Source organism: Pseudomonas sp. FW215-R2, assembly GCF_058789255.1.
On the sequence record NZ_JBYTBO010000019.1, the window covers coordinates 1 to 115,343 of the forward strand.

97 protein-coding genes and 1 pseudogene (1 of these 98 running past the window's edge) are annotated in these 115,343 nt (G+C 60.9%); 65 read left to right on the top strand and 33 right to left on the bottom strand.

Features of this window, described 5'->3' with window-relative positions; translation table 11 throughout:
- The first annotated feature begins 431 nt into the window (after positions 1-431).
- From AC3WRD_RS22865 to AC3WRD_RS22880, 4 genes and pseudogenes are all read left to right on the top strand, one after another.
- On the top strand, positions 432-821 hold the full coding sequence (locus AC3WRD_RS22865; protein ID WP_102621326.1) for a hypothetical protein: 390 nt from the start codon (positions 432-434) through the stop codon (positions 819-821).
- Positions 822-900: 79 nt separating this feature from the next.
- Positions 901-1,365 (top strand): annotated as a pseudogene (locus tag AC3WRD_RS22870) (tyrosine-type recombinase/integrase); the annotation flags it as partial.
- A 12-nt stretch (positions 1,366-1,377) separates the two neighbouring features.
- The gene (locus AC3WRD_RS22875) at positions 1,378-2,964 is read left to right on the top strand and encodes an ABC-F family ATPase (RefSeq protein WP_096820333.1); all 1,587 of its coding nucleotides are present in this window, start codon (positions 1,378-1,380) and stop codon (positions 2,962-2,964) included.
- Between the two features lie 144 nt (positions 2,965-3,108).
- Complete coding sequence (locus AC3WRD_RS22880) at positions 3,109-4,296, top strand: MFS transporter (protein ID WP_102621328.1); 1,188 nt, start codon at positions 3,109-3,111, stop codon at positions 4,294-4,296.
- Between the two features lie 4 nt (positions 4,297-4,300).
- Here the strand turns inward: AC3WRD_RS22880 and AC3WRD_RS22885 are convergent, their stop codons facing one another.
- Both AC3WRD_RS22885 and AC3WRD_RS22890 read right to left on the bottom strand, forming a co-directional pair.
- Positions 4,301-5,338 (bottom strand): alpha/beta hydrolase family protein, encoded by a 1,038-nt coding sequence (locus AC3WRD_RS22885; protein ID WP_102621329.1) that lies wholly within the window; start codon positions 5,336-5,338, stop codon positions 4,301-4,303.
- 236 nt (positions 5,339-5,574) lie between these two features.
- A complete protein-coding gene (locus AC3WRD_RS22890; protein ID WP_096820330.1) occupies positions 5,575-6,186 on the bottom strand; it encodes an FMN-dependent NADH-azoreductase in 612 nt (203 codons plus the stop codon).
- A 127-nt stretch (positions 6,187-6,313) separates the two neighbouring features.
- On the opposite strand from AC3WRD_RS22890, the gene AC3WRD_RS22895 reads away from it, so the two are divergent.
- Positions 6,314-7,222 carry a LysR substrate-binding domain-containing protein gene (locus tag AC3WRD_RS22895; RefSeq protein WP_096820329.1) on the top strand — a complete coding sequence of 303 codons (909 nt, stop codon included), beginning with the start codon at positions 6,314-6,316 and terminating at the stop codon, positions 7,220-7,222.
- Positions 7,219-7,578 (top strand): MmcQ/YjbR family DNA-binding protein, encoded by a 360-nt coding sequence (locus AC3WRD_RS22900; RefSeq protein ID WP_096820328.1) that lies wholly within the window; start codon positions 7,219-7,221, stop codon positions 7,576-7,578. The genes AC3WRD_RS22895 and AC3WRD_RS22900 overlap by 4 nt, the downstream gene beginning before the upstream one ends.
- 2 nt (positions 7,579-7,580) lie before the next feature.
- Here AC3WRD_RS22900 and AC3WRD_RS22905 read toward each other — a convergent pair whose 3' ends face one another.
- Together AC3WRD_RS22905 and AC3WRD_RS22910 are read right to left on the bottom strand one after the other, a co-directional pair.
- The gene (locus AC3WRD_RS22905) at positions 7,581-8,009 is read right to left on the bottom strand and encodes a DUF1294 domain-containing protein (RefSeq protein WP_102621330.1); all 429 of its coding nucleotides are present in this window, start codon (positions 8,007-8,009) and stop codon (positions 7,581-7,583) included.
- On the bottom strand, positions 8,006-8,836 hold the full coding sequence (locus AC3WRD_RS22910; RefSeq protein ID WP_102621331.1) for an undecaprenyl-diphosphate phosphatase: 831 nt from the start codon (positions 8,834-8,836) through the stop codon (positions 8,006-8,008). Before AC3WRD_RS22910 ends, AC3WRD_RS22905 begins: the two co-directional genes overlap by 4 nt.
- 304 nt (positions 8,837-9,140) lie before the next feature.
- On the opposite strand from AC3WRD_RS22910, the gene AC3WRD_RS22915 reads away from it, so the two are divergent.
- The 9 genes from AC3WRD_RS22915 (at position 9,141) to fapF (ending at position 17,294) form a co-directional block, all read left to right on the top strand.
- On the top strand, positions 9,141-10,775 hold the full coding sequence (locus tag AC3WRD_RS22915; RefSeq protein ID WP_096820325.1) for a methyl-accepting chemotaxis protein: 1,635 nt from the start codon (positions 9,141-9,143) through the stop codon (positions 10,773-10,775).
- 82 nt (positions 10,776-10,857) lie between these two features.
- Positions 10,858-11,421: a nicotinamide riboside transporter PnuC gene (gene pnuC / locus AC3WRD_RS22920; protein WP_102621332.1), complete on the top strand. Its 564-nt coding sequence runs from the start codon at positions 10,858-10,860 to the stop codon at positions 11,419-11,421.
- Positions 11,418-11,942 (top strand): AAA family ATPase, encoded by a 525-nt coding sequence (locus tag AC3WRD_RS22925; protein WP_102621333.1) that lies wholly within the window; start codon positions 11,418-11,420, stop codon positions 11,940-11,942. The genes pnuC and AC3WRD_RS22925 overlap by 4 nt, the downstream gene beginning before the upstream one ends.
- Before the next feature lie 346 nt (positions 11,943-12,288).
- The gene (fapA, locus tag AC3WRD_RS22930) at positions 12,289-12,738 is read left to right on the top strand and encodes a functional amyloid chaperone FapA (RefSeq protein WP_096820322.1); all 450 of its coding nucleotides are present in this window, start codon (positions 12,289-12,291) and stop codon (positions 12,736-12,738) included.
- A gap of 1 nt (position 12,739) precedes the next feature.
- Positions 12,740-13,312 carry a fibril amyloid subunit FapB gene (fapB, locus tag AC3WRD_RS22935; protein ID WP_096820321.1) on the top strand — a complete coding sequence of 191 codons (573 nt, stop codon included), beginning with the start codon at positions 12,740-12,742 and terminating at the stop codon, positions 13,310-13,312.
- Positions 13,313-13,383: 71 nt separating this feature from the next.
- A complete protein-coding gene (gene fapC, locus AC3WRD_RS22940) occupies positions 13,384-14,406 on the top strand; it encodes an amyloid-like fimbrin subunit FapC (RefSeq protein WP_102621334.1) in 1,023 nt (340 codons plus the stop codon).
- A 63-nt stretch (positions 14,407-14,469) separates the two neighbouring features.
- Positions 14,470-15,150: a fibril amyloid maturation endopeptidase FapD gene (gene fapD, locus AC3WRD_RS22945; RefSeq protein ID WP_096820319.1), complete on the top strand. Its 681-nt coding sequence runs from the start codon at positions 14,470-14,472 to the stop codon at positions 15,148-15,150.
- A gap of 44 nt (positions 15,151-15,194) precedes the next feature.
- Complete coding sequence (gene fapE, locus AC3WRD_RS22950) at positions 15,195-15,941, top strand: fibril amyloid subunit FapE (protein WP_096820318.1); 747 nt, start codon at positions 15,195-15,197, stop codon at positions 15,939-15,941.
- A 45-nt stretch (positions 15,942-15,986) separates the two neighbouring features.
- Positions 15,987-17,294 carry a fibril amyloid transporter FapF gene (gene fapF, locus AC3WRD_RS22955; RefSeq protein ID WP_096820317.1) on the top strand — a complete coding sequence of 436 codons (1,308 nt, stop codon included), beginning with the start codon at positions 15,987-15,989 and terminating at the stop codon, positions 17,292-17,294.
- Between the two features lie 81 nt (positions 17,295-17,375).
- Here fapF and AC3WRD_RS22960 read toward each other — a convergent pair whose 3' ends face one another.
- On the bottom strand, positions 17,376-18,701 hold the full coding sequence (locus AC3WRD_RS22960; RefSeq protein WP_096820316.1) for a sigma-54 dependent transcriptional regulator: 1,326 nt from the start codon (positions 18,699-18,701) through the stop codon (positions 17,376-17,378).
- Between the two features lie 344 nt (positions 18,702-19,045).
- Between AC3WRD_RS22960 and AC3WRD_RS22965 the strand changes: the two genes are divergently transcribed.
- The 3 genes from AC3WRD_RS22965 to nhaB all read left to right on the top strand — a co-directional run bounded on the left by AC3WRD_RS22965 (position 19,046) and on the right by nhaB (position 22,477).
- Complete coding sequence (locus AC3WRD_RS22965) at positions 19,046-19,312, top strand: hypothetical protein (protein WP_096820315.1); 267 nt, start codon at positions 19,046-19,048, stop codon at positions 19,310-19,312.
- A 282-nt stretch (positions 19,313-19,594) separates the two neighbouring features.
- The gene (locus tag AC3WRD_RS22970; RefSeq protein WP_102621335.1) at positions 19,595-20,884 is read left to right on the top strand and encodes a hypothetical protein; all 1,290 of its coding nucleotides are present in this window, start codon (positions 19,595-19,597) and stop codon (positions 20,882-20,884) included.
- A 90-nt stretch (positions 20,885-20,974) separates the two neighbouring features.
- Positions 20,975-22,477, top strand: a complete 1,503-nt coding sequence (gene nhaB, locus AC3WRD_RS22975) for a sodium/proton antiporter NhaB (protein WP_102621336.1) — start codon at positions 20,975-20,977, stop codon at positions 22,475-22,477.
- Positions 22,478-22,522: 45 nt separating this feature from the next.
- Here nhaB and AC3WRD_RS22980 read toward each other — a convergent pair whose 3' ends face one another.
- From AC3WRD_RS22980 to gnd, 3 genes are read right to left on the bottom strand one after another with little or no spacing between them, the layout of a single operon-like run.
- Positions 22,523-23,332 carry an HAD family hydrolase gene (locus tag AC3WRD_RS22980; protein ID WP_102621337.1) on the bottom strand — a complete coding sequence of 270 codons (810 nt, stop codon included), beginning with the start codon at positions 23,330-23,332 and terminating at the stop codon, positions 22,523-22,525.
- Positions 23,329-24,852, bottom strand: a complete 1,524-nt coding sequence (zwf, locus tag AC3WRD_RS22985; RefSeq protein WP_102621338.1) for a glucose-6-phosphate dehydrogenase — start codon at positions 24,850-24,852, stop codon at positions 23,329-23,331. The genes AC3WRD_RS22980 and zwf overlap by 4 nt, the downstream gene beginning before the upstream one ends.
- Entirely contained in the window at positions 24,849-25,829 is a 981-nt protein-coding gene (gene gnd / locus AC3WRD_RS22990; RefSeq protein WP_096820310.1) for a phosphogluconate dehydrogenase (NAD(+)-dependent, decarboxylating), read from the bottom strand. The genes zwf and gnd overlap by 4 nt, the downstream gene beginning before the upstream one ends.
- A 272-nt stretch (positions 25,830-26,101) precedes the next feature.
- On the opposite strand from gnd, the gene AC3WRD_RS22995 reads away from it, so the two are divergent.
- The 4 genes from AC3WRD_RS22995 (at position 26,102) to AC3WRD_RS23010 (ending at position 31,029) form a co-directional block, all read left to right on the top strand.
- Positions 26,102-26,284, top strand: coding sequence for a DUF6026 family protein (locus tag AC3WRD_RS22995; protein WP_096820309.1), 183 nt, complete (start codon positions 26,102-26,104; stop codon positions 26,282-26,284).
- A gap of 213 nt (positions 26,285-26,497) precedes the next feature.
- Entirely contained in the window at positions 26,498-28,246 is a 1,749-nt protein-coding gene (locus tag AC3WRD_RS23000; RefSeq protein ID WP_096820308.1) for a phosphoethanolamine transferase CptA, read from the top strand.
- Positions 28,247-28,392: 146 nt separating this feature from the next.
- Positions 28,393-30,639, top strand: a complete 2,247-nt coding sequence (locus tag AC3WRD_RS23005; RefSeq protein ID WP_102621339.1) for a TonB-dependent siderophore receptor — start codon at positions 28,393-28,395, stop codon at positions 30,637-30,639.
- A gap of 183 nt (positions 30,640-30,822) precedes the next feature.
- On the top strand, positions 30,823-31,029 hold the full coding sequence (locus tag AC3WRD_RS23010; protein ID WP_096820306.1) for a DUF2790 domain-containing protein: 207 nt from the start codon (positions 30,823-30,825) through the stop codon (positions 31,027-31,029).
- An 85-nt stretch (positions 31,030-31,114) separates the two neighbouring features.
- On the opposite strand, the gene AC3WRD_RS23015 is transcribed toward AC3WRD_RS23010, so the two are convergent.
- The 7 genes from AC3WRD_RS23015 to AC3WRD_RS23045 form a co-directional block, all read right to left on the bottom strand.
- Positions 31,115-31,612 carry a GNAT family N-acetyltransferase gene (locus tag AC3WRD_RS23015; RefSeq protein WP_096820305.1) on the bottom strand — a complete coding sequence of 166 codons (498 nt, stop codon included), beginning with the start codon at positions 31,610-31,612 and terminating at the stop codon, positions 31,115-31,117.
- A gap of 98 nt (positions 31,613-31,710) precedes the next feature.
- Entirely contained in the window at positions 31,711-32,292 is a 582-nt protein-coding gene (locus AC3WRD_RS23020) for a DinB family protein (protein WP_102621340.1), read from the bottom strand.
- A 17-nt stretch (positions 32,293-32,309) separates the two neighbouring features.
- The gene (gene zapE, locus AC3WRD_RS23025; protein ID WP_102621341.1) at positions 32,310-33,428 is read right to left on the bottom strand and encodes a cell division protein ZapE; all 1,119 of its coding nucleotides are present in this window, start codon (positions 33,426-33,428) and stop codon (positions 32,310-32,312) included.
- 22 nt (positions 33,429-33,450) lie between these two features.
- A complete protein-coding gene (locus tag AC3WRD_RS23030; protein ID WP_096820302.1) occupies positions 33,451-33,792 on the bottom strand; it encodes a nuclear transport factor 2 family protein in 342 nt (113 codons plus the stop codon).
- A 51-nt stretch (positions 33,793-33,843) separates the two neighbouring features.
- Positions 33,844-34,560 carry a helix-turn-helix transcriptional regulator gene (locus AC3WRD_RS23035; protein WP_096820301.1) on the bottom strand — a complete coding sequence of 239 codons (717 nt, stop codon included), beginning with the start codon at positions 34,558-34,560 and terminating at the stop codon, positions 33,844-33,846.
- 88 nt (positions 34,561-34,648) lie between these two features.
- Positions 34,649-35,608 carry an agmatinase gene (speB, locus tag AC3WRD_RS23040; protein WP_064381781.1) on the bottom strand — a complete coding sequence of 320 codons (960 nt, stop codon included), beginning with the start codon at positions 35,606-35,608 and terminating at the stop codon, positions 34,649-34,651.
- 29 nt (positions 35,609-35,637) lie between these two features.
- Entirely contained in the window at positions 35,638-36,729 is a 1,092-nt protein-coding gene (locus AC3WRD_RS23045; RefSeq protein ID WP_096820300.1) for a polyamine ABC transporter substrate-binding protein, read from the bottom strand.
- Positions 36,730-36,829: 100 nt separating this feature from the next.
- Between AC3WRD_RS23045 and AC3WRD_RS23050 the strand changes: the two genes are divergently transcribed.
- The 4 genes from AC3WRD_RS23050 (at position 36,830) to AC3WRD_RS23065 (ending at position 40,448) form a co-directional block, all read left to right on the top strand.
- Positions 36,830-37,729 carry a LysR family transcriptional regulator gene (locus tag AC3WRD_RS23050; protein ID WP_102621342.1) on the top strand — a complete coding sequence of 300 codons (900 nt, stop codon included), beginning with the start codon at positions 36,830-36,832 and terminating at the stop codon, positions 37,727-37,729.
- Positions 37,730-37,828: 99 nt separating this feature from the next.
- Positions 37,829-39,295: a nucleobase:cation symporter-2 family protein gene (locus tag AC3WRD_RS23055; RefSeq protein ID WP_096820298.1), complete on the top strand. Its 1,467-nt coding sequence runs from the start codon at positions 37,829-37,831 to the stop codon at positions 39,293-39,295.
- Positions 39,296-39,364: 69 nt separating this feature from the next.
- The gene (locus tag AC3WRD_RS23060; RefSeq protein WP_102621343.1) at positions 39,365-39,838 is read left to right on the top strand and encodes an LEA/WHy family protein; all 474 of its coding nucleotides are present in this window, start codon (positions 39,365-39,367) and stop codon (positions 39,836-39,838) included.
- A 52-nt stretch (positions 39,839-39,890) separates the two neighbouring features.
- On the top strand, positions 39,891-40,448 hold the full coding sequence (locus AC3WRD_RS23065) for a GNAT family N-acetyltransferase (RefSeq protein ID WP_102621344.1): 558 nt from the start codon (positions 39,891-39,893) through the stop codon (positions 40,446-40,448).
- Here the strand turns inward: AC3WRD_RS23065 and AC3WRD_RS23070 are convergent.
- The gene (locus tag AC3WRD_RS23070; RefSeq protein ID WP_096820295.1) at positions 40,438-41,361 is read right to left on the bottom strand and encodes a carbon-nitrogen hydrolase family protein; all 924 of its coding nucleotides are present in this window, start codon (positions 41,359-41,361) and stop codon (positions 40,438-40,440) included. The two genes, AC3WRD_RS23065 and AC3WRD_RS23070, sit on opposite strands and share 11 nt — an antisense overlap.
- A gap of 84 nt (positions 41,362-41,445) precedes the next feature.
- On the opposite strand from AC3WRD_RS23070, the gene AC3WRD_RS23075 reads away from it, so the two are divergent.
- Complete coding sequence (locus tag AC3WRD_RS23075) at positions 41,446-42,360, top strand: LysR family transcriptional regulator (RefSeq protein WP_102621345.1); 915 nt, start codon at positions 41,446-41,448, stop codon at positions 42,358-42,360.
- On the opposite strand, the gene AC3WRD_RS23080 is transcribed toward AC3WRD_RS23075, so the two are convergent.
- Positions 42,361-42,615, bottom strand: a complete 255-nt coding sequence (locus AC3WRD_RS23080) for a hypothetical protein (protein WP_007957535.1) — start codon at positions 42,613-42,615, stop codon at positions 42,361-42,363.
- A gap of 153 nt (positions 42,616-42,768) precedes the next feature.
- On the opposite strand from AC3WRD_RS23080, the gene AC3WRD_RS23085 reads away from it, so the two are divergent.
- Entirely contained in the window at positions 42,769-43,086 is a 318-nt protein-coding gene (locus tag AC3WRD_RS23085; RefSeq protein ID WP_096820293.1) for an ElaB/YgaM/YqjD family protein, read from the top strand.
- Between the two features lie 57 nt (positions 43,087-43,143).
- On the opposite strand, the gene AC3WRD_RS23090 is transcribed toward AC3WRD_RS23085, so the two are convergent.
- On the bottom strand, positions 43,144-44,175 hold the full coding sequence (locus tag AC3WRD_RS23090; protein ID WP_102621346.1) for an Ldh family oxidoreductase: 1,032 nt from the start codon (positions 44,173-44,175) through the stop codon (positions 43,144-43,146).
- Between the two features lie 188 nt (positions 44,176-44,363).
- Between AC3WRD_RS23090 and AC3WRD_RS23095 the strand changes: the two genes are divergently transcribed.
- A complete protein-coding gene (locus AC3WRD_RS23095) occupies positions 44,364-44,699 on the top strand; it encodes a hypothetical protein (protein ID WP_310650457.1) in 336 nt (111 codons plus the stop codon).
- 30 nt (positions 44,700-44,729) lie between these two features.
- Positions 44,730-49,178 carry a dermonecrotic toxin domain-containing protein gene (locus AC3WRD_RS23100; RefSeq protein WP_310650456.1) on the top strand — a complete coding sequence of 1,483 codons (4,449 nt, stop codon included), beginning with the start codon at positions 44,730-44,732 and terminating at the stop codon, positions 49,176-49,178.
- Positions 49,179-49,242: 64 nt separating this feature from the next.
- Here the strand turns inward: AC3WRD_RS23100 and AC3WRD_RS23105 are convergent, their stop codons facing one another.
- Entirely contained in the window at positions 49,243-49,512 is a 270-nt protein-coding gene (locus AC3WRD_RS23105) for a PepSY domain-containing protein (RefSeq protein WP_102621347.1), read from the bottom strand.
- 153 nt (positions 49,513-49,665) lie between these two features.
- On the opposite strand from AC3WRD_RS23105, the gene AC3WRD_RS23110 reads away from it, so the two are divergent.
- Positions 49,666-50,667: a FecR family protein gene (locus AC3WRD_RS23110; protein WP_102621348.1), complete on the top strand. Its 1,002-nt coding sequence runs from the start codon at positions 49,666-49,668 to the stop codon at positions 50,665-50,667.
- Between the two features lie 57 nt (positions 50,668-50,724).
- On the opposite strand, the gene pvdQ is transcribed toward AC3WRD_RS23110, so the two are convergent.
- Positions 50,725-53,067: a bifunctional acylase PvdQ gene (pvdQ, locus tag AC3WRD_RS23115; RefSeq protein ID WP_102621349.1), complete on the bottom strand. Its 2,343-nt coding sequence runs from the start codon at positions 53,065-53,067 to the stop codon at positions 50,725-50,727.
- Between the two features lie 298 nt (positions 53,068-53,365).
- Between pvdQ and AC3WRD_RS23120 the strand changes: the two genes are divergently transcribed.
- The gene (locus AC3WRD_RS23120; RefSeq protein WP_085731113.1) at positions 53,366-53,743 is read left to right on the top strand and encodes a fe2+ zn2+ uptake regulation protein; all 378 of its coding nucleotides are present in this window, start codon (positions 53,366-53,368) and stop codon (positions 53,741-53,743) included.
- Positions 53,744-53,761: 18 nt separating this feature from the next.
- Here AC3WRD_RS23120 and AC3WRD_RS23125 read toward each other — a convergent pair whose 3' ends face one another.
- Complete coding sequence (locus AC3WRD_RS23125; protein ID WP_096820288.1) at positions 53,762-53,950, bottom strand: hypothetical protein; 189 nt, start codon at positions 53,948-53,950, stop codon at positions 53,762-53,764.
- A 157-nt stretch (positions 53,951-54,107) separates the two neighbouring features.
- Here AC3WRD_RS23125 and AC3WRD_RS23130 point away from each other — a divergent pair, with 157 nt between their 5' ends.
- From AC3WRD_RS23130 to AC3WRD_RS23155, 6 genes are all read left to right on the top strand, one after another.
- Positions 54,108-54,248: a hypothetical protein gene (locus tag AC3WRD_RS23130; protein ID WP_170929569.1), complete on the top strand. Its 141-nt coding sequence runs from the start codon at positions 54,108-54,110 to the stop codon at positions 54,246-54,248.
- Between the two features lie 263 nt (positions 54,249-54,511).
- Positions 54,512-55,765 carry an MdfA family multidrug efflux MFS transporter gene (locus AC3WRD_RS23135; protein WP_102621350.1) on the top strand — a complete coding sequence of 418 codons (1,254 nt, stop codon included), beginning with the start codon at positions 54,512-54,514 and terminating at the stop codon, positions 55,763-55,765.
- A 9-nt stretch (positions 55,766-55,774) separates the two neighbouring features.
- Positions 55,775-56,905 carry a LuxE/PaaK family acyltransferase gene (locus AC3WRD_RS23140; RefSeq protein ID WP_102621351.1) on the top strand — a complete coding sequence of 377 codons (1,131 nt, stop codon included), beginning with the start codon at positions 55,775-55,777 and terminating at the stop codon, positions 56,903-56,905.
- A gap of 1 nt (position 56,906) precedes the next feature.
- Positions 56,907-59,357, top strand: a complete 2,451-nt coding sequence (locus AC3WRD_RS23145) for an aldehyde dehydrogenase family protein (RefSeq protein WP_102621352.1) — start codon at positions 56,907-56,909, stop codon at positions 59,355-59,357.
- Complete coding sequence (locus tag AC3WRD_RS23150; RefSeq protein ID WP_102621353.1) at positions 59,341-60,630, top strand: phenylacetate--CoA ligase family protein; 1,290 nt, start codon at positions 59,341-59,343, stop codon at positions 60,628-60,630. The genes AC3WRD_RS23145 and AC3WRD_RS23150 overlap by 17 nt, the downstream gene beginning before the upstream one ends.
- On the top strand, positions 60,630-61,556 hold the full coding sequence (locus AC3WRD_RS23155; protein ID WP_102621354.1) for a GNAT family N-acetyltransferase: 927 nt from the start codon (positions 60,630-60,632) through the stop codon (positions 61,554-61,556). The genes AC3WRD_RS23150 and AC3WRD_RS23155 overlap by 1 nt, the downstream gene beginning before the upstream one ends.
- A 48-nt stretch (positions 61,557-61,604) precedes the next feature.
- Here the strand turns inward: AC3WRD_RS23155 and AC3WRD_RS23160 are convergent, their stop codons facing one another.
- Complete coding sequence (locus tag AC3WRD_RS23160; protein ID WP_096820282.1) at positions 61,605-62,138, bottom strand: hypothetical protein; 534 nt, start codon at positions 62,136-62,138, stop codon at positions 61,605-61,607.
- A gap of 381 nt (positions 62,139-62,519) precedes the next feature.
- Between AC3WRD_RS23160 and AC3WRD_RS23165 the strand changes: the two genes are divergently transcribed.
- From AC3WRD_RS23165 to AC3WRD_RS23230, 14 genes are all read left to right on the top strand, one after another.
- Positions 62,520-64,511, top strand: coding sequence for a methyl-accepting chemotaxis protein (locus tag AC3WRD_RS23165; protein ID WP_096820281.1), 1,992 nt, complete (start codon positions 62,520-62,522; stop codon positions 64,509-64,511).
- Positions 64,512-64,668: 157 nt separating this feature from the next.
- Positions 64,669-65,115: a DUF411 domain-containing protein gene (locus tag AC3WRD_RS23170; RefSeq protein WP_096820280.1), complete on the top strand. Its 447-nt coding sequence runs from the start codon at positions 64,669-64,671 to the stop codon at positions 65,113-65,115.
- Entirely contained in the window at positions 65,115-65,549 is a 435-nt protein-coding gene (locus AC3WRD_RS23175; protein WP_102621355.1) for a YqaA family protein, read from the top strand. The genes AC3WRD_RS23170 and AC3WRD_RS23175 overlap by 1 nt, the downstream gene beginning before the upstream one ends.
- 85 nt (positions 65,550-65,634) lie before the next feature.
- Complete coding sequence (locus tag AC3WRD_RS23180; RefSeq protein ID WP_102621356.1) at positions 65,635-66,660, top strand: alpha/beta fold hydrolase; 1,026 nt, start codon at positions 65,635-65,637, stop codon at positions 66,658-66,660.
- A gap of 13 nt (positions 66,661-66,673) precedes the next feature.
- Complete coding sequence (locus AC3WRD_RS23185; protein WP_102621357.1) at positions 66,674-67,627, top strand: D-2-hydroxyacid dehydrogenase family protein; 954 nt, start codon at positions 66,674-66,676, stop codon at positions 67,625-67,627.
- 528 nt (positions 67,628-68,155) lie between these two features.
- Positions 68,156-69,742 carry a glycogen synthase GlgA gene (gene glgA / locus AC3WRD_RS23190; RefSeq protein ID WP_102621358.1) on the top strand — a complete coding sequence of 529 codons (1,587 nt, stop codon included), beginning with the start codon at positions 68,156-68,158 and terminating at the stop codon, positions 69,740-69,742.
- 18 nt (positions 69,743-69,760) lie between these two features.
- Entirely contained in the window at positions 69,761-71,563 is a 1,803-nt protein-coding gene (gene treZ / locus AC3WRD_RS23195) for a malto-oligosyltrehalose trehalohydrolase (protein ID WP_102621359.1), read from the top strand.
- Positions 71,560-73,638: a 4-alpha-glucanotransferase gene (gene malQ, locus AC3WRD_RS23200; RefSeq protein WP_102621360.1), complete on the top strand. Its 2,079-nt coding sequence runs from the start codon at positions 71,560-71,562 to the stop codon at positions 73,636-73,638. Before treZ ends, malQ begins: the two co-directional genes overlap by 4 nt.
- Positions 73,635-76,409: a malto-oligosyltrehalose synthase gene (locus tag AC3WRD_RS23205; protein ID WP_102621361.1), complete on the top strand. Its 2,775-nt coding sequence runs from the start codon at positions 73,635-73,637 to the stop codon at positions 76,407-76,409. Before malQ ends, AC3WRD_RS23205 begins: the two co-directional genes overlap by 4 nt.
- Positions 76,410-76,438: 29 nt before the next feature.
- Entirely contained in the window at positions 76,439-76,759 is a 321-nt protein-coding gene (locus tag AC3WRD_RS23210; protein WP_102621362.1) for a DUF2934 domain-containing protein, read from the top strand.
- 103 nt (positions 76,760-76,862) lie between these two features.
- Positions 76,863-79,022 carry a glycogen debranching protein GlgX gene (glgX, locus tag AC3WRD_RS23215; RefSeq protein ID WP_102621363.1) on the top strand — a complete coding sequence of 720 codons (2,160 nt, stop codon included), beginning with the start codon at positions 76,863-76,865 and terminating at the stop codon, positions 79,020-79,022.
- Between the two features lie 250 nt (positions 79,023-79,272).
- Positions 79,273-80,034 (top strand): PIG-L deacetylase family protein, encoded by a 762-nt coding sequence (locus AC3WRD_RS23220; protein ID WP_096820270.1) that lies wholly within the window; start codon positions 79,273-79,275, stop codon positions 80,032-80,034.
- Between the two features lie 87 nt (positions 80,035-80,121).
- Positions 80,122-80,919 carry an endonuclease/exonuclease/phosphatase family protein gene (locus AC3WRD_RS23225; protein WP_096820269.1) on the top strand — a complete coding sequence of 266 codons (798 nt, stop codon included), beginning with the start codon at positions 80,122-80,124 and terminating at the stop codon, positions 80,917-80,919.
- Between the two features lie 431 nt (positions 80,920-81,350).
- Complete coding sequence (locus AC3WRD_RS23230) at positions 81,351-82,421, top strand: autotransporter domain-containing protein (protein ID WP_102621364.1); 1,071 nt, start codon at positions 81,351-81,353, stop codon at positions 82,419-82,421.
- 54 nt (positions 82,422-82,475) lie between these two features.
- Here AC3WRD_RS23230 and glgB read toward each other — a convergent pair whose 3' ends face one another.
- The 3 genes from glgB to AC3WRD_RS23245 form a co-directional block, all read right to left on the bottom strand.
- Positions 82,476-84,707, bottom strand: a complete 2,232-nt coding sequence (gene glgB, locus AC3WRD_RS23235; RefSeq protein ID WP_102621365.1) for a 1,4-alpha-glucan branching protein GlgB — start codon at positions 84,705-84,707, stop codon at positions 82,476-82,478.
- A gap of 2 nt (positions 84,708-84,709) precedes the next feature.
- A complete protein-coding gene (gene treS / locus AC3WRD_RS23240; RefSeq protein ID WP_102621366.1) occupies positions 84,710-88,051 on the bottom strand; it encodes a maltose alpha-D-glucosyltransferase in 3,342 nt (1,113 codons plus the stop codon).
- A gap of 165 nt (positions 88,052-88,216) precedes the next feature.
- Positions 88,217-90,214, bottom strand: coding sequence for an alpha-1,4-glucan--maltose-1-phosphate maltosyltransferase (locus AC3WRD_RS23245; protein WP_102621367.1), 1,998 nt, complete (start codon positions 90,212-90,214; stop codon positions 88,217-88,219).
- Between the two features lie 218 nt (positions 90,215-90,432).
- Here AC3WRD_RS23245 and AC3WRD_RS23250 point away from each other — a divergent pair, with 218 nt between their 5' ends.
- The 4 genes from AC3WRD_RS23250 to mapR all read left to right on the top strand — a co-directional run bounded on the left by AC3WRD_RS23250 (position 90,433) and on the right by mapR (position 94,026).
- Positions 90,433-90,591 (top strand): hypothetical protein, encoded by a 159-nt coding sequence (locus AC3WRD_RS23250; RefSeq protein WP_173861372.1) that lies wholly within the window; start codon positions 90,433-90,435, stop codon positions 90,589-90,591.
- 80 nt (positions 90,592-90,671) lie between these two features.
- Positions 90,672-90,905: a DUF3203 family protein gene (locus AC3WRD_RS23255; protein WP_102621368.1), complete on the top strand. Its 234-nt coding sequence runs from the start codon at positions 90,672-90,674 to the stop codon at positions 90,903-90,905.
- Between the two features lie 195 nt (positions 90,906-91,100).
- The gene (gene ccoG / locus AC3WRD_RS23260; protein WP_102621369.1) at positions 91,101-92,531 is read left to right on the top strand and encodes a cytochrome c oxidase accessory protein CcoG; all 1,431 of its coding nucleotides are present in this window, start codon (positions 91,101-91,103) and stop codon (positions 92,529-92,531) included.
- A gap of 85 nt (positions 92,532-92,616) precedes the next feature.
- The gene (gene mapR / locus AC3WRD_RS23265; protein WP_096820262.1) at positions 92,617-94,026 is read left to right on the top strand and encodes a GntR family transcriptional regulator MpaR; all 1,410 of its coding nucleotides are present in this window, start codon (positions 92,617-92,619) and stop codon (positions 94,024-94,026) included.
- A gap of 39 nt (positions 94,027-94,065) precedes the next feature.
- Here mapR and AC3WRD_RS23270 read toward each other — a convergent pair whose 3' ends face one another.
- The 8 genes from AC3WRD_RS23270 to AC3WRD_RS23305 all read right to left on the bottom strand — a co-directional run bounded on the left by AC3WRD_RS23270 (position 94,066) and on the right by AC3WRD_RS23305 (position 107,427).
- A complete protein-coding gene (locus AC3WRD_RS23270; protein WP_096820260.1) occupies positions 94,066-94,812 on the bottom strand; it encodes an SDR family oxidoreductase in 747 nt (248 codons plus the stop codon).
- 84 nt (positions 94,813-94,896) lie between these two features.
- A complete protein-coding gene (locus tag AC3WRD_RS23275) occupies positions 94,897-96,978 on the bottom strand; it encodes a putative bifunctional diguanylate cyclase/phosphodiesterase (RefSeq protein WP_102621370.1) in 2,082 nt (693 codons plus the stop codon).
- A 205-nt stretch (positions 96,979-97,183) separates the two neighbouring features.
- Complete coding sequence (locus tag AC3WRD_RS23280) at positions 97,184-98,653, bottom strand: efflux transporter outer membrane subunit (RefSeq protein WP_096820258.1); 1,470 nt, start codon at positions 98,651-98,653, stop codon at positions 97,184-97,186.
- A complete protein-coding gene (locus tag AC3WRD_RS23285) occupies positions 98,650-101,757 on the bottom strand; it encodes an efflux RND transporter permease subunit (RefSeq protein ID WP_096820257.1) in 3,108 nt (1,035 codons plus the stop codon). Before AC3WRD_RS23285 ends, AC3WRD_RS23280 begins: the two co-directional genes overlap by 4 nt.
- Entirely contained in the window at positions 101,754-104,858 is a 3,105-nt protein-coding gene (locus AC3WRD_RS23290) for an MdtB/MuxB family multidrug efflux RND transporter permease subunit (protein ID WP_102621371.1), read from the bottom strand. The genes AC3WRD_RS23285 and AC3WRD_RS23290 overlap by 4 nt, the downstream gene beginning before the upstream one ends.
- Positions 104,855-106,162, bottom strand: coding sequence for an MdtA/MuxA family multidrug efflux RND transporter periplasmic adaptor subunit (locus tag AC3WRD_RS23295; RefSeq protein WP_096820255.1), 1,308 nt, complete (start codon positions 106,160-106,162; stop codon positions 104,855-104,857). Before AC3WRD_RS23295 ends, AC3WRD_RS23290 begins: the two co-directional genes overlap by 4 nt.
- 188 nt (positions 106,163-106,350) lie before the next feature.
- Positions 106,351-106,851, bottom strand: a complete 501-nt coding sequence (gene tpx / locus AC3WRD_RS23300) for a thiol peroxidase (RefSeq protein ID WP_102621372.1) — start codon at positions 106,849-106,851, stop codon at positions 106,351-106,353.
- A gap of 132 nt (positions 106,852-106,983) precedes the next feature.
- A complete protein-coding gene (locus AC3WRD_RS23305) occupies positions 106,984-107,427 on the bottom strand; it encodes an SRPBCC family protein (RefSeq protein WP_102621373.1) in 444 nt (147 codons plus the stop codon).
- Between the two features lie 132 nt (positions 107,428-107,559).
- Between AC3WRD_RS23305 and AC3WRD_RS23310 the strand changes: the two genes are divergently transcribed.
- The 9 genes from AC3WRD_RS23310 to AC3WRD_RS23350 form a co-directional block, all read left to right on the top strand.
- Positions 107,560-107,985: a YciI family protein gene (locus AC3WRD_RS23310; RefSeq protein ID WP_096820252.1), complete on the top strand. Its 426-nt coding sequence runs from the start codon at positions 107,560-107,562 to the stop codon at positions 107,983-107,985.
- Positions 107,986-108,291: 306 nt separating this feature from the next.
- On the top strand, positions 108,292-109,668 hold the full coding sequence (locus tag AC3WRD_RS23315; RefSeq protein WP_102621387.1) for a DUF1254 domain-containing protein: 1,377 nt from the start codon (positions 108,292-108,294) through the stop codon (positions 109,666-109,668).
- A 12-nt stretch (positions 109,669-109,680) separates the two neighbouring features.
- The gene (locus AC3WRD_RS23320; RefSeq protein WP_096820251.1) at positions 109,681-110,631 is read left to right on the top strand and encodes a SphA family protein; all 951 of its coding nucleotides are present in this window, start codon (positions 109,681-109,683) and stop codon (positions 110,629-110,631) included.
- Between the two features lie 13 nt (positions 110,632-110,644).
- Complete coding sequence (locus AC3WRD_RS23325; protein ID WP_102621374.1) at positions 110,645-111,688, top strand: hypothetical protein; 1,044 nt, start codon at positions 110,645-110,647, stop codon at positions 111,686-111,688.
- 15 nt (positions 111,689-111,703) lie between these two features.
- Entirely contained in the window at positions 111,704-112,684 is a 981-nt protein-coding gene (locus AC3WRD_RS23330; RefSeq protein WP_102621375.1) for an AAA family ATPase, read from the top strand.
- A gap of 8 nt (positions 112,685-112,692) precedes the next feature.
- Positions 112,693-113,631 (top strand): DUF58 domain-containing protein, encoded by a 939-nt coding sequence (locus AC3WRD_RS23335; RefSeq protein ID WP_102621376.1) that lies wholly within the window; start codon positions 112,693-112,695, stop codon positions 113,629-113,631.
- Positions 113,628-114,116, top strand: a complete 489-nt coding sequence (locus AC3WRD_RS23340) for a DUF4381 domain-containing protein (RefSeq protein ID WP_102621377.1) — start codon at positions 113,628-113,630, stop codon at positions 114,114-114,116. Before AC3WRD_RS23335 ends, AC3WRD_RS23340 begins: the two co-directional genes overlap by 4 nt.
- A complete protein-coding gene (locus tag AC3WRD_RS23345; RefSeq protein WP_102621378.1) occupies positions 114,103-115,095 on the top strand; it encodes a vWA domain-containing protein in 993 nt (330 codons plus the stop codon). Before AC3WRD_RS23340 ends, AC3WRD_RS23345 begins: the two co-directional genes overlap by 14 nt.
- Before the next feature lies 1 nt (position 115,096).
- Positions 115,097-115,343, top strand: partial view of a VWA domain-containing protein gene (locus AC3WRD_RS23350; protein ID WP_102621379.1) — the start only. Its footprint extends 1,319 nt past the window's final position; the window shows 247 of its 1,566 coding nt (coding positions 1-247); the start codon lies at positions 115,097-115,099; its stop codon lies off the right edge, out of view.

Genomic DNA, 115,343 nt, shown 5'->3' on the forward strand with positions numbered 1-115,343 from the left:
GCCACCACCTGCTCCGCCACCGCCGCCACCGCCATGACCACCACCATCCTTGGCAAAGGCAGAAGCCACGATGGACAGTTCAGCAGGCAATAACGGCGCCGCCGCAAACATCATTACGCACGACATGACGACAACGAGGTTTTTCTTTTTTAAACGCATGATGGCATCCACAAGGGTTGATTTTACTGCCCTCTAGGACTCGCGCAGTGACATCCAGTTCAACCACAAGCGACAAGCGGAGACAGCAACACCTCACATATAAAGTGGGTGAGAATGCATTGCTTTTACATCCCTTGAAAGGGTCAAGCAAGTTGTCGCGACGTATGCCTGACATCACGTTATGATGCCCACCGGAAAGCATCCTGACCGCATGAAAGCGGGGATACGAAATATTAATACGCTAGAAACATCGCTCAAGGAGTGGGCATTAAATGAATCAAGAAGTCGGGTCACTCACAGGCAAGATTAACTTAACCAATAACGCAGCAACTGCAGATATTTTACAACCCGAATCCGTTGTCGCTTTCGCCTCTTCGATCGCTCTGGATGAAAGCGCCCCGCTGTCCATTCGCCAAAGAGCAAAGGCGGCATTAATCCACGATGTTACTCCAGCCAAAAATCAGGCAGCCATTCTTGAGAAAATCCAGGAAAAGCTAAACCTGACATCTATCAAAACAAATGAAGCCACAGAAAAAGCAAATTCAATTCTCCTGCAAATGGTTACAAAAGATGATCTCAAAAAAGCTCAGCACTCCATCTTTTACTACTCACTAACAGCATACGCTGCCACCATCGCATCTATTGCGTATCTGCTGGCCTGACAACCGAAGCCGAAACACAACATCCCTGACTGCCCCTTTCTGTGGGCAGTTATTTTTGCTATTTGCCTTCAGGGTTTCCTTGGGCTACGGCATGCTCGAGGAACGAATCAAAACCGGCAAGGATCGGTTTGTGCTACTGAACGAACGCGCACCCCACGCGCTCGAGCTTGCCCGCCAGAACACCCACCGACGCGCCAAGGGGATTGGCAAGGTCGAGACTAAGCTCTGCGTGTTCCGGCCTTCCAGGAAGAGCGAAGACATCAAGCAGACGTCGGATCTGTACAAACGATGGGGCCCTGCGCTGGAAAGGCTGAAGGTTCGTTATCGGCCGCCGTACAACTGCCGTCATACTTATGCGACAATATGCGTAATGTCTGGCATGAATCCCGCCTTTATAGCCCAACAGCTTGGACACAGCGTCCAGATGCTGCTCTCGACCTATGCCCGCTGGCTCAATTCCAGTGGCGACCGGGGAGAGATGGAAAAGCTCCAAAATGCCCCAGGAATGGCCCAAGCGCCAGATGTGCGGCTCGCAACCCATTGATAGGTAAAGCAATTGATCTCCACAGCTAACATCACGATGCAGTTCGGCGCCAAGCCGCTATTCGAAAACGTTTCGGTCAAATTCGGCGCGGGTAACCGTTACGGCCTCATCGGCGCCAACGGTTGCGGCAAGTCGACCTTCATGAAAATCCTCGGCGGCGATCTCGATCCGTCCGGCGGTCAGGTCATGCTCGAGCCGAACGTGCGTCTGGGTAAGCTGCGCCAGGACCAGTTCGCCTACGAAGAATTCACCGTGATCGACACCGTGATCATGGGTCACGAAGAGCTGTGGAAGGTCAAGGCCGAGCGCGATCGCATCTACTCGCTGCCGGAAATGAGCGAAGAAGACGGCATGGCCGTGGCCGAACTGGAAACCGAATTCGCTGAAATGGACGGCTACACCGCCGAATCCCGTGCCGGCGAACTGTTGCTGGGCCTGGGGATCGGCATCGAGCAACACTTCGGCCCGATGAGCGAAGTGTCGCCGGGCTGGAAACTGCGCGTGTTGCTGGCGCAGGCACTGTTTTCCGATCCGGAAGTGCTGTTGCTCGACGAACCGACCAACCACCTGGACATCAACACCATTCGCTGGCTGGAAAACGTTCTGACCCAGCGTAACAGCCTGATGATCATCATCTCCCACGACCGTCACTTCCTGAACAGCGTGTGCACTCACATGGCTGACCTGGATTACGGTGAGCTGCGCCTGTTCCCGGGCAACTACGACGAATACATGACCGTGGCGACCCAGTCCCGCGAGCAGTTGCTGTCGGACAACGCCAAGAAGAAAGCGCAGATCTCGGAACTGCAATCGTTCGTCAGCCGCTTCTCGGCCAACGCCTCGAAAGCCAAGCAGGCCACTTCCCGCGCCAAGGCGATCGACAAGATCCAGCTGGCCGAAGTCAAGCCTTCGAGCCGGGTGAGCCCGTTCATCCGCTTCGACCAGAACAAGAAGCTGCACCGCCAGGCGGTCATCGTCGAGCACATGGCCAAAGGCTTCGACGGCAAGCCGCTGTTCAAGGACTTCAGCTTCCAGGTTGAAGCTGGCGAGCGCGTTGCGATCATCGGCCCGAACGGTATCGGCAAGACCACCCTGCTGCGCACCCTGGTCAACGAACTGACGCCGGATGCCGGTAGCATCAAGTGGACCGACGCCGCCGAACTGGGCTACTACGCTCAGGACCACGCTCACGACTTCGAAGACGACGTCACCCTGTTCGACTGGATGGGTCAGTGGACTCAGGGCGAGCAAATGATTCGCGGCACTTTGGGCCGGATGCTGTTCTCCAACGACGAGATCCTCAAGTCGGTGAAGGTGATCTCCGGTGGTGAGCAAGGTCGCATGCTGTTCGGCAAGCTGATCCTGCAAAAGCCGAACGTGCTGATCATGGACGAACCGACCAACCACCTGGACATGGAATCGATCGAGGCGCTGAACCTGGCGCTGGAAAACTACCCGGGCACGCTGATTTTCGTCAGCCACGACCGTGAGTTCGTATCGTCCCTGGCCACGCGCATCATCGAGCTGAGCCCGAACGGCGTGACCGACTTCAGCGGCACCTACGACGATTACCTGCGCAGCCAAGGCGTGGTGTTCTAAGTCGATTCGAGCTGTAAACGGAAAGCCCTGTCCTTGTGACGGGGCTTTTTTTTGCGCCGAGGAAAAATAGTTAGCCTGCTTCCTTTTATTTCAGCGCCAAGCCATGATGCGGACTCTCCCACCGCCGCCCGCGAACGAGTCCTCATGTCTGCGCAGCAACAGCCACCGCAAAGCTCCATGGCGATCACCCTGCAGATCGTCTCCATCGTTTTCTATACCTTTATTGCCTTCCTCTGCATCGGTCTGCCGATTGCGGTGTTGCCCGGCTATGTACATGAGCAATTGGGTTTCAGCGCTATCGTTGCGGGGCTGGTGATTGGCTCGCAGTACCTGGCCACCCTGCTCAGCCGGCCGATGGCCGGGCGCATGTCGGATACCGTCGGGACCAAACGGGCGATCGTTTATGGCTTGTCGGGGATTGTGCTCAGCGGCTTGCTGACGCTGATTTCCACACTGCTGCAGGACTTCCCGCTCGCGAGCCTGATCATTTTGATCGCCGGGCGTTTGCTGCTCGGCATTGCGCAGGGCTTGATCGGTGTCGGCACCATCAGTTGGTGCATGGGCCAAGTGGGCGCGGAACACACCGCCCGCTCCATCGGCTGGAACGGCATTGCTTCTTACGGCGCCATTGCGATCGGCGCACCGCTGGGCGTGCTGATGGTGGCCGATTACGGTTTTACCAGCCTGGGGATCGCATTATCGGTACTGGCGGCCGGTGCCCTGCTGTTGATCCGCAACAAACCTTCGGTGCCGGTGGTGCGTGGCGAGCGTTTGCCATTCTGGGCGGTGTTCGGGCGGATAGCGCCATTTGGTGCCAGCTTGAGCCTGGCCTCGATCGGTTACGGCACCCTGACCACCTTCATCACCCTTTATTACCTCAATCGCGGCTGGACCGGTGCGGCGTACTGCCTGACGGTGTTCGGCGTGTGCTTCATCCTGTCGCGGCTGCTGTTCATTTCCGCCATCGCTCGATTTGGCGGCTTTGCGTCCGCCATCGCCTGCATGGGCATCGAGACCGTCGGCCTGTTGCTGCTGTGGCTCGCACCGTCGACCGGGTATGCACTGATTGGCGCTGGCCTGGCCGGGTTTGGTCTGTCACTGGTGTATCCGGCGCTGGGGGTTGAAGCGATCAAGCAAGTGCCGAACTCCAGCCGCGGGGCCGGGCTGAGTGCCTACGCGGTGTTTTTCGATCTGGCGCTGGCGATTGCCGGGCCGTTGATGGGCGCGGTGGCGTTGAATCTGGGGTATTCGTGGATTTTCCTGATCGCAGCGCTGCTGTCCGTGACCGGACTGGCGTTGACGTTGTGGCTCAAGCGTCGGGCGATGGCCTGAGCCTTTACTGATCCGCCGTCTGCATCCCGGCCCGATCCGGTTTGCCCAGCGCATGGGAGAAGAACCGCCCGGCCTCGGAAATCAGGTTGCGGTGAATGTCTTCGCGATCCACGCCATCGGCATCAGTGCAAAGGGCCGGCATCGCACGAATCTGCTCTTCATTGCACGGCGCCATGAACACGAAGTGCCCTGCCCCGGCCAGTAACTTGAAGTCCGGCGCAGTCGGCAGTTTGCGCGCCAGGGCGGCAGCGTTCTTGTCGAAGGCCACCAGTTTGTCGCCGTCGCCGCTGTACAGCAGCACCGGCACATGCACGTCGGCCAGGGTGTGACGACCAAACTTGAGGCTCAGCGGCGCCATCAGCAGCAACGCATGCACGCGCGGATCGGCCACCGGCTGCAAGTCATCGCGATCAACGATCAGCTCGCCCTGGGTGTTGCAGGCGTCGCGGTCGTCCGGACGTTCCTGGCAGTAACGGCGCAGGCGATCCAGGTCAGGCTGCGCGCCGGAAAGAATCAACGCGGTCTCGCCCCCCGCCGAATAACCGATCACGCCGACCTGATCGGCGTTCACGAACGGTGCAAGCATACGGTCACCGAGGGTGGCGGTAATGGCTTCGGAAATCTGGATCGGGCGCCCATAGAGGTTGCTCAAGGTACCGAGGCGGCTGTGATCCTTGGAGTTGTCGCCGGGATGAATCACCGCGACCACCACAAAGCCCTTGCGGGCCAGCGATGTGGCGAGGTCGTGCAGCGCCAGTGGCGTGCCGGTGTTGCCGTGGGACAGCATCAGCATCGGAAAGCGGCCGAGGGCGACCTTGGTGTCTTCGCCGGCTTCGACCGAGTAACCCTCGAGCAGGCTCATGTGTTCGCGGTCGGTGGAGGGGTAGAACGCGATGGCGCGCATCGGTTGCAGGTCGAGCGGGTCGAGGAACGTCATCTCGTGATAACCGACGCTCCAGCGCGGGTGCTGGCCGGGGGCTGCGTGCACTGAATTCAGGCTGCCGAGCAGGCAAATCAGTAACGTTGCACAAAGACGCATCATGGGATGCCCCACCCTGTTGTTACTCAATCGAAAGATCCGTTGTGTTACGACGCCCGAAACTCCGAGGTTCGGTGATCCGGCGCGGCGTTGCACTCAGACGTTGATCATCAGACTGCATAACCCGGGCCAGATTATGTAACAGTCGGAAACAAAAAACTCCGCATCTGGCCCTTGCAGAGCCAGAATACAGAGTTTTTTGGGTATTGCCTGAACGAGAGCTGTTCTTTACGAAAGCCTTACGCAGCGGCGAACAGTTGCTCGCTGATACGGGTGTGAGCCGCGCTCATGGCGTTGTTGCGAACTTCTTCGCCGTAGGCCAGGCCTTCGGCACGGACGATTTCGATGTCGGTGATGCCGAGGAAGCCGAACACCAGTTTCAGGTAGTCTTCGTGAGCAACGCCCGAAGCCTGACCGGCGTGAATGCCGCCCGAGGTGGAGACGATCACGACTTTCTTGCCACCGCACAGGCCTTCAGGGCCGGCTTCGGTGTAGCGGAAGGTCTGGCCGGCGACGGCGATGCGGTCGATCCAGGCCTTGAGCTGGGTTGGAACGGTGAAGTTGTACATCGGCGCGGCAACGACGATGGCGTCAGCGGCGATGAATTCGGCCAGGGTGGTGGCGCTCAGCTCGGCTTCGTGCTGTTGTGCGGCGTTGCGCAGTTCAGCGGTGGTGCCGGCGGCGACCAGAGTGGTCGACGAAAAGTGGCTGATGGCGTCTGCAGCCAGGTCGCGATAGGTCACGACAGCAGCTGGCTCAGCGGCTTGCCAGGCTTTGACGACTTCGGTGCTCAGCTGACGGGAAGCGGAGTTGTCGCCCAGAATGCTCGAATCGATGTGCAGCAGTTTCATTTGGAATCTCCTGGAAAGAATCGCCGGTGGCGACGGAATGGAGACAATCCTACCTACGAAACCAATAGCTGATTAGACGGCAACAATGCGATAGTTTGTCCCACTGATAGAACAGTCGGATTTCCCCATGCAAGACCTCAACGATCTCTACTATTTTGCCAAAGTGGTCGAGGCCGGCGGATTTGCCGCTGCCGGCCGTTTGCTGGGCATTCCCAAGTCGCGACTCTCGCGGCGGATCGCCGAACTGGAAGAACGCCTCGGCGCGCGCTTGCTGCAACGCACCACCCGCCAACTGAAGCTGACTGCGGTTGGCGAGCGCTATTTGCGTCATTGTCAGGCGATGCTGCTGGAAGCGGAAATGGCTGATGAGACGGTGGCCAGTATGTCCAGCGAGCCCCGTGGACGTCTGCGGGTTTCGAGCCCGACGGGGCTTGCCCATGAAATGCTGCCGATGGTGATCAGCAACTTCCTGGGCAAGTACCCGCAGGTGCAACTGGAAGTCACCCTGATCAATCGCCGGGTCGATCTGATCACCGAAGGCATCGACGTGGCCCTGCGCGTGCGCGAGCACGGCACCGAAGAGCCGATGCTGGTCACCCGCCGTTTGCGCCAGGCGCAAATGGTGGTCGTGGCGAGTCCTTCTTTTATAGAGGGTCTGGAAATCAATCACCCGCAGGATCTGAAAAACCTGCCGGTGCTGGGCGCACTGGAAGCCGATCGCATGGTGCATGTGCGCCTGCTCGATCAGCACGGCAAAAGTTGCGATCTGGCGCTGGAGGCCCGGCTGGGGATCGACGACTTTATCGTGCGCAAGGCCTGCGTGCTGGCCGGCCAGGGTTTCACCCTGCTGCCGATGATGTATTGCGAAGCGGAACTGAACAACGGCACGCTGGTGCAGTTGCTGCCGGAATGGTCATTGCCCGGCGGCTGGTTGCAAGCGGTGTATCCGCACCGGCGAGGAGTGATGCCGGCGGTGCGTGCCTGGATCGATCATCTGGTTGAGTCGTTTAATGCCTGTGGAGAGCGATTGTTATGAAACAAGGAAAGTTGAGCGAAGCGGACGTCGCGGATTTTTGCCTGGCATTGCCCGGCGCTCAAGAAGACTACAAATGGGGCGGCGTGCGGGTGTTTTCGATTGCCGGCAACAAGATGTTCGCCCTGCAGGGGCTGCGCGGTGAGTCGCTGGCGTTCAAGGTCGACAAGGATCTGTTTCTCGGTCATTGCGACCGGCCGGGCATTCACCCGGCGCCGTATCTGGCACGGGCGCAGTGGATCATCATGCACCCGCCCTACCCTTTGGGCGCCGAGGAACTGCGAGGGTTGCTGCAACGTTCTCACCAGTTGGTGGTGAGCAAGCTGCCGAAGAAAACCCAGGTGGGTTTGCTGCTGTAGCCCTAACCCAGCGCCAACAGGTTCGAGCCGAGGAACAACTGATCGATCCAGAACACCTGGTGCAGCGCGACGATCACCCAGAACAGAATCTGAAACGACACCTTGCGCGTCTTGTGCCGGAATACTTGCTGGGCGATCAACGCACCCGGCCAGCCGCCCGCCAGTTCCACGGCGTGCAGGACGTTCTCCGGGGTGCGCCAGGCCTCGGCGCGAGCTTTGCGCTTGTCGGCCCAGTACAGGAAGAACGCCAGCACGCTGACAATTCCGTAGGCCGTCAGCGGTACCAGTGAGATTCCGCGCAGCCACATCGACAGCGAACCGAACAGCGGCAACGCACAGACGATCAGCAACACCATCAGCTTCAACTTCAGATGCTGGATGCTGCCACCGGAAGGACCGCGATCCGGCCGGCGTGCGCGGGAGTCATTCATGCCTTGGCCGCCGCCCAGTCCACCCAGCCGAATTGCCAGGTCGCCAGAATCAACAGGCCGAAAACAATCCGGTACCAGGCGAAGGCCGCGTAGCTGTGGCTGGCGATGAACTTCAGCAAGCCGCGAACAGCGATCATGGCGAAAACGAACGCCGTGACAAAACCGATGGCAAACACCGGGAAGTCCGCCGGCACGAAAAGATGGCGGTACTTGTAGCCCGAGTACACGGCCGCACCGACCATGGTCGGCATCGCCAGGAAGAACGAGAACTCGGTGGCGGTCTTGCGTGACAGGCCGAACAACAGGCCGCCGATGATGGTCGAGCCGGAGCGCGAGGTGCCCGGGATCATCGCCAGGCATTGGGCAAAGCCGACCTTCAGTGCATCTTTCCAGGTGATCTCGTCCACGGTTTCGGCGTGCACTTCATGCTGCCGACGCTCGGCCCACAACATGATGATGCCGCCCACCACCAGCGCCGTCGCCACGGTGACCGGGTTGAACAGGTACTTGTGAATCAGATCGGCAAAGATCACGCCCAGCACCACGGCGGGCAGGAAGGCGATCAGCAGGTTGGCGGTAAAGCGTCGCGCACTCGGCTGAGTCGGCAAACCGATGACCACGTCGAGAATCTTGCGGCGAAACTCCCAGACCACCGCGAGAATCGCGCCGAGCTGGATGATGATGTTGAACGCCATGGCGCGTTCGCCACCGAAGTTCAGCAGGTCGGCGACAATGATCTGGTGTCCGGTACTGGAAATGGGCAAAAACTCCGTCAGCCCTTCTACAACTCCAAGAATCAGTGCCTGCAAGGCGGTCCAAAGATCCATCAATCCCCCAAAGAGCGATGCTCAGCGGCATGCCCCGATAGTATTTTTTTACGTTCACTGCGTTCAGCGTAGCTGTTTGTTGCTGTACCGATTCCGCGCGCAAAGGATCCACACGAAACAGTCAAAATTCCGTGAAATGGCAACTTGGGTTCAGGTTTTCACGCGCGGGGCCGAAATCCTATCAGACAAGCCGTAATAGCGCTGCCGCGTTCTACGACTTGGGTCGCGTATGCCCGGCCATGGAAACGTGGTTGGATGCTGGCGGTGATTTATTACAAGAAAAAGAAATCGGAGTGACAGCGTTATGAACAGCTTGCGCAGTGTGTCGATCAGCCGACGCTTGTGGCTCATCTTGATTGTGGCGGTGGTCATGCTGCTGACCTTGGGCCTGTTGATGCTCAAGCAGATCCACGATGACCTGTATCACGCCAAGGCCCAGAAAACCCAACACGTGGTGCAGACCGCCAGCGGTTTGCTGACCTATTACCAGGGACTGGAAGCGGCCGGAACCCTGACCCGCGACGCCGCCCAGAAGCAGGCACTGACCGCGATTCGCGGCCTGCGTTATGACCAGAACGATTACTTCTGGATCAACGACCTCACGCCCGTGATGGTCATGCACCCGACCAATCCCAAACTTGAAGGCCAGAACCTCTCGGCGATCCGCGATCCGGACGGTTTTGCGGTGTTCAACGAAATGGTTGCCATCGCCAAATCCAAGGGCGCCGGCATGGTCGACTACCGTTGGCCGAAACCCGGTGCCAGTGAACCGGTGGCCAAGACCTCCTACGTGAAACTGTTCGAGCCATGGGGCTGGGTACTGGGTTCCGGCGTGTACGTCGACGATGTACAGGCCGAGTTTCAGGGCCAGGTCATCAAGGCTTCCGTCGTCGGCCTGGTGATCGCACTGATCATGGGCGTGCTGGTGATCCTGATTGCCCGCAGCATCGTCCGCCCGTTGCAGGAAACCGTGAACGCCATGGCCAACATCGCCAGCGGCGAAAGCGACCTGACCCGCAGCCTCGACACCCACGGTCAGGACGAAGTCACGCAGTTGGCGCATCACTTCAATGCCTTCACCGCCAAGCTGCGCCGGGTGATCGGCGATTTGCAGGTGTCGGCCAGTGCGCTGGGCCAGTCCTCCACTGAACTGGGCAATGACGCAAGTCAGGCCCAGCAGCGCAGCCAGCAACAGTCGCAGCAGATGGAACTGGTGGCGACCGCCATCAACGAAGTCACTTACGGCGTGCAGGATGTGGCGAAGAACGCCGAGCATGCCGCCAACGAAATGCGTGATGCCGAGGCGCAGGCGCAACAGGGCCAGATCAACATCGACGGCAGCCTGCAACAAATCGACAAGCTGTCCGGCACCATCGATCAGGCGGTCGAAGTCATTCGTACTTTGGCGACCGAAAGCACGCAGATCGGCAGCGTTCTGGAGGTAATCCGCTCGATTGCCGAACAGACCAACCTGCTGGCGCTCAATGCCGCCATCGAAGCCGCCCGTGCCGGCGAACAGGGGCGTGGTTTTGCGGTGGTGGCCGATGAGGTCCGCCTGCTGGCGCAACGCACGCAGAAATCCACGGCGGAAATCCAGTCGATGATCGAGCGTCTGCAAAACCATTCCGAAGCCGCCGTGAAAGTGATCGGTGACAGCAGCAAGGCCTCGCAACTGACCATCGAGCAGGCCGGACTGGCCGGTGCGAGCCTGAATGCCATCGGCCAGGCGCTGCGCAACCTCAACGGCCTGAACGCGTCGATCGCCAGTGCGACCCTGCAACAGGCGCACGTGGTCGAGGACATCAACCAGAACGTCACCCAGGCCGCCGGCCTGTCCCACAGCACCGCAATGGCCGCTGAGCAGTCGAGTGCCGCCAGTGTGCGGCTGGGCCAGTTGAGCGAGCAGTTGAACGGATTGCTGCGCCAGTTCCGCGTCTGACGTTGTTGCCCTGTGGGAGGCTCACTCCCACAGGTTTTTGGGTACAATCCGCCCCCTCTTTTACTCCCTCCAAGGATCTTGCATGTCCGGGCTCGAACTGTTTGCCGCCGCCCTCGGTGTGATCGCCGTCTGGCTGACGGTCAAACAGAATCCCTGGTGCTGGCCGATCGGGCTGGTCATGGTGTTGCTCTACAGCTGGGTCTTCTTCGAGGTGAAGCTGTATTCGGACATGTTGCTGCAGGTGGTTTACGCCGCCCTGCAAGTCTACGGCTGGTGGCAATGGACCCGGGCCGGGACGATGCATGACGGCCGTCAGGTCAGCCGGCTCGACACGCCTTCAATCCTCAAAGGGCTGGCCATCGGCAGCGTCGGCAGTCTGCTGCTGGGCGCCGCCATGGCGCACTGGACCGATGCCGCGCAACCCTGGCTCGACGCCGCACTGACTGGTTTCAGCCTCGTCGCGCAATTCTGGATGGCCCACAAGCGCCTGCAATGCTGGGCATTGTGGTTCGTGCTGGATGTGATCTTCGTCGGCCTGTTCCTTTATAAGGCGCTTTACCTCACCGCTGCGTTGTACGCCTTGTTCACCCTGATCGCGGTGCTGGGCTGGCGGGAATGGCGCGCCGATCCGGCGTTGCGCACATGAAAGTCGTCGTCCTCACCGGGCCGGAGTCCAGCGGCAAGAGCTGGCTGGCGGCCGGTCTTCAGCAACAGTTCGGCGGCCTGCAGGTGGACGAGTACGTGCGCTGGTTCATCGAGCAGAATCCACGGGACACCTGCCTCGCCGATATCCCCGAGATCGCTCGCGGCCAGTTGCTATGGGAAGACGACGCACGAGCGCAACAACCGCCGCTGCTGATCCTCGACACGCACCTGCTGAGCAATATGCTGTGGAGCCAGACATTGTTCGGCGAGTGCCCGGCCTGGTTGGAAACAGAGCTTTTGGCCCGCCATTACGACCTGCACCTGTTGCTCTCCCCGGAGCAGATCGACTGGACTGACGATGGCCAACGCTGCCAGCCGCAACTGAGTGAACGACTGGCGTTCTACAACGCCACAAAGGCCTGGCTGGAGCAGCATCGCCAACCGGTCCGGATCATTCAGGGCGACTGGGCCGCACGGCAGATTCAAGCTTTCGACGCCGTGCGAAACCTGCTGCAAGGCTGACCCCGTTTCCCGGGTCGGTTTCCCCTGCTTTGGGGTCAAAGTGTCCGATCCTGAAACACTCCCTTGGGTGCAAAGTGCCCGTCTCAACGGCCTTCATCGCTTTGTCACCCGACTTGTTACGCCTGTGAAACACATGCTCGCAAACCCTTGTTCCAGAGCTTTGCAACGACTATAGCCACCCGCACCGACAGAGGGTTGTTTCAATCGTGAAACAGCTTTTGTATCAAGGCTGCACGCCATCCATCCAACCCATTGAGATCCTTGAATATTTAAAAAGCGGCACAGCTTTCGCTCTCTCCTTCACAACGCTGACCAGGCCCAGCCCACTGAAGAAGGAATTGCCGCCGTGGGAAATTTCAATAAAGCCTTCACTTGCCTTCTGCTGATCGGATCAGCTGCCAGCACTTTCCTCAGTTTCAACGTTCAGGCCGAAGGCAATGGCGTGATCGTGCTCAATCGCGACGTCCAGCCCATCCCCATCGGACGCAGCGCTCCCGGCAAAGACCCTTACCCGACCACCGTGAATGCCAACCCTTCGGGTCGTATCGACCAGGCAATGACCAGCACCGAACTCAGTGACGGTGAATTTGCCAGTGTAGCCAGTGGCGCATCCATTCGCGGAAACATGGCCGTAGGGTCAAGCCTGCCCGGCACCAACGTCTTGACCAATCCAAACGGTCTGCCCGGCATGGGAGCCGGTCATGGCGGCGGTAGCGGTGGCACGATTTCCAACACCATCAACCGCTCCCTCAGCACCGGTCTGGCTCCGCTGACCCGCATGGCCGGAGGCCAATAAGATGAATCGTTCCCTGCTCCTGCTTGCTCTGCTTGGCTGCACCAGCGTCATGGCCGATCCGAGCGCCGTGGACAGCGCCAACATTCAGAACTCCGGCGTGCAGTACAACGGCAACTTCAACGTCAACCAGGCCGCCGGCGACCAACAGCAACAGACCAACGTCAAGTCGATTGCCATCGGCACGTCGGCCAGCGCCACCACCACCATTCACCAGAAACTCGATACCCCCGCCGACCGCTCGATCAACGCGAGCTCCACCATCGGCGGTACCTCATTCAGTAACGGCAACGGTGCACTGGGCGTGAACCAGGGTTCCGGGGCCAACAACCAGATGGCCAACGCCATGCGCATCAGCATCAGCGCTGCGCCGCAGAGCGTTGACGATAGCGCCCTTTCCCAACAGAACGTGGCGTTGTTACCGAGCTCAGGAGCAACTGGTACCTCACCCGGCAGTCGCCAGGTCACGACAAGTGATCAGGCCTTCACCGGCAGCCGAGGGGTAATCCAGGTGAACCAGAGTGCCGGGGTGGGGAACCGAATGGCTAACACCCTGAGCATCCGGGTCGCTGACTGACCCAAACAAGAAGCAGTGCAATTAGAAAGTACCAACACTTAACCAACTAATAAGCACGACGGAGAAACACCATGAAACCTACAATGGCCCTCAAACCACTGGTTTTCGCTCTCGCAGCAGTGATGGCAATCGCAGCACAGGCAGGCGGTCGTGATGATAACAATCACGGTCATGGTAACGGGCACGGCAATGGGCATGGTCATGACCATGATCCAAAAGGCCCAACCCTGGAAGAACTGCTGCAAATCGGCGCAGGCGCCGGTGCCGCAGTGCTTGATGTGCAAAACAACAGCGGTAACACCGTGTTGAACCAGGGCACCCAAAACAACGCTGGCGTGAGTAATGCCGTCAATGGCGCCAACGGCAACATCGGGGTGAACAACGCCGCTGGCGATGGCAACCAACAAGACAACGCCGCTGCTCTGGCAACCGCTGACGAAAGCTTCATCTTCGGCTCCGCCGTATCCGCCTCCAGCGCGACTCAAGTCAACACCAACAACGGTGTCGCCAACTACTCCAGCACTGCCAACGCCAGCCTGAACAACGTCGGCAACAGCGGCTCGGGTAACATTGGCGTGAACAACGCTGCCGGCAACTTCAACCAACAGAAAAACAACCTGGCAATCGCTGTGTCCGGTGGTCGTGTAGCGCAAGCCGCTGCTGCCGCCAACCAAAGCACCACCGGTCTTCAAGTGGCCAACAACGGCACCCAGACCTACAAAAAAGATACGCTCACTGGCACATTTACCGCAGGCGGCGTATTCGTGGCCGCAGGCACCGCAACCACCAAAGACGATGATCATGGTCATGGTCACGGCGGTTATGGCAACGACGACAGAGGCCACGGCGGCAACGGCGGCGGCAAAGATCAGAAATCTGACTTCGTTGCTGTGGGTGTCTTCGGTCTGGCTGGCGTAACCACTCAACAAGTGATGACCCCAGACGGCTGGAAAAACCCTGTCACCAACAATGCCAGCATGACCAACGTTGGCAATGGCTGGTCGGGTAACGGTGGCTTCAACAACGCTGCTGGCGTTGGCAACCAACAAAGCAACTCGCTGTCCATCGCTGCAGGTTGCAAAGCCTGCATGTAATCGCGATCGAAACGAAAGCCCCGGAAACGGGGCTTTTCCTCAGTCCGCAAAGGCGTATCGATCATGCGTAAGACTGCCCTCCTCGCCCTGCTTTGCCTCTCTGGTCTGACCCAGGCTGCCCAGATGCCCGTGGCTGCCCTGCCCGGTGGCGTACTGGTCTACAAAAACGTGCAAAGCATTCGTGAGCGCAAGTTTTCCGACATCGTCGAACAAAAAACCGATTTCAGCTGCGGCGCCGCCGCACTGGCTACGGTACTGCGCCAGGCTTATTGGCTCGACGTCGATGAAGAGCACATCATCAAAGGCATGCTGGTCAACGCTGACCAGGACCTTGTCCGTACTCAAGGTTTTTCCATGCTGGACATGAAGCGCTACATAGAAAGCATCGGCATGCGCGCCAGGGGCTACAAGATTCCACCGGAAAAACTCGACGCGGTCACTATCCCGGTGGTGGTACTGATGGAAATTCGCGGCTACAAGCATTTCGTCGTGCTGCAGCGAGCGGACAAGGATTGGGTTTACATCGGAGACCCGGTTCTCGGCCATAAACGCTACAAACATGATGACTTTGTCAAAGGTTGGAACGGCATTGTCTTTGCCATCGTCGGCCCCGGATACGACAAGACCAATGCATTACGCAGTCCTCCGGCACCGCTGACCGCCAAGAACAAGCTGGATAACTTCAACCCCGTCAAAGATGCTGAATTGATGGACTTCGGGTTCATACAGAGCGACTTCTTTTAATCGCCGATTATAAAGAATGGGGCTGGATGTCCCGGGAGCAGCAGATGAAAACCTCATACTGGCTGGCCGCTGCCTGCCTGGCAGCGAGTGCTTCAGGCTATGCCAATGCAGGATTCAAACCCATCGAAATCCAGGATTCGGAGCTGTCACAGCTTCGCGGTCGTTATGTCATGCCGGGGCGGATCATCAGCTTCGGCATCGTCATGAGCAGTACCTGGCGCAACGCCAGCGGAGATCTGATCGGGGCCTCAACCGCGATGCAACTACAGGCAGCAACCGTAAAACCCGAATTCTATGTCTCGACCATCAAGGAAACCGGTAACGGCAGCACCCTGCAAACGGGTACCGGCTCAGTCATTGGTGGCGCAGGACTCAACAGTTCCCAAGGCGTGACACAAAGCGTTCGCGCCGCCGGCGACGGCAACTCGGCCTACAACAACGTTGCGATCAACGTTTCGGAAGCCAACCAGGCACCGGCGCTGATACCGGCTCAAGGGCAAGCCTTGATGGCCGGACAAACGATTTCCGGCAGTAATGCCGCCGGCAGCGTCGCCGTTTCGGCCACCGGTGGTGGCGTACAAATGGCCATCCAGGCCGCAGGCAATCAGGGCACAGCCCTGCAACAGGTAGCCCAGGGCGGGCTGCTGCAAAACACCCGTTTGCTCGGTAATGCAAACGTCGTCAACAACCTGACGCAACTCAATGTTGTCCTTAGTAATAACGGCATGAGCGCCGGCGCGCTTGACTGCAATTTGAGTCAACTCAGAGCACTACGCAATATCGGATATTGAACTACGCTGAGTCTCGATCATTGGGCTTAAAGGGACGGCTTATTCATGTATCGATCAGTATCACTGCGTGCCGCTGTATGTTTGAGTACTCTTCTACCCGCGGCGATGCTGCAAGCAGCACCCGATGCGGATGTGGAGACCCTGAAACAGGAACTTCTGGAGCTGAAGCAACGATACGAAGTACAACAAAAAGCCCTGGCGGTACTCGAGCAACGGGTCCGCCAGGTCGAAGATCAACCGGCTTCCCCACCACCCAAACGTCTGGCCAAATCGCCAGCAGACATGAAAGGCAATCCGAAAGTGGCCACCGGTACCGGGGCCGCAGCAGCGTCGGGGGGCGCCGCCGGGGGCAGTGGCGCTTCTTACGGCCAGTCGCTTGCCGACGATTCGCAACCTGCACAGAGTGTGTCCAACCTGTACGACGAGGCCAGCGGCTTCTTTGGCGGCGGCAAGTTCAGCTTTGAAACCGGCATAACCTATTCGCGTTATGACACTCGCCAGCTGATTCTCAACGGCTTCCTGGCACTGGACTCGATCTTTCTGGGCAACATCAACCTCGACCGGATCAAGGCCGATACCTGGACCCTCGACCTGACGGGCCGCTACAACTTCGATAACCGCTGGCAGTTCGACGTGAACGTGCCGGTCGTGTATCGCGATTCGACTTATCAGTCGGGCGGCGGCAATCAGGGCGCAGCCAACGTCACCACGGAACAGGATGTTTCGCGGGATCCGACCATTGGCGACGTCAACTTCGGCATCGCCTACAAGTTCCTGGACGAGTCGGCCAACACCCCGGACGCGGTGGTCACCCTGCGGGTGAAAGCCCCGACCGGCAAGGACCCGTTCGGTATCAAGCTGCGTCAGACCGACGCCAACACCAACCTGTTCGTGCCTGACACCCTGCCGACCGGCAACGGCGTCTGGTCGATCACTCCGGGTGTTTCGCTGGTCAAGACGTTTGACCCGGCCGTGTTGTTCGGCAGCTTGTCCTACACCCACAACCTGGAGGAATCGTTTGACGACATCAGTTCCACGGTCAACCAGAAAACCCCGGGCAAGGTCCGTATCGGCGACAGCTTCCAGATCGGCGCAGGCATAGCCTTCGCACTGAACGAAAAAATGAGTATGTCGTTCTCGGTCTCTGACCTTGTACAACGCAAGAGCAAGTTGAAACAGGATGGCGCGGACTGGGAATCGGTGGTGTCCAGTGACGCCAACGCCGGTTACTTCAACGTCGGCATGACCATTGCGGCCACCGACAACCTGACCATCGTACCTAACCTGTCCATCGGCATGACCGACGATGCCCCGGACTTTTCCTTCAGCCTGAAATTCCCGTACTACTTCTAAACCGCGACACTATGAAAAGGCCCCCTGCGACTTGCATCGCAGCGGGCCTTTTCAGCTTCTTGCCGGAAGAAGCACCGCGCCCTAGCGGATCTGGTGTTTATGCAGCAAGCGGTAGAACGTCGGCCGTGAAACCCCCAGCACTTTGGCGGCCACGCTGAGGTTGTCGCTGTGCCGGTTCAACACATCGCACAACGCCTGGCGTTCGGCCCGGGTCTTGTAGTCTTCGAGGGTGCCCATCGGTGTGGCAATCGACTGTTGGCTGATCAGCCCCAGGTCACGGGCCTCGATCTGCCGCCCTTCGGCCAGCACCAAGCCCCGGCGTACACGGTTGGCCAGCTCACGGACATTGCCCGGCCAGTCGTGTTTACCCATGGCGATCAACGCGTCTTCGCTGAAACTGCGCGGACGACGGCCGGTTTCATGGCTGTAGAAATGGGAAAAGTGGTTGGCCAGCATCGACAGGTCGCCATGGCGCTCACGTAATGGCGCGGTCACGACTTGCAGCACATTCAGCCGGTAGTACAAGTCCTCACGGAAGCGCTTCTTCTCGATCGCGGCTTCCAGGTCGACGTGGGTGGCCGCCAATACCCGGACATCCACCGGGATCGGCTGGCTACCGCCGACTCGCTCGATGTGTTTTTCCTGGAGGAAGCGCAGCAGATTGGCTTGCAGTTCCAGTGGCAGATCACCGATTTCGTCCAGAAACAGGGTGCCGCCGTTGGCGGCCTCGATGCGCCCGACCTTGCGCTGATGGGCGCCGGTGAACGCGCCTTTTTCGTGGCCGAACAGCTCGGACTGGATCAGATGCTCGGGAATCGCCCCGCAGTTGATGGCCACGAACGGTTTGCTGTGCCGTTGCGATTGCCGATGCAAGGTGCGGGCGACCAGTTCCTTACCGGTGCCGCTTTCGCCACGTATCAGCACCGGCGACTCGGTAGGAGCGAGTTTGCTCAGCAGTTTGCGCAGCTCGCGAATCGGTTTGCTGTCCCCCAGCAACTCGTGTTCCGGCTGATCAACGTGAATCGTGCCCTGGCCACGCAGGCGTGCCATGCCGAACGCCCGGCCGAGGGTGACCTGCACCCGCGACACGTCGAACGGCAAGGTATGAAAGTCGAAAAACCATTCGCAGACAAAATCCCCGACATTCTGCAGGCGCAGCACTTCCTGATTCAGTACGGCGATCCATTCGGTGCCGCTGCGGCTGATCAGTTCCTTGACCGCCTCGGGACGTTCCAGGTGAAAAGGTTGCAATCGCAACAGGCCGACATCGCAACTGCGGTCAGCGGCATTTTCCAGGCTGCAACTGTCTACGTCCCAGCCGACAGCGCGTAAACCGGGCAGTAATCGGTGACAGTCGTCACAAGGGTCGACGACCAATAAACGTCGTAATGCAGGCGCTTCGCTCATGACTGTTCCTTGGCGCCAAATTATAGGAAATGATTGTAAAAACAGTCATTTGGCAGACCTGGCTGTAACATTAGCAAGAATTTGACGGCGCCTTGTATCGATTGCTTATAGATGTACAAGGGAAGCAGTTATAAGAAGCTGCTTTATTAGTTAGCTATCGACTTGAATCTTTCACCAGGCTTTCAAAAACTGTCGGATGACTGATTGTATGTAAGAAAGTCGAAATTTCTTCAAATTCGGTGTGACCCGCCAGCGGGTTGCGTGCATCAGTACAAGTAACTCGCCGAACGGTAAGCCCAACCGACGGCACATCACTTGATTGGGCACTATAGAGAGAAGACCCCATGACCGCCCCGCTCCGTATCAACGAAGCTCTTTTGATTGCCAACCACGCATTTAAACCTTTCCAATGCGTGGCCTGGGCCCCACAAGACGGCAATGGCGAACTGAGCCTGACCGTTATCGACCGCACCAACTCGCAGATTGGTCGCACCCGCATTCCAAGCAGTGCCTATTCCGATCCAGCTCAACTTGAATACCTGTTGCAACAGGCTCGCGCTGAACTGAGCGACGAGGGTTACGCACTGCAATCCTGGTCGATGCCGCACTGATTCGAGGGCGATGCGGATGGTTTTCGAGCCATCCGCCCTTTTCTGTTAGTTGCCGAATCTTTTTAAACTTCAGCCTGCTTGTACAACTTCCCCAAATACTTTCGCACCTGAATGCTTGGCAGGCTTGCGACTGGTTCCAAAAGACACTGTTCTGGCACAGTACGACCCTCCACCTGTTAGTTCTGTCAGTTGTACTTGTGCGTCTACAGGGATTGAATGTTTCGCTCATGCAGTTGCCAACCCGGCTCCCGGGTATCGGTCAACTCGCAAGGAGAAGCATGCATGTCAACCCAGACCGCTATTGCGCTCCCGGCGCTAGCGAATAACGCCGGACAACTCGACAAGACATTTGCCAATAACGGCGTGGCTCAGGTTTATTTTGCCGGCAGCACGTCCAGCCTGACTCAACACGTAGCGCTCGACCCGCAAGGTCGCATCCTGGTCGCCGCCAAGGTCGTCACCCCTCAAGGCAGCCGTTTCGGCCTGGCGCGTCTACTGGATGATGGCTCTGCGGATCTTGGCTTCGGCTTTCAGGGCAGCGTGATCGGCCAGTTCACCTCCGGCTTCGAAGCCACGGGCAGCAAGCTCCAGGTCTTGCCTGACGGGCGAATCCTGCTGGCAGGTCTGCATTACGAATCCGAACATCGCACGTTGCCCGCCCTGGCGCTGTTCGATGCGCACGGCCGACCCGCCCTGGACTTCGGCGACAACGGCCGGAAAATCGTGCGTTTGCCCGGCGATCTGTCCATGGGCACCCGCGACACCTGGCTGCCGCCTGGCGTTCCGGGGGCAGAAGCCTGCGATTTCGCCGTCCAGGATGACGGGCATATTCTGTTGATTGCCAACCACCACTGCTCATTGGCCGACCATGTCGGCATGCTGATCCGCGTCACGCCCAGCGGCAATCTTGACGAAACCTTCAATGGTCGAGGTTTTGTGATGGTCCGGCACCTGCTGCTCAACACCTGGCTGGGGGGCTTGTTGCTGCAGGAAGACGGGCGAATCGTGGTGGCCGGCGCGATCGACTTCCCCCAGGAAGGCCTGCTCGCACGTTACCTGCCGGACGGGCAGCTCGACGAACGCTTTGCGCTGGACGGATTCCTGGCCTTCAAGGCCCAGGGGCACAGTGCGCTGGTCAATCAGGTCATCCAGTCCATGGACCGTTTGCATTGCTTTGGCAGCAGCCGCGACCCGATCCGGTGCATGGCGCTGTCAATTCACAGCAATGGTCGCCCAGACCTGCACTGCAACAACGGTCAGCCCAACCTGTTGGACATCGGCCCCAGCGGCTGCCAGTGGAGTGCTGCGCAACGTATGTCGGACGGTCGACTCATCGCGACAGGCGCGACGATTGGCGGGGTCGAGGCTGATTTCATCGTCGCCCGCTATCTGGCCGACGGTCGTCTCGACCAAAGTTTCGGTGCCGGTCACGGCTGGCTGCGTACGCGACTGGGCCGCAGTCTCGACACCGCCACATCGCTGGCACTGCAACCGCACGGTGGAATTCTGGTCGGCGGTTATTCACTGGATGGCAACTACCGCGCCGTGGTGGCGCGCTATCTGAACCCATAAAACGGCAAATCCGGAAATCGAAACGTCCTGCGCTTGATCTTGCTCAACGCTTACGGCAACTTGCGCGCTTCTTAAAGCAAGGAGCAACCGATGTCCGGTTCGATGGCCCAGGCGTTCGCGCACAACTTTCTCGGGCATTCGCCCCGCTGGTACAAGGCGTGCATCGTCGGGTTCCTGATTCTCAACGCCGTGGTGCTGTGGTCGGCAGGTCCTGTCGCCGCAGGCTGGCTGTTGGTGATCGAATTCATTTTCACCCTGGCCATGGCGCTCAAGTGCTATCCGCTGATGCCTGGCGGCTTGCTGCTGATCGAAGCCCTGCTGTTGAAGATGACCACGCCCCAGGCGCTGTACGAAGAGTTGCAGCACAATTTTCCGGTGATTCTGCTGCTGATGTTCATGGTCGCCGGCATCTACTTCATGAAGGATCTGCTGCTGTTTCTGTTCTCGCGCCTGCTGCTGGGCGTGCGTTCGAAGATGCTGCTGGCGCTGATGTTCTGCTTCTTGTCGGCGTTTCTTTCGGCCTTTCTCGACGCACTGACCGTGACCGCCGTGATCATCAGCGCCGCCGTCGGTTTCTATTCGGTCTACCACCGGGTCGCCTCCGGCAACGATCCGCGTCAGGACAGCGAATTCAGCGACGACCGACACCTGCCCAAGCTGCATCACGAGGATCTGGAGCAATTTCGCGCGTTCCTGCGCAGTCTGCTGATGCATGGCGCCGTCGGCACTGCGCTGGGCGGCGTCTGCACGCTGGTTGGCGAGCCGCAGAACCTGCTGATCGGCCATGAGATGGGTTGGCACTTCGCCGAGTTTTTCCTCAAGGTCGCGCCGGTTTCCCTGCCAGTGCTGGTGGCCGGTCTGTTGACCTGTATGTTGCTGGAGAAGCTGCGCTGGTTCGGCTACGGCACCTTGCTGCCGGACAACGTCCGCACCGTTCTCGCCAATTACGCCAGCGAAGACGATGCCGAACGCACCCCGCGTCAACGTGCCGCGCTGCTGGTACAGGGCGTAGCCGCATTGATCCTGATTGCCGGGCTGGCGTTCCACATCGCCGAAGTGGGCCTGATCGGTTTGATGGTCATTGTGCTGATCACCGCTTTCACCGGCATCACTGACGAGCATCGACTGGGCAGCGCGTTCAAGGACGCCATGCCGTTTACAGCCTTGCTGGTGGTGTTTTTTGCCGTGGTGGCGGTGATCCATGATCAGCAACTGTTCGCGCCGCTGATTCAGTGGGTGCTGGCCTTGCCCGCCGAGCAGCAACCGGGGATGCTGTTCATCGCCAACGGTCTGTTGTCGGCGATCAGTGACAACGTGTTCGTGGCGACGATCTACATCACCGAGGTCAAACAGGCATTCCTGTCAGGCCATATGAGCCGTGAACATTTCGAGACGCTGGCCATCGCGATCAACACCGGCACCAATCTGCCGAGCGTGGCGACGCCCAATGGTCAGGCTGCGTTTCTGTTTCTGCTGACGTCGGCGATTGCACCGCTGGTGCGGTTGTCCTACGGGCGAATGGTGTGGATGGCGTTGCCCTACACCGTGGTGATGGGGTTGCTGGGCTGGTATGCCGTGAGTTACTGGCTGTAGAAACAACAACGGGAGCCCTTGGGCTCCCGTTTTTTTATGCGTCGATCAGAGCGGTAACATGTATTTCTCGATGGCCTGAGCCACACCGTCCTCGGTGTTCGGCCCGGTCACCACGTCCGCCTGACGCTTCACGGCGTCTTCTGCCTGACCCATGGCGATCGACAGTCCGGCGACATGGAACATCGCCGGATCATTGCCGCCATCGCCAATCGCTGCGGTCTGCGCCAGCGGCACGCCGAGATGACCGGCAATAGTAGCCAGAGCCGCGCCCTTGTTGGCGTCGAGTGCCGTCACGTCCAGATACACCGGTTGCGAACGCGACACCTGCGCCATGCCCTCGACCTTCGCCAGCAAACGTGCCTCCAGCTCGATCAACAGTCCGGTGTTGTTGCTGGTCGCCACGATCTTGTCGATATGCTCCAGGTACGGCTCGAAACTGTCGACCACCACCGGCGGATAACCGAGGCCATGCTGCTCACGCGGGACCATCGGTCCGTGGGGATCCTTGAGCAGCCAGTCACCACCGCTGAACACCCAGATTTCGACATCCGGCTGATCGGCGAACAGCGCCAGTGCCGTCAACGCTACCGTGGCCGGCAGGTAATGTGCGACCAGAATGCTGCCGTCCGGGTTGACGATCGTGCCGCCGTTGAAGGCGGCGGTCGGCAGATCGACGCCCAAGGCTTCGATCTGCTGCAACATGGCTTTGGGCGGGCGCCCGGTGGCGAGGCTGAACAACACGCCCGCCTCACGCAGCGCACGAACGGCATCAATGGTGCGCTGGCTCAGACTGTGATCGGGCAGCAACAGCGTGCCGTCCATGTCGCTCAACAGAAAACGGATCGGCTCACTCATCCGAGACCATGCCAGACGCGACCATCGCGAGTCAGCAGATCATCGGCAGCCTGAGGCCCGTCTTCGCCCGCGGCATAACTCTGCACGCTCGCGTCCTGTTGCCAGGCATCGAGGAACGGTTGCACCGCACGCCAGCCGTTCTCGATGTTGTCGGCGCGCTGAAACAGCGTCTGGTCACCCGTCAGGCAGTCGTAGATCAGGGTTTCGTAGCCGGTGGACGGCTGCATTTCGAAGAAATCCTTGTAGGCGAAGCCCAGTTCGATGTTGGCCATGTTCAGCGCCGGCCCCGGCCGTTTCGCCAGCAGGTCGAACCACATGCCTTCGTTGGGCTGGATCTGGATGCGCAGGTAGGTCGGCTGCAACTCATCGACCTCGGTGTCACGGAACTGCGCATACGGCGCCGGTTTGAAGCAGATGACGATCTCGGTGTCGCGCACGCTCATGCGCTTGCCGGTGCGCAGGTAGAACGGCACGCCCACCCAGCGCCAGTTGTCGATCATCACCTTGAGCGCCACGTAGGTTTCGGTGGTGCTTTCGGGCGAGACGTTGGCTTCTTCGCGATAACCGGCCAGTGGTTTGCCGTCGATTTCGCCAGCGCCGTACTGACCGCGCACCGAGTTGGCCCGCGCCTCTTCAATGGTCCACGGGCGGATCGCCCCGACCACCTTAGCCTTCTCGCCCCGCACCGCATCGGCGCCGAACGCGGCCGGTGGCTCCATCGCCACCATCGCCAGCAACTGGAACAGGTGATTGGGCACCATGTCCCGCAGGGCGCCGGTGTGTTCGTAAAAACTGCCACGGGTCTCGACGCCAACGGTTTCAGCGGCGGTGATCTGCACGTGGTCGATGTAGTGATTGTTCCAGAACGCTTCGAACAGGCTGTTGGAGAACCGGCTGACCAGAATGTTCTGCACGGTTTCCTTGCCCAGATAGTGATCGATCCGGTAGATCTGCTTTTCCGACATGACCTTGAGCAGGCAGGCGTTCAACGCCTCGGCGGTCTGCAGGTCGGAGCCGAACGGTTTTTCGATCACCACCCTTCTGAATGCTTCGGGGTTTTCTTCCAGCAAACCGGCGCTGCCGAGACGGCGCACCACTTCGCTGAAGAAACGCGGCGCGGTGGCCAGATAGAACACCGCGTTGCCGGTGCCGCTGTCGGCGATTTTCGCCGCCAGCGCGGAATAAGTGCTGTCGTCCAGGAAGTCGCCCTGGACGTAGCTGATACCTTTGGCGAGCTTGGCCCACAAGGCCGGATCAAGTATCTGATCGCCCTTGCCGACCTTCGCCGCCACTTCGGTGCGGATGAAGTCTTCGAGCTTTTTGGCGAAGGCTTCATCCGTGATGGCGTTGTGGTCAACGCCGACGATCCGCAGGCCATCATCCAGCAGGCCGTCGCGACTCAGGTTGTACAGCGCCGGCATGAGCAGGCGCTTGACCAGATCACCGTGGGCGCCGAACAGAAACAGCGTGGTCGGTGGCGCGGGGTCTGCCTTGGATTTCCTGCGGATCGTATGGGTCATTTCTTAGGCGTCTCCACGTGGCCACCGAAGCCGAAACGCTGGGCCGAGAGGATCTTGTCGCCGAAGGTGCCCTGGCCGCGGGAGCGGTAGCGCGAGAACAGCGAGTTGGACAGCACCGGGACCGGCACCGCTTGTTCCATGGCCGCTTCGATGGTCCATTGGCCTTCGCCGCTGTCAGCCACGGAGCCCGAAAAACCGTCGAGTTTCGGGTCGCTGGCCAGGGCGTCGGCGGTCAGGTCGAGCAACCACGACGACACCACGCTGCCACGACGCCAGACTTCTGCGATGTCAGCCACGTTCAGGTCGAAACGCTGATCTTCCGGCAGGCGCTCGCTGGACTTGGTCTTGAGGATGTCGAAGCCTTCGGCGAAGGCCGCCATCATGCCGTACTCGATACCGTTGTGGATCATCTTCACGAAGTGACCGGCGCCGGCAGGACCTGCGTGGATGTAGCCGTGCTCGGCACGCGAGTCATCGGACTTGCGGTCCTTGGTGCGCGGGATGTCGCCCATGCCTGGCGCCAGAGCGGCGAACAGTGGGTCCAGACGCTTAACGGTCTCGGCATCGCCGCCGATCATCATGCAGTAGCCACGCTCCAGGCCCCAGACGCCGCCGGAGGTGCCGACGTCGATGTAGTGCAGGCCTTTCTCGGCCAGGGTCTTGGCCCGGCGGATGTCGTCCTTATAGTTGGTGTTGCCACCATCGATGATGGTGTCGCCCGCCTCGAGCAGAGTGCTCAGGGTTTCGATGGTGTCTTCGGTCGGCGCGCCGGCCGGCAGCATGACCCACACGGCACGCGGCTTGGCCAGGCCTGCGACCAGTGCAGGAAGATCGGCGACTCCGGTAGAGCCCTCGGCGGCCAGGGTGTCGACAAAGGCGGTATTGCGGTCGTAAACAACGGTGGTGTGACCGTTGAGCATCAGACGCCGTGCAATATTGCCGCCCATGCGGCCCAGTCCAATAATCCCGAGTTGCATGTGCTGATGCTCCTTACTACAAATAAAAGTGTGTCAAAGGTTATAGCCCAACGCTCTCATGGAGGTTAGTCCAGAGCGTCGGTGTGAAGTTTCCGGGCATTGTGCCCGATCCAGACTGATAACGTCGGGAAACGTGCCGAAGACACAACGACCATGAAAAATAAAAAAGTTCCATTCGCGGGCAAAAGAAACCAAAATCGGCGCCGATAGCAGGTCAAGGCTCGAAACCGGGGCTGACCTGCAGTTGAGACACGCCATTTGCGAGGTGAGCAATGGGCACAGTACACACAGCAATGCCGCCACAAACCCTGTATGTCACGATCCGTCGCGATGAACTGCGTCAGTTGAAAGACGAACGCGACCAGCTTAAACAAGAGTTGGCGCAATTGCGCCTGATGACCCAGGGCCTTGAGCCGCAGCCTCTGCCCCGCGTACAGCGCTTACCCCACGCCTGACCGCCCGCCTGATCCGGGAACCGCTGCCCTGCTGTTCCCGACATGATCCGCTCTCTGCCATTTGCGGCAACTAACGAAGTTTTCACATTCGCTTGTTGATACTCCGGCCCATTCTGTCGTGCGTGTCTGCGCGCGGCTTCCGTTCGTCGGTTTTCATGCTCTGGTTCATGAAACGTCCCGGCGGTGGTAATGGTGATCGAGTTGGAGTGCTGAATGGCATTGTTCAAACGCAGCAAAACTGCTGCGGCAGGTTTTGACTGGGCCGGGTTCCTCTGGCTGTTTGTTTTCTTCTGGTACTTCTCCGGTATCACTCAACTGCTGATCCAGCTGACCGGCACCTCCGGATTCTCCGGCTTCCGCCAGGCGTTCGTGATGAGCGCGGTGTGGCTGGCACCGATGCTGCTGTTCCCCAAACGCACCCGTCTGCTCGCCGCCCTGATCGGCGTGGTGTTGTGGGCCTGCTCGATGGCCAGTCTGGGTTACTTCTTCATTTATCAGCAGGAGTTCTCCCAGAGCGTCATCTTCATCATGTTCGAGTCGAACGTGTCGGAAGCCGGCGAGTACATGACCCAGTACTTTGCCTGGTGGATGATCCCCGCGTTCCTCGCTCACACGGCGTTCGCCTACTTCCTGTGGACCCGCCTGCGTCCGGTCTACATGCCGCGTGGCCGGGCCTTCGTGGCAGCCATGGCGATTCTGATCGCGGTGGTCGGTTATCCGCTGATCAAGCAGACCCAGCGCACCGGCAGTTTCGCCGGCGGTTTCGAGAAATTCGAAACCCGCATCGAACCGGCCGTGCCTTGGCAGATGGCCGTGGCCTATCACCGTTACCTCGAGACCCTGGGCGAAATGCAGGGCATGCTCGACAGCGCGAGCAAGATCCCGCCGCTGCACAACCTCAAGGACGCTGGCGCCAATCAGCCTGCGACCCTGGTGCTGGTGATCGGCGAGTCGACCAACCGTCAGCGCATGAGCCTCTATGGCTATCAGCGCAAGACCACACCGGAACTGGACAAGCTCAAGGATCAACTCTCGGTCTTCGATAACGTCGTCACCCCGCGCCCGTACACCATCGAGGCGTTGCAGCAGGTGTTGACCTTCGCCGACGAAGAGAACCCGGATCTGTACCTGTCCACGCCTTCGCTGGTCAGCATGATGAAACAGGCCGGCTACAAGACGTTCTGGATCACCAACCAGCAGACCATGACCAAGCGCAACACCATGCTCACGACCTTCTCCGAACAGGCCGACGAGCAGGTGTACCTGAACAACAACCGCAACCAGAACGCCGCGCAATACGATGGCGATGTGATCGAGCCGTTCAACAAGGCTCTGACCGATCCGGCACCGCGCAAGCTGATCGTTGTGCACCTGCTCGGCACGCACATGAGCTACCAGTACCGTTATCCGCCGACCTTCGACAAGTTCCAGGACCGCAACGGCGTGCCGGCCGGTGTGCGTGACGATCAGGTGCCGACCTACAACAGCTATGACAACGCAGTGCTGTACAACGACTTCGTGGTCTCGAGCCTGATCAAGGACTACGCCAAGTCCGATCCGAACGGCTTCCTGCTGTACCTCTCCGACCACGGTGAAGACGTGTTCGACTCGGCGGGCCACAACACCCTGGGCCGTAACGAAAACAAACCGACCGCACCGATGTACACCATTCCGTTCATGGCGTGGGCATCGCCGAAGTGGCGTGAAAACCACGACTGGAGTTTCGCCGCAGACTTGAGCCGGCCTTACAGCAGCGCGCACCTGATCCACACCTGGGCAGACCTGGCGGGTTTGAGCTTCGATGAACTGGACCGCAGCAAAAGCGTGGTCAGCGACAGCTTCAAACAGCGTCCGCTGCTGATCGGCAACCCTTACGAACGTGAGCAGCGAGCCTTGATCGACTTCAGCCTGATGAAGCCGAAAAAGCCCGACGAAGCGCCGAAGGAAGTCGTCAAGCAATAACCTGAAAAGGGCCGGAAACGGCCCTTTTTTCATGCTGTCGCAATACCTCGAAATGACAATATTTCTCGTTTGTTACTAAATCGCACTCCCCCTCTTCGTCTTTGAACCAAAGGAAACTTTCTCTCGAAGACAAGGAGTCGGCTGCGATGTTCGCGCCCATCACCCGTTCCATGACCCTCACCCTGGGCCTGTGCAGTGCTGCATTGAGCCCGGATCTGCTGGCTGAAACCGACGCCGAAAAACAGCCCGAGGCCGCCGCTCCGGCACTCGAGCTGGCCTCCACCAACGTCACCGCCCAAGGCTTGGGCAGTACGACTGAAGACACCGCTTCCTACACCACCGGCGCCATGAGCACGGCCACGCGGTTGAACCTGTCGATCAAGGAAACCCCGCAATCGGTGTCCGTGGTGACCCGCCAGCAGATGGATGATTTCAAGCTCGGTACATTGTCCGAAGCCATGAGCCAGACCACGGGCGTTGTGGTTCAGCATTACGACTCGGACCGGGTCAACTATTCGTCTCGCGGCTACTCGATCAACAACTTCCAGATCGACGGGATGCTCAACACCTTCAGCCGGATGAAGTCCGATTCCGACACGATCATTTACGACCGTATCGAAGTGGTACGGGGCGCCACCGGCCTGACCACCGGCGCAGGTGATCCTTCGGCCACCATCAACATGGTACGCAAGCGCCCTACCGCGCAATTGCAGGCGCTGGCCGGGGTCAGCGGCGGCAGCTACGACGATTACTACAGCTACGTGGACGTGGGCGGCCCGCTTGCTTTCGACGGCCGTTTGCGCGGACGCAGCGTGCTGGCGTATCGCGACAGCCAGTCAATTCGCGACCATTACGCGCTGCAACGGGAAGTCGGCTACGGCATTCTCGAAGGCGACCTGACGGAATCGACCGTGCTCGCGGTCGGCTATGACTATCAGAACAAGCACGTACAAGGCAGCTCATGGGGCACGGTGCCCTACTGGAATGCCGACGGCGGCAAGGCCGGTCTGGGCCGCTCGACCAACATGGCAACGTCATGGAGTTCATGGCCGATCGAGGACAAGACCGCTTTCGCCACCCTCGATCAGGCACTGGCGGGCGGCTGGCACTTAAAAGCGGCGTACACCCATCGCCAGAGCGATACCGACGGCAAGGTCTACTACGGCGGCACCGGTTTTCCCGCAGACGACCGCAGCGGGATGGCAGCCTACATATCACACATGATCGGCACGCAAAAAATGAAGACCTATGACTTCAACGTGTCGGGCCCCTATGCGCTGTTCGGTCGCGAACACGAGATGATGTTCGGTTATGGCGAGGCCGAGCGCAGCGAGCGCTCCCCTTATACGATCGACGGCACGTTTCCACCGGGTTACGGGCGGATTCGCGACTGGAAATACATGGGCGATATCGCCAAATTCCCCGACACCGTCACAAGTTTGACCGGCTCCACCTCCAGCACCCGCCAGAAAGCCGGATATCTGGCCACTCGCCTGAGTTTCACCGATGACTTGCATGCGGTACTCGGCAGTCGTTATGGCAGCTGGAAAGCGTCAAAAGCCGACAATACGTATGACGACAATCGGCAAGTGAGCGCGGTCGACGCCAGCCGCCAGCAACACAACGATATGTGGACGCCATACGCGGGGCTGCTCTACGACTTGACGCCCGAATACACCGTGTATGCCAGCTACACCGACATCTTCAACCCTCAGGAATACCGCGACGCCAATCGCAAATTCCTTGAGCCGGTGGTTGGCAGCAACTATGAAATAGGCCTCAAGGGCAGCCTGCTGGACGAGCGCCTGAACCTGGCCACGGCCGTGTTCTGGAGCAAGCAGGACAACGTCGCCGAGCTCGACGACTCGGTACCACCGGATCCGGTCACCGGTGAGGAGTTCTACAAGAGCGGCGGCAAAGGCAACAAGGTCAACGGTTTCGAGGCCGAGCTCTCGGGTGAAATCCATGACGGCTGGAACATGACCGCCGGCTACACCTACACCCACGCACTCAACGGCGAGAAAAACCGCACCAACACCAACCAGCCGCTGAACATGCTTCGCGTCTCCACCGCGTATCGCTTGCCGGGCGACTGGAGCGCCCTGACCGTGGGTGGCGCGGTGAACTGGCAGAGTGACGTCTACGGCAATTCCAACCGCCCGGTCGGGCGCGGTGCCAATGGCCGGGTCATCACCGAACGGACACGAATCAGTCAGGGCGCCTACTCGGTGGTCAAGCTGATGTCGCGTTATGAGTTCGACAAACACCTGTCGGCATCGCTGAACGTCGACAACCTGTTCGACAAGAAGTACTACGACAACGTCGGCTTCTACAACGGCGTGTTCTGGGGCGATCCGCGCACGGTGACGCTGAGCCTCGACTGGAAACTCTGACGCCCTTCCCCGCGAGCTGCACGCGTCAGCGGCGCGTGCAGCCTTCGTCCGCCACCCTTGGAAACATTCGGTAAAACCTGCACGGAACGCGCGTTAACCCTTGGTTAATGCCCTCGACGGACACTGCGCCCCGAGGTTCTGATTCATGGATGAACGGCTCCGACTTTTTTCGTAGGAGGCACCATGAAAACCACGACTGCAATCCTTGCCGGTCTACTTGCTATTGCATCCGCCGGCGCTTTCGCCGAGGGCGGTGCCGAGCGGATGCGATATCACTGGGAGAACTTCCCGGTCCACACCGAACAAAGCCAGCAGACAGACACGAAAGCCAACGAGCTTCGCGTGCCGGATGACCAGACCGCACAGGTCACCGAGCACTACCGTCCTTGATGTAGACAGGTTTACCGATGGACCTGCGATGGCTCCGCTCTGGCTTCGCAGATGACAGTTGGGCGCCCTTTTCGGGCGCCTTTTTTTATGCCTGCAATTCCTTGATCCAGAACAGCATGCGCCCGTGACTCGGGTCGAACATGCCCGGAGCAAAACCGAATTTGGCGTAGGAACCCTGGGCCACGGCGTTACCTTCGAGCACTTCCAGGGTGATCTTGCAGCACCCGCGCTGACGGGCGATGTCCTCGACCTTGCGCAGCATTTTCTGGCTCAGCCCCAGGCCTCGAAACTTCGTCACCACCGACACGTCATGGACGTTGACCAGCGGCTTGCAGGCAAAGGTCGAAAACCCTTCAAAGCAGTTCACCAGCCCTGCCGGTTCGCCGCCGACAAAGGCCAGGACACTGAACGCGTGAGGCCGCTTGGCCAGTTCTGCGGGCAGTTGCTGCAGCAGTTCAGGGGCAATCGGATGGCCGCCGCCCATCGGGTCTTCGGCGTAATGATTGAGCACCACACCGATGGCCTCTGCATGCACCGGATTGGTATAGCTGGCTTGAAGCACAAGAATCTCTGCGGAATCCATTTCCTTCCTCGATCGCACGGGGCCCCGGCACGTTTGATACGCACTGATAGGCTGTCCGACCTTAGCGCGAGGCGGCCCCCGGCCACAACCCAGCCGTTTCAGTGGCCCCAGATCAGTTCTTCCGTCCAGCCCAGTTCGGCGAAATCCTCGGCCCGCAAACCGGACTCGCCGACACAGAAAAACTCATCCAGTTGCGGCGGTTTCACCGGTGTGCCGCTGAGCATGGCGTGGACCTGACCACGATGGTGGATCTGGTGTTCGAACAGGTGCGAAATCATCCGCAGACGGCTGTCGTGCTGCGGCGTGTCGCGGGCGATGGTGACGATGCGCCCCAGATCGGCATCGCGCAGTTGCTCGCAATAAGCGATCAAGCGGCGATCGACATGGGCCTGCTCACGGCGCAAGGCCTGCGCCTCGGTGAAGGGTTCATCCACGTTGAAAAACACGTAACAGTCGGGATGCGGCTCATCACCGCGCAACTCGCGCTCCAGCGCATCGACGTAGAACCAGTCGCAGGTGAGGATGTGATTGAGGGTCAGGCGAATGCTCGGGAAGAAACTCACTCTCGGTGCCGCCAGTTGTGCATCGTCGAGTTGCCGCCAGGCCTTGGCCAGTCGATGGTTGGCCCAGGCGTTCTGATAAGCCTGGGTCAGCAAGTGATGGGACAGTGGCTGAATCATGTCGCACCCTCCGTGCATCAAGTGTCGGCAAAGCGTTGCAGCTGCATCTCCTGCAAGCGGCTGAGGGTCCGGCGGAACGGGAATTCCAGATAACCCTCGGTGTACAGCGCGTCCATCGGCACCTGCGCCTCGATGTACAGCGGCACCTTGCGGTCGTAGCACTCGTCGACCAGCGCGATAAAGCGCCGTACACCGTCATCGTGCACTGACAGTTGCGGCAACTCGCGATCGCCGGCCACCACCCGCTCCGCACCGTCTTCGGTGCCACGGGCGATTCGCCCTTCACGCTTTTGCGCGCTCAGGTTCGGCACCTCGCTCAACAGAATAGCCCGGTAGGTGTCGCACAGCGCGATGAAGTCCATGGCCGCGAACGGTTGCTCGCACAGATCCGCGTAACGGCACCACAACACGGACTCGCTGGCCTTCACGACATTCAAGGCGCGGTAGCCGACCGGCACCGCCTCGGAGCTGGCGCCCTGCCCGGCCGCCAACGCGTCGAACACCCCGGCCAGCGCGCAATCCTGCTCCAGCGCCGCCACCCAGTAGCGCTGCTCGAGGGCGCCCGGATGCAACCGATGGTCCTCGGCGCCGTTCACCGCGACCACCTGCATATGCTGCTTGATCGCCGTGATCGCTGGCAGGAAGCGGTCACGGTTAAAGCCGTCGGCATACAACTGATCCGGCGGCAGGTTGGAGGTGCAGACCACCACCACGCCTTCGTCGAACATCACCTGGAACAACCGGCCGAGGATGATCGCATCGCCGATGTCATTGACAAACAGCTCATCGAAGCACAGCACCCGCACTTCGGCCGCCAGTTCCCGGGCCAATGCCCGCAGCGGATCGGCGATGCCGGTCAGTTGAAACGAGCGCTGATGGACCCAGCCCATGAAGTGATGAAAGTGCTGACGCCGGGCCGGCACCCGCAGGCTTTGATGGAACTGGTCCATCAGCCAGGTCTTGCCGCGCCCGACCGGCCCCCACAAGTAAACGCCGGTGACCGAACGGGCACCGGCGTGCAGGGCTTCATGGCATTTTTGCAACGCCCAGACCGCGTGCTCCTGGGCTTCATCCTGGATGAAGCCCTTGTGCTCGACGGCATGTTGCCAGGCGCTTAGGGGAGAGTCGAAAGTCATGCGCGGCAGTATGCCACGATGGCTACACGGAAATATCCAGCCGTGCGATTTTGCCCTGCTCGTTGAGGCGAAAGGTGTAACGCAGTTCCAGCGGACTGCCGGGGAACGTCCCGGAGATCAGCCCTTGCACCAGCACTTTGCCGGTGCGCTGCTGGACGCCCAGCACTTCGACTCGTGGCTGATAGCGTCGGGCGGTGTCTTGCATCCAGTGGGCGATGGCCTGCGGACCGACCTGATGATTGCCTTCATCGAACACGTGGGCATCCTCGGCAAAAAAACTGCCGACCCGGGTCGTATCGCGAGCGTTGGCGGCGTTGATGTACTCAACGATGGCCGGGGCGAGTATCGAGGTGGGATGGAACATGAGTGCAGCTCCTGTTTTCGGGTTCTGTCGCCATCCTAGAACAGCCCTGCGTCAGTTTTTGTCAGGAGTGAAACGCCCGTTTTCGTCCAGTTGCATCTGCCGCTGCCAGGTGCGCAGCAGGTCGCTGCGACGTCCTGGATAACGCTCGCCCTGCAGGCTGGCCGCTGAGATCCGGTCGGTTCGGAACGTGCGATACGCGCTGCGCAACTCGCACCACGCGACAATGATCCGCACCTCGTTGAGAAACCCCAGCGCCAACGGCCAGATCAATCGTTGGCTCGGCACCTGTTGTGCGTCGGCGTAATCGATGTGCAGCTTGGCCTGATCGCGGATCGCCTGACGAAACACATTCAACGGCACTGCGTTCTGCGGAAACCCGTAACCGGGCGGCCCGGGCATGACCGTCGGATTGCGCATCGCCTCCTGGGCCTGGGGATCCAGCACCGCCGCAATTTTTGCCAGAGCATCCGCTGCGGCTTTGCTCAGGACCTCGTCGCCACGCTGATCGACATAGCGCAGGCCCAGCACGATGGCTTCGGTCTCGTCGGCGTTGAGCATCAGCGGCGGCAGAAACAGGCCGCTGCGCAAGACATAACCAATGCCCGCCTCGCCGTGGATCGGCGCGCCGAGCGCCGTCAATTCGGCGATGTCGCGATAGAGGGTGCGCTCGGAGATTTCCAGCTCGGACGCCAGCGTCGCCGCAGTGACCGGGCGTTTCTTGCCGCGAAGCACTTGCAGCAAAGTCAGTAGACGAGTGGTTCGTGACACGGCGTGAGGCTCTGTGCGGAATTTTGCCGGAGCTTAGCAGAGCCTGGTGTCAGAAATTGTCAGGAGCTTTCACCAGGCTCAGAGCCGATCACGCGTCGACTTTGTGCCTCGCTGCGTACAGGCACAGCATCTCCATGGCCAGCGTCGCCGCCGCCAGCGACGTCACGTCTGCGTGGTCGTAGGCCGGGGCCACTTCCACCACGTCCATGCCCACCAGATTGATCCCACGCAGACCGCCAAGGATTTCCAGTGCCTGCACCGTGCTCAACCCGCCGCAGACCGGTGTCCCGGTGCCCGGAGCGAAGGCCGGATCCAGGCAGTCGATGTCGAACGTCAGGTAGACCGGGTTGTCCCCGACCCGCGCACGAATCGCCTCGACAATCGCTTCGCAGCCCCGGCGATGTACCTGCCGCGCGTCCAGCACCTGAAAGCCCTGATGATCGTCATTGGTGGTGCGCAAACCGATCTGCACCGAGCGCGCCGGATCCACCAGCCCTTCCCGCGCCGCGTGCCAGAACATGGTGCCGTGATCGACCCGTTTGCCGCCCTCGTCCGGCCAGGTGTCGCTGTGGGCGTCGAAGTGAATCAGCGACAGCGTGCCGTGCTTGCGCGCATGGGCCTTGAGCAGCGGATAGCTGATGAAGTGATCGCCACCAAAGGTGAGCATGGCGCTGCCGGAACTGAGGATGTGCTCGGCGTGGGCTTCGATGCTTTCCGGAATCGTGTGCGGCGAACCGTAATCGAAGTCGCAATCGCCGTAATCGATCACCGCCAGATGATCGAACGGGTCGAACGCCCACGGCCAGTGCCGTTCCCAGGCAATCCCGGTGGACGCCGCACGAATTCCGCGAGGCCCGAAACGTGCGCCCGGACGGTTGCTGGTGGCGGTATCGAACGGCACGCCGCTGACGGCCACGTCCACGCCGCGCAAATCTCGGCTGTAGCGCCGGCGCATGAAACTGGTGATCCCGGCGTAGGTGCTTTCGGCAGCGGTGCCGTAGAGGCTGTCACGGGTCAGGGCCTGATCGTTCTGCATTGGCACGTCCATCGGTGTGCTCCTTTGGTTTTTATCCAGCGTTATTGATGGCTACGGAAAGTGGTCCACAAGCGCGTGCGCTGACGCATGTCCTTGAGGCTCATGCTGCGGTCGGCGTACAGCCGTTCGCGCACTTCGGGTTTCGGGTAAATGTCCGGATCGTTGCGCACCGCTTCGTCCACCAGCGGCGTGGCGGCCTGGTTGGCGGTGGCGAAGAACAGCGTATTGGTCAGCGCCGCCACGGATTCGGGGCGCAACATGAACTCGATGAAGGCCCGAGCGGCCTCCGGGTGCGGCGCGTCTTTGGGGATGGCCAGATTGTCCTGCCACACCAGCGTGCCTTCTTTCGGAATCCGGTAAGCGACTTCAAACGGCTTGTTGGCCTTGCGCGCCTGATCGGCGGCCATGCTTGCGTCACCGTTGTAGGTCAGCGCCAGGCACACGCTGCCGTTGGCCAGATCACTGATCTGCCGGCCAGTGGCGACGTACAGCACCGAGGGCTGCAACTTCTGCAACAAGGCTTCGGCGGCGGCCAGATCGTTCTTGTCGGTGCTGTAGGGATCTTTACCGAGGTAGTGCAACGCCAAGCCGATCACTTCCTGCGGGGAATCGAGAATGGCGATCCCGCAGTCCTTGAGCTTGCTGGCGTATTCGGGCTTGAACAGCAGATCGAGGCTGTTGAGCGGCACATCCGGCAGCCGTTGCTTAAGCGCTTCAACGTTCATGCCCAGACCGAGCGTGCCCCAGGTGTACGGCACGCCATAGCGATTGCCCGGGTCGACGGCCGCGAGTTTTTCCAGCAGGTCCGGATCGAGATTGGCGTAACCCTTGAGCCCGTCGTGAGGGATTTCCTTCAACGCGCCAGCAGCGAGCCCCCGTGCCAGCACGCTGGATGACGGCACCACCACGTCGTAGCCGCTGCCGCCGGTAAGCAACTTGGTTTCCAGCACCTCGGAGGTATCGAAGGTGTCGTAGCGCACGTGAATGCCGGTTTCCTTTTCGAAGCGCTGCAGGGTTTCAGGCGCCACGTAATCGGCCCAGCTGTAGAGGTTGAGCGTCTTGTCCTCGGCCTGGGCGGCGATGGAGACAGAGAGCAACAGTGCGGGTAAACACAGCTTGAACAAGGGAGCCATGACGAAACACCTGACCGGAGGAAGTGGTCTCAGGATGCGCCGTCGGATACATTCCAGAAATATCAAGTTTGTTAACCTGACTTTATCCAAGGCTAATGTGATGTTCGGTCAACTCCACGATGTCGATTTGCAGCTGCTGCGCCTGTTTCTCGGGGTGGTCGAGTCCAATGGTTTCAGCGCCGCCCAAGGCGAACTGGGGCTGAGCCAGTCGAGCATCAGCCAGCAAATGGCCAAGCTGGAAACCCGCCTCGGCTATCGGGTGTGCAACCGTGGCAAGGGCGGTTTCAGCCTGACGCCCAAGGGCGAACAACTGCTGATTGCCGCGCGAAGCCTGTTCGATTCGATCGAAACCTTCCGCCATCAATCCAACGGCGTCGCCGGGCGCCTGATCGGCGAAGTGCGCCTGGGTCTGTCGGAAGCGGTCGATCAATCGGTGCTGCAACGGGTGGCCGAGGCGATCCGGCGCTTTCGCGAACGGGACGAATCGGTACGCATCGAGCTGATCAGCGCCATGCCCGGTGAAATGGAGCGCCTGCTGCTGCAACAGCGGCTGGACCTGGCCATCGGTTATTTCTCCCAGGTGCAGAGCGCCTTTGATTACCGCGAGCTGTTCAGCGAAACCCAGCATTTGTACTGCGCGCCCGGCCATCCGCTGTTCACCGACGATGCACCCGATGACGCAGCTTTGCTGGCCTGTGACCGGGTCGATCACCCGTATCGGTTCCTGCGCAGTGATGAGCCGTTTCAGGGCAAGCTGTGTTCAGCGCGCTCCGAGCAGGTCGAAGGCACCCTCGCCTTCATTCTGTCCGGCAAACACGTCGGTTATCTGCCCAACCATTACGCACGCCAATGGCAGGACAAAGGTCTGTTGCGAGCGGTGCGCGAGGGTGAGTTGAGCTTTGAAGTGGCGTTCCATCTGGCCCGCCATCGAGCGCAGGTGCCGGGGGATGCGCAGAAGGCATTTGAAGAAGATCTGCTGTCAGCCTTTGGTCGAACCTGACCTTTTGGGCAGTTTTAATGCGTTGCCCTCGCTCCCCGCTTGCGGCATCCTGCGCACCCATTTTCCGACCCGGCCCCGCATTGCGGCACGCAAACCACCATGACCGTCTCTGAAAAAGCCCCGCGCAACAACGATTTGATCTACGGTCTCAACGACCGACCGCACTTCACCGCCACGGTGTTTGCCGCGCTGCAACACGTGCTGGCCAGCTTCGTCGGCATCATCACCCCGACCCTGATCATGGGCGGCGCCCTCGGTCTGCAAAGCGAAATCCCGTACCTGATCAGCATGGCGCTGTTCGTGTCCGGCCTCGGCACGTTCGTTCAGGCCAAGCGTTTCGGCCCGGTCGGTTCGGGACTGCTGTGCCTGCAAGGCACCAGCTTTTCCTTTATCAGCGTGATTCTCAGCGCCGGCTTCATGGTCAAGGCCCGGGGCGGCGGCACCGATGAGATCCTGTCGACGATCTTCGGCGTGTGCTTCTTTGCCGCCTTCATCGAAGTGGTACTGAGCCAGTTCATCGGCAAATTGCGCATGCTGATCACCCCGGTGGTGACCGGCACCATCATCACGCTGATGGGCCTGTCGCTGATCAAGGTGGCGATGACCGACATTGCCGGCGGCTTCGGCGCAGCGGATCTGGGCGCGGCCAGCCATGTGTTCCTGGCGGCGCTGGTGCTCGGCACCATCGTGGTGCTGAACCGGGTCGACGTGCCGTTCCTGCGCCTGGGCGCGATCGTCATCGGCCTGACCCTCGGCTACGTGGTGGCGTGGCTGATGGGCACCGTGGATTTCGCCAATCTGCCGGAAGTGCCAGTGGTGAGCGTGCCGGTGCCGTTCAAGTACGGTTTCAACTTCGACTGGGTGGCGTTTGTGCCGGTGGCGGTGATTTTCCTGGTGTCGCCGCTCGAAGCTGCCGGAGACCTGACCGCCAACTCGATGATTTCCCGGCAGCCAGTCAAAGGCCCGCTGTACATCCGCCGAATCAAGTCCGGCCTGCTCGCCGATGGCCTCAACTCGGCCATGGCGGCGGTGTTCAACAGCATGCCGATGGTGACCTTCGCCCAGAACAACGGGGTGATTCAGCTCACCGGAGTGGCCAGCCGTTATGTCGCGTTCTTCATTGCCGGTCTGCTGGTGTTGCTGGGCCTGTTCCCGATGATTGGCGCCGTGCTGCAACTGATGCCGAAACCGGTGCTCGGCGGCGCGGAACTGGTGATGTTCGGCACCGTGGCCGTGGCCGGGATCAAGATCCTCGCCGAGGCCGGCCTGCATCGTCGCAACATGCTGATCGTGGCCATTTCCCTCGGTATGGGCCTGGGCATTGCCGCCGTGCCGGAAGTGCTGCGTGAGTTGCCGCAGGCGCTGCGCAATATTTTCGAGTCGCCGATCACCGTTGGCGCGCTGTGTGCGATCGTGCTGAATATCTTCCTGCCGGAAGAGTTCATCGAACTGGAAGAAGATGACTTCGACCCGGAAGCCTCTATCCTTCAGGTCATGGAAAACCCCGACGTACCGGCCAAAGCTGAACCCGCATCAAAGGCCGCTGTCGCACAGTTGAACCGTTGATCCTGTCCGCTCGATGAAAAAAGGGCTGATACCGGCAACGGTTCAGCCCTTTTCAATGAGAGAGCATCAATGCGCCGCATCCAAGCCGTCATCCTGTCCCTGCTTCTGCTCTCCCTCAGCGCCTGTGCGCTGTTTCCCAACCGTGATCCGGTGAACATCAACGTGGTCGGCGTCGAACCGCTGCCGAGCCAGGATCTGGAAGTGCGCTTCGCCATCAAGCTGCGGGTGCAGAACCCCAACGAAACCGCCATCGACTACAACGGCATTGCGCTGGACCTTGACGTCAACGGTCATTCGTTCGCTTCCGGTGTCAGCGATCAAAGCGGTTCCATTCCACGGTTCTCCGAAGCCATTGTCAGCGTCCCGGTGAGCATTTCGGCGTTCTCGGTGCTGCGCCAGACTTTGGGTCTGAGCCAGACCCAAACCCTCGACAATCTGCCTTACGTATTGCGCGGCAAACTGGCGGGCGGTGTGTTTGGCACCATGCGCTTCTTCGATTCCGGCAAGCTCAGTCTGCCCAAGGCCAGTGCCGCAACCTGGTAAAGATGCGGTAGCCTGCACGGCTCACTGACAGAAACAGGGAAGCCGCAGGTTTATGGAAGACACCCCCACGCTGCACACCGAACGGCTGATCTTGCGTCCGCTTGAACTGGCGGACGCCGAGGCCATCCAGCAGCAATTTCCCCACTGGGAAGTGGTGCGTTATCTGAACGCCTTCGTGCCCTGGCCGTATCCGGACGACGGCGCCTTCACCTACCTGCGGGACATTGCGCTGCCGGCGATTGCCGCGGGCAAAGAGTGGCACTGGACGATCCGCCTCAAGTCGGCACCGGCGCAATTGATCGGCAACATCAGCCTGATGATCGGGCCGGACGACAACCGTGGCTTCTGGCTTGCCCCGGCCTGGCAGGGCCAGGGCTTGATGACCGAAGCCAGCGAAGTCGTCACCCGGTACTGGTTCGAAACCCTCGATCAACCGGTGCTGCGCGCGCCGAAAGCCGCACCGAACCTTGGTTCGCGAAAGCTCTCGGAGCGCACTGGCATGCGCTTGGTCCGCTCCGATGAGGACAACTTCGTCGGCGGACGTTTCCCACGGGAAATCTGGGAAATCACCCGTGAAGAATGGCGGCGCCGACAGTCCGTCAAACCGTGAAGCGCACGCCCGGTTTCGCCCGCTCGTCCACGCTCAACTCGAACACATCGGGCCGTGCATAGTGGCCGACCACGTCGTAGTCGTAGCGGGCTCGCACCAGCTCTTCGGTGTCGATCTCGGCGGTGAGCAATCCGGCTTCGCCGCGCAGAGGCCCAGCGAGCACATCACCCATCGGCCCGACGATCACGCTGCCGCCGGCAATCAGCGGCCGGTCCGCCGGCCAGTTGGCGATCTGAACGCCCAGTTCGTTTGGTGAAGCCTGGACCTGACAGGCGCTGACCACAAAGCAGCGCCCTTCATGGGCGATATGGCGCATGCTGACCTGCCACATCTCGCGTTCATCCACGGTCGGCGCACACCAGACCTCAATGCCCTTGGCGTACATCGCCGTGCGCAGTAGCGGCATCATGTTTTCCCAGCAGATCACCGCGCCGAGCTTGCCGACCTGAGTGTCGAGCACCGGCAGCGTCGAACCGTCGCCCTTGCCCCAGATCAACCGCTCGGTGCCGGTGGGCATCAGTTTGCGATGCTTGGCCACCAGCCCCGCCTGCGGGTCGAAATACAGCGCGGTGCAATGCAAAGTGCTGCCCGCTCGTTCGATCACGCCGATCACCAGGTTGGCCCCGGTTCGCGCCGACAGCCCGGCCAGCGCTTCGGTTTCCGCGCCCGGCACATCGATGGCGTTGGCAAAATAACGGGCGTAGGCCTCACGCCCTTCGGGCAGGCGATAACCCAGTTGCGTACCAAAGCCCTCGCCTTTCGGATAACCGCCGAGCAACGCTTCGGGCATCACCACCAGCGCTGCGCCGGATTCGATGATCGCGGCTTCCCAGCTCAGGATCTGTTCCAGGGTGTCAGCCTTGCCGCCGGGCAAGGCGCCGATCTGCAGGGCGGCAACGATTGATTTGGGCATGGTGGTCACTCCGTGAAGTTCAGGTGTTGCTCATTCTCCGGCGCCACGGGATCATGAATAAAGCCCGACTCACTGCTGAATGATATGAACACAATGAATATCGCCACTGTCGATCTCAACCTGCTGAAAGTCTTCGAAGCGCTGCATGAAGAGTCCAGCGCCAGCCGTGCGGCGTTGCGTCTGGGCGTGACGCAATCGGCCGTCAGCGCGGCTTTGCGCCGGTTGCGCGAGGTCTATGGCGATCAATTGTTCGTGCGCACTGGTCGAGGGTTGGCGCCCACGCTCAAGGCGAATCAGTTGAAACCGGTGGTCAGTGATGCGCTGAACAAGTGTCGGCAGAGCCTGGCGATGGTCGACCCGACCGCCGATCATTACGACGGCCGCTCGGTCACCGTGGGGCTGTCGGATGATTTCGAGATTGCTTACGGCCGACGCCTGATCGAAGAGATCGCCCGCCGAGCGCCGAAGCTGCGTCTGATCTTCCGCCAGACCCACAGCCAGATCGTCGCCCGGGCCTTGATGGAGCGCAGCATCGACCTGGCGATCACCGCCGGCGGGTTTGCCGAACGGCTGCTCAGCCGTCAGGTGTTGGGTGAAGGCGGTTACGCGTGTCTGGTGGACCCGGCGAGCCTTGCGCCCGGTCAGCAGCAGATCACTCTGGAGGAATTTGTCGCCCGGGAGCACATTCTGGTGTCCTCGGGTGGTTTTATCGGGATCACCGATGAAGGGCTGGCCGCGTTGGGGCTGACTCGCCGGGTCTGCGCCTCGACCACGCATTTTGCGGCGTTGCCGCATCTGCTCAAGGGCAGCGCCAGTGTGGCGACCATCCCGACCCATGCGGCACAGGCGATTGCTTCAATGAGCGGGCTGGCACTGCTGCCCTGCCCGCTGGCGCTGCCACGCTATCCGATCGAGCTGGGCTGGCGCACCAACACCCAGATCGATCCGGTGGTGCTGAAGGTTCGCGAAGCGATTGTCGCCAGTTTCAAGACCGAATGATTACTTGTTGGCCGCCATCAGCCGGTTGACTTCACTGCGCACCATGTTGGCGAACTCCGGCGGCGACATGCCGTCCAGTTCGGCGCGCACGAATTCGGCCCATTTGCCCTTGCGCTTGGAGCGCTCGCCGAACAATCGCGCGGCTTCGCCCTTGGCTTTGCCCAGATTGTTCTGCCAGAGTTCGAACAGTCGGGATTTCTCGTCTTCCAGCGCAGCGCGCTCTGCGAGGGATTTGTCGGCCAGATTGAAACTCATGGGGAATTACCTGCTGCATGAAATGGCGACATCTTACACGCTGGACGGAAATCTCCGGCGCTGGTTTTTCTTCCTGAGAGAAATTCGCTGCAACTTTTCAAGCCGCGCCACACTCCATTGTTCACTGTCCATTCACCTGCAAGGAGTCACCCAATGGCCCGCAAAAGCGCCGTTCAAGCCGCTGAAGACCAAATCAAGGATCAAGCGTTCAGCGAACTCCAGGCTCTGATCGAAGAGTCGGACAAACTGCTCAAAAGCAGTGCCTCACTGGTCGGTGAAGAAGCGGAGACCCTGCGCGGACAAATCGCCCTGAAATTGCAGCAGGCGCTGGATTCTGTGTCCAGCGTGCGTGACCGCACCAAACCGGCGGTGGACGCCACCGAAAACTACATTGGTGGCCACCCGTGGCAGACCGTGGCGATTTCCGCCGGTTTCGGTCTGGTGGTCGGTCTGTTGCTCGGCCGCCGCTGAGCGCAGCGAAAAAAAAGGCGAGCCCTGCGGCTCGCCTTTTTCATGTCCGGTAAAACGTCACTCGCCTGCCAGCTCACGCAACTGCGCCAGGGTCTGCCCATCCAGCACAATGCCTTCGGCCAGTGATTTGGCGCGCTGCAAATGCCGCCGATCACCCGGCAAACGCTTGAGCCCTACCCCATGCATCTGCCTGACCAGTTCCTGGCTGCGTTCGGCGAAGCTCTGCCCGGCGGTCTTGCTCGGGTCGATCACGATCAGCAACTGACCGGTCCACGGAGTCTTGGCGCCGGGATGGTTCTTCCAGTCGAATTCGAACGAGAAATTGCCGCCAGTCAGCGCGGCGGCGAGCAGCTCCACCATCATCGACAGCGCCGAGCCCTTGTGTCCGCCAAACGGCAGCAACGCGCCGCCTTCAAGAATCGCTTTCGGGTCGCAGGTCGGCTGGCCCAGGCTGTCCACGCCCATGCCCGCCGGCAGTTTCTCGCCCTTGCGCGCGGCAATCTGTACGTCGCCATGGGCAATGGCGCTGGTGGCCAGATCAAATACGATCGGCGCACCGTCGGCCCTTGGCGCGGCGAAGGCGATCGGGTTGGTGCCGAACAACGGCCGGTCGGCGCCGTGGGGCACCACGCAGGTCATGCTGTTGACCACGCTCAGCGCCACCAGGCCTTCGTCGGCGAAAGGCTCGACGTCCGGCCACAGCGCGGCGAAGTGATGGGAATTGCGGATCGCCAATATCGCGATCCCGGCGCTGCGGGCCTTCTCCACCAACAGTGGACGCGCCGCCGCCAGCGCAGGTTGGGCAAAACCGTTGCCGGCATCGACACTGACAAACCCTGAGGCCACGTCCTCGACTTTCGGCACGGCCTGGCCGTTGACCCAGCCGCTGTTGAGGGTCGAGACATAACCGGGAATCCGGAAAACGCCATGGCTGTGAGCACCGTCCCGCTCGGCATTGGCGCAATTGGCGGCCAGTGTTCTGGCGACTTCGGTCGAGGTGCCGTGACGGATGAAAATCGTTTCCAGCAAGTGAGTCAGCTCATCCAGGGACACCGTGGACGAAACCGCATGATCGTGTGGCGCAGACATCTGAAGCTCCAGAGTAATTATTGGAGGGAACAACAGCGAACGAACAACCCGCCAGAGGATTAACCACGGCTGGCCGGTTGCCTGTCAACCCCGCGTTATTTATCTACCACCCGCGCGTCGCTTGTCAGTTTTAGCCTTGAGCCTCGACCCACGGTGCGTGCACACGCCCACCCCTGCGAGACTCAACCATGGCGACACCGACCAAACCGTTGTTATTCCCCGAAACCTTCAACTCACCCGGACTCTGGACAGAACTGGGCAAGACCCACGGTCTGGTGGAGAAGGATTTCAATTGGCTCGCTCACGTAAAACTGTCCACCGACGCCTTGCGCAACCGGCAATCCATGCGCGCCGAACGCATTCTGCTCAACGTTACAGACCAGACCCCGCTGATTTTGCCGGGGGCTTTTGTGCTGAGCGAGACACCCGATGACAAAGACGAAAAGGGTCTTTTCCTCTACACCCCTTACGGCGGCATCAAGAAACATCTCAACCGGGCCCTTCTCAAGCAACAGTTGGAATAGCGCCTGAACAACCCCGACGACCAGGATCAATTGTTCGCGTTTCTGGCATTGGTGCAGCGCAAGCGACTGCTGGATGCAGAACGCATTTCAGTGACATTCAGCCTGATCGACGGCGATGTCTTCGACGAACAGCGTCACTCGTTTAAACAAGGTCAAGTGCTCAATGCGCACGCGATGCGCGACGAGCTCAAACAGTTGCCGACGCTCACCCCCATGCTCGACAGCGCACTGGATGAACTGCTCAAGGCGCATTTCGGATCCCTGCAGCAAAGCCGTACGCGCGTCAGTTTTTACGTGGCCGGCGACAAAACCGACGGCACGCTAAAACACTGGCTCGACTCCATGAGCCTGAGCGACGCGGTCCTGTTGCATTACCGCCACCAACGCTGGCCGGGCGACGCCTTGCGCGAGTATGCAAACCCCGGCAGAGAGGTGAAGACAGATGACCAGAAGCAATGGGAAGACGCCGTCACCAGTGCCTCGAGCAAATTGCCGGTGTTGCTGTTTCGGCAACTGGAAACGTACTGGGACGCGCCGTCCGCTGACGGCTCGCCGCGTCGCACGTTTTTTGCCGACGTTCTGGAGGACCAGGCCCGGGCCGAATGGATGGTCAAACGTGAAACGGGCATCATCGATGCACCGCAGTTCAATGCACTGCATCAGTTGATCAGCCCCAGCGCAGACGGCCCGCACCGCCCATTCACAGAAACCGTGCGTCTGTGGGAACACGAAGCCAACTACGTCGAACTGGCCGGCTCGCTGATGATCAGCGGCCCCGACGCATTCCTCTACACGCCAGTGCAAGGCCTGCAAGTGCTCACCGATTACAACGATCTGAAACAGACGTTGCAGAGCAAGTTCATGGCCAAAGGGCATGAAGACGAACTCTACGGTCTGCTCAGTCTGGACGAACGCAATCGTTTTCTCGGCTTCGATCAGCCGCAGGTTTCAGGCGACCGGATCGTCGGTGACGTCTTCAAAATCCTTTTCGAACTGATCATCACCAAGCTGCGACAAAACATCGAGTATGCCTTGCAGGTGTATCGCCACAGCGATGGCGTCGTGAATCTGCATGCCCTGTTCGACAAGAGCCTGGACATCCGCTCCATGGTCCATGAGCGTTTGCAGGAACTGGACAGCGCGGGCCGCTGGAGCACGTACCCGGTGGTCTCCGGCAGCCAGCAGCCCTCCCTGGTGCTGGCAGACAAGGCGCGCGCGGCGATCAAGACGTTCACCAGCATTGAAACCCCGCTTGCCGCAATGCTCAAAACACAACCTATGGCGACCGCAGACGTCCAGCGACCGTATCTTGAAAAACACAAGGCCAGCCTTGCCCACGCCTGGTTTGCCGGAGTGACCGGCGAAGCCCGGCTCCGCACGCTGGACGGCACGTTGCCCGCTTCAGTCCAGGCGATCGTCAATACGGTGATCAATCCCGACCAGCCGACACGTGCGTCAAGACATGCGATCGAGGGTTTTCGCCCGGACGCCTATTCGCTCACCCTCGAAGTTGCCGGCACCCAGGATTTGGTGCCGCTCGCCCATTGTCTGCTGATGACCGAACGCGGCGGCCTCGATCCCCAACACTCCGGGCGGGCCGTGTTATGGACGCCCGCGCTCGGACTGGAAGTGTTCGACACCGTCGCGGTCGCGCGGCACCGACTCAGCCAACGTTTGCAACACCGCACGCAACGGTTGTCATTGCTGGAAAACATCCTGCCTGCGCAGTCGCAAGCTCACCGGTACTACACGCTCGGCGTGTTCCAGTTCATAGAAGACAACATACTGCACAATCGCATGCAATCGACCATCGAGCACTTTCTGGGTCGTTGTGAGCAGGTGAGAACACGCGTCAAAGATACGGCCAGCCGTAACAAGGCACTGACGCAACTGAGCGATTCGGTCTTGCACACCAACCTGAAACTGGCTGGCGCGCATGCGCAGGCGATCGCTGCACGGCAGACCTACCCGGCCTGGCTGGGCATGGCGCCGGTCGCAGAGCAGAAACTGCACATCGAACTCATGGAGCAGTGGCACCAGAGTGTCGTCGATGACAAGGATTACCTGGCGGGCATTCCGACGCTGGTCAGCCATGTCGAACAGACCTTGAAATCACTGCTCGACAGCCGCTTCCCGAAAAGTTCGCTCAATCCCCGTGACATCCAGATTACCCCCAACCTGGCCCTGGTCGGCCCGGCTCGCAACCTGGTCGAGTTTGCCCTGAATCACGTTAACGGTGCCCAAGGCACCGGATTCAAAGTGACTTCGAGAACCACCGGTGCATTGCCCAAGGGGCTCGATCAAAGTGCTGTCACGCAACTGCTGCAGTCGCTGGCGATTCCCACCACCTACAGCAAGACAGTCAGTGATGCACTGGCGACAACCACCGTCGCAGGTCTGGCCCGGCAGCAGATTTTCTTTCGTCAGTTGCCCTGGCAGTTACTGCAACATGCCCACGCACTGAAACTGCAGCAGCATTTGTCCGAGACCGCATTCAGCTACATCCGTCAGGTCCTGGACATGCCTGACACCCTCGCGCGCGCAGCCGTCGAAGGCGCACACGCCATCGCGTGTGCGCTGTCCCTGATCAAGACAGCCAACGCCAGCGCAGTCAAGGCCTGCGGGCTGTACGTCTTCGCACCTGGCACCGGCCACAAGGGACCGCTGGTGCTCTATGCGCCGTATGCCGAACAGGCCTTTCACGAATTCGTCGATGAAAAGGCGTTGATTGCGGCGCTGAATATCCCGGGATTTCTGCAGAATCTGCTGCTGCGCCGCTTGCCTGAGGCGCACCGCGCGACATTCCGCAGCCTGCTGGCCTCCACGGTGGGGCAAATCAGCGAAATCACCCTCGATAATGTGCCGATTGCAGACAACCTGCTCAAGCAGCTGTACCAGGACAACCTTGAGTTGTTGACGCAGATGCTCGGCTCACAGAAAGACAGCGACGGCCAGCCCGACTGGGAAAACGCCAGGATCCTGTTCAGTGACGGGATCAAGCAGGCCTCGGACATGCTGCAGGGCAAACTCGCCTATGTGCGCTTCCTCTGGCAAGCCTATGAGGACTTCAAGGACTCGGCCGAGGCATTGCAGAATCATCACTGGAAAAAAGCACTGAGGTCTTTCATCGATGGCGCGGAGCAAATGGTGCTTGTCGGCATGATGCCCGAGATGGCTGCCGAGCGCGCGCTGGGTGCCGACACCAGCGAGCAGACAGTCGCCACCGGCACTCAAACAGTCAAAAAAATCACGGCCCCGAGCCTGGCCGAGATTGAATCGACCTCGCCACAACGCACGCTGCTGCAGCCTTTCGAAGCAACGGATGTCGCACTCAAGGATCTCGCCTACAGCGCGACTCAAGGCGTCTACCAGAAAGTGTCGAACAACCGTAGCTATGCGGCGGTGGACGGCAAGGTTTACCAGGTTGTCAAAAGCGGTCCGCACTGGCAATTGGTAAAAGATGCAGTGCGCGGCCCGACGCTGCTCAAGACTGATTCACGAATGGTGAAGATCACAAAAGGCCAGACCGTTCACTTCGGCAAAGCCTTTTCCAAAATGATCGAACACGACAAGTACTCACGCATGCGTCGCACGATGCTCAATATCGAAGCGCACGGTATGGGAGAAATCACTCGGCGATACCCCGAAAAAGCCCGGATTCTCGGGCGTGCAGTCGCGATGGCCCGGGACTATGCGTTCAACTGCCTGCATAACCTGGCCATTCTGGACATCAATGTCGTGCCCGGTGGAAGGGTCAACCGGTTTCTCATGGAGTTTTTTGATGTACCGCGCGTCACGACACAGATCCTGTCCAGGATAAAAACGGCGATCGTGCCCATCTGCAATGCATTGGTGGATCCGACTGATGATTTGCTCAATACCGATCGTTTCATTGTCGGCTCGACCCGATGGTTCCACGACGTGATCGCGTTTGTTCTTGATGGCGATCAGAAGAACAAAGTCCATTTCACCCAGCATTTTTTTGATCAGGAACTGGACGACTACCTGCCCGTCGTGGCACAGGGATTTGATATCGACGGCCACGCACAAGCCGAAACCCTCATACACGAGATGGCCCATCAACTGAGCAATGCATGGGACATTGCAACGGTCAGGGGGCGCGAGCCGTTTACTGACCTGATTTCACCGGCCACACCTGAGGGTGCCAACCTGTTCCAGGACCTGCAAGACGAACGAAGAATGTCGCTGTCACTGGCCACGCCGCGAGCGCAATTGTTCGCGGAATGGGACGCTGGCAGCAAGGCCTGGATCGACTTCGACAGAATTGCGGAGAAGGCGACCACCACGGCGGAAATCTTCAAACAGACGCAAAGCACTACCATGAACGCAGCACGCAATGCGTTCATGGATCAGAACTCATCGGACGCCCGTGTTGGTGTCATCTTGCATAACGCCGACTCGATCGCCCTGTTGATCTGCGAAGTCGGCCGGCAACTGGATTCCGTTCCCGCGCCGTGATTCGCACAAAAAATGCGCAGGCTCGACACCTGCGCATTTTTATAATGGATCACCCTGTCCGAAATCAGTCCTTCTGGTCACGCAAGACGTTGCCCGATGCACCGTCAATGCGGAATTCATACACCACACCGTCAGCCTTGCGCCCTTCCCCTTTCCAGTAGCCGTTGTTGTCGGCTTCGATCTCGTAGACCTCGACATACCCGGCCTTGGTCTTGACGATTTCAATGGCTTTTTCAATGGTGATCCATCCGGCGCCCGGCCGGTCGGCCAGCGCCACACCGGCACTCAGAAGACTGGCTGTCGCAACGAAAGCGGCCAAGGTTCTTTTGATCATTTTTTCACTCCATTTGTGGATAGTGCTCATCGGATGTCCTGCTTTTTGGGCGCCCGAGTGAAAAATAAGTTCCACTTTGATGGGCAATTGCCATGACGGATGTTCTCGGCACCTTGCCCTCAAGGTTAGAATGCCGGAAATCAGGACGAGTCAATGACCCAGAACACCCTCTCCGAAGCCGAATACGATGCGATCACCGATGCCGCTGCGCATTGGTGCATGCGCCTGCACGCCGTCGACTGCACCGCCGAGGAACGGCTGGCGTTCGAGCAATGGCGCGATGCGCATCCGCTGCACGCGTTCGAATACGAGGCCATGCTGGAAATCTGGGATGTCGCCGAACACCTTCCGCGCCCGGAGCCAGCGGTGATCGTACCGATCAGCCCACCGGCCCGGACCTGGCGTCAATATGCGGTAGCAGCGTCCGTTTGCGCGCTGGCGTTGCCACTGGCAGCCTGGACGGGATGGAATCTGGGCTGGTTGCCCAACAGCTATCAGCATTTCGCTGCCACCGACAATGTCCGCCACGTCACCCTGGGCGATGGCAGTCAGGTCGAGCTGAACCTCAATACCGATCTGACCTTCAGCAATTACAAGGACGAGCGTCGTGTCACCCTGAAAAAGGGCGAAGCCTTTTTCGAAGTCAGCCATGACCTGAACCATCCGTTTATCGTCAGGGCCGGCGAAGGCAAGATTCGCGTCACCGGCACTCGCTTCAATGTCTGGATGTATGAGGACCAGGTGAAAGTGAACCTGGTTGAAGGTTCGGTGCTGGTCACCAGCAACACTCAGTTATCCGGCGATGGCCTGCGCCTCGGCCCTTCGATGCAGGCTCGCTACAAACACGGCGATTACATGCCGCAAATCAGCCAGACCTACGCCAACGACACCTCGCTGGCCTGGCGCAGCGGCAAGTTGATTCTCGACAACCTGGCGTTGAACGAAGCCCTGCCGCTGATCAACCGTTACCTGGACAAACCGCTGATGCTGGCCGACAGCGCCACGGGGTCGATCCGGGTCGGTGGTATCTACAACATCAAGGAGCTCAACAGCTTCGCCGGCTCGATGCCCAAAGTCCTGCCGGTGTTCATCACCCGCAACAAGGACGGCAATCCAGTGATCAACCCGATGCCGCAACAACCCCCAAAAAGCTGAAGGCCGCCCCTTTTCGGGGGCGGCCTTCAACGGCTGTCGCAACGTTCTGACGACTAATTACTGCGCCGCCACTTTCCCCGTTTTATCCAGTTCTTCACGCACACTTTGCACCTGATACTGCGGGTCAGCCTTGATCTGCTGTTCGGTGAAAGGCAGTGCACTCCACTGTTTCTTCGAGAAGGCTTCTGTCTGATCCCGCGAGTATTTCGACGCGGGATCGCTGGACAGCGAGAACGCAAGCAGGCCCTGAGCGTGCGGCCCCTTGTCGTCGAACGTCACCACTTGCAGGTAACTGGTGCCGCTGACCACTTCCAGCTTGCCGTCTTCACGCGGCACGCTCTGGATTGCGTTGTAGATGCCCAATGTCCCTGGCCCGCCATGGATCGGCGTCTGCTGACCACCACTGCTGACCACCTGGACATCACCCCAGCGGGTTTGTGCGGTCAGGCCCATTTTGCTGGCCGATTCGGCGGACGCCAGCATCGCTTCGCGCAACGCCTTGGCCACTTCGGGCTTTTCAGTCGCCAGTCCGCGCGGCGTGTGCTGCGCGTCCTTCGGATCGAACGCCACGCGCCAGACATCCGGCGATTCCTGCAAGGCTTGCATGATGGTCTGGAAATGCACCAGGCCCATTCCCGAATCCAGGTTCGCGCGACCGTCCCAGGCCTTGAGACCGCTGCACACCGATTTCAACGCGGCCTCGGCGCCGCCTGGCGATGCACAGAATTTCAGCAGATCCGGCAGCACTTGAGCGGCCAGAAACACCTGATCATCCATCACCATGTGTTGCAGGTCCTGCACCGACACCGAACCTTTTTTGCTCAGGGTCGCCAGACGATCCAGTGCAAAACGCGAGCGCAGCCCCAGTGGCTGGCCCTCCTGGCTGATCAGCGGCGAGAAACCAGTCAGCGGTTGCGCCGGGTTGGCCAGCCACGCCGAATCGTTGGAGTGCTGGACGAAATCCTTGCGCAACAATTGCGGCAATTGACTGGACGCGTAAATGCCTTTTTGCGCGGCTTGCGGATCGATGTCCCAGGCGCAGGCGCTGTTGGCGCCGTCGAGCACGATCATTTTCAGGCCGATACGCGGATCGCTGCACTGGGCCAGTTTGGCGGCACTGACGTTCGGCACCACCGACAGGTTCATGTACAGCGTCTGACCCTTGTCATCCACGGCCAGGGTGTTGACCCACGGGATACCCTGAATCTTGTGCACCGAGTCCTGCAGATCCTTGAGGTTGCCTGCACGGTTCATCGCGTACCACTGCGTCAACACCCGGTCGTTGTCGAGGTTGGCATCGCGCAGGCTGTAGGCGTACTGATGGTCCCAGTCGAGCTTGCCCGGCCACTGCACGATCGGGCCGAATTGCGAGCTGTAGATATCACGCGATACCGGCGTCACCTGCCCGTCCGCCTGTTTGACCTGCACCGTCACCGTTTGCTTGTTCAGCGGCAACGATTTGCCATCGAGCACATAGCGGGTCGGATCGTTCGGATCGAGTTGCAGGCGATACAAAGTGAAGTGCTTGGACGAGTCGACCGTGTGGGTCCAGGCCAGGTGCTGGTTGAAACCGATGTTGATCATCGGCAGGCCCGGCAGCGCCGCACCCATCACATCCAGTTTGCCGGGAATGGTCAGGTGCATCTGATAGAAACGCATGCCGCCGACCCACGGAAAATGCGGGTTCGCCAGCAGCATTCCACGACCGTTGAAGGAACGCTCGCTGCCCACCGCCACCGCGTTGCTGCCACGGTCCAGGGCGAAGCGTTGCAGGCGTGCGGCGGCGAGGTCATAAGCGCGGGCGTGGCTGTCGTTTTGCGCAGTGGCTTGTGGCGGCGTGGCGCCTGCCAGTGCTTCGGCGAACTGACCGACGCCACCCTCGACGAGCAACCGACGCGTCAGCTTCACCAGGTCTTCGGCTGCAATATCGCGCACCCATTCGCCCTGGCACTGTTGCGGCAGCCCTTGCTGGCGGCGCTCGGCCAGATACCGGTTGTAGCCGGCGGCATAACCTTGCACCAGATCTCGGACTTCGACCGGCTGCGCCTGCCAGAAGGCATTCACCGCTTGCGGGGTATTGAGCCACTGGAAGAACACGTCACTGACGCGGTTTTCGCGCTCTTCGACGGTGACCTGATCCGGCCCGAAGTACCTCGAGCGTTCGCCGTTGACGGTCACGATTTCGTTGGCCAGCAGGCACAGATTGTCCTGCGCATAGGCATAACCGATGCCGAATCCGAGGCCACGCTCGTTTTCCGCGCGGATATGCGGCACACCAAAACTCGTGCGACGGATATCGGCCCCGGCCTGGGTGGAAGGACTGAACGCATGCGCCGACAGACTTAGCCCGAGAAACATGCCGGCTAGGGTCAGTCCGGTTAACTGCCTGGAAATAATCACGCTCGCTCCTGATCGAAATACCCAAGAGCGCAGCCGCGCACCCTGTTCGAATACGTGCGCAGCGGCTACGCCCTGAAATCACCCACGCGTCCACGCGCAATGAGCCTTTCCAGAAAACGAAGCCGGGGGGAAAAATTTAGTCAGTCACAAGCCCGTTTCGAGCCCGGATCACGGAGAAAGGACGAATCAACGACAAATTTTCTACATTTTTCGCTTCATGATTTGTCGGGCTGATACGTCTTGTTTAGAGAGAGCACCCGTAACCCTTCCTGATCAGGCTCTGAAAAGGAGTAATCGCATGTACAACCCGCAACTACCATCGGACGGTAGCCAGGCACCACAAGGAGCTTCCATGGGTTCGCACGCCAGCGTATTCGGACAACGAGCCGAGCGCCACGGCAATGAACGTATTCGACTGCTGCTCAAGAGCTTCGGCCTGCGCACCAGCCTGATTCGCCTGAAAGTCATCGATGCCTTGCTGGTCGCCGCCCAGAGCGAGCGCAGTCTGGGTGTGCGCGGTGTTCACAGCCAATTACTGGAACTGGGCATTCCGCTGTCTTTTCTCAGCGTGCGCGAAGTGTTGAAGCGCCTGTGCGCCGAAGGTGTGATCACCTTCAACGCCGACAAGAGCTACAGCCTGCATCCACAGGCTGCCGCCGTCCTCAATAGCGATTGAGCCCCTTCTGGAGCGCCGTCAGGGTTTGACCTTGCGGCGCATCACCCCGTTGATCACCACCACGACCACCGCCACGCCAATGGCGATGTACTGGAACACTTTTTCGCTGATCATCCCGGCGTTCTGCATCCAGGACAGGCCGAACATGATCGCCAGTACGGTGAGGGCGATCAGAATCGAGTATTTCAAACGTTGCGACTGAGTCATTGCGAATTCCTGAAACTTTGAAATGTATCGGGTTTGTATCGACTTTCATGCCATGGGCATACCGTGTCACGGGGATGCGCCGCTGCAAACGGGGTCTCATGTTACAGCCGATGAAGAGCTTTGGCTCCATGCGGCGTTAACCATGAGGACTTTTGAAATGCTGCGTCGAATCACCTGGCTGATTCCTGTATTGGCGCTGCTCACGCTGAGCGGCTGTATCATTTTCCCCCACGGCGGCTGGCATGGCGACCATCGCTATTATGGCGCGCCCGGACCAGGCTACTACCAACATCGATAAATCCGACATTCGAACAACTCTCATATCCGCTTCTTCAAATGCAACATTTGATTGAGCACCCGTAAAAAATGCCCACGATGATGTGGGCATTTTCCGTATATATCCCCTATCAAAATGTCGGACATTTCACCCGCAGCAGTAAGCAATCCGCCTTCGGCAATACCCTGCAAACCTGCGACATACCACGTCGCAGCGGCGGCGTAGGAACATCCACCTCTCGCCCCTACCCTTTGCGCTCTCCCCTTTGAAGGCCATGGAAGCGCATGCAAAGAACACTCATCGATATCCCGCCACTAAAAACGCTTGGCTTCTGTCTAGCCATCACGCTGTTCGAGTGGCTGACCTACATGGCCAGCGACATGATCATGCCGGCCATGCTCAACGTCACCGCAGACCTCGAGGCTGATCCACGGCATATCCCCAACGCGTTCAACCTGTACCTGCTCGGAGGCGTCTGCCTGCAATGGCTCATCGGACCACTGTCCGACCGGTTTGGCCGGCGCCCCTTGTTGCTCATCGGTTGTGCGCTCTTTGCGATGACCTGTCTGGCTGCAATCGCCACGCCCGGCATTGAAGCCTTCAATGCATTACGGCTTCTGCAAGGCATGGGACTGGGATTCGTGGTGGCTGTCAGCTATCCCGCGCTCCAGGAAGTGTTCTGTGAGGCGGATGCCGTGCGGCTCATGGCGCTGCTGGGCAACGTTGCGCTGCTGTCGCCGCTGCTTGGCCCGTTGTTGGGCAGCCTGTTGCTGGAATGGCTGAGCTGGCGCGAACTGTTCCTGGCCCTGGGCCTGGTCGCTGCCATCGCGTGGGCCGGGCTCTACGTCTGCATGCCGGAAACCATCGGGGTCGTTCGCCGAGACGGCGGCCAGCAGGCGCCGATTCCGTTGTCGTGGCGACAGACATTTCGTCGATACCTGGCCCTGCTGCGCAACCCGAGGTTCCTCGGCGCGAGCCTCGCGCTCGGGTTGATGAGCCTGCCGTTGATAGCGTGGATCGGGCTCTCGCCCCTGCTGTTGATCCAGCGGCTTGCCTTGTCCACGCGTGAATACGCCTTGTGGCAGATACCGATCTTTTCGGCGGTCATCGTCGGCAATCTGATTCTCGACCGTTTGCTGACCTCGCGCGAATTGGTGCAGTTGATTCGCCTGGCGCTCTGGCCGTTTTGCCTCGGGCTCTTGACCCTGCTGGCGGGTGCTCTGACAGACCTACCCCTTGGTTTGTTGATTTCAGGCCTCGCGCTGTACGCCGTGGGGCTGGGCATGAGCAATGCCGCGCTGTATCGACTGGCGCTGTTTTCCAGCGATGACAGCAAAGGCCTGGTCTCTGCCGCAGTGGGCATGATCTCGATTGCAGTGATGGGCACCGGCGGTTCGCTCATCGCGGTAATCGTCGGCGGTGCCCGCCTCGATTCCTTCGCCCTTTGGGCTGCACTGGGCGGGCTGCTGAGCCTGCCTCTCTTGTACCGGTTTCTGCGTGAACCTCCGGCAGAAACCGCTTCCTCGACACATCAATAAGGACGCCTGATGTTCCATTTCCCCCACAGCGACGCGCTCTGTGCGTTGTCGCAACCCTATTGCCCGGAATCCGTACCGGCGGGGTTTTTCGATCAGGCCATGGCCGAAATCAGCCGTTTTCACAGTGAACACACCCCCGGGTATGAACACTGGTTGAACGCCAATGGACTGACCGTGACGGATCTGGACAGCCTCGACGACTGGTCGCGACTGCCACCGATCTTCGCCAGTTTCTTCAAACAGCAACAACTGCTCAGCCCGACCGGTGCAGACGCACTGGAACTGACATCGTCAGGCACCAGCGGCGAGAAAAGCCGCATGCGCTATGACGAACGCAGTCTGGCCGCCGCCCAATACATGGTCGAACGGATCTTCCACCACTATGGCTGGGACAGTCCGCAAACGCCGTGCAACTACTTGCTCCTGAGCTACGAGCCTGAAGCCAGCATTACCTTGGGAACGTCGTTCACCGACCAGTTCCTGTGCCGGTTCGCTCCGGTCAACCGCGTGGTGTATGCCTTGCGTCGGACCGGTGACGGTCACGAGTTCGATGGCTTTGGCGTCATCTCGGCGTTGCAGTCTTTTGCCGAAGAAGGCCTGCCGGTGCGAATCTTCGGGTTTCCTGCATTTCTCTGGCAGACCCTGCAACGCATGCAGACCACTGGCGTGGCCGATCTGCAACTGGCAACTGACTCCCTGGCGCTGTTTGGTGGCGGCTGGAAAACCAACGCCGCGCAGGAGATCCCCCGCCGGAAGCTTTACGAGCGTATCCACCAGCAATTGGGAATCGACATCGCCCGCTGCCGCGACGGTTACGGTGCGGTCGAGCATCCGGTGCCTTACCTCGAATGCGCTCACCATCACTTCCATGTGCCGGTCTATTCGAAGGTATTTGTGCGTAGCCCATCCGATTTCACCGTCCTGCCCTATGGTCGGCCGGGGTTACTGAGTGCGGTATCGCCCTACATTTCTTCGAGCCCCGCCCATGCGGTGGTCATGAGCGACCTCGCCACCCTGCACCCCGGCGCAAGCTGCGGCTGCGGTCTGGACAGCGACTGGTTCGAACTGCATGGCCGCGCCGCCACCACCGCTGGCAGAAGCTGCGCGATGGCGGCGTCCGAACTCTTGGGGAGGCACTGATATGTACCTGATCAATGGACAACTTCACGCGGACATCGGATTCGATACCGCTCTGGATCAGTTGCGTCAGGCCCTGCCCCAACGCCTGAACTCGCCTCTGCACAGCGAGACGGTCATCCATGCGGCGGCCACGCTCGCCCTTCGGTTGGGCGACATCAGCCTGACCCTGCCGCTCGACGCCGAACAACGCGAGTCACTGATCGAGTTCTGCCAGCCTCAAGGTCTGCGGCGCAAACTCGAACGGGAGCTTGGCGTTCAACCCGCTACACTGCGGCGCTTCGACTATCGCCAACCACGTTTCGAACGCTGGAGCCCGCTGGGCCTGGTGGTCCACATCACCCCCGGTAACGCGGCACTTCTGGCGTTCTGCGCAGTGATCGAAAGTCTGCTGGCCGGCAACGTCAACTGGCTGCGTCCCAGCAGCAGCGATCAGGGGCTGACCGCGCAATTGCTCCACGCGCTGACGCAATGCGACCCCAGCGGCCAACTCGCAGGGCATGTCGCTGTCGTTCCGGCGACCACCGCGCAAATCGGCCAGCTGTGCCAATGGGCCAACGGCGTCTCGGCCTGGGGCGGCGAATCGGCACTCCAAGCGATTCGCCAGCAAATCCCCGCCGGATGCCGCTGGATCGATTGGGGACATCGCATCAGCTTCGTTTATCTGACACCGGACGCCGCCTCACCTCAGGCGCTGGACGCCGTGGTGGACGAAGTCTGCCGACTCGATCAGCAAGCGTGCTCGAGCCCGCAATGGTTGTTGGTGGACAGCGACGATGAGACCGTACTACGCGGTATCGGTGAGGGTCTGGCCAAAGCATTCGAACGCCGCGCCGGACAATGGCCGGCATTGCTGCCAACGATTCAGGAAGCCTCGCAAATCACCACCGACACCGCCATGGCCAGGCTCGCACACAGTTTCGCCGAAGTGGCTGGCGAGGTCTGGACAGCACCGGGCTGGCGGGTGATCTGGACCCATGACCGACCATTGAAGCCTTCGCCACTGTTTCGCAGCCTGCTGCTCAAGCCACTGCCGCACACACGGGTGATCGAGACCCTGATGCCATGGCGAAACGTGCTGCAAAGCTGCGCCCTGATCTGCCCGGAGCAGCAGATTGCAGAGCTTTCACAGCTGCTGATCACCGCCGGCGTCACCCGGGTTGCTCCGACGGAAGCGATTCACGATGGCTACGACGGCGAACCTCACGACGGCGTCTATGCCCTGCAACGCCTGAGCCGGCGAGTCTCGGTCAGTCTGTCGCCGACAAAACTGCCCTCCCACGCCACGCTCAATGGCTCAGGCATTGCGCCCCGTGTGATGAACCTGCCGATCATGAGCAAGGAAGCGTTCATCGCCCGCCCGATCAACGCTTCGGCCCAACTGTATTTCCGTTCCGGCGGCAGCAGCGGCGTGCCGGCCTTGTCTGGTTTCAGTTATCGGGACTTTCGCCAACAGATGCGCGCTACAGCCGATGGTCTGTTTGCAGCGGGTCTCGATCCACGTCGGGACCGGGTGATGAACCTGTTTTTCAGTGGCGGTCTGTATGGCGGTTTTTTCAGTTTCTCCAAAGTACTGGAGCAACTGGACGTCACTCACCTGCCGATGGGTGCCCCGGCCGATGATGACTACCGGGAGATTGCGCAATTGATCGTCGATCAGCAGGTGAACACGCTGATCGGCATGCCAAGCACCCTGCACCGTTTGTTCCTCAACGAACAAACGCGTCTGCGCACCTATGGCGGGGTCGAAAAAGTATTTCTCGGCGGCGAACACCTCGGCGAGCAGAGCCGGCAGTTGCTGCAAGACTGCGGCGTCAGCCTGATCCGCTCGGCGATCTACGGCAGCGTCGACGCCGGACCGCTCGGTCACGCGTGTTCAGCCAGCGGCGACGGTGTGTTTCATCTTTTGAGCGATATCCAGCACCTGGAAATTGTCGCGTTCGAAACCGACCAGCCAGTGCGTGACAACGAGACCGGTCGCCTGGTGTTCACCTCCCTCGCTCGAGAAGGTCAGGACGTTCAGCGTTATGACGTCGGCGACAGCGGCCGCTGGGTGCCCGGACGGTGTGGCTGTGGTCTGCAGACGCCGCGCTTCGAACTGCTTCAGCGCCACGGCAGGCTGGTGCGCATCGGCACCGATTTCATCTGCCTCTCGGAACTGGCGCAGCACCTGCAGACCGAGTTTCAGGTGATCCTCGAACATGCCCCCGACGGACTGGAATGCATGAAATTTCTAAGTGTGCTCGAACCCCAGGACGTGCATCGCCGACTGCTGGGTTACCCGACGCTGGCAACCCTTGTGCAGACCGGGCTGCTGACAGTGGACGCGCAGGTCTGCGCCATCGACCGGTTCACCCGAAACAAACACAGCGGCAAGACGCCGCTGCTGATCGATAACCGAGGAGCCCGCGCCTCCTCCGTTCTGCAAGGAGCACACCATGATCCCAAGGATTGAATTGCAGGAGCTGGTCGCTTTTGCGCGTCAGCATTCAAGCTTTTACGCCAGCCACTTTGCCAGCGTCCCCGAGCAGGTAACGGCACTGACCGATTTACCCGTGATTGACCCCGCGCACTACTGGAAAGGCAGCCAGGACCTTGACCGCTGGCCGGTATTGACCGCAAGCCTGGGCAACGCACTGGTGTTCAAAACCGGAGGGACCACCAGCGATGGCAAACTGTCGGTCTTCGAGCGGCGGGAATGGCAAACGCTGGTGGAGGATTTCGGTCGCAGCCTCACCGGGCAACTGAACAAGGGCGATCGGGTCGCCAACCTGTTTTTTGTCGGCGACCTGTATGCCAGTTTCATCTTCACTCACGATGTGCTGGCGCATGTCGAGCCGGGTGTCGTGGAATTCCCTTTCACCGGCCATGTCGAGTCGACCGTGCTGGCCGATTCGATTTCCCGGCATCGGATCAATGTACTGGCCGGTTTACCGGCCCATTTGTTGACCTTCGCCGCGTGGCTGGAACATCAGGGACGCCGGCTGGAGTGCATCGAATGCCTGCTCTACGGCGGTGAAAGCCTGTTCCCGGCGCAGTTGCAACTGCTCGGCCGGGTGTTCCCCAATGTACGCGTCGCCTCCATGGGGTATGCCAGCGTCGATGCCGGCTTTATCGGCGCCAGTCATCGCGACTGCGCCCTGGGTGAACACCGGATGGCGCAGGGCCACAGCGTGCTGGAGATCCTCGACGAACAAACCGGTGAGGTAATCGAAGAATGCGATCGCACAGGCCGCCTGGTGATGACCAATCTCACCCGGCGGTTGATGCCGCTGATTCGTTACCCGGTCGGCGACCGCGCCTGTTGGCGAGAACTCGAGCGAACGCCCACGCGCAAATTCGCGCTGATGGGCCGCAGCGCCGACAGCCAGCGAGTCAGAGTGGGAATCCTGACACTGCTGCCCGATGAAATCGGCGATACGGTGCAACGCCTCACCGGCAGTGACGATTGGCAACTGGTGATCGAACAGGCCGGAACGAAAGACATCCTGCGCCTGAAATGGGCTCCGGACGCTGTGCAACCTGCTTCGGCAGACACCGACCGGAGGCTGCACCACGCGTTGATTGAACACTACCCGTTGATCGAACAACTCAATGCCGATCACTTGCTGGACGTGGAGATTCACTGCTGCACGGTTCAGGACCTGTCACGCCATCCGCGCTCCGGCAAACGCCAGCGCGTACTGGATCTGCGCGTCTACGACAGCCCGCCCATGGAACACCGCTGATGGAAACAGTTACCCTGCGCAGTTACCGCAACAGCGACGCTGTGGCCGTGAGCAACCTGTTCCGAAAAACCTACGGCGATCTTTACGCCCAGCCTCACGTCTATCTGCCCTGCATGATCGATCGCAACCATGCGCTGGGTCGCTGGCACTCTCTGGTCGCCGTCGCCGAAGATCAAATGCTGGGACACGCGACCTTGATTCGTGCCAAGGGATCGCACATCGCCGAGCTGGCATTGAGCGTAGTTGCCCCCGAAACCCGAGGTCAGAACATTGCCACTCGCCTGGGACGGCAGCTGTTGATTCATGCGCAAGCGCTGGGATACCGGGGCGTGACGATCAAACAGGTCACCGGCCATCCCTACACACAGCGCATGGCAGCCAGTCTCGGCTTTCAGAGTGTCGGATGGCTGCCCGACCATGTCCCGTCTCCGTTCAATGCCTCGGCGCGGGAATCGCTGGTCATCGGTTACACGCCTGTCGACGATAACCGACGCCCGCTCCCGACCCAGGCGTGGCCCGAAAGCTGCCGGGATTTCATGAGGCAGATGTGCAGCGTGTTCGGAACACAGGACAAGGCCGCGCCCTGGGTGGGCGAACCAGTACAGCTGGAACAACAATTGAACCGGTATGAAGGCATTTTCAAAGAGCTCGATGGCGGCTTGCTCAAGCAGTTGCAGGAACTGCCGGCGCATTGGCTCATTTCAGTCAGGCTCAGGCTGGCAAAGGAATTCGCAAGCGCTTTTCACTTGCTGACGACGGCAGGATTCGTGTTCACCGGGCTGGTGCCGGATGAGAGAGGAGCTGGCTGGCTGGCGTTGTTTCATCGTGGCGCCAGGCCACCGGCGTTGACGCTGATTTGCCCGCAGATGCAGCGGCTGCATGACGACCTGCAATCGCTCATTGCCAAGCCATCATCGTCCGTGTAACGCAAGAATGCCCAGGCCCTGCGCATCGGAGGGCCTGGTTTTACGCGATCAAGCCTTGGCGCTGACGCCTTTGTCGGTCGGAGGCGGACGTTCACCGCCCTGTCCGTAGGTTTTCAGGCTCTGCAGCACATAAATGGCTTTCTTGTACTCCGGGATCAACGTATTGGCGTACTTGTTGCCCTTGAGGCTGTTGTTGTTGATGGTGTCCAGTTGCGTGGCGAAATATTCCAGCGCATTGAACTTGGCATCCGGGTCTTTCTGAATGCCGAAACGATCGAACTTGTCACCGGCATTGAGCAGCGTCATCGAGGTCACTTCGGAAATGAGGCCCCGGCTGCGCAGGAAGTCAGTCAGTTTGCCCAATTGCTTGGGAGTGACGTTTTCCGGATCGAACCCCTTGATGTTCTTGTGCAAACGCTGCTTGTCCATTTCCGCCGTGTTGAGAACGGTGGGGTCGTTGCCGACCAGGGCCAGCATCTGCTTGACCTTCACGCTTTGAGAAACCGGTTTGCCCGAGCTCCCTGCATCTCGAACCAGCAAACCTGCCTTGGGCTGCCACGCGCCGGTATAACCAACGGTCATGAGCGTGCTCCTTGCGAAAAGAACATGAAAATATCCTTGTGGAACGTCTTGAGTTGCCCGGAGTATCGGCCGGCAAACTGATGTCACCAATCTGTTTTTCACTTTTTTACAAATTTTGTACATTCTCGATACAAAGCACTGCAAGCCCCGCAGATATTGAGCCAGAGCCGCTTGGCCAGTCCGGCGAAAATCGGCTTTTTACTCTAACGAACGGGCTGGTTAGTTTGCATGTGTCGGATCTGTTACTTGCCGGTCAGCGTTTCAAAACTTTTTAGCACGTGAGTACCTAAAGCTTCCTCGCGCCGCGACGATACGTAAGGGATACCCCTACTGTTTTACTCCTCGCCCCTAATAAGAAACGCTGCTCAAGGACCGGTCTCCATGCCCGCATTCCGTACCATTCAGGCTCGCTACACGCTGTTTCTGGTTCTATTTATCCTGTTGCTGTCGGTCCTGACCGTGGTAGGCATCAGCCAGTTGGTCGCGCCGAAACTGCGTCATACCGAAGAGCAGGTGGTGCTCAACCGCATTGCCGAGGTCGCCGAGCAGATCCAGGGCGAACTGAACAAGGTTCAATCGCAGCAACGCAGCATCACCCAGACCATCCCGCTGCTCGACAGTGCCGCCATCGATACGGTGCTGCCGGGGCTGGTGGACCAGTACGGTGAATTGAAAGTATTTGGCGGTGGTATCTGGCCACTGCCCGGTCAGCGTGAGGCGGGACGCAACAAGTTCAGCACCTTCTGGCATCGCGACAGCTCCGGCAAACTCGCCGTGAACACCTTCTGGAACAGCGACGCAGCGCCCAACTATTACGACCAGAGCTGGTACAAGGGCGGCCTGCAGACACCGCGCGGCCAATGCGCCTGGGCCGCCGCCTATAAAGACGATGCCAGCGCCGAGCCACGCACCAACTGCGCCATGGCCATTCAGAAGAACGGCACGACCTGGGGTGTATCGACCATCGACGTGACGCTGGGCTTCTTCAACGACCTGGTGGCGCGCAAGGAAAAAGACCTCAGTGCCGAAATGCTGATCGTCGAGGCCGACGGCAAAATCATCAGCAACAGTTCGCGCATCAATGGCCCGATCGTGCTGAAAAACATCAGCGAGCTGGCTGGCAGTTCACCTTTCGCGAGTCAGGTAAAGGCTGGCTTGCAGCAGCGTGATCAGGCCCAGCGCGTCGAGTTCGACAACAACGGTGAAGCCAGCACCTTCTTCATGCGCCCGATCGAAGGCACGCCTTGGTTCCTCGCCACCGCCCTGCCGACCAAATTGATCACCGCCCAGCGCGATGACGTGCTCAGCACACTCAGCCTGTTGCAGATCCCGCTGGTGATCCTGCTGGTGCTGTGGCAGGTCTATGCGATCCGCCAATTGATCCAGCGCATGAAGGCCCTGAAAGCCAACATCGATCTGCTGTCCAGCGGCGATGCCGACCTGACCCGCCGCATCACCATCCGCGCCGAAGACGAACTCGGCGCGATCGGTCACTCGGTCAACACCTTCATTGCCTATCTGCAGAACATGATCGGCGAAGTCACCCAGGCCACCGGCGCCATGGCCTCGAGCCTCGACAACCTGCAACGTACGTCGGCGCACACCAGCCAGATCCTGCTGCGCCACGCCTCGGAAACCGACCAGACCGTCACCGCGATCAACGAGATGAGTTCGACCGCTGAAAGCGTCGCGCAGAACGCGGCAGAAACCGCCGCCTTCACCCAGCGCGCCAACGAAAACGCCGACCGTTCGCGGGTGGTGGTCGGCGAAGCGTCGAGCAGCGTGGTCGCGCTGATCGACGAAGTGGCCAGCGCCACGCACAAGGTCGAAAGCATGCAACAGGACGCGCAGCGCATCACCGAGATTCTCGGGGTGATTGGCGCCATTGCCGGCCAGACCAACCTGCTGGCGCTGAACGCCGCCATCGAAGCCGCCCGCGCCGGTGAGCAGGGCCGCGGCTTTGCGGTGGTGGCCGACGAAGTACGCGCCCTCGCCGCTCGCACCCAGGCCAGCACCTCGGAAATCAACGAAATGTTGACCCGTCTGACCCAGGGCGTGAGTTCGTCGGTCAGCGCCATGGAAAACACCCAGGCCAGTTGCCAGTCGGCCGCCGACGCCACGGCGCGAGTCAACAGCGGCCTCGACGAGATGGCCGGCTCGGTCAGCCACATCAACAGCCTCAGCACGCAGATTGCCACCGCCGCCGAACAGCAAAGCGCCGTCACCGAAGAGATCAACCGCAGCATGGTGCAGATCCGTCACATGGTCGATGAACTGGTGCAAAGTGGTCAGGCCAGCGAGCTCAACACCCGACAGTTGCTGGAAGCCAACAGCCGGGTCGGCGCGATCATGGGCCGGTTCAAGGTGCGCTGATCCTGACAGATCTGTCATCTCTCGCTCAGCGGGCTGTCAGCCTTGATCTACGATCATGCTGGCAACCCGCCTTGTATTACTTGGAAACACTCCGTTGATGCCGGGCGGAAAATTCCGGTCAAAATGCGTTTTTTTTACCCCGAGCCGAGAGCCCTCCATGCGAAACCACCTGCGTCTGGCCGCCCTGAGCGCGCTATTCATCTCCTCCCTGGCGCAAGCCGCCGACCTCATCCCGATCGAAGTCCATCGCGACGCCAACTGCGGCTGCTGCAAAAAGTGGATCAGCCACCTGGAAGCCAACGGTTTCAAGGTCGAGGATCACGTTGAAGCCGACATGAGCAGCTTCAAGCAACAACACGGCGTGCCACCACGTCTGGCGTCCTGCCACACCGCAATCATCAACGGCAAATTCGTCGAAGGTCACGTCCCCGCCGAACAAGTGCTGGCGCTGAGCAAGCGTGACGATCTGCTTGGCGTGGCGGCACCGGGGATGCCGATGGGCTCGCCGGGCATGGAAATGGACGGTATGAGCGATGCCTATCAAGTCATCGGCCTGAAAAAGGATGGGGCTGATGTGGTGGTGGCGGATTACCCGGCCCATTGATGACAGCGGGTTACATCGGGCTGTTCTTCGCCGCGTTTGGCGCCGCCACACTGCTGCCGCTGCAATCGGAAGCGGTGCTGGTCGGGCTGCTGGTCAGCGATCGCTATTGGCTGTGGGGGCTGCTGGCGGTGGCGACGCTGGGCAATGTCCTCGGTTCGCTGGTCAACTGGTGGCTGGGGCGAGGACTGGAGCGGTTTCAGGGTCGGCGCTGGTTTCCGGTCAGCCCGAAGCACATGGCCCGCGCTCGCATCCACTATCAACGTTATGGTCACTGGTCGCTGCTGCTCAGCTGGTTACCGGTCATCGGTGATCCCCTGACGCTGATCGCCGGGGTCATGCGTGAACCGCTCGGGCGATTCCTGTTGATCGTCACCCTGGCCAAAGGCGCCCGTTATGCGGTGCTGGCAATGCTCACGCTGGGTTGGCTCGGTTGAACGATCAGGCGCGGGCATTGCCTGTGTTTAACGTCGCCCTAATCCGGCCGTTCCAGCATCGGCCGATTTCCTGTGGAGTTGTCTCATGTCTGTGTCGCTGACCCGCTGGCTGCCCGGCCTGTTGCTGACCGCTGCCCTGCCCCTGTTTGCTCACGCCGAAGGCCCGCAATACGGCCCGGAACTGCAAGGTTTCGACTATCCCTACACCCTCAAGCATTTTGCCTTTCAGTCCCAGGGCAAATCATTGCAGATGGGTTACATGGACGTCGCCGCCCACGGCAAGGCCAACGGGCGCACCGTGGTGCTGATGCACGGCAAGAATTTTTGCGGCGCCACCTGGGACAGTTCGATCCAGGCCCTGAGCGAGGCCGGTTACCGGGTGGTTGCGCCAGATCAGATCGGCTTCTGCACCTCCAGCAAACCCGATCACTACCAGTACACCTTCCAGCAACTGGCGGCCAACACCCAGCAATTGCTCAAGGCGCTGGGCATTCAGAAAGCCACCCTGCTCGGCCACTCCACCGGCGGCATGCTGGCCACCCGCTACGCCCTGCAATACCCGGATCAGGTCGAGCAATTGGCGCTGGTCAACCCGATCGGTCTCGAAGACTGGAAAGCCCTTGGCGTACCGTATCGCAGCGTTGACCAGTGGTATCAGCGCGAACTGAAAGTCACCGCCCAAGGCATCCGCGACTACGAGCGCAGCACCTATTACGGCGGTCGCTGGAAACCCGAATTCGACCGCTGGGTCGACATGCTCGCCGGCCTGAGCAATGGGCCGGGCAAGACTCAGGTCGCATGGAACTCGGCGCTGATCTACGACATGATCTTCACCCAGCCGGTGTACTACGAGTTCAAGGACCTGAAGATGCCGACCCTGTTGCTGATCGGCACCTCCGACACCACAGCCATCGGCAAGGACATTGCGCCACCCGAGGTGAAAGCGAAAATCGGCCACTACGACGTGTTGGGCAAACAGGTCGCCAAACTGATTCCGCAGTCCACATTGGTGGAATTCCCCGGCATGGGCCATGCCCCGCAGATGGAAGAGCCGACGCAGTTCCATCAGGCGCTGCTCGGCTGGCTGAACAAAACCAATCCCGTTCGTTGAGGAGTCAAGGCTGATGGCGGTGCAGATTGCGGTGATCGATGACTGGCAGGACGTCGCGCGTGATGTGGTCGACTGGTCGGTGCTCGACAGTCTCGGCGAAGTGACCTTCGTCCATGATTACCCGGCGGACAACGCCACGCTGGCCGAACGCCTCGGGCGGTTCCAGGTGATTTGCGTGATGCGCGAACGCACGCGCTTCGATGAAGACCTGCTCAAGCGTTTGCCGAACCTCAAGCTGCTGGTCACCGGCGGCATGCGCAATGCAGCGCTGGACATGCCGGCCGCTGCCCGGCTCGGGATCAAGGTCTGCGGCACCGACAGCTATAAGCATGCTGCGCCGGAACTGACCTGGGCGCTGATCATGGCCGCCACCCGCAACCTGGTGAACGAGGCCAACGCCCTGCGTGCCGGCCAATGGCAGCAAGGTCTGGGCGGCGACCTGCACGGCAAGACCCTGGGCATTCTCGGGCTCGGCAGTATCGGCCAACGGGTGGCGCAGTTCGGTCAGGTGTTCGGCATGCGGGTGATCGCCTGGAGCGAGAACCTGACCGCCGAGCGCGCCGAACAGGCCGGTGTCACCTATGTCAGCAAGCAGCAATTGTTCGAACAGGCTGACGTTTTGTCGGTGCACCTGGTGCTCAGCGACCGCAGTCGTGGCCTGGTCGATGCTCAGGCGCTGGACTGGATGAAGCCAACCGCCCTGCTGGTCAACACGGCGCGCGGGCCGATTGTCGACGAAGCCGCGCTGATCAAGGCCTTGCAGAAACAGCGCATCGGTGGCGCAGCCCTGGATGTGTTCGATGAAGAACCGTTGCCGGCGCTGCATCCGTTTCGCACGCTGGACAATGTGCTGGCCACGCCTCATGTCGGATACGTCAGCCGACAGAACTATCAGCAGTTCTTTTCGCAGATGATCGAGGACATTCAGGCCTGGTCAGCGGGAGAACCGATTCGTCTGCTGAACTGACCTTCCTCCGATTCGCGGGCAACCCCTGCCCGCGAAGCAGCACCCACTGACCGCACGCCAACACAACTGTCCGCACCGCAACAGTGCACACGCACTTTCCTCGCGCCCGAAAACGTGACCAGCCGGTCACCGTTTTGCACCGTCCGCCCCTTCAAACATGCACTTCGTCGGTGCGATCACCCGCTCAAAGCCACGGTTTCCGTGAGCCTGCAACAGATTGTCGAACAATTCGTCCGATTGCCCTGGCCCGCTCTAGGATCTGGCCTAGACTGGTTTTCGCGGGGCGAAACCGGTCGGTCACAATGTGGAAATTTTGTCGAAACTTTTGCTGATCGCGACGGGTCATCTGAAAGACAAGGCCAAGGCGACTGGTTCATTCCTTGCAATGGCCTCTTCACCCATTCTGCTTGCGCGTGTTGGGTAGCGTTTGCTCACCGATGCGTGGCGCGTTTGCGCCCGGCCACAGGATTTGGCCATGGACATCGCTTGTTCAAGACAAGAATCAGATCAACAAAACGGGAGATTCATATGATCAGTGCGGCATTGGATATTCAGGGAGAGCGTGCTCATCAGCCGGTCGGCGAATCGAGCACCGTGAGCGTTCCCGGCAGCCGGTCGATCAACGTCCCGGGCACCAAGACGCTGACACCGCTAGCCAGTCAGAATCCCAACAAGAAGAAAGTGTTGTTCGTGACCTCGGAAATCGCCGATCTGGTGAAGACCGGCGGTCTTGGTGACGTTTCTGCCGCCCTGCCCCGCGCGATGGCGCATCTGCATGATGTCCGGGTGCTGATCCCCGGTTACCCGCAAGTGATGAACAGTGAAAATCCGATCCACATCATCGGCGAACTGGGCGGCCACGCCGCGCTGCCACCGTGCAAGATCGGGCGCATGGACATGCCTGACGGCCTGGTCATTTATGTGTTGATCTGCCCTGAACTCTACGCTCGCGACGGCGGCCCTTATGGCGCCAACAACGGACGCGACTGGCCGGACAACCACATCCGCTTCGCCCGCCTGGGTCTGGCCGCCGCCGATATCGCCGCCAACCTCGCACAAATCCACTGGTGCCCGGATCTGGTGCACGCCCATGACTGGCCGGCCGGTCTGGCGCCCGCCTACATGCACTGGCGCGGGCAACGCACGCCGACCCTGTTCACCATTCACAACCTCGCCTATCAAGGCGTGACCAGCCTCGGCTCGTGCCCGGAACTCGGGATTCCCGCCCATGCCCTGCAACAGGAAGGCATGGAGTTCTACGGCAAGATGTCGTTCCTCAAGGCCGGCATGGCCTATTCGAGCCACATCACCACGGTCAGCGCCACCTACGCGCAGGAAATCACCACCCCTGATTTCGGCTGCGGCCTCGACGGCTTTCTCGCCGCCAAGACCCAGCAAGGTTTGCTCAGCGGCATCCCCAACGGTATCGACGAGAGCTGGGACGCCGCCACCGACCCGCACCTGTTCGCGCCGTTTGCCATCGGCGACTGGGAAGGAAAAGCCGTCAACGCCGCCCACGTACGCGAACTGTTCGGTCTGAAAGACTCCGAAGGCCCGCTGTTTGCCGTGGTGTCGCGGCTGGTTTATCAAAAAGGCCTGGACCTGACCGAAGCGGTGTCGGAGTACATCGTGCAGAACGGCGGCCAGATCGCCATCATCGGACGCGGCGAGCCGGAAGAGGAACAGGCCATGCGCGAACTGGCCCTGCGTTTTCCCGGCCAGATCGGCGTGCGCATCGGCTTCAATGAAACCGACGCCCGGCGGATGTTCGCCGGCAGCGATTTCCTGCTGATGCCGTCGCGTTACGAACCTTGCGGCTTGAGCCAGATGTACGCCCAGCGTTTCGGCTCGCTGCCGGTGGCGCGCAACACCGGCGGGCTGGCCGACACCATTGAAAACGGCGTCACCGGGTTCCTGTTCAACGAGTCCACGGCTGACAGCTACCGCGAGGCCCTGAGCCGCGCGTTCAAGGTGTTTGCCTTCCCGGATCTGCTGCACGCCATGCGCTGCCGGGCGATGGCTGCCCCGTTCAACTGGTGCAAGGCCGTCGAACCCTACGCCGAACTCTACGAACAACTGGTGGCCAAGGCGCTGGGTAAAACGCACCACAAATAACCAGGGAGGTTTTCAACGATGCCGTTACGGTCCCTTGAAACCTGGCCCCACGGCGCGATCATGCTGGATGCCGACCACACGCAATTCGCGTTGTGGGCGCCGGATGCGTTTTACGTCAGCGTCGAGCTGGGCAACGGTCGCTCTCTGCCCATGCTGCCGCAGGCTGACGGCTGGTTCGTGATCAAGAGCCGCTGCCCCGCCGGCAGTCGCTACCGCTACAACATCGACGGCGAACTGGAGGTGCCCGACCCGGCCTCCAGGGCGCAGGACGGCGACCTCGACCGCCAAAGCGTGGTCGTCGATCCGCACGCCTATGCCTGGCGGAATACAACGTGGCAGGGTCGGCCCTGGAACGAAGCAGTGATTTACGAGCTGCATGTCGGTGCCCTCGGCGGTTTTGCCGAAGTCGAGCAGCATCTGGCGCGCCTCGCCGGGTTGGGCATCACCGCCATCGAACTGATGCCGATTGCGCAGTTTCCCGGCGAGCGCAACTGGGGCTACGACGGCGTGCTGCACTACGCGCCGCAAGCTTCCTATGGCACGCCGGAACAACTCAAACACCTGATCGACAGCGCCCACAGTTATGGCCTCGCGGTGATTCTTGACGTGGTCTACAACCACTTCGGCCCCGACGGCAATTACCTGCATCGCTACGCCAAGGGTTTCTTTCGCGAAGACAAACACACCCCGTGGGGCGCGGCCATTGATTTCCGCTGCCGCGAAGTACGGGACTTTTTCGTCGAAAACGCCTTGATGTGGCTGCTCGAATACCGTTTCGACGGACTGCGCCTGGATGCAGTGCATGCCATAGAAAGCCCCGACTTCCTGCCTGAACTGGCGCAGCGCATACGGCAGCAGATCGATCCGTCGCGGCATGTCTGGCTGACCGTGGAGAACGAGCACAATCAGGCCAGCCTGCTGGAAGACGCCTACGATGCCCAGTGGAACGACGACGGCCACAATGCCCTGCACGTGCTGCTGACCGGCGAAACCGATGCCTATTACGCCGACTACGCCGAACACCCCACCGAGCAATTGGCCCGCTGCCTGAGTCAGGGTTTTGTGTTTCAGGGCCATCTGACCCGCCACGGCACACCCCGTGGCGAGCCGAGCGAACATCTGCCGTCCACCGCGTTCGTGCTGTTCCTGCAGAATCATGACCAGATCGGTAACCGCGCCTTCGGCGAGCGCCTGCATCAACTGGCCGATCCGCGCGCGCTCCAGGCCGCCACGGTGTTGTTGCTACTGTCACCGATGATTCCGCTGTTGTTCATGGGTGATGAATACGCTGCCGAGCAACCGTTCCAGTTCTTCACCAGCCACCACGGTGAGCTCGCGAAGCTTGTGCGCGAAGGCCGGCGTAACGAGTTCGCCGCGTTCAGCGCCTTCGCCGATCCGCAACGCCGCGAGCAGATTCCCGATCCCAACGCCGAGCAGACGTTCCACGCCTCGCAACCGAGGCTGATTGGCAGCGGCACGCCGAAACAGCAGACAACGCTTGCGCTGTATCGACACCTGTTGCAGCTGCGCCACCAACACATCACCCCGCATTTGCCCGGCACCCAGGCACTCGGTGCACAGGTGCTGGGGTTTGGCGCCGTGAGTGCACGCTGGCGTCTGGGCGATGGCAGCGAGCTGCGAATCGACCTGAACCTCAGCAACACGCCAGTGGTCAACCCACCACAGGCCGACGCGGTGTGGCTCTTGCAGCAACCGCCCGCCGCCGGCCTGCCGGACGCGGGCCGACTGCCCCCGCATTGCGCGCTCGTCAGCCTCACGGCCGCAACCCCTTTGCCACCCCTGGATGGAGAGCGCCTATGAGCGATGCGCAACTGGAAATTCTCGCCAGCCGAGCCGGCCTTGCGGTCGACTGGATCGATGCCAATGGCCGCCCGCAAAAAGTCGCGCCGGCCGTGCTGCGCAATGTCCTTACCGGGCTCGGTCACCCGGCCGGTTCAGCCCAGGAAATCGACGCCAGCCTGCTGGAACTGCAACAAGTGCAACAGGACCGCCAACTGCCGCCCTTGCTGACCGCCGATGTCGGCACGGATCTGGACCTGGCGCGCTATTTCGAACCTGAAAGTCCCTGTGAGATTCATCTGGAGGACGGCACGCGGCTGTCGCTCAAGCTGGATGCCGATGCGGTGTTGCCCGGTGAGATCCCGGTCGGCTATCAGCAAATTCACATCGCCGGTCAACAATTCACCCTGGCCGTGGCCCCCGAGCGCTGCTACAGCGTGGGCGATGCCGTGGACAGCCCGATCCCCCGCGCCTGGGGCCTGAGCGTTCAGCTTTACAGCCTGCGCCGCCCCGGCGACGGTGGTTTCGGCGACACCCAGGCGCTCGAGGAACTGGCCCGCAGCGCCGGCGAACGCGGTGCCGACGCTTTGGCGATCAGCCCGCTGCATGCGATGTTCAGCGCCGACACCGGGCGCTATAGCCCGTATTCGCCGTCCAGCCGCCTGTTTCTCAATTCGCTGTATGCCGCGCCGGGGACCATTCTCGGCGAGCGCGCCCTGCGTGATGCCATCGACACCGCCGGCCTCAACGATCAGTTCCAGCAACTGGAAAACCTGAAACTGATCGACTGGCCCAGCGCCGCCGACGCCAAGCAAAAACTGTTGCAAGCGCTGTACGAAGGTTTCACCCGTGGCGAACATCCGTTGCAGGCGGATTTTTCCAGTTACCGCGACGCGGGCGGCGAAGCGCTGGAAAACCACTGCCGCTTCGAAGCGATTCAGGAAATGCGTGCCGCCCGGGGCGAAAATCTCGACTGGCGTGAATGGCCGGAGCACTGGCACGACCCGCGAGGTGCCGCCCTCGGTGCGTTTGCCGAGGAATACGCCGAGCGCATCGGCTACTTCGCGTTTTGCCAATGGTTGATCCACCGCTGCCTGGAGCGTGCACAAAACGCCGCTCGCAGCGCCGGCATGGGCATCGGCCTGATCGCTGATCTGGCGGTGGGTGCCGACGGCGCCGGCAGTCAGGCCTGGAGTTTTCAGGACGAATTGCTGGCGTCGCTGACCGTCGGTGCGCCACCGGACATCCTCAATCGCTCCGGCCAGGGCTGGGGCATCTCTGCATTCTCCCCGGAAGGCCTGATACGCAATGGTTTTCGTGCCTTCATCGACATGCTGCGCGCCAATTTTGCCCACGCCGGCGGCTTGCGCATCGACCACGTCATGGGCCTGCAACGGCTGTGGGTGATCCCCAACGGCGCAGCCCCGGCGGACGGTGCTTACCTGTATTACCCGGTGGACGACTTGCTGCGGTTGCTGACCCTCGAATCCCACCGCCATCAGGCGATCGTGCTGGGCGAAGACCTCGGCACCGTACCCGATGGCCTGCGGGAAAAACTGATCGCCCGCGCCATGCTCGGCATGCGCGTGCTGTTGTTCGAGCAGGACAACACCCATTTCAAACCGATCCTCGACTGGCCGGACAACGCGCTGGCCACCACCAGCACCCACGACCTCCCGACGCTTAATGGCTGGTGGCATGGCCGGGACATCGACTGGAATGCGCGACTCGGGCTGATCGACGCCAACGGTGAAATCGACTGGCGCCGTTATCGCGAACGCGAGCGCGAAGGCCTCCGGGGTGCCTTGAGCCAGGACCCGCAGAATTTTCGCGAGGAATCCCACGAGGCCGATCAAGTGGTCGACGCCAGTGTCCGTTTCCTCGGCCACACCCGCGCGCCGCTGGTGCTTCTACCGCTGGAAGACGCGTTGGGCCTGGACGAACAGGCCAATCTGCCCGGCACCATCGACACCCACCCCAACTGGTCACGGCGCCTGCCGGGCACCAGCGAAACGTTGCTCGACGGGGTCGATGCCGCGCGACGTCTGGAACTGCTCGCCTGCGCCCGCCTTCAGGCGGCCGAGCGTGACCAATGAGTGCACCGCCAGGCCAGTCGTTGCGGGCCACGGTGCGCCTGCAATTCCATAAAGGTTTCACCCTCGATCAGGCAGTGCCGCTGGTGGCGTACTTTGCCCGGCTCGGCATCAGCCATGTTTACGCCTCGCCGCTGCTCGCCGCCCGCGCCGGTTCCATGCACGGCTACGATGTGGTCGACCCGACCCGGGTCAACCCTGAACTCGGCGGCGAACCAGCCTTGCGCCGGCTGGTCGCGGCCCTGCGTGAACACGGCATGGGGCTGATCCTCGACATCGTCTCCAACCACATGGCGGTCGGTGGCGGTGACAATCCGTGGTGGCTCGATTTGCTGGAATGGGGCCGGCTCAGCCCCTATGGCGAGTTCTTCGATATCCAGTGGCACTCGCCCGATCCGTTGATGGAAGGCCAGTTGCTGCTGCCCTTTCTTGGCAGCGATTACGGCGTCGCGTTGCAGGACGGCACGCTGCCGCTGGTGTTCAACGCCGAGTGCGGTACCTTCCACGTCGAGCATTACGAGCATCACTTCCCGATCTGCCCCGGCGATTACGGCGAACTGCTCAAAGCCGACGAGCCGGCGAACGAGGCGCTCAAGTCGCTGGCCGATCGCTTCAGCACCCTCAGCTACCAGACCGACGCCCGCTCGCTGGCCATCCCGCTCAAGGAAGAACTGCAGCAACTGGCCAGCGACCCGCACATCCTGCAAACCCTTCAGCGCAACCTCACGCGCTACGACTCAAAGACCGACGACGGTTTCCAGCGGCTGCATCAATTGCTGGAGCGGCAAAGCTACCGCCTGGCCAGTTGGCGCACGGCGGCGGACGACATCAACTGGCGACGCTTCTTCGATATCAACGAACTCGGCGGTTTGCGCGTCGAACGGCCTGCCGTGTTCGAAGCTACCCACGGCAAGATCTTCCAGTTGATCGGAGAAGGCTTGATCGACGGTCTGCGCATCGACCACATCGACGGCCTCGCCGATCCTCGGGGTTATTGCCGCAAGTTGCGCCGACGCCTCGACTTTCTGGCGCCGGGGCGACACTTGCCGATCTACGTCGAGAAAATTCTCGGCGACGGTGAAACCCTTCGCGCCGACTGGGCGGTGGATGGCAGCACCGGTTACGAGTTCATGAATCAGCTGTCGCTGCTGCAACACGACCCGGCAGGTGAACACGTGCTCGGCGACTTGTGGCAACGGCGCACCGAGCGCCCCGCCGCGTTTATCGAAGAAGCACGGCTGGCACGTCAGCAGATTCTCAACGGCTCGCTGGCCAGTGATTGCGAAAGCGTTGCCCAGGCGCTGTTGCAAGTGGCGCGGGACGACCTGATGACCCGCGACCTCACGCTCGGCTCGATCCGCCGGGTGTTGCAGGCGTTGATCGTGCATTTCCCGGTGTATCGCACCTACATCAGTGCGCTGGGCCGTTCGGCGCAGGACGAGGTGTTTTTCCAGCAGGCCATGGAAGGTGCGCGCCAGACATTAAGCGAAAGCGACTGGCCGGTGCTTGAGTCCGTGTCCGCCTGGCTCGGCGGCCAGCCGTGGCGGCGCAAACCCCGTGGGCGTTCGCGCAAGATCCTGCGCCACGCCTGCGTACGCTTTCAGCAACTGACCTCACCCGCCGCCGCCAAAGCCGTGGAAGACACCGCGCTGTACCGCTCGGCGGTGCTGCTGTCGCGCAATGACGTGGGCTACAACACCGAACAGTTCAGCGCCCCGGTCAGTGATTTTCACGCAACAAACCTGCAACGTCTGGCGACATTCCCCGACAACCTGCTGGCCACCGCCACCCACGACCACAAACGCGGCGAAGATACCCGCGCGCGCCTGGCTGTGCTCAGCGAGCGAAGCCACTGGTACGCCGAACAGGTCGAGTTGTGGCGCGCCCTCGCCCGGCCGCTGCGCAGCGACGATCAGATGCCGTCGGCTGCTGACGAGTTGATCCTCTATCAGGCGCTGCTCGGCAGTTGGCCGCTGGAACTGCACAACGACGATCAAGGTGGTTTCACCGACTACGCCAAACGCATCTGGCAATGGCAGCAGAAAGCCCTGCGCGAAGCCAAGTTGCAAAGCAGCTGGAGTGCGCCGAACGAAGCCTACGAAAACGCCGCGCAATCCTTCACCGAGCAGCTGTTGTTGGCTCCCGAAGGTGAACTGTTGCGCGGAGCACTGGCCAAGAGCGTCAACAGCATCGCCGCGGCCGGCGCCCTCAACAGTCTGGCGCAAACCTTGCTGCACATGACCGTACCGGGCGTACCGGATCTGTATCAGGGCAACGAGTGCTGGGATTTCAGTCTGGTGGATCCGGACAACCGCCGGCCGGTGGACTACAGCTTGCGTGAACAATCACTGAAACCTGTTTCCGTATCGGAACTGCTGTCGAACTGGCGCAACGGGCGCATCAAGCAAGCGTTGATCGCTCAGGTACTGAACCTGCGCGCCGAACACACCGAGTTGTTTCGCCGCGGCTCGTATCAGGCCCTCGAGGTGCTGGGCAGCCAGGCGCACAACGTGCTCGCGTTTGCCCGCGAGCATGGGGGCCAACGGGCAATCGTCATCGTGCCGATCCGTTGCGCAACACTGCTGGAAAACGGTGCCGTCCCGCAGGTCGATGCGCTGCGCTGGGGCGATACGCGGGTCGAATTACCGTTCGCCGCCTTGGACGAAAATCTGAAGGGACTTTTTTCGAGCACCGCAGTCACAAAAAACAGGGAGCTGGAGGTCAGCGCTGCGCTGGGGGATGTCCCGGTCAATCTGTTTATCCAACACTTCTAGAAGCATGAGTTCAGTTCAGGAGCATTGCGATGAGTACCGACGATAAACGCATCCGCGAATTCGCCTATCAGATCTGGGAATCGGAAGGTAAGCCCGAAGGCCATGAAGCCCGCCACTGGGAGATGGCGCGCAAACTGGCCGAGGCCGAAGCTTTGGCACCGAAGAAATCGCCGAAGGCGGCGACTGGCAAAACGGCAGCCACCAAAGCCTCTGAGGCCAAGACGCCTGCGGCCAAGCCCAAGGCCACGACGGCCAAAGCCAAACCGGCGAGTGCCGCGAAAGTGATACCACCGGGCGAAAAAGCCACCGAGAAAAAGCCCCGCGCACCCCGCAAGCCCCCGGCAGCCTGAGGCTTTTCGAACCGTTGAACTGAATGGCCGTGTGGCGGGTTCGCTCGCCACCGAGGGTTCACTCGCCCTTTAAAAATGCCCACCCCGATTTGCAGGAGCAATCATGACCCGTCCAAAGAAAGCCGAGCCCGCCGCACACGCCGAGCCCTCGCGAATCCGTGAAGGCCTGCCCTTCCCGCTCGGCGCGACCTGGGATGGTCTGGGGGTGAACTTTGCGCTGTTTTCCGCCAACGCCACCCGCGTCGAACTGTGCATTTTCGACGATGCCGGCGAAGTCGAACTCGAACGCATCGAACTGCCGGAATATACCGACGAAATCTTCCACGGCTACCTGCCCGACGCACACCCGGGCCTGATTTACGGCTACCGGGTCTACGGCCCCTACGACCCGGCCAACGGCCACCGCTTCAACCACAACAAATTGCTGATCGATCCCTACGCCAAGCAACTGGTCGGCCAGTTGAAATGGTCCGAAGCGCTGTTCGGCTACACCATCGGCCACCCGGATGCCGACCTCAGTTTCGACGAGCGTGACAGCGCGCCCTTCGTACCCAAATGCAAGGTCATCGACCCGGCGCACACCTGGGGCAACGACCATCGCGTCAGCGTGCCGTGGGACAAGACCATCATTTACGAAACCCATGTGCGCGGCATCAGCATGCGCCACCCCGCCGTGCCGGATAACGTGCGCGGCACGTTTGCCGGGCTGATGGTCGACGATGTGCTGGAACACATCCGCAAACTCGGCGTGTCCACTGTCGAGCTGCTGCCGATCCACGCCTTCGTCAACGATCAGCACCTGCTGCACAAAGGCATGACCAATTATTGGGGTTACAACAGCATCGCCTTCTTCGCCCCGGACCCGCGTTATCTGGCCAGTGGCAAGATCGCCGAGTTCAAGGAGATGGTCGCGCACCTGCATGAAGCCAATCTCGAAGTGATTCTCGACGTGGTCTACAACCACACCGCCGAGGGCAACGAGCAAGGCCCCACCCTGTCGATGCGCGGGATCGACAACGCTTCGTACTATCGGCTGATGCCGGACGACAAGCGCTTCTACATCAACGATTCCGGCACCGGCAACACCCTCGACCTGAGCCACCCGTGCGTGCTGCAAATGGTCACTGATTCGCTGCGCTACTGGGCCAGTGAAATGCACGTCGATGGTTTCCGCTTTGACCTGGCAACCATTCTTGGCCGCTACCACGACGGTTTCGACGAACGTCACAGCTTCCTCGTCGCCTGCCGCCAGGACCCGGTGCTGCGCCAGGTGAAACTGATCGCCGAGCCGTGGGACTGTGGCCCCGGTGGCTATCAGGTCGGCAACTTCCCACCGGGCTGGGTCGAATGGAACGACAAGTTCCGCGACACCGTGCGTGCATTCTGGAAAGGTGACGACGGTCAGCTCGCCGACTTCGCCAGCCGCATGACCGCTTCCGGCGAGATGTTCAATCAGCGCGGCCGCCGTCCCTATTCGTCCGTGAACTTTGTCACCGCTCACGACGGTTTCACCCTCAACGATCTGGTGTCCTACAACGACAAGCACAACGAGGCCAACGACGAAAACAACCAGGACGGCAGCAACAACAACCTGTCCTGGAACCACGGCGTCGAGGGGCCCACCGACGATCCGGAAATCAATGCGCTGCGTCACCGGCAGATGCGCAACTTCTTTGCCACCCTGTTGCTGGCCCAGGGCACGCCGATGCTGGTGGCCGGCGACGAGTTCGCCCGCACCCAGGACGGCAACAACAACGCCTACTGCCAGGACAGCGAGATCGGATGGGTCAACTGGGGCCTGAGCGAGGACGGCAAGGCGCTGCTCAAATTCGTCAAACGCCTGATCAAGCTGCGCCTGACCTACCCGATCCTGCGGCGCGGGCGTTTTCTGGTGGGTGAATACAACGAAGACATCGGGGTCAAGGACGTGACCTGGCTGGCACCGGACGCCACGGAAATGACCACCGAACACTGGCACGATGCACACAACCGCTGCCTGGGCATGTTGCTCGATGGCCGCGCCCAGGAAACCGGCATCCGCCGTAAAGGCGCCGATGCGACGTTGCTGCTGGTGGTCAACGCCCATCACGACATCGTCAACTTCACGCTGCCGGAAGTGCCTGAAGGCAGTTTCTGGACCTGCATGGTCGACACCAACCAACCGTCGATCCGCGGTCAGGAGCGCTTCGATTTCGGGCATCAATATTCGGTTACAGCGCGCTCGTTGCTGTTGTTTGAACTGCAACGCGACGAAGAAGACTGACCACAAGACACCGACACATCGGCCTCCACCGCTGGGTCTGCGATCACGACTTGAGAGTTACGGCACAGCTTGAATAAAAAAACCGGAGCAGATTGATCTGCAACGCGACGAACCGTGCGTCTTGAGCAATACTCAGCATCGCGGCAATCCAGGGTTCGGAGCGCTGCAGGGTTATCAACCAGCCTTCAAGGGTCAGACACGCATTGCCGTGGGTGACTGAAGGCTAGACTCAACAAGGACGTCCTGCCCCATGAAACCGTTATCTCTCAGCGAAAGCGGCCTGCCGGCGCAAATCTGGAACAGCGCCGCGCAACTCGACAACATCCCCGTCATCAACACCCATAGCCTCGTGCCGCCCGGCGCGCGTGCGGTGGTCATTGCGCCACACCCCGGTGACGAAGTGGTGACCTGCGGCGGCTTGCTGCAACTGTTGTCTTCCCTTGGTCATCCCCTGCAATTGCTCTCGATCACCGACGGCAGCGCCAGCCATCCCGGCTCGCGCCAGTGGTCGGAAAAACGCCTGAGCGTGTTCCGCCCCCAGGAAAGCGTCGAAGCCTTGCGCCGCCTGGGCCTGCCGATGCACAGCCTGAAATGGGTGCGCGGCGGTTTCACCGACAATGCCCTGTTTGAACAGGAAGCCCAATTGACCGAGTTCATCTCGCGTTACCTGCGACCCGGTGACGTGGTGTTCAGCACCTGGTGCGAAGACGGCACCGAAGATCATGAAGTGGTCGGTCGGGCCAGCGCCAAAGCCGCACGACTGGCCGGTGCCAGCTACCACGATGTGCCGGTCTGGGCCTGGCACTGGCCCGAGCGCGATCAGGCACAGATTCCGTGGCACCGCGCGCGCAAGCTGCGCCTCGATACCTGGACCGTCGCGCGCAAAAGCCACGCTACCCACGCCTACGCCAGCCAGTTGAACGGCGAACCGGCCATCGGCATTGCACCGTTGTTGCCCAGGGCTATTCTGGAGCGCATGCGCCTGCCTTATGAAATTGTCTTCGTGGATTGAAGGTCGGGCGCGGGCAGTCACTCAATGTGAACTGCCCGCGCCCGGATCAGTCGCATGAAAAGGCAGTCATGATTCAGAGGAGCGACCGTGTCCAGCGACCCCAAGCGTCACGTCATCGACGCACAGCCCTTGAACCCGTCGACCATCCATCGCCTGCGGGTGTTGACGGTCAACACGCACAAGGGTTTTACCGCACTCAACCGCCGTTTCATTCTTCCGGAGCTGCGTGAAGCGGTGCGCAGTACCCGCGCCGACCTGGTGTTTCTTCAGGAAGTGGTGGGCGAACACGAACGGCATTCGAATCGCTACAACGAGTGGCCGCAAACCTCGCAGTACGAGTTTCTCGCCGACAGCATGTGGAGCGATTTCGCCTACGGCCGCAACGCCGTCTACCCCGACGGCCACCACGGCAATGCCCTGCTGTCGAAGTACCCGATCCGCGAATACCGCAACCTCGATGTCTCGATCACCGGTCCGGAACGCCGCGGTCTGCTGCACTGCGTACTGGATGTACCGGGGCACGATGAGGTTCATGCGATCTGCGTGCACCTGAGCCTGCTCGAAAGCCACCGTCAATTGCAGCTGCAACTGCTCTGTCAGTTGCTCGAATCCTTGCCGGAGGACGCGCCGGTGATCATCGCCGGCGACTTCAATGACTGGCAGATGCAGGGCAACCTCACCCTCTCCCGCCGCGACTACCTGCACGAAGCCTTCGAGCGTCATCACGGCCGGCCGGCCAAGACCTACCCGGCGCGCTTCCCGCTGCTGCGGCTGGACCGGGTCTACCTGCGCAATGCCAGCAGCCATGACCCGCAGATACTCGGCAACAAGCCCTGGACGCATTTGTCGGATCACCTGCCGCTGGCGGTCGAGGTGCATCTGTAGTTCGACCCCGCCGCGAGTGTCTACGCCAGCACCGACTACAGTCGCAATATTGACAGCAATGACCTGCGTGGCCTGGCAGGAAATCCGGGCGTTCGCATCAGTTGGCAAGCCGATAGCAGGCTAAGCAAACGCTCTGTTTCGCGGTTTCAGGTGTGTTTTTCCCTGCAAACAACAACTTAGATATGTGCAGAAAAACAAACGCTTGCAACCTCTGATTTAGCCATACCGCTCATCGTCCAATTTCTTGACGCAGGGACATCGGTCTTCTTAGCTCTACCTTACTACCCCCGGAAACACTACCCGGGGCGGGCCTTCGGACACTCGTGAAAACGGGTGGCTGCGGGTTCGCCTCGCTCCATTCGGTCGCCCCTCGTTCGGGGTAGGAGAGACGCCAAGGCGAGATACCACATGCGCTAGCAAGGTAGATCTTCATGAAAACCTCACTCACCCCACACGAGATCAAAATCACCTTTTGCACCGTTTCAAGTTCTATCTTGCTGTGCTCATCCATGGAGGCGCAGGCGGGTCCTGTGGCGGATGAGACCACGCCCTGGTATCGCCAGGACGTGCCGATCCTGACGCTGCCCGCGACCGTCATCACACCCGACCCGCAACGCTTGAGCCCGCGCCCCGACCTGCGCGGCAACTACCTGATCACCGAAGACCTTGCCCCCTCGGCCTGGGATCAACTCTACGGACAAGCCTCTCGCCAGGCGCAGACCGACATCCTCAACCCCGGGTTCGCGACACCCGGCGGTGGAGCACTCAAAGGACCGCCAGTGCTGACTCTGCAAGGCAGCAGCGGCCAGACCCAACGGATCGGATTGATCGGCGGCACGTACCAGATCCAGGGCAACGGCAACGGTCTGATCGTCAATCGCGCCCTCGTCGATCCGACCACCGACACCCTCAACCTCCAAGGCCAGAGCCTCGGCGCCTACTACAGCCTGACCGGGTCCGAAGGCTGGCACGTCGACCTGTCGGCCAGCGGTGGCCGGGTCAGTGGTTTCAGCCGTAATGAACAGGGCGCGCGCCTGGCCACCGAAGGCAGCGCGATGACGTTCTCGGTGGAGGGCGGTTTCCCGATCGGCTTGAGCGAAAACTGGGTTGTCGAGCCGCAGGCGCAGTTGATCAATCAGCGGATCACCCTCGACACGCCCTATGCGGGTTCGGGCAACGCTTCATCGAGTGACATTTCGTCCTGGAGCGGCCGGGTCGGCGCTCGGCTGAAAGGCAGTTACGACCTGAGCGGTCTGCCGGTCGAACCCTACGTTCGCACCAACTTGTGGCACACGGTGTACACCGGCAACACGGTGACCCTCGATCAGGTGGACAAGATCAGCAGCAGCCGCAAGTCATCGACGGTGGAGTTGGGTCTGGGTCTGGTGGCGAAGGTCACGCCGTCGGTGAGCCTGTATGTCAGCGCCGACTACAGCAGTGACGTGGATGACAATGATCTGAACGGGTTGATCGGCAGTCTGGGAATCCGGATGCGCTGGTAAGGACACGTCCAGTCGCCCTGCGGGAGCGAGCCGCTCGCTCCCGCAGGTGCTTCATCAACGTTCGGGCTTGAGGATCAACACCGCCAGTGGCGGCAGATTCAGCTCCAGCGACAACGCCTGACCATGGCTGGGCACATCATCGGTGAACGCCCCGCCACCATTGCCGTAATTGGAACCGGCATAGGTGTCGGCATCACTGTTGAGCAACTCGCTCCAGCGCCCGGCAAACGGCACACCCACCCGATACGACTGACGCGGCACTGGCGTGAAGTTGGCCACCACCAGCACCGGCGAACCGTCCTTGCTCCAGCGCAGCCAGGCGTAGACGCTATTGATCGCATCGTCACCGATCAGCCACTGAAACCCTTGCGGCGCATCGTCCTGTTCGTGCAGAGCCGGCTCTTCGCGGTACAAACGGTTGAGGTCGCCGACCAGTTTCTGCACGCCTTTGTGCTCGGAATACTGGAGCAGATACCAGTCCAGTTGTTGATCGTGATTCCACTCGCGCCACTGGCCGAACTCGCAACCCATGAACAGCAGTTTCTTGCCCGGATGAGTCCACATGAAGCTCAGGTAAGCGCGCAGGTTGGCGAATTTCTGCCAGCGGTCGCCGGGCATCTTGTCGATCAGCGAGTGCTTGCCGTGCACCACTTCGTCGTGGGAAATCGGCAGGATGAAACGCTCGGACCAGGCGTAGACCAGACCGAAACTCAGCTCGTTGTGATGATGGGCGCGGTACACCGGATCCTGCTGGATGTAATGCAGCGAATCGTGCATCCAGCCCATGTTCCACTTGTAGGCAAAACCGAGGCCGCCCTGCTGGGTACTTTGACTGACGCCGGGCCACGCCGTGGATTCCTCGGCAATCACTAAAGCTCCCGGCGCCTCCAGCGCCACCACATCATTCAAATGGCGAAGGAAGTCGATGGCTTCCAGATTCTCCCGACCGCCGTGGCGATTGGGCACCCACTCCCCGGCCTTGCGCGAATAGTCGCGGTACAGCATCGAGGCCACCGCATCGACCCGCAATCCATCGACGTGGAAATGCTTCAGCCAATGCAACGCCGACGCCAGCATGTAGCCATGCACTTCAGTGCGGCCCAGGTTGTAGATCAGCGTGTCCCAGTCCTGATGAAAGCCTTCCAGCGGGTTGCCGTATTCGTACAGCGCGGTGCCGTCGAACTGCGCCAGGCCATGGGTATCGGTCGGGAAATGCGCCGGCACCCAGTCGAGAATCACGCCGATTTCCGCCTGATGGCAGGCATTGATGAACGCCGCGAACTCGTCCGGCGTACCGTAACGCGCACTCGGGGCGAACTGCGACAGCAACTGATAACCCCAGGAGCCGCCGAACGGGTGCTCCATGATCGGCATCAGCTCGATGTGGGTGAAGCCCAGTTCCTTGACGTAGGGAATCAGCCGTTCGGCCAGCTCCGGCCAGGTGTACTGGCGGGCGACTTCACCGAGATCGTCCAGTTCGCACTGCCAGGAACCAGCGTGCAGCTCATAGATCGACAGCGGCGCATTGTGTTGCTGGCGCTCGCTGCGTCCGTTCATCCAGTCCTGATCCTGCCAGTCGACTTGCAGCGGCGAGGCGACTTTGGAAGCGGTGTCCGGCGGCAGGCTGGTGGCCAGCGCCATCGGGTCAGCCTTGAGCGGCAGGATGCCGTGAGCGCCGAGGATTTCGTATTTGTACAGATCGCCCGCCTGCAGGCGCGGAATGAACAACTCCCAGACCCCGGACGGATGCCGCAGACGCATCGGATGCCGGCGCCCGTCCCAGACATTGAAGTCGCCGACCACCGACACCCGCCGGGCATTCGGCGCCCACACGGCAAACCGTACACCGTCGACGCCATCGACGGTTTTCAGCTGCGCACCGAGGCAACCGCTGAGATCGCGATGATTGCCCTCGGCGAACAGGTACAAATCCATTTCACCGAGCAACGGCCCGAAGCTGTAGGGGTCTTCCGCGACCTGTTCGCCACCGGCCCAGCGGGTGCGCAACTGATACGGCCGCGAAGGCTCGAAATGCCCGACGAACAGCCCCGGCGTTTCGGTCGCCTCCAGCGGACCGCGCTCCTCGCCGGTGTCCTTGTCCAGCACCGTGACACTCAATGCACCGGGCAGATACGCCCGGATGAACTGCCCGCCGGCACCATCGCCGTGGGGTCCGAGAATGGAAAACGGGTCCTGATGTTCTGCGCGCACCAAGGCATCGATGTCCTTCGCCCTGGGCAGCAAGCGTTCTTTAACGTGACCCTGTTCCTTGTTCGAGAAACTCATGACTACTCTCCACCAAGATCGGAAAAGGGTTCAAGCCCCGTCAATAACCCATACAAACCGTGCAACGGCACGGGCAGCCAGGTGGGGCGATTTTCGGCTTCATAGGCCACCTCGTAGGCCGCTTTCTCCAGGCCGAACAACGCCAGTGCGGCGTCGGCACCTTCAGGATCTTGCCAGGCATGATCAAGACTAGCTGCCGCCCGGCGATATGCCTCGACAAATGCTTCGCGGGCCTCACGCAAATAGCGTTCGGCGACCCGGCGACGCGCCGCCTCGGCTTCGGGACTGTTGTCGACGTTGTGCACATTGATGGTCATCGCGGCGGCGTAATCGAATGAGCGCAGCACCCCGCTGACATCCTTGTACGGGCTGTGCTTGCCACGGCGCTCGGCCAGTGGCCGCGCCGGTTCGCCTTCGAAGTCGATCAGGTAGGCATCGCCCTTGATCACCAGCACTTGCCCCAGATGCAGGTCGCCATGGACGCGGATGCGCAAGCTGCCGGCGGATTTTTTCGCCAGCTCCTGCACATGGGCGAGGATGGTTTTCTTGTGGTCGAGCAGACGACCGACCAGCTTCTGATCCGCCGCATCAAGTTCGCCCTGATGCTGCTTGAGCAGCTTCAGCGCATGCTCGACCTGAGCGCCCACGTCCTTGCCGGTCGCCTGCGCATCCTTGGCCGAGCTGACCTGCGGTGCGAAGTCCTTGTTGTCGCTCGGCGCCGCCAGCACCTGATGCATTTCCCCCAGACGCTGACCCAGCATGCCGGCGAAGTCCTTCAGTTCGCCGAGCGCATTGTAGTGTTGCGACTGTTCAGACACGGCGTCCGCCAGCTCATCGCGCAACGCCCGTTCGAGGTTGTTCTGCGTCCATTCCCAGGCGTCGCCCTGATTGCTCAAGTAGCCTTGGGCGATCATCAGCAGGTTGTCTTCGCCCTTCCCGTCCCGACGAATCACCGAGCCGAGCAGCGGGGAGATATTGGCAAACCCGGCGGCGGTCAGATAAGCGCTCATCTCCAGTTCCGGGTGTACGCCGGACGCGACTTTGCGGATCAGCTTGAGCACCAGACTGTTGCCGATCACCACCGAACTGTTGGATTGCTCGGCGGACAGGTAACGCACTTCGGACTCGGCGCCGAGGCCGAGCTTGTCCAGTTGCGGCGTGGACTCGAAACGGATTTCTCCGTCACTCGATTCCAGCACCGTGCCACTCTGCATACCTTGCAGCACCGCGCGAATGAACGCTTCAAGGCTGAAGGCATCGGTGATCAGCCCGACCTGACGCACCCGACGCACCCGCGCCAGGGCCAGTTGCTGCGGCAAGGCCGGTCCGACCTGATCTTCCGAAATGAAGCCGAACGGCAGTTGGTAACGACTGGCCTGCCCGCCGCCGCTGACTTCGATTTCGCTGAGCAACACCGGATGCTGCGCGTCGCCGAAACGCACACCATAGGCCAGCCGGACTTGCTCGATCGCCGCATCCTTGCCGGCGAACCAGCGGCGATTCTGCAACCAGTTCGGCAGGATGCCCTGTTCGAGGGTGACCCGGGACGGTGCTTCGAGCAGTTCTTCCATGCGTTTTTTCAGCACCAGCGTGGTGAAGTCCGGCAGGCTCTGCGCCGGTTCGACGTGCCAGCTCGGCATCTGGTTTTCCGCCGCGAGGCCGAACCAGTAGAAGCCGTACGGCGCCAGGGTCAGCAGGAAATTCAACTGACCGATGGGCGGAAACGCATTACCGCCGAGCATCTCCACCGGCACCATGCCCACATAGGCCGAAAGGTCCAGCTCCACGGCCTGAGCGCTGCGCGAGACGTTGGCCACGCACAGGATGATTTCGTGTTTGCCGTCCGGCCCGGTGTATTCGCGGGTGTAGGCCAGAACGCGACGGTTGGCCGGCGACAGCATCTTCAAGGTGCCACGACCGAAGGCCTTGGACTGCTTGCGCACGGTCAGCAGGCGACGGGTCCAGTTCAGCAGCGAATGCGGATCACCGGCCTGGGTTTCGACGTTGACCGACTGATAGCCGTACTGCGGGTCCATGATCGGCGGCAGCACCAGACTGGCCGGGTCGGCCCGGGAGAATCCGCCGTTGCGGTCGATCGACCATTGCATCGGCGTGCGCACGCCATCGCGGTCGCCGAGGTAGATGTTGTCGCCCATGCCGATCTCATCGCCGTAATACAGGGTCGGCGTGCCGGGCATCGACAGCAGCAGACTGTTAAGCAATTCGATACGCCGGCGGTCGCGCTCCATCAGCGGCGCCAGACGCCGGCGAATGCCGAGATTGATCCGCGCACGACGGTCGGCGGCGTAGTAGTTCCACAGGTAGTCGCGTTCCTTGTCGGTGACCATCTCCAGCGTCAGTTCATCGTGGTTGCGCAGGAAAATCGCCCATTGGCAGTTGGCCGGGATCTCCGGGGTCTGGCGCAGGATGTCGGTGATCGGGAAGCGATCTTCCTGGGCCAGCGCCATGTACATGCGCGGCATCAGCGGGAAGTGAAACGCCATGTGGCATTCGTCGCCGTTGACGCCCTCGGCGTCGGTGTCACCGAAGTACAGCTGGGTGTCTTCCGGCCATTGGTTGGCCTCGGCCAGCAGCATGCGGTCCGGGTAGTTGGCGTCGATTTCGGCGCGGATCTGCTTGAGGACGTCGTGGGTCTCCGGCAGGTTTTCATTGTTGGTGCCGTCGCGCTCGATCAGGTACGGAATGGCATCCAGCCGCAAGCCGTCGATGCCCATGTCCAGCCAATAGCGCATCACCGACAGCACGGCTTTCATGACTTGCGGGTTGTCGAAATTCAGATCCGGCTGGTGCGAATAGAAACGGTGCCAGAAGTACTGGCCGGCCACCGGGTCCCAGGTCCAGTTGGACTTTTCAGTGTCGAGAAAAATAATCCGGGTGCCGTCGTACTTCTGGTCGTCATCGGACCACACATAGAAGTCGCGGGCCGCTGAACCGGGCTTGGCCTTGCGTGCTCGTTGAAACCACGGGTGCTGGTCCGAGGTGTGGTTGATGACCAGTTCGGTGATCACCCGCAAACCACGCTTGTGCGCCTCTGCGATGAAGCGTTTGGCGTCGGCCATCGTCCCGTAATCGCTGTGTACGCCACGGTATTCGGCGATGTCGTAACCGTCATCGCGCCGTGGCGAGGGGTAGAACGGCAACAGCCAGATGGTGTTGACGCCAAGATCGGCGATGTAATCGAGTTTGGCGATCAGGCCGGGAAAATCGCCGATCCCGTCGTTGTTGGAGTCGAAAAAGGATTTGACGTGGACTTGATAGATAACCGCGTCCTTGTACCAGAGCGGGTCCTTGATGAAGGTGGCTGACTTGGGTTTCTTCGCCATGTGAAACTCCTGATCAATGCAATAAGGGCGACCCGCGCAGATCGACAGATCGTTCCCACGCTCTGCGTGGGAATGCCGCCATGGACGCTCTGCGTCCGCCGTTGGGACGCGGAGCGTCCCGAGATGCGTTCCCACGCAGAGCGTGGGAACGATCTGTGAGTCAGTTCAAAAGGCGGTGATCCGCCAGATCCCGAACGGCTGATAAGCCGGGTCGATCCGCATGAACTGGTACTTGCCGTGCCAGTCCCAGCGATGGCCGTTCATCAGGTCTTCGCCGTGGGTGGTGGCGTCGTCCGGCAGGCCCATCTCCCACAGTGGCAATTCGAAATTGGCCTCCTGCACGTGGTGCGGATCGAGACTGACGGCCACCAGAATGAAATTGCTGCCATCGGCGCTGCGCTTGCCGAAATACAGAATGTTGTCGTTCCAGGCGTTGTAGATCTTCAGGCCCAGATGGCTGTGCAGCGCCGGGTTCTGCCGGCGGATGCGATTGAGCTGGGCGATCTCGGCAATGATGTTGTCGGGCGCATTGAAGTCGCGGACGCGGATTTCGTACTTCTCGGAATCGAGGTATTCCTCCTTGCCCGGCACCGACGCCGATTCGCACAGTTCGAACCCCGAGTACATGCCCCACAGGCCCGAGCCCATGGTCGCCAGCGCCGCACGAATGAGAAACCCGGGGCGCCCCGACTCATGCAGGAACGCCGGATTGATATCCGGTGTGTTGACGAAGAAATTCGGCCGGTAGCATTCGCGCCACGGCGATTCGTTGAGTTCGCTGAAATAGCTCGCCAGTTCAGCCTTGGTGTTGCGCCAGGTGAAATAGGTGTAGCTCTGGGTGTAACCGACCTTGCCCAACCGCGCCATCATCGCCGGGGTGGTGAACGCTTCGGCGAGGAAGATCACTTCCGGGTACAGCGTGCGCACATCGGCGATCAGCCATTGCCAGAACGGCAGTGGTTTGGTGTGCGGGTTGTCGACGCGAAAGATCTTTACGCCCTCCTCGACCCAGCCGACGACGATGTCGCGCAGCTCGACCCACAGGCTCGGAATCGCTTCCGGCGCATAGAAGTCGACGTTGACGATGTCCTGGTATTTCTTCGGCGGGTTCTCCGCGTATTTGATCGTGCCGTCCGGCCGCCAGTTGAACCAGCCCGGATGCTGCTTGAGCCACGGGTGATCCTGGGAACACTGGATGGCGAAATCGAGGGCGATTTCCAGACCATGATCAGCGGCAGCCGCCACCAGACGACGAAAGTCCTCGCGAGTGCCGAGCTGCGAATGAATCGCTTCGTGCCCGCCCTCTTCGCTGCCGATCGCATAAGGGCTACCTGGATCGTCCGGCCCTGCAATCAGGGAGTTGTTGCGGCCCTTGCGGTGGCTACGACCGATCGGGTGGATCGGCGTGAAATACAGCACGTCGAAGCCCATGTCCTGAATCATCGGCAACCGCGCGTGCACATCATTGAAAGTGCCGTGACGGGCGGGATCGTCGGTGATCGAGCGGGGAAACAGCTCGTACCAACTGGCGAACTCGGCCAGTTCGCGCTCGACGTCCAGCGGAAATTCATTGCTGATACTCAGATACGGGCGGTGATCGGCCTCGGTCATCAGTTGTGCACTCTGCGGGTGCAGAAACAGCGCCACCTGCTCGGTTTCGAGCAGCCCGGACAATTCGTGGTGCAGCGCCGCCAGCCGCTCACTGAGCGGGCCTTCGCTGCGTTCGGCCGCCTGTTGCACCATCGTGCGGCCCTCTTGCAACTCCAGGCTGACCGGGACGGCGGCGGTGTGCTTTTTCTCCAACTCGTACTGAAAACTGGCGAACAGGTCGATCCAGGCTTCGATCAGGTACAGATAGCGGCCCATGCGTTGAGGACGGAACCGGCCCTCCCAGCCATTGTTGCCCTGATCGGCCATGACTTCGCTTTGCCAGACTTCCTCGCCTTCTTCGCGCCAGCGGATGCGCACCGCCAGTTTGTCGTGACCATCGGCGAAGATCTTGCTGGTGACCACGATTTCGCGCCCGACCACAGCCTTGACGGCAAACTGCCCGCCCTCCAGCGAAGGCTGAGTGTTTTCGATGACGATGCGTGGCAGCAGCAACGCCTGCGACAGCGGGATGTGCGGGTTGTAGCTCTGTTCGGAGGGTTTTTCAGCAGTCATTGAGCATCTCTCCTTAACGCCCCAAGGACGCTCGCTTGCCTGTTTGGCGATCACGGCCGGGCCTGCGCCCGACGATGAACTCTCTCAGGTTCCGAGCGACCCTCGCCGGCAAAAGTTCACAGGGATTTGCCCCGCCACAAAATCGGATCGAATTCGCGGTGAAGTGGTCAACCCACTTAAGCACTTCTCACGCCATGTGCCACACGGAGGTTCATCTGATGAGTATTCCGATCCCCGCTGAAACGCCCGATCCGAACATCGACAAACCCGTCCTGCCCGAAACCGAGCCGCAGCCGATCCCCGAACAGGAGCCACCGGGCACCACGCCGCCGCCCAAGGAAGAGCCGCCGACGACCATGCCGCCAGTGATCGTCTAGCGACCATTAATCGGTTGCGCAGAACGATCCCCCGGGGCTGCGCCCTAACCTTTCAACACCCTTGGAAAAAGGACAGCCCCATGACCGTGCGCATCGAAAACCAGACCTGTTTTTTCGCCACCGAAAACGGTGAGCAGATTCGCCTGTGCGGTGACCTGACAATAATCACCGACAGTGAAAAATCGATGTCAGCCGTGGAAATCGAAGGCCGGCGCGTTTACATCACAGAGGCCGAAGCCGATGCGCTGACCGTCGCAGGCGCCCGAGACGGACGCAAACACCTCAAGGCCACCGACAGTGATTCGGTCATTTGACTGATCCCGGTCAAGATCCAGCGCAGACGTCTGGGATAAGCATCTGCGCCCCGGCCTGCCAGCTGCTTCAAGTTGTCGCAGGGCTGGGCGCAAAACCCATCTGATACGCTTTTTATTGAAATACCTGAGTCTGTTATGCAAACAGATCGGCGCTCATAGTTCACTGGCCTGATGGAGGCTGATGAGCGAACGACCATGAGCGAACGAATCCCCGTCCGAACCGTAGAAGCAACGCCTCACATAAAAAAAGTACCGGCGCGCCCAATGAAGGCGAAGAACGCCACCAGCGACAACCAGATCTTCACCCGCAGCTTCACCGGCCTGTTCCGCACCTTGCGCATGAGTGGCGCGGGGTTTCTGTTCCTGTTGTTTTTCGGCACCGTGTGGCTGAACTGGGGCGGACGTCAGGCGGTGCTCTGGGACCTTTCCGAAAGCAAGTTCCACATCTTTGGCGCGACCTTCTGGCCGCAGGACTTCATTCTGCTGTCGGCGCTGCTGATCATCGCCGCGTTCGGCCTGTTCGCCATCACCGTGTTCGCAGGCCGGGTCTGGTGTGGTTACACCTGTCCGCAGAGCTCGTGGACGTGGATCTTCATGTGGTGCGAGAAGATCACCGAAGGTGAACGTAACCAGCGGATCAAGCTGCAAGCTGCACCGTGGAGCCTGAACAAACTGGCACGGCGTGCGGCCAAGCACACACTGTGGCTAGCGATCAGCGTGCTGACCGGTCTGACCTTTGTCGGCTACTTCACCCCCATCCGCCCGCTGGCCGAAGAACTGCTGACCCTGCAGATCGGCGGTGTCAGTCTGTTCTGGGTGTTGTTTTTCACCGGCGCCACCTACATCAATGCCGGCTGGCTGCGCGAAGCGGTGTGCATGCACATGTGCCCGTATGCGCGGTTCCAGAGCGTGATGTTCGACAAGGACACCCTGGCAATTTCCTACGACGTGGCCCGTGGCGAAAACCGTGGACCGCGCAAACGTGACGTGGAGCCGGCCGAAGCCGGCCTCGGTGATTGCATCGACTGCCAGTTGTGCGTGCAGGTCTGCCCGACCGGCATCGACATCCGCGACGGCCTGCAAATGGAATGCATCGGCTGCGCAGCGTGCATCGACGCCTGCGATTCGATCATGGACAAGATGAATTACGCCCGTGGTTTGATCCGCTACACCTCGGAGCGTGAATTGCAGGGTGGCAAGACGCACTTGCTGCGTCCAAGGCTGATCGGTTACGTCGCGGTGCTGGTGCTGATGATCGGTGCCCTCGCCCTGGCCCTGGTCGAACGGCCGATGGTGTCGCTGGACGTGACCAAGGACCGTGGTCTGTTCCGCGAGAACGGCCAGGGCCAGATCGAAAACATCTACACCCTCAAAGTCATCAACAAGACCCAACAGCGCCAGGACTACAACCTGAGCCTGGTGGATGGCGACGGCTTCCAGCTGCAAGGCAAGACCGAGCTGAGCCTGGCGGCGGGCGAGATCGTCGATGTGCCGGTGTCGGTGGCGATGACCACGGAACGCCCGGCCAGCAGCTCGCAGACCTTGAGCTTCAAGATTGCCGACAGCGATGAGCCCGAGGTTTATAGCGTGGCGAAGAGCCGGTTTGTTGCGCCGATGAATCGTTGAACCTTTAAGATGCAACCCTTTGTGCCAATGGCGCTGCGCCCATTGGCACAACCGTTTTCCAAATCCCATCCATTGCAGGACACCGATGAAACGCTACGAAAAATTCGCCGACGACATCGCTGAACTGATCCGCTCCGGCGTCCTCGGCCCCGGTCAGCGGGTGCCGTCGGTGCGCTATGCGAGCCAGACCTATGGCGTCAGCCCGTCCACGGTGTTCCAGGCCTATTACCTGCTGGAACGTCGCGGCCTGATCCGCGCCCGACCGCGCTCCGGCTATTTCGTCAACACCCACGCCCCGAGCCCGTTCTCGGAGCCGGTGATCAGCAGCCAGGTCAACGAATCCACCAAGGTCGACGTCAGCGAACTGGTGTTCTCGGTACTGGAATCGATCAAGGACCCGAGCACAGTGCCATTCGGCTCGGCATTCCCCAGCCCCGAACTGTTCCCGCTGCAACGCCTGTCGCGTTCGCTGGCCAGCGCCGCCCGGGAAATGGACCCGCGCATGGTGGTCACCGACATGTCGCCGGGCAACCCGCAACTGCGCCGCCAGATCGCGCTGCGCTACATGGTCGGCGGGCTGATGCTGCCGATGGAAGAACTGCTGATCACCAACGGCGCCCTCGAAGCGCTGAACCTGTGCCTGCAAGCGGTGACCGAACCCGGCGACCTGGTGGCCATCGAAGCCCCGGCGTTCTACGCCAGCCTGCAAGTGCTCGAGCGGCTGAAGCTCAAAGCCGTGGAAATCCCCGTGCACCCGCGCGACGGTATCGACCTCGGCGTACTCGCCCAGACGCTCGAACGGCACCCGATCAAGGCCTGCTGGTGCATGACCAGTTTCCAGAACCCGATGGGCGCGACCATGCCCGAGGCCAAGAAACAGGAACTGGTGGAACTGCTGAAACGCCATCAAGTGCCGCTGATCGAAGACGACGTCTACGCCGAACTCTATTACGGCCAGCAGGCGCCAAAACCGGCCAAAGCCTTCGACACCGAAGGTCTGGTGATGCATTGCGGCTCTTTTGCCAAGAGCCTGGCCCCCGGCTATCGCATCGGCTGGGTCGCCGCCGGACGCTACGCGCAGAAGATCGAACGCCTGAAACTGATGACCTCACTCTGTGCCTCGATGCCGGCCCAGGCGGCCATCGCCGATTACCTGCAACACGGCGGCTACGACCGTCACCTGCGCAAATTGCGCTATGCCCTCGAAGAACAGCAAAGCGCCATGCTCGCGGCCATCGCCCGCTACTTCCCGGCCCAGACCCGCGTGAGCCAACCGGCCGGCGGCTATTTCCTGTGGCTGGAGCTGCCACCGCAGATGGATTCGTTGAAGTTGTTTCAGATGGCGTTGGCGCAAGGCATCAGCATTGCGCCGGGGCCGATTTTCTCGCCGACTCAACGATTCAGGAATTGCATCCGGTTGAACTACGGCAGCCCGTGGACCGAGAGTTCGGAGAAGGCGATGGAGACGTTGGGGCGGATTGTCCGGTCGTTCTGATGCGAGCGCTCCCACGCAACGCGTGGGAACGCTCCTTGACTAACGACCGCCGCCTAGATCGACAAAGGTCCCGGTCGCATACGAAGCCTTGTCCGACAACAACCAGACAATCGCCTCCGCCACTTCATCCGGTCTCCCGCCTCGGGCCATCGGAATCGCCGACTCCAGCTTGCTGACCCGATCCGGATCGCCGCTCAAGGCGTGGAAGTCGGTGTAGATGTAGCCCGGGCGCACCGCGTTGACCCGAATCCCCTCGCCCGCCACTTCCTTGGACAGACCGATGGTGAACGTGTCGAGCGCGCCCTTGGACGCGGCGTAGTCGACGTACTCATTCGGAGAGCCCAGGCGCGCAGCGACCGAGGAGACGTTGACGATGCTGCCGCCCTGCCCGCCGTGTTTGGGCGACATGCGCAGGATCGCGTGCTTGGCGCAGAGGATCGGCGCCAGGACGTTGGTTTTCATGATTTTGAGGATGCGGAATTCGGACATTTCGTCGACCCGCGATTTGTGCCCGACGGTGCCGGCGTTGTTCACCAGGGCGGTGACCCGGCCCAGCTCCGTGTCGACCCGATGAAACAGGCCGATCACTTCGTCTTCGATACTGACATCGGCGCGCACGGCAATGGCAGTGGCGCCGCGTTCACGCACCTGGTCGAGTACGTGGTGGGCTGCCTGTTCGTCCGTCTGGTAATTGATGCAGATCCGATAGCCTTGCTCGGCAGCCAACAGCGCAGTGGCGGCCCCGATTCCGCGACCGCCGCCAGTGATCACAATGACTTTATCCATGCAGGCTTTCCCCCCAATGCACACGTAACAGTCGCAGGAAGAATAACCGTCATTGCGGGGTTTTGCATGGCCTGTGTCAGTCGTTCAGTTCACCGCCAATGGCTTGCCACGCACGATGTCCTGCAGGAAGCGATCCGCCGGCATCGGGTGGCCGAGCAGATAACCCTGCAGCGAATCGCAGCCCAGTTGCGTCAAAAAGTCCTGCTGCACGCCGGTCTCCACGCCTTCGGCCACGATGCGCAGGCCCAGCGCCTGACCGAGCGCGACAATCGCCGAGACGATGGCGGCGTCGTCGCTGTCATGCTCCAGGTCGCGGACAAAACCGCGATCGATCTTCAACTCGTTGGCCGGCAGGCGCTTGAGGTACATCAGGCTCGAATAACCGGTGCCGAAGTCATCGATGGAAAGATCGACACCCATGTCGGACAGTTCCTGCAACACCGTCATGCTCGCGTCGGCATCGCTCATGGCCGTGGTTTCGGTGATTTCCAGGGTCAGACTGTTGGCTGGCAAGTGGTGAGTGGCCAAGGCCTTGGCGACGCTTTGCACCAGCCCGGTGTGGCAGAACTGCAACGCCGACAGGTTCACTGCGATTCGCCAGTCGGTGTAGCCCAGCACGTACCACTCGCGCATCTGTCGGCAGGCTTCGTTGAGTACCCATTCGCCGATCGGAATGATCAGCCCGGTTTTTTCGGCCAGGTCGATGAACTTGTCCGGCATCAGCATGCCGTGGAGCGGGTGCTCCCAGCGCAGCAACGCTTCGGCACCGACCGGACGACCGTCGGCCGCGTGGAACTTGGGTTGGTAATGCAGACTGAACTGACTGTGTTCCAGCGCCGCACGCAGGTCCTGCAACAGTTGCAGCTGCTTGCGCGCGTTGCTGTTCATCGAGGCGTCGAAGAAGCTGTAGCCGTTCTTACCGCCGCCCTTGGCGTGGTACATCGCGGCGTCGGCGTTCATCAGCAGTTCCTGAGCGTTCTGGCCGTTGCCCGGATACAGGGCAATACCGACGCTGGCGGAAATCTGCAGGTCATGCTCGGCCACGCGGAACGACTGCGCGATCAAACCGACCTGACGTGCTGCCAGACCCAGCGCATCGTTGGGCTCGGTCAGGCGCACCAGCAGGACAAATTCATCGCCGCCGATCCGTGCCAGCGTGTCGAGGCTGCGCAAATCTTCACGCAGACGCACCGCCACTTCGCGCAGCAACTGGTCGCCCATGTGGTGACCGAAAGCGTCGTTGACCGGTTTGAAGCCGTCCAGATCGATGAACATCAGCGCAAAGCAACCGCCCTGCTCGTTGACCTTTTTCATCGCCTGATTGATCCGGTCGTCCAGCAGCATGCGGTTCGGCAGGCCGGTCAGGGTGTCGTGCAGGGCCAGTTGGGTCAGTTCGCGGTTGGCCACGGTCAACGAATGAGCCAGATCAGCGGTGCGCGCTTCGAGACGGGCATCGAGAATCGAGGTCAGCAACGCGATGCTCAGCACCGCGAGCGTGGTGATCAGCACCAGATTATCGAGGCCATTGCCATTCAGGCCGCTAAGCGCTGCGCCGCAGAAACTGCCTTCGGGAAACCGCGCCGCCGCCATGCCGGTGTAGTGCATGCCGACAATCGCGATGCCCATGACAATGGCTGCGCCGGCACGAAACAGGCGCACGTAAGGCGAATGCTGACGCAGGCGAAAGGCAATCCACAATGCGGCGGCCGAAGCGCCGACGGCGATCAGCAGCGAAGCGCCGAACAGCGCCGGATCGTAATCGATGCCCGGTTGCATGCGCATCGCAGCCATACCGGTGTAGTGCATGGCGCTGATGCCGGCGCCCATGATCAAGGCGCCGAAGGCCAGTTGCCAGGCCGGCAGTTTCGGCTGGCTGACCAGCCACAGCGCAAAACCGCAGGACAGCACGGCGATCAGCAATGAAAGCGCGGTGATCGGAATGTCATAACCCAGGCTGATCGGCAGTTTGAAGGCCAGCATGCCGATGAAGTGCATCGACCAGACGCCGATGCCCATGGCGAACGCCCCGCCGGCCGTCCACAAATGCACGGCGCGACCCTTGGCGGTGGCGATGCGCCCTGTAAGGTCGAGCGCGGTATAGGACGCGAGGATCGCCACACACAGCGAAATGAAAACCAGCGTGAAGGAATAACTACCGATGAGCATGAGAATTCTCGTGACCACCCCACCGTACTGCTTCCGTTCTCAGCGGGGCCAAATGCGCCGATTGTACTGATTGCACAGAAGAACGCACTGACAAAGTAATCAAATGGCCATCAAGCCGATGAAACGCTTGTTTGATCGTTCGACAAGGCTCTAGCCCGGCAGTCGCAGTACTGATCGATCCCACGCGTTGCGTGGGAATTCAGGGTTACGGATTCTGGCTGGTTTCCAGCTGCCCGTCCCAGCCACCGCCCAGCGCCGCGATCAATTGCACACTGGCAATCAGTCGACTCTGCAGGATATTGAGCACCGTCCGTTCGTTGCTCAACGCCGTGGCTTGCACCACCACCACGTCGATGTAGGCAATCAGCCCGGCCTTGTACTGGTTCTGGGTCAGACGCAAGGAATCGCGCGCAGCATCAAGGGCTTCCTGGCGTACCGCCGCCTCGTCCTCGTACACTTTCAACTGCACCAGATAGTTTTCCACTTCACGGAAGCCGTCGAGCACGGTCTGCCGGTATTTGGCCACGGTCTCGTCGTACTTCGCTTCGGTGCGATCAACTTCCGCCGAGCGTCGGCCGCCGTCGAACAGCGGCAGGCTCATTTTCGGCCCTACCGACCAGAATCGGTTCGGCAGGCTGATGAGATCTCGCGAAGTACTGCTGCTGTAGCCGCCACTGAGGCTCAGGCTGAAGTCCGGGTAATACGCGGCCTTGGCCACGCCGATGTTGGCGTTGGCCGCGATCACCGAGCGTTCCGCCGAAGCGATGTCCGGGCGACGCTCCAGCAATTGCGACGGCAGGCTCAGCGGAATCTGCGGCAGCTTCGGGATGTCCTGGGTTTCGGCTAGCTTGAATTGCGCCGGAGGCTGGCCGGTCAGTACCGCGATGGCGTTTTCGAACTGCGCCCGCTGCCAGATCAGGTCCACCAGATCACCCTGGGTGGATTTGAGTTGTGTCTGCGCCTGGGCTACCGCGTCACGCCCGGAGACCCCGGCGTTGTACTGGTTCTGGGTCATTTTCAGCGAGCGCTCATAGGCCGCCACTGTCGACTCCAGCAGGCGCTTCTGCTGATCGATCACGCGCAATTGCAGGTAGTTCTGCACCAGTTCCGACTGCTGGCTCAGGCGCATCGCCGCCAGATCGGCGAAGCTGGCCTGGGCGCTGGCTTCATTGGCCTCCAGACCACGACGCAACTTGCCCCAGACATCGGCCTCCCAACTGACGCCCAACTGGGCGTTGTAGGTGTCACGAATCCCGCTGGAAGAACTGCTCAGGCTCGAACTGCTGCTGCCGGTGCCCTGGCTGGAACGGGTCTTGCCCGCGCTCAGGTCGATGCTCGGGTAAAACGCCCCGCGTGCATCACGCACCAGGGCCTGGGCCTGACGGTATTGCGCCTCGGACTGGGCGACGGTCTGGTTGGCGCTGTTGAGCTTCTCGATCAACTCGTTGAGCTGGCGATCACCGTACAGCTCCCACCAGGCGCCACGGGCCAGAGAGTCGGCAGGACTGGCCTGACGCCAGCCTTCGGCCTCTTTGTACTGGGCAATTTCGGCGGTCTGCGGGCGCTGGTAGTCCGGGCCGACGGCGCACGCACTGAGCATCGCCACGCACAGTGACAGGCTCAGCAAACGCGAGCCGCGGACACTGGCCAGTTGGATAAGCGAACGGTCATTCATAGCGGAGTTTCCAGAGCGGCATCGGTACGTACGCCACGCCACTTGTTGAAGCGGTGGCGGGCCTTGTCGAGATAGAGGTAAACCACAGGCGTGGTGTAAAGGGTCAGCACCTGGCTGAAAATCAGCCCGCCGATGATCGTCAGGCCCAGCGGCTGGCGCATTTCCGCACCTTCGGCACGGCTGAGCAGCAACGGCAAGGCACCGAGAATCGCCGCCAGCGTGGTCATCAGGATCGGTCGCAGACGTTGCAGGCAGGCGCTGCGGATCGACTCCAGCGGCGCCATGCCCTGATGACGTTCCAGTTGCAGTGCCAGGTCAATCATCAGGATCGCGTTCTTCTTCACCACGCCGATCAACAGGAACAACCCGAGCAGCGAGATCAGGCTGAACTCGCCGCCCAGCGCATAGATCGACAGCAACGCACCGACCCCGGCCGACGGCAGCGTCGACAGAATCGTCAACGGGTGAATGTAGCTTTCATACAGCACGCCCAACACCAGATACACCGCCAGCAGTGCACCGAGGATCATGAACGGCTGGCTCTTCTGGGTGGCCGCGAAGGCGTCGGCGGTGCCGGCCATTTTCGCGATCACGTCTTCCGGCAGACCGACCTTGGCAATCGCCCGTTCGATGGCGGCACTGCCCTGCTCCACCGTCACGCCTTCGGCCATGTCGAACGAAATGCTTTCGGAGGCGAACTGGCCTTCGTGGCTGACCCGGTCGTCTTCCAGGCTGTTTTCGTAGTGGGCAATGGTCGACAGCGGGATCCGCGCGCCATCGGCGGTGATGACCTGCACCTGATTGAGGGTGACCGGATCCTGGGCGTATTTCGGATTGACCTCCATCACCACCTGATACTGGTTGAGGCTGTCGTAGATCGTGGAAATCTGCCGCTGGCTGTAGGCGTTGTTCAGGACGGCGGTGACCATGTTCATGTCCACGCCCAGGCGTTTGGCCTGATCACGGTCGACGATCAGTGTCACTTGCTGCGCACCGCGTCCTTCACGGGCGTCGATGGCGGTCAGTTCCGGCAAGGCTCGCAGCGCGGTGACCACTTTCGGGTACCACTCGCGCAAAGCGCCGAGATCACCGCTCTGCAGAATGTAGGTGTACTGCGACGTGGTCTGCTCACGACCACCGCCAAATTGCAGGTCCTGGTCGGCCATCAACATCAACTGTGCGCCGGGCACCTTGGGCATTTCCTTGCGCAGACGCTCGATGACTTTCTGCGCCGAGATATTGCGCTCCTTGATCGGCTTCAGACGCACCAGCATGAAGGCGTTGTTGGTGCCGTTGTTGCCACCGATGAACCCGGCGACACTCTCGACCGCTTCGTCCTTGAGCACGGCGCGGCGGAAAGTCTCCATTTTCGGCTGCATCACGCTGAACGACAGACCGTCGTCACCGCGCACGAAACCGATCAACTGGCCAGTGTCCTGTTGCGGCAGGAACGTCTTCGGCACCACCACGTACAGCGCGACGTTGACGCCGACCGTGATGATCAGGCTCAACAGCGTCAGGCGCCGATGACGCAGCACCCAGTCGAGGCTGGTGGCGTACTTGCCGACCATCCAGTCGTTGGTGCGCCGGCTCCAGCGTTGCAGACGGTTTTCCTGGCCCGGCGTGTGCGGCTTCAGCCAACGGGCACAGAGCATCGGGGTCAGGGTCAGGGAAACCACCAGCGACACCACGATGGCCGCGGCCAGGGTGATGGAGAATTCGCGGAACAGACTCTCGATGATCCCGCCCATGAACAGGATCGACAGGAACACCGCCACCAGCGACACGTTCATCGACAGCAAGGTGAAACCGACTTCCTTGGCCCCGAGGTACGCGGCCTTCATTGGTTTGACGCCTTCGTCGATGTGCCGGGAAATGTTCTCCAGCACCACGATGGCGTCGTCCACCACCAGCCCGGTGGCGAGAATCAGCGCCATCAGCGACAGGTTGTTCAGCGAGAAGCCGTAGAGGTACATCACCGCAAAAGTGCCGACCAGCGACACCGGCACCGCCAGGGTCGGAATCAAGGACGCGCGGAAATTGCCGAGGAACAGGAACACCACCAGGATCACCAGCGCCACGGCGATCAGCAGGGTCATCTCCGCTTCGTGCAGGGTGGCCTTGATCACCGGCGAACGATCCATCGCCAGGTTCAGCTTGACGCTGGCCGGCAACACGGCCTGCAACGCCGGCAACTGCGCCTTGATCTCGTTGACCGTCTCGATGATGTTGGCGCCGGCCTGCCGGTTGATCACCAGCAACACCGCCGCGTCGTCATTGAAGAAACCACTGTTGTAGCGGTCTTCCACGCCGTCGGTGACCTTGGCCACGTCCTTCAGACGCAGGGCCGCACCGCCGTTGTAGTGGATGATCAGCGACTCGTAGTCCTTGGCTTTCTCCAGTTGGTCATTGGCCTGGATCTGCCACAAACGCTGGTCATCCTCGACCGAACCCTTGGGCCGGCGAACGTTGGCGCCAGCGATAGTCTTGCGCACATCGTCCAGCGCCACGCCGTACTGGTTCAGCGCCTGGGGTTCGAGTTCGATGCGCACCGCCGGCAATGAGCTGCCGCCGATCTGCACCTCGCCCACGCCCTGCACCTGGGACAGGCTCTGGGACAGGATGGTCGAGGCCAAATCGTAGAGCTGGCCTTTTTCCAGCACATCCGAGGTCAGCGACAACACCATGATCGGCGCCTGCGACGGGTTGACCTTCTTGTAGGTCGGCATGCTGCGCATCCCGCTCGGCAGCAGATTGCGTGAGGCGTTGATCGCGGCCTGCACTTCCCGCGCCGCGCCGTTGATGTCGCGGTCGAGATCGAATTGCAGAATGACCCGGGTCGAGCCCTGGCTGGAACGGCTGCTCATGGTGTTGACGCCGGCGATGGCGCCGAACGAGCGTTCCAGCGGCGTCGCCACGGTCGAGGCCATGACTTCCGGGCTCGCGCCGGGCAGGCTCGCCTGCACCACGATCACCGGGAAGTCCATTTGCGGCAGTGGCGACACCGGCAGCAGGCCGAAGCTCACGCCGCCCAGCAGCATGATCGCCAGGCTCAGGAGCATGGTCGCCACCGGGCGCTTGATGAAAGGACCGGACAGGTTCATGGCTGTTCTACCGGCTCCACGGCCGAAGGCGCACGGCCCCAGCGTCGACCGAGGCGGTCGAAGTACAGGTAGATCACCGGGGTGGTGAACAGTGTCAGCACCTGGCTCACCAGCAACCCGCCGACCATCACCAGACCCAACGGCTGACGCAATTCAGCGCCGGAACCGGTGGCCAGCATCAGCGGCACCGCGCCGAACAAGGCCGCGAGCGTGGTCATCAGAATCGGCCGGAAGCGCAACAGCGCCGCCTGATAGATCGCCTGCTCCGGGGCCATGCCCTGGGTGCGTTCAGCGTCCAGAGCGAAGTCGATCATCATGATCGCGTTCTTTTTCACGATACCGATCAGCAGGATGATGCCAATGATCGCGATCATGCCCAGGTCATTGCCGCTGAGCAGCAACGCCAGCAAGGCGCCGACCGCCGCCGACGGCAGGGTCGACAGAATCGTGATCGGGTGGATGTAACTCTCGTAGAGCACGCCCAGCACGATGTACATGGTCACCACCGCCGCCAGAATCAGCAGCAAGGTGCTCGACAGCGAGGCCTGGAACGCTTCGGCCGCGCCCTGGAACTGAGTCTGCACACCGATCGGCATGCCGATGTCCTTCTGCACCTGCTCGATGATGTCCACCGCATGGCCCAGCGCCACACCGTGGGCAAGATTGAACGACATCATCACCGCCGGGAACTGGCCAATGTGGGTGATCGCCAGTTGCGCCTGACGCTCCTCGACATGGGCCAGGCTCGACAACCGCACCTGGCCGCCATCGGTGGTCTTGACGTGAATCTGATCCAGCGCCTGCGGGCCGATCTTCTCCCCGGCCTGAGCCTGCAGCACCACGCGGTACTGGCTGGCCTGAGTGTAAATGGTCGAAATCTGCCGCTGGCCAAAGGCGTCGTACAGCGCATCGGTGATATTCGCCACCGACACGCCGAGGCGCGAGGCCGCGTCACGGTCGATCACCAGGAACACCTGCAAGCCCTTGTCCTGCAAATCGCTGGCGACGTCGGTCAGTTCAGGGCGCTGGGCCAGTGCTTCCACCAGGCGCCCGCTCCACAGGCTGAGCAGTTCGGCGTCCGGCGAGGACATGCTGAACTGGTACTGGGTGCGGCTGACACGGTCTTCGATGGTCAGGTCCTGCACCGGCTGCATGAACAGACGGATGCCCACCAGTTTGTCCAGTTGCGGTTGCAGGCGGGTAATCACTTCGGCGGCCGTCAGGTCGCGCTGACCGTGGGGCTTGAGGTTGATCAGCAGACGACCGCTGTTGAGCGTGGCGTTGTCGCCGTCGACGCCGATGTAGGACGACAGGCTTTCCACCGCCGGATCTTCCAGAATCACCTTGGCCAGCGCTTGCTGACGCTCGCCCATGGCGGCAAAGGAAATCGACTGCGGCGCTTCGGAAATCCCCTGGATCACCCCGGTGTCCTGCACCGGGAAGAAGCCCTTGGGCACCACCATATAAAGGAACACGGTCAACGCCAGCGTGCCGATGGCCACCAGCAACGTCAGCGGCTGGTGCTTGAGCACCCACTGCAACTTGCGCCCGTAAGCCGCGATCATCCAGTCGATGAACGCACCACTGGCCCGGTAGAAACGGCCCTGTTCATGTTCTTCCGGCTCACGCTTGAGCAACCGCGCGCACATCATCGGCGTCAGGGTCAGCGAGACCACCAGGGAAATCAGGATCGCCACCGCCAGGGTGATGGCGAATTCGCGGAACAGCCGCCCCACCACGTCGGCCATGAACAGCAGCGGAATCAGTACCGCAATCAGCGACAGGGTCAGGGAAATCAGGGTGAAACCGATTTGCTTCGCGCCCTTGAGCGCGGCCTGCATCGGACTGTCCCCTTCCTCGATGAAACGAGCGATGTTCTCCAGCATCACGATCGCATCGTCGACCACGAAACCGGTGGCGATGGTCAGTGCCATCAGCGTCAGGTTGTTGACCGAGAAACCGGCCAGGTACATCACGCCAAACGTACCGATCAGCGACAGCGGCACCGCGACGGACGGAATGATGGTGGCACTGGCGCGACGCAGGAACAGGAACGTCACCATCACCACCAGAGCGATGGCGATCAGCAGTTCGTGCTGCACGTCGGTGACCGAGGCGCGGATGGTCTGGGTGCGGTCGGTCAGCACGGTCACTTCAAGGCCGGCCGGCAGGTTGTCGGTGATGCTCGGCAGCAGCGCCTTGATCCGGTCGACCACTTCAATCACGTTGGCGCCCGGTTGACGCTGAATATTCAGCAACACTGCCTGATTCTGGTTGGCCCACGCGGCCAGACGCTCGTTCTCGGCGCCGTCGACGATCTGCGCGACATCCTTGAGCCGCAACGGCGCGCCGTTCTTGTAGGCCAGGATCAGGTTGGCGTAATCCTTGGGCGAAGTCAGCTGGTCATTGGCATCGAGCATCGACACCCGGGTCGGGCCGTCGAAGTTACCTTTGGGCTGGTTGACGTTCGACGCGCTGATCAGCGTGCGCACGTCCGACAGGTTCAGGCCGTTGGCGGCGAGCGCTTCCGGGTTGACCTTGATCCGCACCGCCTGACGCTGACCGCCAGCGATGCTGACCATACCCACGCCGCTGATCTGAGCGATCTTCTGCGCCATGCGCGTATCGACCAGATCGTTGAGTTTGGGCAGCAACATGGTTTTCGAAGTGATGGCCAGGGTCAGCACCGGGGTGTCCGCCGGGTTGACCTTGTTGTACACCGGTGGCGCTGGCAAGTCGGTCGGCAGCAGATTGGTCGCAGCGTTGATCGCGGCCTGCACTTGCTGCTCGGCGACGTCCATGTTGATGTCGAGGCTGAAACGCAGGGTCAGCACCGACGCGCCGCCGGAACTGGTCGAGGCCATTTGCGTCAGGCCCGGCATCTGCCCGAACTGGCGTTCAAGCGGCGCGGTGACGGCGCTGGTCATCACGTCCGGACTGGCGCCCGGGTACAACGTCATGACCCGGATGGTCGGGTAATCCACCTGCGGCAAGGCCGAAACCGGCAGCAGGCGATAGGCGATCAGGCCGGCCAGCACGATGGCCAGCATGCTCAGCGTGGTGGCGACCGGGCGGAGGATGAACAGACGCGAAATGTTCATGCGCCCTTCTTGGCCTTGTTGGTGGCAGCGGCGTCAGGCGCGGTGGCGGCTGACTTGCCTTGCAGGTGTTCGGTCGGTGTGGCCGGCACGTCCTGGCTGTCGTTGACCACTTCGACTTCGCTGCCTTCTTTCAAACGGTCGGTACCTTCCAGCACCACGCGGTCGCCGGCGGCCAGGCCTTCGGTGATCACGGTGTTCTGACCATCGCTTGCACCGATCTTCAATTGGCGGATGGTGACTTTCTTGTCGCCGTCCAGCGCGTAGACGAAGGTGCCGTTGGTGCCGAACTGGATCGCGGCCGACGGAGCCAGCACGACGCCTTTGAGGGTGTCGGCCAGCAGGTGGACGTTGACGAACTGGTTGGGGAACAGCGACTGATCGCGGTTTTCGTAGCGTGCCTTGAACTTCAGGGTGCCGGTGGTCACGTCGATCTGGTTGTCGAGGCTTTGCAGCACGCCGCTGGCTTGCAGTTTGGTGTCGCCACGGTCCCAGGCTTCGGCGGGCAGCTTGGCGCCGCTGTGGTAGCGGGCGAGTACGGTTTCGAGGGTGTTTTCCGGCAGCGTGAAGACCACGCTGATCGGTTGGGTTTGGGTGATCACGGCGAGGAACGTGGTGTCATTCGCCGCCACCAGGTTGCCGACGTCGAGTTGACGCAGGCCGACGCGACCGGCAATCGGTGCGCGGATCTTGGTGAATTCGAGGTTGAGCTTGGCGTCGTTGACCGCCGCCTGATTGGTCTTCACGGTGCCGAGGTACTGGCCGACCAACGCTTCGGCGGTATCCAGGGTCTGCTTGGCGATGCTGTCTTCCTTGAACAGGCCGCGATAGCGCTCGACGTCGACCTGGGCATTCTTCAGCTGAGCCTGGTTCTGCAGCAAGGTGCCTTCAGCCTGAAGCAAGGCGTTCTGGTACGAGCGCGGATCGATTTCCGCCAGCAGATCACCGGCCTTGACCATCTGCCCTTCTTCGAAATAGATCTTCACCAGTTCGCCGCCGACCCGGCTGCGCACGTTGATGGTGTTGAGCGCGGTCACGGTGCCCAGCGCCTTGTAATACAGCGGGAAGTCACCGGTGACGGCCGGCGCCACGCGCACCGGGATCGGACCTGCCGCGCCGCCGAAGCCCGGACGCATCATCCCCGAACGACCGGTATGACCGGCCGCGGCTTTCTCGCCGCCCTCTTTGTGGGTCGATCCGGCGGGCCAGAATTTCCAGCACAGACCGGCGATGACCAGCAGGACAAGCAGGCTGAGCAGCCAGCGACGAGAGTTTCGGGAAGACGATTGCATGGAGTGATTAACCATTGGGCGCGTGGGCTTCTTTTACGGGAGGCTGAACGATAAGCACTGGTGGGGGTAAAGCAAAGCAGCTTTACCGGCAATTTACCTTCAACTTACGTTTCAAGGTGTGAGCCAAAACACTGATACACAAATGAAAACGGCCTGGACAGGGCCAGGCCGTTAACAATTGTAAAGCGCTTGTTTCAGAACACTTATTTCAAAACCGAGAGAGCTGCCTCGTAGTTCGGCTCTTCAGCGATTTCCTTGACCAGCTCGCTGTGCAGCACATTGTCGTTTTCGTCCAGCACGACTACCGCACGGGCGGTCAGGCCTTTCAGCGGGCCGTCAGCGATGGCCACGCCGTAGTTCTGGATGAACTCGGCGCCACGCAGGGTCGACAGGTTCTGTACGTTTTCCAGGCCTTCGGCGCCGCAGAAACGGGCCTGGGCGAATGGCAGGTCAGCCGAGATGCACAGCACCACGGTGTTGGCCAGTTCGTTGGCCTGAGCGTTGAACTTGCGCACGGAAGTAGCGCAGGTCGGGGTGTCGACGCTTGGGAAGATGTTCAGCACTTTGCGCTTGCCGGCGAAGTCTTTCAGGGTGACGTCGGACAGATTGCCGGCTACCAGGGAAAAGGCTGGTGCCTTGGAACCGGCTTGTGGCAATTGGCCGTTGACTTGAACCGGGTTGCCTTTGAGCGTGACTTGAGCCATGAACGGAGTCCTTCTTAACGTTGTTGGGAAAGCATGCAAGAGGCGGAAGTTAACCACGAAATTGTCCGACGACCTATGCCTGAACCGAAATTGTCATGTGCCACCACACAAGATTGGATACAACCTTGAGCGCTACCCAAGCAATTGCAGCATGTTGCGATGGCGGGCCTCGAATATCCGCCGCATGTAGCCGTTCACCAGCAATCGCTCGCTGAACACCCCGCCAATCGCCGAATACGTCACGCGGTCGGTGTACAGCGTACCGCCCTCACCCGCCGCCACCCGATGTTCATGACGAAAGGCACGCAGCGGTCCCTTGAGCATTTCATCGACAAAATGCGTGTCGCCGACTTCGCGGATCGTCACCGTCCAGTTCGACGGGATCAGATTGAACATCCAGTGCCGGAAACGGAATTGCCGCCCGGCTTCGATACGCAGGTTGTTCAGGTCGATATCCCCCAGCGGCGTAACGCGTTCGGGAAAGATCTTCGGGAAATTGACGCCTTCCAGGCAGAAGTCGAGTACCTCGCTCGGGGTGCGATCGGGGATCAGGGTCGTGAGTTCCAGTGTGGGCATGGCGGACACATTCCGTATGGAGGCGATGCTTGTTAAAACGCGAGTCTGCATCTTTTATTTAACGACCTGTCGATTCAAGCCCCCGCCATTCGACAAAGCAGTGAATCCCTCACTTTCCAGCGGAGAAACACCATGCGCTTCATGATCATTGTCAAAGCCAGCCAGGATTCCGAAGCCGGCGTGATGCCCAGCGAACAACTGCTGACCGACATGGGCAACTACAACGAGGAACTGGCGAAGGCCGGCATTCTGGTGTCCGCCGACGGCCTGCACCCCAGCAGCAAAGGCGCTCGCGTGCGTTTCAGCGGTGAAAAACGCAGCGTGATCGATGGCCCCTTCGCCGAGACCAAGGAGCTGATCGCCGGTTACTGGATCTGGGACGTGAAGTCGAAGGAAGAAGCCATCGAGTGGGTCAAGCGCTGCCCTAATCCCATGCCGGGCACCGAAGCCGAGATCGAGATTCGCCAGGTGTTCAGCCCGGAAGATTTCGGCGCCGAGTTCACCCCGGAACTGCGCGAACAGGAAGAACGGGTACGCGAGCAGGCAAAAAAACACTGACTTTGCACAGGGCCCACGCCAGTACACAATCTGGCGTGATCCTGCGCACAAAACCAAAGAATTAATCCCTCTGACTGGCTAACCCCCGATTAACTGCTAGCTTCAACAGACATGTCCTACAGGCTTGATAAGAAAAGGATTACGCCTTAACGGCCGCGAAGTGCCGAGTCGTCCACTGAGCCACCAGGGAATCGGGGAATCATGTCGAATAAAACGGAAGTTCACGCCTTTTCGTCGGCGCGCTCGCTGACGTCCGTCCTCTGTAACCGGTCGAAACCAGCCCTCAAGGTGGCGGCATACAGCGTCATGGCCACGTTTGTCAGCTGTGGCGTGGGTGCTCAGGATTTCACCGCCAGCCCCGATGAAGCCCGGGGCATCGCCAAGGAAGCCTACCTGTACGGTTTCCCGGTCGTGGAGATGTACAAGACCCTCTACACCCAGGCTATCGACACCAAGAGTCCGAACTACAAGGCGCCACTGAACAGGATCGGCAACACTGCCAAAGCCTTCACCGCAAAAGACACCGCATTCGTCACGCCCAACGCCGACACGCCTTACTCGTTCGTCTGGATGGACCTGCGTGCCGAGCCGCAGATTCTCACCCTGCCGCCCATCGAGGAGCACCGTTATTACTCGGTGCAACTGATCGACGCCTACACGCAGAATTTCGCTTACCTGGGCACCCGCAGCACCGGCAACAACGGCGGTCACTTCATGATTGCCGGGCCGAACTGGCAGGGCCAGCAGCCGCTGAACATCGACCGGTTGCTGCGCAGTGAAAGCAACATCACCTACGCGCTGTACCGCACGCAACTGTTCGACGACAAGGACCTGGCCAAGGTCAAGCAGATCCAGAAAGGCTACAAGGTCGAACCCCTCAGCCATTACGTGAAACAGAAAGCCCCGGCGCCAGCGCCGAAAGTCAGCTGGCCGAAACCGACGCCGACCATGAGCGAAACCCCGGACCTGTTCCGTTACCTGAATTTCATGCTGGCCTTCACGCCGCCGCAGGATGTCGAGAAAGACCTGCTGGCCCGCTTCGCCAAAATCGGTATCGGTGCCGGCCAATCCTTCGATCTGAAGGCCCTCAGCGCCGAGCAACGCAAGGCACTGGAAGACGGCATAGCCGATGCAAAAGCCGAGTTCGCCGCGTTCCAGAAAGACAAGGTCGACACCCACCAGGTCTCCAGCGGTGATCTGTTCGGCACTCGCGATCACCTCAAGGGCAATTACCTGTACCGCTACGCCGGCGCCAACATGGGGATCTTCGGCAACTCCGCCGAAGAGGCCAACTACATCGGCTATTTCGTCGACAAGGACGGGCAGCACGCCGATGCCTCGAAACACGACTACACCCTGCATTTCGACAAGGGCGCCCTGCCCCCCGCCGATGCGTTCTGGTCACTGACGATGTACGACGGCAAGACCAAACTGCTGGTGGCCAACCCGCTCAACCGCTACCTGATCAACTCGCGGATGCTGCCGGACCTGAAGCTCGATGCCGATGGCGGTCTGACCCTGTACGTGCAGCACAAGAATCCGGGGAAAGACAAACAAGCCAATTGGCTGCCTGCGCCGGACGGCCCGTTCTACGGGGTCTTGCGCCTGTATCTGCCAAGACCGGAAGTCGCCAGCGGTGAATGGAAAATGCCGTTGCTCAACCCGGTCGACACAAAACAATAAGCGGAGTCAGTGATGGTCAAGCCTTCCGTTGTGCGCCCGTTGCTGGCGCTGTGCATGCTCGGCAGCCCGGCGCTGTACGCCGCCGAGGGCGGTGTCGGGCGACCGATTACCGGCCAGCAGGTGTTTTCCAATGCCGGGGTCGTCCCGCCGGCACCGGGCTGGGTGACGTCGTTTACCAGCATCTGGTACGACGGCGAGCTCAAGGGCAGTCGTGGCGCACCGATTTCCGGGGCGGTCAGCGCCGGGATCAAGATGAAAGTCTCCTACACCATGGCCAACGTCACTCACGTCTGGGACACCGGCAAAGGCCGTTGGAACTATGCCTCGGCCATCGGCATACCGGTTCAATATACCGACATCGATGCGGCCATCACCGGCCCCCGTGGACGCACCCTCGGCACCAGCGATTCCGGCACCCAGTTTGCCGACGCGCTGATCACGCCGATCGCCGCCGGCTACCACTTCGACGAGCTCAACCACATCTCGTTTTCGCTGCCGATTTACGTACCGACCGGTGCCTATAACGACAATCGCCTGGCCAACCCCGGCCAGAACAACTACACGTTCATGCCCACCGTGGCGTTCTCGCATCTGGACGGCAAGGGTGGCGAGTTTACGCTGTCCGGCAACCTGCAGTTCTACACCGAGAACAAGGCCACCGATTACCGTACGGGCGACATCTTTTCCCTCGAAGCCCTGTGGACCCACGGCTTTGGCAACGGCTGGAATGCCGGGCTGGTCGCCGGCTACATCCAGCAGGTGAGCGACGACAAGGGTGACACCGCCGACACCCTGAACGGCTTTCGCGGTCGTTCGGTCGGTGCCGGCCCGACCGTTGGCTGGAGCGGCAAGTTCGCCGACGCCCAGGCCAGCGTCAGTGCCCGTTGGGTGCCGGAGTTCGACACCAAGAACCGTCCTGAAGGCAATGGCGTTTCCGTCAACCTGACCCTGGCGTTTTTCTAAGGAGGCGCCAGGGATGGCCATCGCTCGCCACTTGACCTTATGCAGCGCATTGTTCAGCAGCCTGGCCTGCGCGGGCGGTGATTTACCGGGGCTCGGTAGCGCCCCCGCCAACCCGGTCAGCAAAGGCGATCCGGAAACCTGCCATCGCCTGCAACAGAACTTCGACATCGACCTGAAGGACGTCGTGAAGGCCGGTTGCGACCCGTCCACCGAACAGATCTCCAAACTGATGGATAACCCGGTGGGCAACCTGGTGCTGCTGGTCAACCAGTTCGACTACACCGCGCTCAAGGGCCCGAACAGCAACGGCACACGGATGCTCGGCAAGTACAGCTTCATGCCGACCTTCCCGATCTCCCTCGGCGAAGACTGGAATCTGATCAACCGCGTGCCGATCAGCTACGTCAGCGCTCCGGTCAACCACAGGGCCGGCAACCTGATCGGCATGGGGCCGAATGAAATTCTCAGTGATCGCGACGATTTCGCCTCGGTGGTCGAGGATCCGTTTGACCGCACCAGCGGCTTCGGCGACCTGACCTACGTTGGCGTGTTCTCGCCCAAGCAACCGGTGCGCTTTGCCGGCGGCGGCAAGATGGTCTGGGGCTTCGGCCCGACGGCGATGTTCCCTACCGCTGAAAAGGACGTGCTCGGCACCGGCAAATACTCGCTGGGCCCGGCGTTTGTCGCTGCCTATCTGGGCGAAGACTGGACGCTGGGGGTGTTCCCGCAGCACTGGTGGTCGGTCGGCGGCGACAGCCAGCGCAAGGACGTCAGCCTGACCAACGTGCAGTACTTCATCCAGCGCGTGATTCCCGGCCCGGCCCAATGGCGGGTCGGCATGACGCCCAACGTCACGGTCAACTGGAAGGCTGACGGCGGCAACAAGGTCACCTTCCCCGTCGGCATCGGCGCCGGGCGGATCTTCAATTTCGGCAAGTTGCCGGTGCGGATTTCCGGCGAGATCCAGTACTCGGCGATCCACCCCGAAGACCAGATCAGCAGTCGCTGGAATTTCCGGCTGTCGTTCGTTCCGGTCATCCCGACCTTCATGTTTTGAGCAAGGACTCGCGCCATGACCGCACTCACCGACCTCAACGCCCTGCAGGCCAGCATCGCTGAAACGGTGCTCGGCCAGGATCAGGTGATCCGGCAGATCCTGCTCGGCCTGCTGGCCAACGGGCACTTGCTGCTGGAAAGCCTGCCGGGGCTGGCCAAGACCCGCACGGTCAAGGCGCTGGCCAGGCATCTGGACGCAAAGATGAGCCGCATCCAGTTCACCCCGGACCTGCTGCCCTCGGACATCACCGGTGCCGAGGTGCTGCATCAGGTCGAGGGCAAAAACGAGATCCGTTTCCAGCCCGGCCCGCTGTTCGGCAATCTGATTCTGGCCGACGAGATCAACCGCGCGCCGGCCAAGGTGCAAGCGGCATTGCTCGAAGCCATGGAAGAACGGCAGATCACCGTGGCCGGTAACAGCCACGTGCTGCCGGAGTTGTTCATTGTCGTCGCGACGCAAAACCCGATCGAACAGGAAGGCACCTATCCGCTGCCGGAAGCGCAGATGGACCGGTTCCTGATGAAAGTGCTGCTCGATTACCCCAGCGCCGACAACGAGAGCCAGGTGCTGCGACTGCTGCGCGCCGAAGAGTTCGCCCAGGGCGCCAACACCGCGCCGGCCAAGGGCTTCGAACTGGCGCAGGAAGTGATCTTCGCCGCACGCAAGGAAGTCAGCGCGGTGCACGTCTCCCCCGCCATCGACCGCTACCTGATCGACCTGATCAACGCCACCCGCCATCCGGCCGATTACGACGAAGACCTCGGCCGCTGGATCGCCATCGGCGCCAGTCCGCGCGGCGGCATCGGGCTGGACCGTTGCGCCCGCGCCGATGCGTGGTTGCAGGGTCAGGATTTCGTTTCGCCGGACAACGTGCGCGCCGTGGTGCACCCGGTGCTGCGCCATCGCCTGCAACTGAGCTATGACGCGGTGGCCGATGGCGTCAGCACCGATCAGGTGCTGGACCGGATTCTCGACAAGGTGGCGATTCCCGCCTGAGGCCTGATATGGAAAGCACCGACGGGCTGGTCTATGTCTCTCTCGCACAGTTGATGGCGCTGGAGTTCAAGGCCCGTGATCTGAGTTTCCTGGCCCGCCAGCCACAGGGCAGCATCCTCGCCGGCAACCACGCCTCGCGTCTGCATGGCCGGGGTTTGAACTTCGATGAGTTGCGCCGCTATCAACCCGGAGACGACTTGCGCCATCTCGACTGGCGCGCCTCGCTGCGCACCGGAAAACCGGTGGTGCGCACCTTCACCGAAGAACGCGATCGCCCGGCGCTGATCGTGGTCGACCAGCGCATGTCGATGTTTTTCGGATCTCAGCGCAGCTTCAAATCCGCTGTCGCCGCCGAACTCGGCGCACTGGCGGCGTGGATGGTATTCCATGCCGGGGACCGGGTCGGCGGGCTGGTCTTCAACGATCGGCGCATCGACTGCATCGCGCCGCTGCGCAGCCGCAAACGGGTCGAGGTCTTGCTCAGTCGCATCGCCGAGCAGAACCAGGCGCTGAATGCCGGCAACCCCGACGCCGAAGACGAGGATCAACTGGACAAGGCCTTGCAGCGGTGCCTGGCGCTGGCCGGGCATGACCATCTGATTTGCATCGTCAGCGACTTTGCCGGGGCCGGCGAACGCACCTTGCAGTTGATGCGGCAACTGTCAGCACACAACGATGTGATCGCTCTGCAAGTCTACGACCCGTTGGCGATGAAGCTGCCGAGCGATGGTCGACTGCTGGTCACCCAGGGCCAGTTGCAAGTGGAACTGGCGGTCGAGAAACGCAACGTGCATCAGCCGCTGGGGGATTTTCTCGGTGGCCGGCTCAAGGACGTCGCCACCCTGCTGCGCCGCAGTCAGGTGCCGCTGATGATGTTCAGCACCGCCGAAGAAGCCCATCAGCAATTGCGCGCCGAGCTTGGCAAAAGCGCCGGACCCCGGCGGTGAACCCGAACATTCCGAGCATCGAACAACTCAAGGAGTTGGGCCTGCCCGCGCCGATCAGTTACGCGCCACAGACCTGGGGCTGGTGGGTGTTGCTGGCGGTTCTGCTGCTGACTGCACTGGCGATCGGGGCGCGGCGGTACCGGCAATGGCGGCGCGATCAGTATCGGCGGGAAGCGCTGGTGCGACTGGCGCAGTTACGTGATCGCAGTGATGACCTGAATGCCTTGCGCGAATTGCCGGAGTTGCTCAAGCGTGTGGCTATTTCCATGCCGCAATCGCAATCGGTCGCAGCCGCTGAACAAGAGGACTGGCAACACTTCTTGCAGCAACACAGCAAAAAAACGCTGCCCGCCGATTTCAGCCAGCAACTGGCCCGACTGGCCTACGCCCCCGACGACGTCCTGCGTGACCTGCCTGCACCGCAGCGTCAGGCGCTGTTCGACACCTGCCAACACTGGGTGGAGCACCATCATGTGGCAGCTTGATTACCCGTGGCTGTTACTCCTGCTGCCGCTGCCCTGGCTGGCCTACCGCTACCTGCCCGTGTATCAGGAAGCCCGCAGCGCCGTGCGTGTGCCATTCTTCAACGCCATGAGCCGCGCCGTGGGTGAAACACCGGGCACCGCCGGCAACCGGCGCAATCACTGGCAACTGCTGCTCAATTTCCTGGTGTGGGCCTTGTTGCTGCTGGCCGTCGCCCGTCCGGTGTTCGTCGAAAAACCCATCGAGCGCCAGCAACCGGTGCGCGACCTGATGCTTGCGATCGACATTTCGCAGTCGATGGAAACCGAAGATTTCACCAACGCCAGTGGCCAGAAAATCAATCGCCTCGCAGCGGTCAAAGACGTCGTCCAGACCTTCATCGACAAGCGCAAGGACGACCGCCTCGGCCTGATCGTGTTCGGCAGCGGCGCCTATCCGCAGGCGCCGCTGACCCTTGATCACGCCAGCCTGTCGCTGCTGCTGGCCGACACCGGCATCGGCATGGCCGGCCCGAACACCGCGATTGGCGATGCCATCGGTCTCAGCCTCAAGTTGCTGGACAAGACCCATGAACAGGAAAAAGTCCTGATCCTGCTCACCGACGGCAACGACACCAGCAGTGCGATCACGCCGGACCATGCCGCCGAAATGGCCGCTGCCAAAGGCGTGGTGATTCACACCATCGGCATCGGCGACCCGAGCGCCTCCGGCGAGGCCAAGGTCAATCTGCCGGGGCTGGAGCAAATCGCCAAAACCACCGGCGGCCAGTTCTTCCGCGCCGAAGATCGCAACGCGCTGGATCAGGTCTACAGCACCCTCGACCGTCTCACGCCGCATCAAGTGAAAACCCTCAGTCATCAGCCGCAACGCGAACTGTTCCACTGGCCGTTGGGCGCGGCCCTGCTGGTCCTGGCGCTGTACCACCTCGGCGCGCTGCTGCACCCACGGCTGGCGGTTGCACGCCAGCGGCAGGAGGCCTGAGATGGAGATCAATCTCGGTGACTTCCACTTCCTGCGCCCGCTGTGGCTGCTATTGGCGCTGTTCGGCGCGCTGCTGCCGTGGCTCTGGCGCCGTGGCCGTGACCTGCAACGCAGGCTGCGCGGCAACATCGCCGGGCATCTGCTGCCGCACTTGCTGGTCACCCCGCAGGATCACCAGCGCCTGCGCCCGGTGCACTGGCTGTGTGCGCTGCTGATGCTCGGCGCGGTGGCAGCGGCCGGGCCGACCT

Excerpts from the sequence above, each read along its gene's own strand:
- AC3WRD_RS22900 (WP_096820328.1), top strand. The coding sequence starts at position 7,219 with ATGAAACAAGGAAAGTTGAGCGAAGCGGACGTCGCGGATTTTTGCCTG.
- AC3WRD_RS23325 (WP_102621374.1), top strand. The coding sequence starts at position 110,645 with ATGGCCATCGCTCGCCACTTGACCTTATGCAGCGCATTGTTCAGCAGC.
- treS (WP_102621366.1), bottom strand. The coding sequence starts at position 88,051 with ATGGCGAAGAAACCCAAGTCAGCCACCTTCATCAAGGACCCGCTCTGG.
- AC3WRD_RS23020 (WP_102621340.1), bottom strand. The coding sequence starts at position 32,292 with ATGATTCAGCCACTGTCCCATCACTTGCTGACCCAGGCTTATCAGAAC.
- AC3WRD_RS23105 (WP_102621347.1), bottom strand. The coding sequence starts at position 49,512 with ATGATCAAAAGAACCTTGGCCGCTTTCGTTGCGACAGCCAGTCTTCTG.
- AC3WRD_RS22880 (WP_102621328.1), top strand. The coding sequence starts at position 3,109 with ATGTCTGCGCAGCAACAGCCACCGCAAAGCTCCATGGCGATCACCCTG.
- AC3WRD_RS23060 (WP_102621343.1), top strand. The coding sequence starts at position 39,365 with ATGCGCCGCATCCAAGCCGTCATCCTGTCCCTGCTTCTGCTCTCCCTC.
- AC3WRD_RS23125 (WP_096820288.1), bottom strand. The coding sequence starts at position 53,950 with ATGACTCAGTCGCAACGTTTGAAATACTCGATTCTGATCGCCCTCACC.
- pnuC (WP_102621332.1), top strand. The coding sequence starts at position 10,858 with ATGTCCGGGCTCGAACTGTTTGCCGCCGCCCTCGGTGTGATCGCCGTC.
- AC3WRD_RS23090 (WP_102621346.1), bottom strand. The coding sequence starts at position 44,175 with ATGTCTGCGCCACACGATCATGCGGTTTCGTCCACGGTGTCCCTGGAT.
- AC3WRD_RS23080 (WP_007957535.1), bottom strand. The coding sequence starts at position 42,615 with ATGAGTTTCAATCTGGCCGACAAATCCCTCGCAGAGCGCGCTGCGCTG.
- AC3WRD_RS23290 (WP_102621371.1), bottom strand. The coding sequence starts at position 104,858 with ATGAACATTTCGCGTCTGTTCATCCTCCGCCCGGTCGCCACCACGCTG.
- fapF (WP_096820317.1), top strand. The coding sequence starts at position 15,987 with ATGTATCGATCAGTATCACTGCGTGCCGCTGTATGTTTGAGTACTCTT.
- AC3WRD_RS23015 (WP_096820305.1), bottom strand. The coding sequence starts at position 31,612 with ATGGATTCCGCAGAGATTCTTGTGCTTCAAGCCAGCTATACCAATCCG.
- AC3WRD_RS23180 (WP_102621356.1), top strand. The coding sequence starts at position 65,635 with ATGTCTGTGTCGCTGACCCGCTGGCTGCCCGGCCTGTTGCTGACCGCT.
- mapR (WP_096820262.1), top strand. The coding sequence starts at position 92,617 with ATGAAACGCTACGAAAAATTCGCCGACGACATCGCTGAACTGATCCGC.
- AC3WRD_RS23160 (WP_096820282.1), bottom strand. The coding sequence starts at position 62,138 with ATGACCGTTGGTTATACCGGCGCGTGGCAGCCCAAGGCAGGTTTGCTG.
- fapD (WP_096820319.1), top strand. The coding sequence starts at position 14,470 with ATGCGTAAGACTGCCCTCCTCGCCCTGCTTTGCCTCTCTGGTCTGACC.
- AC3WRD_RS23120 (WP_085731113.1), top strand. The coding sequence starts at position 53,366 with ATGTACAACCCGCAACTACCATCGGACGGTAGCCAGGCACCACAAGGA.
- AC3WRD_RS23285 (WP_096820257.1), bottom strand. The coding sequence starts at position 101,757 with ATGAACCTGTCCGGTCCTTTCATCAAGCGCCCGGTGGCGACCATGCTC.
- AC3WRD_RS23280 (WP_096820258.1), bottom strand. The coding sequence starts at position 98,653 with ATGAATGACCGTTCGCTTATCCAACTGGCCAGTGTCCGCGGCTCGCGT.
- malQ (WP_102621360.1), top strand. The coding sequence starts at position 71,560 with ATGAGCGATGCGCAACTGGAAATTCTCGCCAGCCGAGCCGGCCTTGCG.
- fapC (WP_102621334.1), top strand. The coding sequence starts at position 13,384 with ATGAAACCTACAATGGCCCTCAAACCACTGGTTTTCGCTCTCGCAGCA.
- AC3WRD_RS22895 (WP_096820329.1), top strand. The coding sequence starts at position 6,314 with ATGCAAGACCTCAACGATCTCTACTATTTTGCCAAAGTGGTCGAGGCC.
- speB (WP_064381781.1), bottom strand. The coding sequence starts at position 35,608 with ATGGACGTGCCAATGCAGAACGATCAGGCCCTGACCCGTGACAGCCTC.
- AC3WRD_RS22885 (WP_102621329.1), bottom strand. The coding sequence starts at position 5,338 with ATGATGCGTCTTTGTGCAACGTTACTGATTTGCCTGCTCGGCAGCCTG.
- AC3WRD_RS23070 (WP_096820295.1), bottom strand. The coding sequence starts at position 41,361 with ATGCCCAAATCAATCGTTGCCGCCCTGCAGATCGGCGCCTTGCCCGGC.
- AC3WRD_RS23210 (WP_102621362.1), top strand. The coding sequence starts at position 76,439 with ATGAGTACCGACGATAAACGCATCCGCGAATTCGCCTATCAGATCTGG.
- AC3WRD_RS23305 (WP_102621373.1), bottom strand. The coding sequence starts at position 107,427 with ATGCCCACACTGGAACTCACGACCCTGATCCCCGATCGCACCCCGAGC.
- AC3WRD_RS23000 (WP_096820308.1), top strand. The coding sequence starts at position 26,498 with ATGGCATTGTTCAAACGCAGCAAAACTGCTGCGGCAGGTTTTGACTGG.
- AC3WRD_RS23315 (WP_102621387.1), top strand. The coding sequence starts at position 108,292 with ATGGCCACGTTTGTCAGCTGTGGCGTGGGTGCTCAGGATTTCACCGCC.
- AC3WRD_RS23185 (WP_102621357.1), top strand. The coding sequence starts at position 66,674 with ATGGCGGTGCAGATTGCGGTGATCGATGACTGGCAGGACGTCGCGCGT.
- AC3WRD_RS22890 (WP_096820330.1), bottom strand. The coding sequence starts at position 6,186 with ATGAAACTGCTGCACATCGATTCGAGCATTCTGGGCGACAACTCCGCT.
- AC3WRD_RS23065 (WP_102621344.1), top strand. The coding sequence starts at position 39,891 with ATGGAAGACACCCCCACGCTGCACACCGAACGGCTGATCTTGCGTCCG.
- AC3WRD_RS23335 (WP_102621376.1), top strand. The coding sequence starts at position 112,693 with ATGGAAAGCACCGACGGGCTGGTCTATGTCTCTCTCGCACAGTTGATG.
- nhaB (WP_102621336.1), top strand. The coding sequence starts at position 20,975 with ATGTCCGGTTCGATGGCCCAGGCGTTCGCGCACAACTTTCTCGGGCAT.
- AC3WRD_RS23150 (WP_102621353.1), top strand. The coding sequence starts at position 59,341 with ATGATCCCAAGGATTGAATTGCAGGAGCTGGTCGCTTTTGCGCGTCAG.
- AC3WRD_RS23005 (WP_102621339.1), top strand. The coding sequence starts at position 28,393 with ATGTTCGCGCCCATCACCCGTTCCATGACCCTCACCCTGGGCCTGTGC.
- AC3WRD_RS23255 (WP_102621368.1), top strand. The coding sequence starts at position 90,672 with ATGACCGTGCGCATCGAAAACCAGACCTGTTTTTTCGCCACCGAAAAC.
- AC3WRD_RS23030 (WP_096820302.1), bottom strand. The coding sequence starts at position 33,792 with ATGTTCCATCCCACCTCGATACTCGCCCCGGCCATCGTTGAGTACATC.
- AC3WRD_RS23045 (WP_096820300.1), bottom strand. The coding sequence starts at position 36,729 with ATGGCTCCCTTGTTCAAGCTGTGTTTACCCGCACTGTTGCTCTCTGTC.
- AC3WRD_RS22910 (WP_102621331.1), bottom strand. The coding sequence starts at position 8,836 with ATGGATCTTTGGACCGCCTTGCAGGCACTGATTCTTGGAGTTGTAGAA.
- zapE (WP_102621341.1), bottom strand. The coding sequence starts at position 33,428 with ATGACTTTCGACTCTCCCCTAAGCGCCTGGCAACATGCCGTCGAGCAC.
- AC3WRD_RS23010 (WP_096820306.1), top strand. The coding sequence starts at position 30,823 with ATGAAAACCACGACTGCAATCCTTGCCGGTCTACTTGCTATTGCATCC.
- AC3WRD_RS23135 (WP_102621350.1), top strand. The coding sequence starts at position 54,512 with ATGCAAAGAACACTCATCGATATCCCGCCACTAAAAACGCTTGGCTTC.
- fapE (WP_096820318.1), top strand. The coding sequence starts at position 15,195 with ATGAAAACCTCATACTGGCTGGCCGCTGCCTGCCTGGCAGCGAGTGCT.
- fapB (WP_096820321.1), top strand. The coding sequence starts at position 12,740 with ATGAATCGTTCCCTGCTCCTGCTTGCTCTGCTTGGCTGCACCAGCGTC.
- glgA (WP_102621358.1), top strand. The coding sequence starts at position 68,156 with ATGATCAGTGCGGCATTGGATATTCAGGGAGAGCGTGCTCATCAGCCG.
- AC3WRD_RS22960 (WP_096820316.1), bottom strand. The coding sequence starts at position 18,701 with ATGAGCGAAGCGCCTGCATTACGACGTTTATTGGTCGTCGACCCTTGT.
- AC3WRD_RS22965 (WP_096820315.1), top strand. The coding sequence starts at position 19,046 with ATGACCGCCCCGCTCCGTATCAACGAAGCTCTTTTGATTGCCAACCAC.
- AC3WRD_RS23055 (WP_096820298.1), top strand. The coding sequence starts at position 37,829 with ATGACCGTCTCTGAAAAAGCCCCGCGCAACAACGATTTGATCTACGGT.
- AC3WRD_RS23170 (WP_096820280.1), top strand. The coding sequence starts at position 64,669 with ATGCGAAACCACCTGCGTCTGGCCGCCCTGAGCGCGCTATTCATCTCC.
- AC3WRD_RS22925 (WP_102621333.1), top strand. The coding sequence starts at position 11,418 with ATGAAAGTCGTCGTCCTCACCGGGCCGGAGTCCAGCGGCAAGAGCTGG.
- AC3WRD_RS23250 (WP_173861372.1), top strand. The coding sequence starts at position 90,433 with ATGAGTATTCCGATCCCCGCTGAAACGCCCGATCCGAACATCGACAAA.
- AC3WRD_RS23095 (WP_310650457.1), top strand. The coding sequence starts at position 44,364 with ATGGCGACACCGACCAAACCGTTGTTATTCCCCGAAACCTTCAACTCA.
- AC3WRD_RS22970 (WP_102621335.1), top strand. The coding sequence starts at position 19,595 with ATGTCAACCCAGACCGCTATTGCGCTCCCGGCGCTAGCGAATAACGCC.
- AC3WRD_RS23140 (WP_102621351.1), top strand. The coding sequence starts at position 55,775 with ATGTTCCATTTCCCCCACAGCGACGCGCTCTGTGCGTTGTCGCAACCC.
- AC3WRD_RS23145 (WP_102621352.1), top strand. The coding sequence starts at position 56,907 with ATGTACCTGATCAATGGACAACTTCACGCGGACATCGGATTCGATACC.
- glgX (WP_102621363.1), top strand. The coding sequence starts at position 76,863 with ATGACCCGTCCAAAGAAAGCCGAGCCCGCCGCACACGCCGAGCCCTCG.
- AC3WRD_RS23320 (WP_096820251.1), top strand. The coding sequence starts at position 109,681 with ATGGTCAAGCCTTCCGTTGTGCGCCCGTTGCTGGCGCTGTGCATGCTC.
- AC3WRD_RS23110 (WP_102621348.1), top strand. The coding sequence starts at position 49,666 with ATGACCCAGAACACCCTCTCCGAAGCCGAATACGATGCGATCACCGAT.
- glgB (WP_102621365.1), bottom strand. The coding sequence starts at position 84,707 with ATGAGTTTCTCGAACAAGGAACAGGGTCACGTTAAAGAACGCTTGCTG.
- AC3WRD_RS22905 (WP_102621330.1), bottom strand. The coding sequence starts at position 8,009 with ATGAATGACTCCCGCGCACGCCGGCCGGATCGCGGTCCTTCCGGTGGC.
- AC3WRD_RS23205 (WP_102621361.1), top strand. The coding sequence starts at position 73,635 with ATGAGTGCACCGCCAGGCCAGTCGTTGCGGGCCACGGTGCGCCTGCAA.
- AC3WRD_RS23245 (WP_102621367.1), bottom strand. The coding sequence starts at position 90,214 with ATGACTGCTGAAAAACCCTCCGAACAGAGCTACAACCCGCACATCCCG.
- AC3WRD_RS23155 (WP_102621354.1), top strand. The coding sequence starts at position 60,630 with ATGGAAACAGTTACCCTGCGCAGTTACCGCAACAGCGACGCTGTGGCC.
- AC3WRD_RS23310 (WP_096820252.1), top strand. The coding sequence starts at position 107,560 with ATGCGCTTCATGATCATTGTCAAAGCCAGCCAGGATTCCGAAGCCGGC.
- gnd (WP_096820310.1), bottom strand. The coding sequence starts at position 25,829 with ATGCAACTCGGGATTATTGGACTGGGCCGCATGGGCGGCAATATTGCA.
- AC3WRD_RS23230 (WP_102621364.1), top strand. The coding sequence starts at position 81,351 with ATGAAAACCTCACTCACCCCACACGAGATCAAAATCACCTTTTGCACC.
- AC3WRD_RS23075 (WP_102621345.1), top strand. The coding sequence starts at position 41,446 with ATGAACACAATGAATATCGCCACTGTCGATCTCAACCTGCTGAAAGTC.
- AC3WRD_RS23345 (WP_102621378.1), top strand. The coding sequence starts at position 114,103 with ATGTGGCAGCTTGATTACCCGTGGCTGTTACTCCTGCTGCCGCTGCCC.
- zwf (WP_102621338.1), bottom strand. The coding sequence starts at position 24,852 with ATGACCCATACGATCCGCAGGAAATCCAAGGCAGACCCCGCGCCACCG.
- treZ (WP_102621359.1), top strand. The coding sequence starts at position 69,761 with ATGCCGTTACGGTCCCTTGAAACCTGGCCCCACGGCGCGATCATGCTG.
- AC3WRD_RS23085 (WP_096820293.1), top strand. The coding sequence starts at position 42,769 with ATGGCCCGCAAAAGCGCCGTTCAAGCCGCTGAAGACCAAATCAAGGAT.
- AC3WRD_RS23175 (WP_102621355.1), top strand. The coding sequence starts at position 65,115 with ATGACAGCGGGTTACATCGGGCTGTTCTTCGCCGCGTTTGGCGCCGCC.
- AC3WRD_RS23165 (WP_096820281.1), top strand. The coding sequence starts at position 62,520 with ATGCCCGCATTCCGTACCATTCAGGCTCGCTACACGCTGTTTCTGGTT.
- AC3WRD_RS22980 (WP_102621337.1), bottom strand. The coding sequence starts at position 23,332 with ATGAGTGAGCCGATCCGTTTTCTGTTGAGCGACATGGACGGCACGCTG.
- AC3WRD_RS23275 (WP_102621370.1), bottom strand. The coding sequence starts at position 96,978 with ATGCTCATCGGTAGTTATTCCTTCACGCTGGTTTTCATTTCGCTGTGT.
- AC3WRD_RS23270 (WP_096820260.1), bottom strand. The coding sequence starts at position 94,812 with ATGGATAAAGTCATTGTGATCACTGGCGGCGGTCGCGGAATCGGGGCC.
- tpx (WP_102621372.1), bottom strand. The coding sequence starts at position 106,851 with ATGGCTCAAGTCACGCTCAAAGGCAACCCGGTTCAAGTCAACGGCCAA.
- ccoG (WP_102621369.1), top strand. The coding sequence starts at position 91,101 with ATGAGCGAACGAATCCCCGTCCGAACCGTAGAAGCAACGCCTCACATA.
- AC3WRD_RS22995 (WP_096820309.1), top strand. The coding sequence starts at position 26,102 with ATGGGCACAGTACACACAGCAATGCCGCCACAAACCCTGTATGTCACG.
- AC3WRD_RS23330 (WP_102621375.1), top strand. The coding sequence starts at position 111,704 with ATGACCGCACTCACCGACCTCAACGCCCTGCAGGCCAGCATCGCTGAA.
- AC3WRD_RS22915 (WP_096820325.1), top strand. The coding sequence starts at position 9,141 with ATGAACAGCTTGCGCAGTGTGTCGATCAGCCGACGCTTGTGGCTCATC.
- AC3WRD_RS22865 (WP_102621326.1), top strand. The coding sequence starts at position 432 with ATGAATCAAGAAGTCGGGTCACTCACAGGCAAGATTAACTTAACCAAT.
- AC3WRD_RS23295 (WP_096820255.1), bottom strand. The coding sequence starts at position 106,162 with ATGGTTAATCACTCCATGCAATCGTCTTCCCGAAACTCTCGTCGCTGG.
- AC3WRD_RS23130 (WP_170929569.1), top strand. The coding sequence starts at position 54,108 with ATGCTGCGTCGAATCACCTGGCTGATTCCTGTATTGGCGCTGCTCACG.
- AC3WRD_RS23220 (WP_096820270.1), top strand. The coding sequence starts at position 79,273 with ATGAAACCGTTATCTCTCAGCGAAAGCGGCCTGCCGGCGCAAATCTGG.
- AC3WRD_RS23050 (WP_102621342.1), top strand. The coding sequence starts at position 36,830 with ATGTTCGGTCAACTCCACGATGTCGATTTGCAGCTGCTGCGCCTGTTT.